General features: G+C 46.1%; 108 protein-coding genes, 4 pseudogenes and 2 riboswitches (2 of these 114 only partly in view). Of the genes and pseudogenes, 12 read left to right on the forward strand and 100 right to left on the reverse strand.

From position 1 onward, the window contains the following. The 7 genes and pseudogenes from C6P39_RS25045 to hemA form a co-directional block, all read right to left on the reverse strand. Positions 1-259, reverse strand: partial view of a MutS-related protein gene (locus C6P39_RS25045; RefSeq protein WP_104805564.1) — the beginning only. 1,442 nt of this gene lie to the left of the window's left edge; only the first 259 of its 1,701 coding nucleotides appear in the window; its start codon is at positions 257-259; the stop codon falls past the left edge of the window. A 27-nt stretch (positions 260-286) separates the two neighbouring features. Beyond that, the gene (gene hemL / locus C6P39_RS25050; protein ID WP_104805565.1) at positions 287-1,564 is read right to left on the reverse strand and encodes a glutamate-1-semialdehyde 2,1-aminomutase; all 1,278 of its coding nucleotides are present in this window, start codon (positions 1,562-1,564) and stop codon (positions 287-289) included. Then, positions 1,564-2,547 (reverse strand): porphobilinogen synthase, encoded by a 984-nt coding sequence (gene hemB, locus C6P39_RS25055; protein WP_187144008.1) that lies wholly within the window; start codon positions 2,545-2,547, stop codon positions 1,564-1,566. The genes hemL and hemB overlap by 1 nt, the downstream gene beginning before the upstream one ends. A gap of 104 nt (positions 2,548-2,651) precedes the next feature. Further along, positions 2,652-4,193: a uroporphyrinogen-III C-methyltransferase gene (gene cobA, locus C6P39_RS28595; protein WP_242987220.1), complete on the reverse strand. Its 1,542-nt coding sequence runs from the start codon at positions 4,191-4,193 to the stop codon at positions 2,652-2,654. Positions 4,194-4,223: 30 nt separating this feature from the next. Then, positions 4,224-5,087, reverse strand: a pseudogene (gene hemC, locus C6P39_RS28600) (hydroxymethylbilane synthase); the annotation flags it as partial. Further along, positions 5,084-5,560, reverse strand: a complete 477-nt coding sequence (locus C6P39_RS25065) for a precorrin-2 dehydrogenase/sirohydrochlorin ferrochelatase family protein (RefSeq protein WP_104805567.1) — start codon at positions 5,558-5,560, stop codon at positions 5,084-5,086. The gene C6P39_RS25065 and the pseudogene hemC, both read right to left, overlap by 4 nt. Then, positions 5,550-6,779, reverse strand: a complete 1,230-nt coding sequence (gene hemA, locus C6P39_RS25070) for a glutamyl-tRNA reductase (protein WP_095172796.1) — start codon at positions 6,777-6,779, stop codon at positions 5,550-5,552. Before hemA ends, C6P39_RS25065 begins: the two co-directional genes overlap by 11 nt. Before the next feature lie 179 nt (positions 6,780-6,958). Beyond that, positions 6,959-7,139, forward strand: a riboswitch (cobalamin riboswitch). A 172-nt stretch (positions 7,140-7,311) separates the two neighbouring features. Between hemA and C6P39_RS25075 the strand changes: the two genes are divergently transcribed. The 5 genes and pseudogenes from C6P39_RS25075 to C6P39_RS28610 all read left to right on the forward strand — a co-directional run bounded on the left by C6P39_RS25075 (position 7,312) and on the right by C6P39_RS28610 (position 10,826). Beyond that, positions 7,312-8,058, forward strand: coding sequence for an energy-coupling factor ABC transporter permease (locus C6P39_RS25075; protein ID WP_065541496.1), 747 nt, complete (start codon positions 7,312-7,314; stop codon positions 8,056-8,058). A 1-nt stretch (position 8,059) separates the two neighbouring features. Further along, positions 8,060-8,359 carry an energy-coupling factor ABC transporter substrate-binding protein gene (locus C6P39_RS25080; protein WP_104805568.1) on the forward strand — a complete coding sequence of 100 codons (300 nt, stop codon included), beginning with the start codon at positions 8,060-8,062 and terminating at the stop codon, positions 8,357-8,359. A 29-nt stretch (positions 8,360-8,388) separates the two neighbouring features. Further along, positions 8,389-9,165, forward strand: coding sequence for a cobalt ECF transporter T component CbiQ (gene cbiQ / locus C6P39_RS25085; RefSeq protein ID WP_104805569.1), 777 nt, complete (start codon positions 8,389-8,391; stop codon positions 9,163-9,165). Next, positions 9,162-9,764 (forward strand): annotated as a pseudogene (locus tag C6P39_RS28605) (energy-coupling factor ABC transporter ATP-binding protein); the annotation flags it as partial. The gene cbiQ and the pseudogene C6P39_RS28605, both read left to right, overlap by 4 nt. Before the next feature lie 273 nt (positions 9,765-10,037). Beyond that, positions 10,038-10,826 (forward strand): sirohydrochlorin cobaltochelatase, encoded by a 789-nt coding sequence (locus tag C6P39_RS28610; protein ID WP_242987222.1) that lies wholly within the window; start codon positions 10,038-10,040, stop codon positions 10,824-10,826. 130 nt (positions 10,827-10,956) lie between these two features. On the opposite strand, the gene C6P39_RS28225 is transcribed toward C6P39_RS28610, so the two are convergent. The 19 genes from C6P39_RS28225 to spoIVA all read right to left on the reverse strand — a co-directional run bounded on the left by C6P39_RS28225 (position 10,957) and on the right by spoIVA (position 30,231). Then, on the reverse strand, positions 10,957-11,082 hold the full coding sequence (locus C6P39_RS28225; protein WP_278277988.1) for a hypothetical protein: 126 nt from the start codon (positions 11,080-11,082) through the stop codon (positions 10,957-10,959). A 26-nt stretch (positions 11,083-11,108) separates the two neighbouring features. Further along, entirely contained in the window at positions 11,109-12,434 is a 1,326-nt protein-coding gene (locus C6P39_RS25095) for an NADase-type glycan-binding domain-containing protein (RefSeq protein ID WP_104805571.1), read from the reverse strand. A 78-nt stretch (positions 12,435-12,512) separates the two neighbouring features. After that, on the reverse strand, positions 12,513-13,163 hold the full coding sequence (locus C6P39_RS25100) for a precorrin-8X methylmutase (RefSeq protein WP_095172791.1): 651 nt from the start codon (positions 13,161-13,163) through the stop codon (positions 12,513-12,515). Positions 13,164-13,177: 14 nt separating this feature from the next. Beyond that, positions 13,178-14,686: a cobyric acid synthase gene (locus C6P39_RS25105; protein ID WP_104805572.1), complete on the reverse strand. Its 1,509-nt coding sequence runs from the start codon at positions 14,684-14,686 to the stop codon at positions 13,178-13,180. A 21-nt stretch (positions 14,687-14,707) separates the two neighbouring features. Then, complete coding sequence (locus C6P39_RS25110) at positions 14,708-15,778, reverse strand: pyridoxal phosphate-dependent aminotransferase (protein WP_104805573.1); 1,071 nt, start codon at positions 15,776-15,778, stop codon at positions 14,708-14,710. 11 nt (positions 15,779-15,789) lie between these two features. Next, positions 15,790-16,761, reverse strand: a complete 972-nt coding sequence (gene cbiB / locus C6P39_RS25115) for an adenosylcobinamide-phosphate synthase CbiB (RefSeq protein ID WP_104805574.1) — start codon at positions 16,759-16,761, stop codon at positions 15,790-15,792. Next, entirely contained in the window at positions 16,755-17,372 is a 618-nt protein-coding gene (locus tag C6P39_RS25120; protein ID WP_104805575.1) for a histidine phosphatase family protein, read from the reverse strand. The genes cbiB and C6P39_RS25120 overlap by 7 nt, the downstream gene beginning before the upstream one ends. Further along, positions 17,365-17,751 carry a bifunctional adenosylcobinamide kinase/adenosylcobinamide-phosphate guanylyltransferase gene (locus C6P39_RS25125; protein WP_104805576.1) on the reverse strand — a complete coding sequence of 129 codons (387 nt, stop codon included), beginning with the start codon at positions 17,749-17,751 and terminating at the stop codon, positions 17,365-17,367. Before C6P39_RS25125 ends, C6P39_RS25120 begins: the two co-directional genes overlap by 8 nt. A 206-nt stretch (positions 17,752-17,957) precedes the next feature. Further along, positions 17,958-18,746 carry an adenosylcobinamide-GDP ribazoletransferase gene (cobS, locus tag C6P39_RS25130; RefSeq protein ID WP_095172785.1) on the reverse strand — a complete coding sequence of 263 codons (789 nt, stop codon included), beginning with the start codon at positions 18,744-18,746 and terminating at the stop codon, positions 17,958-17,960. Beyond that, complete coding sequence (locus C6P39_RS25135) at positions 18,733-19,296, reverse strand: bifunctional adenosylcobinamide kinase/adenosylcobinamide-phosphate guanylyltransferase (RefSeq protein ID WP_095172784.1); 564 nt, start codon at positions 19,294-19,296, stop codon at positions 18,733-18,735. Before C6P39_RS25135 ends, cobS begins: the two co-directional genes overlap by 14 nt. A gap of 63 nt (positions 19,297-19,359) precedes the next feature. Then, complete coding sequence (cobT, locus tag C6P39_RS25140) at positions 19,360-20,409, reverse strand: nicotinate-nucleotide--dimethylbenzimidazole phosphoribosyltransferase (protein WP_104806043.1); 1,050 nt, start codon at positions 20,407-20,409, stop codon at positions 19,360-19,362. Positions 20,410-20,447: 38 nt separating this feature from the next. Continuing rightward, a complete protein-coding gene (locus C6P39_RS25145) occupies positions 20,448-21,833 on the reverse strand; it encodes a cobyrinate a,c-diamide synthase (protein WP_104805577.1) in 1,386 nt (461 codons plus the stop codon). A 10-nt stretch (positions 21,834-21,843) separates the two neighbouring features. Then, a complete protein-coding gene (gene cobK, locus C6P39_RS25150; RefSeq protein WP_104805578.1) occupies positions 21,844-23,823 on the reverse strand; it encodes a precorrin-6A reductase in 1,980 nt (659 codons plus the stop codon). Then, entirely contained in the window at positions 23,816-24,547 is a 732-nt protein-coding gene (gene cobJ, locus C6P39_RS25155; protein WP_104805579.1) for a precorrin-3B C(17)-methyltransferase, read from the reverse strand. The genes cobK and cobJ overlap by 8 nt, the downstream gene beginning before the upstream one ends. Continuing rightward, the gene (locus tag C6P39_RS25160; protein WP_095172779.1) at positions 24,540-25,658 is read right to left on the reverse strand and encodes a cobalt-precorrin 5A hydrolase; all 1,119 of its coding nucleotides are present in this window, start codon (positions 25,656-25,658) and stop codon (positions 24,540-24,542) included. Before C6P39_RS25160 ends, cobJ begins: the two co-directional genes overlap by 8 nt. Next, on the reverse strand, positions 25,655-26,419 hold the full coding sequence (cobM, locus tag C6P39_RS25165; protein ID WP_095172778.1) for a precorrin-4 C(11)-methyltransferase: 765 nt from the start codon (positions 26,417-26,419) through the stop codon (positions 25,655-25,657). The genes C6P39_RS25160 and cobM overlap by 4 nt, the downstream gene beginning before the upstream one ends. After that, entirely contained in the window at positions 26,416-27,117 is a 702-nt protein-coding gene (gene cobI / locus C6P39_RS25170; protein ID WP_095172777.1) for a precorrin-2 C(20)-methyltransferase, read from the reverse strand. Before cobI ends, cobM begins: the two co-directional genes overlap by 4 nt. 163 nt (positions 27,118-27,280) lie before the next feature. After that, positions 27,281-28,453, reverse strand: coding sequence for a cobalt-precorrin-5B (C(1))-methyltransferase CbiD (gene cbiD / locus C6P39_RS25175; RefSeq protein ID WP_104805580.1), 1,173 nt, complete (start codon positions 28,451-28,453; stop codon positions 27,281-27,283). Positions 28,454-28,761: 308 nt separating this feature from the next. Next, positions 28,762-30,231, reverse strand: coding sequence for a stage IV sporulation protein A (gene spoIVA / locus C6P39_RS25185; RefSeq protein ID WP_095172774.1), 1,470 nt, complete (start codon positions 30,229-30,231; stop codon positions 28,762-28,764). Between the two features lie 319 nt (positions 30,232-30,550). Here spoIVA and C6P39_RS25190 point away from each other — a divergent pair, with 319 nt between their 5' ends. Beyond that, on the forward strand, positions 30,551-32,191 hold the full coding sequence (locus C6P39_RS25190) for a putative DNA modification/repair radical SAM protein (protein WP_104805581.1): 1,641 nt from the start codon (positions 30,551-30,553) through the stop codon (positions 32,189-32,191). 708 nt (positions 32,192-32,899) lie between these two features. Beyond that, the gene (locus tag C6P39_RS25195; protein ID WP_104805582.1) at positions 32,900-33,622 is read left to right on the forward strand and encodes a TIGR03915 family putative DNA repair protein; all 723 of its coding nucleotides are present in this window, start codon (positions 32,900-32,902) and stop codon (positions 33,620-33,622) included. Between the two features lie 77 nt (positions 33,623-33,699). Here C6P39_RS25195 and amrS read toward each other — a convergent pair whose 3' ends face one another. From amrS to C6P39_RS25295, 20 genes are all read right to left on the reverse strand, one after another. Further along, positions 33,700-34,527, reverse strand: a complete 828-nt coding sequence (amrS, locus tag C6P39_RS25200) for an AmmeMemoRadiSam system radical SAM enzyme (protein WP_104805583.1) — start codon at positions 34,525-34,527, stop codon at positions 33,700-33,702. A gap of 29 nt (positions 34,528-34,556) precedes the next feature. Then, positions 34,557-35,945: an AmmeMemoRadiSam system protein A gene (gene amrA / locus C6P39_RS25205; protein WP_104805584.1), complete on the reverse strand. Its 1,389-nt coding sequence runs from the start codon at positions 35,943-35,945 to the stop codon at positions 34,557-34,559. Positions 35,946-35,975: 30 nt separating this feature from the next. Next, positions 35,976-37,412, reverse strand: coding sequence for a phospholipase D family protein (locus C6P39_RS25210; protein ID WP_104805585.1), 1,437 nt, complete (start codon positions 37,410-37,412; stop codon positions 35,976-35,978). 386 nt (positions 37,413-37,798) lie between these two features. Further along, a complete protein-coding gene (locus tag C6P39_RS25215; RefSeq protein ID WP_104805586.1) occupies positions 37,799-38,650 on the reverse strand; it encodes a bifunctional 5,10-methylenetetrahydrofolate dehydrogenase/5,10-methenyltetrahydrofolate cyclohydrolase in 852 nt (283 codons plus the stop codon). Positions 38,651-38,806: 156 nt separating this feature from the next. After that, positions 38,807-39,436, reverse strand: a complete 630-nt coding sequence (locus tag C6P39_RS25220) for a cyclodeaminase/cyclohydrolase family protein (RefSeq protein WP_095172767.1) — start codon at positions 39,434-39,436, stop codon at positions 38,807-38,809. Between the two features lie 67 nt (positions 39,437-39,503). Next, positions 39,504-40,085 carry a folate family ECF transporter S component gene (locus tag C6P39_RS25225; RefSeq protein WP_158661691.1) on the reverse strand — a complete coding sequence of 194 codons (582 nt, stop codon included), beginning with the start codon at positions 40,083-40,085 and terminating at the stop codon, positions 39,504-39,506. 102 nt (positions 40,086-40,187) lie between these two features. Further along, positions 40,188-40,286, reverse strand: a riboswitch (THF riboswitch). Between the two features lie 14 nt (positions 40,287-40,300). After that, a complete protein-coding gene (locus C6P39_RS25230) occupies positions 40,301-40,951 on the reverse strand; it encodes a DUF3786 domain-containing protein (protein ID WP_095172765.1) in 651 nt (216 codons plus the stop codon). Positions 40,952-41,008: 57 nt separating this feature from the next. Then, positions 41,009-42,937 (reverse strand): corrinoid activation/regeneration protein AcsV, encoded by a 1,929-nt coding sequence (gene acsV, locus C6P39_RS25235; protein ID WP_104805587.1) that lies wholly within the window; start codon positions 42,935-42,937, stop codon positions 41,009-41,011. An 86-nt stretch (positions 42,938-43,023) separates the two neighbouring features. Next, positions 43,024-43,809, reverse strand: a complete 786-nt coding sequence (gene acsE / locus C6P39_RS25240; protein ID WP_018597554.1) for a carbon monoxide dehydrogenase/acetyl-CoA synthase methytransferase subunit — start codon at positions 43,807-43,809, stop codon at positions 43,024-43,026. Between the two features lie 85 nt (positions 43,810-43,894). Next, on the reverse strand, positions 43,895-45,241 hold the full coding sequence (gene acsC / locus C6P39_RS25245; protein WP_095172763.1) for an acetyl-CoA decarbonylase/synthase complex subunit gamma: 1,347 nt from the start codon (positions 45,239-45,241) through the stop codon (positions 43,895-43,897). A 25-nt stretch (positions 45,242-45,266) separates the two neighbouring features. Further along, on the reverse strand, positions 45,267-46,205 hold the full coding sequence (gene acsD, locus C6P39_RS25250) for an acetyl-CoA decarbonylase/synthase complex subunit delta (RefSeq protein ID WP_095172762.1): 939 nt from the start codon (positions 46,203-46,205) through the stop codon (positions 45,267-45,269). Between the two features lie 106 nt (positions 46,206-46,311). Beyond that, positions 46,312-48,438 carry an acetyl-CoA decarbonylase/synthase complex subunit alpha/beta gene (acsB, locus tag C6P39_RS25255; protein ID WP_095172761.1) on the reverse strand — a complete coding sequence of 709 codons (2,127 nt, stop codon included), beginning with the start codon at positions 48,436-48,438 and terminating at the stop codon, positions 46,312-46,314. A 22-nt stretch (positions 48,439-48,460) separates the two neighbouring features. Next, the gene (locus C6P39_RS25260) at positions 48,461-49,228 is read right to left on the reverse strand and encodes an ATP-binding protein (RefSeq protein WP_095172760.1); all 768 of its coding nucleotides are present in this window, start codon (positions 49,226-49,228) and stop codon (positions 48,461-48,463) included. Positions 49,229-49,252: 24 nt separating this feature from the next. Further along, positions 49,253-51,145 (reverse strand): anaerobic carbon-monoxide dehydrogenase catalytic subunit, encoded by a 1,893-nt coding sequence (cooS, locus tag C6P39_RS25265; RefSeq protein WP_095172759.1) that lies wholly within the window; start codon positions 51,143-51,145, stop codon positions 49,253-49,255. 60 nt (positions 51,146-51,205) lie between these two features. Next, positions 51,206-51,976 (reverse strand): ATP-binding protein, encoded by a 771-nt coding sequence (locus C6P39_RS25270; RefSeq protein WP_095172758.1) that lies wholly within the window; start codon positions 51,974-51,976, stop codon positions 51,206-51,208. Between the two features lie 37 nt (positions 51,977-52,013). Beyond that, positions 52,014-52,931 (reverse strand): methylenetetrahydrofolate reductase, encoded by a 918-nt coding sequence (locus C6P39_RS25275; RefSeq protein ID WP_095172757.1) that lies wholly within the window; start codon positions 52,929-52,931, stop codon positions 52,014-52,016. 93 nt (positions 52,932-53,024) lie between these two features. Then, positions 53,025-53,207: a CooT family nickel-binding protein gene (locus C6P39_RS25280; RefSeq protein ID WP_104805588.1), complete on the reverse strand. Its 183-nt coding sequence runs from the start codon at positions 53,205-53,207 to the stop codon at positions 53,025-53,027. A gap of 3 nt (positions 53,208-53,210) precedes the next feature. Beyond that, complete coding sequence (locus C6P39_RS25285) at positions 53,211-53,552, reverse strand: cobalt transporter (RefSeq protein WP_104805589.1); 342 nt, start codon at positions 53,550-53,552, stop codon at positions 53,211-53,213. Positions 53,553-53,677: 125 nt separating this feature from the next. Further along, positions 53,678-56,284 (reverse strand): AAA family ATPase, encoded by a 2,607-nt coding sequence (locus C6P39_RS25290; RefSeq protein ID WP_104805590.1) that lies wholly within the window; start codon positions 56,282-56,284, stop codon positions 53,678-53,680. After that, the gene (locus C6P39_RS25295) at positions 56,281-57,426 is read right to left on the reverse strand and encodes an exonuclease SbcCD subunit D (RefSeq protein ID WP_104805591.1); all 1,146 of its coding nucleotides are present in this window, start codon (positions 57,424-57,426) and stop codon (positions 56,281-56,283) included. The genes C6P39_RS25290 and C6P39_RS25295 overlap by 4 nt, the downstream gene beginning before the upstream one ends. A 167-nt stretch (positions 57,427-57,593) precedes the next feature. Here C6P39_RS25295 and C6P39_RS25300 point away from each other — a divergent pair, with 167 nt between their 5' ends. Beyond that, positions 57,594-58,430, forward strand: coding sequence for an aldo/keto reductase (locus tag C6P39_RS25300; RefSeq protein ID WP_104805592.1), 837 nt, complete (start codon positions 57,594-57,596; stop codon positions 58,428-58,430). A gap of 112 nt (positions 58,431-58,542) precedes the next feature. Here C6P39_RS25300 and C6P39_RS25305 read toward each other — a convergent pair whose 3' ends face one another. From C6P39_RS25305 to C6P39_RS25335, 7 genes are all read right to left on the reverse strand, one after another. Continuing rightward, complete coding sequence (locus C6P39_RS25305) at positions 58,543-59,769, reverse strand: ABC transporter permease (protein WP_095172751.1); 1,227 nt, start codon at positions 59,767-59,769, stop codon at positions 58,543-58,545. Positions 59,770-59,772: 3 nt separating this feature from the next. Continuing rightward, entirely contained in the window at positions 59,773-61,470 is a 1,698-nt protein-coding gene (locus tag C6P39_RS25310) for an efflux RND transporter periplasmic adaptor subunit (RefSeq protein WP_158661692.1), read from the reverse strand. Further along, positions 61,454-62,194, reverse strand: a complete 741-nt coding sequence (locus C6P39_RS25315) for an ABC transporter ATP-binding protein (RefSeq protein WP_369861312.1) — start codon at positions 62,192-62,194, stop codon at positions 61,454-61,456. Before C6P39_RS25315 ends, C6P39_RS25310 begins: the two co-directional genes overlap by 17 nt. 186 nt (positions 62,195-62,380) lie before the next feature. Then, on the reverse strand, positions 62,381-63,391 hold the full coding sequence (locus tag C6P39_RS25320) for an NAD(P)H-dependent glycerol-3-phosphate dehydrogenase (RefSeq protein WP_095172749.1): 1,011 nt from the start codon (positions 63,389-63,391) through the stop codon (positions 62,381-62,383). A gap of 165 nt (positions 63,392-63,556) precedes the next feature. Next, complete coding sequence (gene plsY, locus C6P39_RS25325; RefSeq protein WP_065541453.1) at positions 63,557-64,198, reverse strand: glycerol-3-phosphate 1-O-acyltransferase PlsY; 642 nt, start codon at positions 64,196-64,198, stop codon at positions 63,557-63,559. 8 nt (positions 64,199-64,206) lie between these two features. Then, positions 64,207-65,532 carry a ribosome biogenesis GTPase Der gene (der, locus tag C6P39_RS25330; protein ID WP_095172748.1) on the reverse strand — a complete coding sequence of 442 codons (1,326 nt, stop codon included), beginning with the start codon at positions 65,530-65,532 and terminating at the stop codon, positions 64,207-64,209. Continuing rightward, positions 65,495-66,877: a DUF512 domain-containing protein gene (locus C6P39_RS25335; RefSeq protein ID WP_104805594.1), complete on the reverse strand. Its 1,383-nt coding sequence runs from the start codon at positions 66,875-66,877 to the stop codon at positions 65,495-65,497. The genes der and C6P39_RS25335 overlap by 38 nt, the downstream gene beginning before the upstream one ends. Positions 66,878-67,035: 158 nt before the next feature. Between C6P39_RS25335 and C6P39_RS25340 the strand changes: the two genes are divergently transcribed. Further along, entirely contained in the window at positions 67,036-68,202 is a 1,167-nt protein-coding gene (locus C6P39_RS25340) for a ribose-phosphate pyrophosphokinase (protein ID WP_104805595.1), read from the forward strand. A gap of 186 nt (positions 68,203-68,388) precedes the next feature. On the opposite strand, the gene C6P39_RS25345 is transcribed toward C6P39_RS25340, so the two are convergent. From C6P39_RS25345 to C6P39_RS25465, 24 genes are all read right to left on the reverse strand, one after another. Continuing rightward, the gene (locus C6P39_RS25345; protein ID WP_095172745.1) at positions 68,389-69,618 is read right to left on the reverse strand and encodes a PcsB-like coiled-coil domain-containing protein; all 1,230 of its coding nucleotides are present in this window, start codon (positions 69,616-69,618) and stop codon (positions 68,389-68,391) included. Positions 69,619-69,748: 130 nt separating this feature from the next. Further along, positions 69,749-70,630 carry a peptidoglycan editing factor PgeF gene (gene pgeF / locus C6P39_RS25350; protein WP_104805596.1) on the reverse strand — a complete coding sequence of 294 codons (882 nt, stop codon included), beginning with the start codon at positions 70,628-70,630 and terminating at the stop codon, positions 69,749-69,751. A 16-nt stretch (positions 70,631-70,646) separates the two neighbouring features. After that, complete coding sequence (locus tag C6P39_RS25355) at positions 70,647-71,006, reverse strand: YraN family protein (RefSeq protein WP_104805597.1); 360 nt, start codon at positions 71,004-71,006, stop codon at positions 70,647-70,649. Between the two features lie 9 nt (positions 71,007-71,015). Next, positions 71,016-71,774: a ribonuclease HII gene (locus tag C6P39_RS25360; protein ID WP_104805598.1), complete on the reverse strand. Its 759-nt coding sequence runs from the start codon at positions 71,772-71,774 to the stop codon at positions 71,016-71,018. Between the two features lie 43 nt (positions 71,775-71,817). Next, positions 71,818-72,657: a ribosome biogenesis GTPase YlqF gene (ylqF, locus tag C6P39_RS25365; RefSeq protein ID WP_095172741.1), complete on the reverse strand. Its 840-nt coding sequence runs from the start codon at positions 72,655-72,657 to the stop codon at positions 71,818-71,820. Positions 72,658-72,676: 19 nt separating this feature from the next. Beyond that, on the reverse strand, positions 72,677-73,249 hold the full coding sequence (gene lepB / locus C6P39_RS25370) for a signal peptidase I (protein ID WP_095172740.1): 573 nt from the start codon (positions 73,247-73,249) through the stop codon (positions 72,677-72,679). A 74-nt stretch (positions 73,250-73,323) separates the two neighbouring features. Continuing rightward, positions 73,324-73,671, reverse strand: a complete 348-nt coding sequence (gene rplS / locus C6P39_RS25375; RefSeq protein WP_065541444.1) for a 50S ribosomal protein L19 — start codon at positions 73,669-73,671, stop codon at positions 73,324-73,326. Between the two features lie 113 nt (positions 73,672-73,784). After that, positions 73,785-74,327: a VanZ family protein gene (locus C6P39_RS25380; protein WP_104805599.1), complete on the reverse strand. Its 543-nt coding sequence runs from the start codon at positions 74,325-74,327 to the stop codon at positions 73,785-73,787. Between the two features lie 140 nt (positions 74,328-74,467). Further along, positions 74,468-75,346, reverse strand: a complete 879-nt coding sequence (rfbA, locus tag C6P39_RS25385) for a glucose-1-phosphate thymidylyltransferase RfbA (protein ID WP_095172738.1) — start codon at positions 75,344-75,346, stop codon at positions 74,468-74,470. Between the two features lie 93 nt (positions 75,347-75,439). Next, on the reverse strand, positions 75,440-76,306 hold the full coding sequence (gene rfbD, locus C6P39_RS25390) for a dTDP-4-dehydrorhamnose reductase (protein WP_104805600.1): 867 nt from the start codon (positions 76,304-76,306) through the stop codon (positions 75,440-75,442). 50 nt (positions 76,307-76,356) lie between these two features. Continuing rightward, the gene (locus tag C6P39_RS25395) at positions 76,357-77,538 is read right to left on the reverse strand and encodes a MerR family transcriptional regulator (protein ID WP_104805601.1); all 1,182 of its coding nucleotides are present in this window, start codon (positions 77,536-77,538) and stop codon (positions 76,357-76,359) included. Between the two features lie 119 nt (positions 77,539-77,657). Then, positions 77,658-78,683 (reverse strand): dTDP-glucose 4,6-dehydratase, encoded by a 1,026-nt coding sequence (gene rfbB / locus C6P39_RS25400; protein WP_104805602.1) that lies wholly within the window; start codon positions 78,681-78,683, stop codon positions 77,658-77,660. Between the two features lie 133 nt (positions 78,684-78,816). Then, on the reverse strand, positions 78,817-79,407 hold the full coding sequence (locus C6P39_RS25405; protein ID WP_084043439.1) for an LPXTG cell wall anchor domain-containing protein: 591 nt from the start codon (positions 79,405-79,407) through the stop codon (positions 78,817-78,819). 750 nt (positions 79,408-80,157) lie between these two features. Beyond that, complete coding sequence (locus tag C6P39_RS25410) at positions 80,158-81,165, reverse strand: LCP family protein (RefSeq protein WP_104805603.1); 1,008 nt, start codon at positions 81,163-81,165, stop codon at positions 80,158-80,160. Beyond that, positions 81,155-81,946 (reverse strand): class B sortase, encoded by a 792-nt coding sequence (gene srtB, locus C6P39_RS25415; RefSeq protein WP_104805604.1) that lies wholly within the window; start codon positions 81,944-81,946, stop codon positions 81,155-81,157. The genes C6P39_RS25410 and srtB overlap by 11 nt, the downstream gene beginning before the upstream one ends. After that, positions 81,924-82,688, reverse strand: a complete 765-nt coding sequence (locus C6P39_RS25420) for a YveK family protein (RefSeq protein ID WP_104805605.1) — start codon at positions 82,686-82,688, stop codon at positions 81,924-81,926. The genes srtB and C6P39_RS25420 overlap by 23 nt, the downstream gene beginning before the upstream one ends. Positions 82,689-82,736: 48 nt before the next feature. Further along, entirely contained in the window at positions 82,737-83,432 is a 696-nt protein-coding gene (locus C6P39_RS25425) for a CpsD/CapB family tyrosine-protein kinase (RefSeq protein WP_104805606.1), read from the reverse strand. After that, complete coding sequence (locus C6P39_RS25430; protein ID WP_104805607.1) at positions 83,425-84,147, reverse strand: CpsB/CapC family capsule biosynthesis tyrosine phosphatase; 723 nt, start codon at positions 84,145-84,147, stop codon at positions 83,425-83,427. The genes C6P39_RS25425 and C6P39_RS25430 overlap by 8 nt, the downstream gene beginning before the upstream one ends. 61 nt (positions 84,148-84,208) lie before the next feature. Further along, positions 84,209-85,021, reverse strand: a complete 813-nt coding sequence (locus tag C6P39_RS25435; RefSeq protein WP_104805608.1) for an immunoglobulin-like domain-containing protein — start codon at positions 85,019-85,021, stop codon at positions 84,209-84,211. Between the two features lie 176 nt (positions 85,022-85,197). Then, on the reverse strand, positions 85,198-85,884 hold the full coding sequence (locus C6P39_RS25440; RefSeq protein WP_158661693.1) for a hypothetical protein: 687 nt from the start codon (positions 85,882-85,884) through the stop codon (positions 85,198-85,200). 87 nt (positions 85,885-85,971) lie between these two features. Next, on the reverse strand, positions 85,972-86,265 hold the full coding sequence (locus C6P39_RS25450) for a hypothetical protein (RefSeq protein WP_104805611.1): 294 nt from the start codon (positions 86,263-86,265) through the stop codon (positions 85,972-85,974). Positions 86,266-86,738: 473 nt separating this feature from the next. Beyond that, a complete protein-coding gene (locus C6P39_RS25455) occupies positions 86,739-86,978 on the reverse strand; it encodes a hypothetical protein (RefSeq protein WP_242987139.1) in 240 nt (79 codons plus the stop codon). Then, positions 86,971-88,515 (reverse strand): IS21 family transposase, encoded by a 1,545-nt coding sequence (gene istA, locus C6P39_RS25460; protein WP_104805612.1) that lies wholly within the window; start codon positions 88,513-88,515, stop codon positions 86,971-86,973. The genes C6P39_RS25455 and istA overlap by 8 nt, the downstream gene beginning before the upstream one ends. A 108-nt stretch (positions 88,516-88,623) precedes the next feature. Then, on the reverse strand, positions 88,624-89,001 hold the full coding sequence (locus C6P39_RS25465; RefSeq protein ID WP_104805613.1) for a nucleotidyltransferase domain-containing protein: 378 nt from the start codon (positions 88,999-89,001) through the stop codon (positions 88,624-88,626). Positions 89,002-89,052: 51 nt separating this feature from the next. Between C6P39_RS25465 and C6P39_RS28075 the strand changes: the two are divergent. Further along, positions 89,053-90,681: pseudogene (locus C6P39_RS28075) on the forward strand (IS1634 family transposase); the annotation flags it as partial. Between the two features lie 104 nt (positions 90,682-90,785). On the opposite strand, the gene C6P39_RS25480 reads toward C6P39_RS28075, so the two are convergent. From C6P39_RS25480 to C6P39_RS25560, 16 genes are read right to left on the reverse strand one after another with little or no spacing between them, the layout of a single operon-like run. After that, complete coding sequence (locus C6P39_RS25480; protein ID WP_104805614.1) at positions 90,786-91,688, reverse strand: sugar phosphate nucleotidyltransferase; 903 nt, start codon at positions 91,686-91,688, stop codon at positions 90,786-90,788. Between the two features lie 22 nt (positions 91,689-91,710). Next, on the reverse strand, positions 91,711-92,472 hold the full coding sequence (locus C6P39_RS25485; protein ID WP_104805615.1) for a 4Fe-4S cluster-binding domain-containing protein: 762 nt from the start codon (positions 92,470-92,472) through the stop codon (positions 91,711-91,713). Between the two features lie 24 nt (positions 92,473-92,496). Beyond that, complete coding sequence (locus tag C6P39_RS25490; RefSeq protein ID WP_104805616.1) at positions 92,497-93,504, reverse strand: acyltransferase family protein; 1,008 nt, start codon at positions 93,502-93,504, stop codon at positions 92,497-92,499. Continuing rightward, on the reverse strand, positions 93,504-93,773 hold the full coding sequence (locus tag C6P39_RS27785) for a hypothetical protein (RefSeq protein WP_207657152.1): 270 nt from the start codon (positions 93,771-93,773) through the stop codon (positions 93,504-93,506). The genes C6P39_RS25490 and C6P39_RS27785 overlap by 1 nt, the downstream gene beginning before the upstream one ends. Before the next feature lie 25 nt (positions 93,774-93,798). Next, positions 93,799-95,241: a flippase gene (locus C6P39_RS25505; RefSeq protein WP_104805617.1), complete on the reverse strand. Its 1,443-nt coding sequence runs from the start codon at positions 95,239-95,241 to the stop codon at positions 93,799-93,801. Then, positions 95,242-97,095, reverse strand: a complete 1,854-nt coding sequence (locus C6P39_RS25510; protein ID WP_104805618.1) for a pyruvate formate lyase family protein — start codon at positions 97,093-97,095, stop codon at positions 95,242-95,244. It abuts the gene before it with no gap. Then, a complete protein-coding gene (gene glf, locus C6P39_RS25515) occupies positions 97,092-98,219 on the reverse strand; it encodes a UDP-galactopyranose mutase (protein ID WP_334293918.1) in 1,128 nt (375 codons plus the stop codon). The genes C6P39_RS25510 and glf overlap by 4 nt, the downstream gene beginning before the upstream one ends. A 31-nt stretch (positions 98,220-98,250) precedes the next feature. After that, positions 98,251-99,030 (reverse strand): DUF4422 domain-containing protein, encoded by a 780-nt coding sequence (locus C6P39_RS25520; RefSeq protein ID WP_104805620.1) that lies wholly within the window; start codon positions 99,028-99,030, stop codon positions 98,251-98,253. A gap of 1 nt (position 99,031) precedes the next feature. Further along, complete coding sequence (locus tag C6P39_RS25525; protein ID WP_104805621.1) at positions 99,032-100,291, reverse strand: hypothetical protein; 1,260 nt, start codon at positions 100,289-100,291, stop codon at positions 99,032-99,034. Beyond that, the gene (locus C6P39_RS25530) at positions 100,281-101,192 is read right to left on the reverse strand and encodes a capsular polysaccharide synthesis protein (RefSeq protein WP_104805622.1); all 912 of its coding nucleotides are present in this window, start codon (positions 101,190-101,192) and stop codon (positions 100,281-100,283) included. Before C6P39_RS25530 ends, C6P39_RS25525 begins: the two co-directional genes overlap by 11 nt. A gap of 39 nt (positions 101,193-101,231) precedes the next feature. Next, positions 101,232-101,798 (reverse strand): acyltransferase, encoded by a 567-nt coding sequence (locus C6P39_RS25535; RefSeq protein ID WP_104805623.1) that lies wholly within the window; start codon positions 101,796-101,798, stop codon positions 101,232-101,234. Then, positions 101,798-102,979, reverse strand: coding sequence for a radical SAM protein (locus C6P39_RS25540; RefSeq protein WP_104805624.1), 1,182 nt, complete (start codon positions 102,977-102,979; stop codon positions 101,798-101,800). The genes C6P39_RS25535 and C6P39_RS25540 overlap by 1 nt, the downstream gene beginning before the upstream one ends. After that, positions 102,972-103,985: an acyltransferase family protein gene (locus C6P39_RS25545; RefSeq protein ID WP_104805625.1), complete on the reverse strand. Its 1,014-nt coding sequence runs from the start codon at positions 103,983-103,985 to the stop codon at positions 102,972-102,974. The genes C6P39_RS25540 and C6P39_RS25545 overlap by 8 nt, the downstream gene beginning before the upstream one ends. Continuing rightward, positions 103,982-104,950 carry a glycosyltransferase gene (locus tag C6P39_RS25550; protein WP_104805626.1) on the reverse strand — a complete coding sequence of 323 codons (969 nt, stop codon included), beginning with the start codon at positions 104,948-104,950 and terminating at the stop codon, positions 103,982-103,984. The genes C6P39_RS25545 and C6P39_RS25550 overlap by 4 nt, the downstream gene beginning before the upstream one ends. Further along, complete coding sequence (locus tag C6P39_RS25555) at positions 104,947-105,441, reverse strand: glycosyltransferase (protein ID WP_330407125.1); 495 nt, start codon at positions 105,439-105,441, stop codon at positions 104,947-104,949. Before C6P39_RS25555 ends, C6P39_RS25550 begins: the two co-directional genes overlap by 4 nt. A 29-nt stretch (positions 105,442-105,470) precedes the next feature. Beyond that, positions 105,471-106,679: a glycosyltransferase family 4 protein gene (locus C6P39_RS25560; RefSeq protein WP_104805627.1), complete on the reverse strand. Its 1,209-nt coding sequence runs from the start codon at positions 106,677-106,679 to the stop codon at positions 105,471-105,473. A 980-nt stretch (positions 106,680-107,659) separates the two neighbouring features. Here C6P39_RS25560 and C6P39_RS28850 point away from each other — a divergent pair. Then, positions 107,660-107,935 (forward strand): hypothetical protein, encoded by a 276-nt coding sequence (locus tag C6P39_RS28850; RefSeq protein ID WP_330407126.1) that lies wholly within the window; start codon positions 107,660-107,662, stop codon positions 107,933-107,935. A gap of 487 nt (positions 107,936-108,422) precedes the next feature. Here C6P39_RS28850 and C6P39_RS25570 read toward each other — a convergent pair whose 3' ends face one another. Together C6P39_RS25570 and C6P39_RS25575 are read right to left on the reverse strand one after the other, a co-directional pair. Next, positions 108,423-109,595: a glycosyltransferase family 4 protein gene (locus tag C6P39_RS25570; protein ID WP_330407127.1), complete on the reverse strand. Its 1,173-nt coding sequence runs from the start codon at positions 109,593-109,595 to the stop codon at positions 108,423-108,425. Positions 109,596-109,817: 222 nt separating this feature from the next. Beyond that, positions 109,818-111,236, reverse strand: coding sequence for a sugar transferase (locus C6P39_RS25575; protein ID WP_104805628.1), 1,419 nt, complete (start codon positions 111,234-111,236; stop codon positions 109,818-109,820). A gap of 768 nt (positions 111,237-112,004) precedes the next feature. Between C6P39_RS25575 and C6P39_RS25580 the strand changes: the two genes are divergently transcribed. Then, positions 112,005-112,331 carry a helix-turn-helix domain-containing protein gene (locus tag C6P39_RS25580; RefSeq protein ID WP_104805629.1) on the forward strand — a complete coding sequence of 109 codons (327 nt, stop codon included), beginning with the start codon at positions 112,005-112,007 and terminating at the stop codon, positions 112,329-112,331. Between the two features lie 420 nt (positions 112,332-112,751). On the opposite strand, the gene C6P39_RS28810 is transcribed toward C6P39_RS25580, so the two are convergent. The 5 genes and pseudogenes from C6P39_RS28810 to rpsP all read right to left on the reverse strand — a co-directional run. After that, on the reverse strand, positions 112,752-113,513 hold the full coding sequence (locus C6P39_RS28810) for a 4Fe-4S binding protein (protein ID WP_408608525.1): 762 nt from the start codon (positions 113,511-113,513) through the stop codon (positions 112,752-112,754). Then, positions 113,505-114,197 (reverse strand): annotated as a pseudogene (gene trmD / locus C6P39_RS28815) (tRNA (guanosine(37)-N1)-methyltransferase TrmD); the annotation flags it as partial. The gene C6P39_RS28810 and the pseudogene trmD, both read right to left, overlap by 9 nt. A 64-nt stretch (positions 114,198-114,261) precedes the next feature. Further along, the gene (rimM, locus tag C6P39_RS25590) at positions 114,262-114,771 is read right to left on the reverse strand and encodes a ribosome maturation factor RimM (protein ID WP_095173243.1); all 510 of its coding nucleotides are present in this window, start codon (positions 114,769-114,771) and stop codon (positions 114,262-114,264) included. Between the two features lie 228 nt (positions 114,772-114,999). Continuing rightward, positions 115,000-115,230, reverse strand: a complete 231-nt coding sequence (locus tag C6P39_RS25595; RefSeq protein WP_018597481.1) for a KH domain-containing protein — start codon at positions 115,228-115,230, stop codon at positions 115,000-115,002. 21 nt (positions 115,231-115,251) lie between these two features. Then, a protein-coding gene (rpsP, locus tag C6P39_RS25600) for a 30S ribosomal protein S16 (RefSeq protein WP_095172687.1) crosses the window boundary here: on the reverse strand, positions 115,252-115,343 show its final stretch. The gene runs 154 nt beyond the window's last position; the window shows 92 of its 246 coding nt (coding positions 155-246); its start codon lies beyond the right edge, outside the window; its stop codon occupies positions 115,252-115,254.

Raw genomic sequence — 115,343 nt, forward strand, 5'->3', positions numbered from 1 at the left:
GCATGAACACTCTGTCCATGTCCAGATCATTCCAGGTAATGTCATCAATGAAAAAACATCCGTCTTTTCGCTCCCGAAAATACTCTGCCGTCTGTTCCAGCTTATCCCAGGTATACTCCCGGTCCGGGATCTGCCCCCAGCTTTTTTTGATCTTCTGAAGAAATTCTCTTCGTTTTCTCTTGTTTTCCTGAAACATGGTCACAAATACGACTGCCATAAAAATGACAATCAATCCTGTCCACAAAGTGGTCTCACTCATAGCTGTCCTCCGTTTTCCTTTCACCGGTTATGCGCAGAAATATTCCTTGATCAGCTTCAACGCTGCTTCAATATCCTCTTCTGTATGGGCATCTGACAGGAACATGGCCTCAAACTGGGAAGGTGCCAGATGTACACCGTGGTTCAGCATATATTTAAAATATGCGGCAAAAGCATCTGTATCTGAAGTTTTGGCAGATGCATAGTCCGTCACCTTTTCTTTTGTAAAGAAAATACATCCAAGAGACGCCACACGATTCACCTGATAAGGGATATTATTCTCCACGAAAATCCTGCGGATCCCCTCGAACATCCTCTCCCCTTTCTGGTACAGCCTTGTATAAATCTCCGGATCCTCAAACAGGATTTTAAGCTGTGCCAGGCCTGCCGCCATGGCAATGGGATTTCCGCTGAGTGTTCCCGCCTGGTATACGGGACCTGCCGGGGAGATTTTTTCCATGATTTCTTTTCTGCCGCCATAGGCGCCCACAGGCATTCCTGCACCGATGATCTTTCCATAGGTGACAAGGTCCGGTGTCACGCCGTAAAATCCTGCGGCACCGTCAAATTTCAACCGGAAACCGGTGATGACCTCGTCAAAGATCAGCACTGCCCCGTACTTATCACACAGCATCCGGAGTCCCTCTAAAAATCCGTCGGCAGGTGGGACCACACCCATGTTGGCACCCACTGGCTCCACGATCACAGCAGCCACCTGGCCTCTGCTCTCTTCCAGAAGTTCTCCCACACTCCCCAGATCATTATACACAGCGATCATGGTATCCTGGGTGCAGCCCTTTGGCACACCGGCACTGTCCGGCACGCCGCTGGTCATGACACCGCTTCCCGCGCTCACCAGCATGGCGTCTGTATGACCGTGATAGCATCCTGCAAACTTAATGATCTTATCCCTGCCGGTAAAACCTCTGGCAGCCCGGAGGGCACTCATCACGGCCTCTGTGCCGGAGTTTACCATACGGATCATCTCCACATGGGGGATCCTTTCACAGATGAATTCGGCCATCTCCACCTCTTTTGCCGTGGCACAGCCAAAGCTTAATCCGTTTTCACTTGCCTTGATCACAGCTTCACGGATGGCAGGATGATTGTGGCCTAAGATCATAGGTCCCCAGGAGCCAATGTAATCTGTATAGGAATTGCCGTCCACATCAAATATTTTACTTCCCACAGCCCCCTGTATAAAACGCGGGGTCTCCCCGATGGCGCCGTAAGCTCTCACTGGGCTGTTCACGCCTCCGGGGATCCGTTTTACGGCGCGCGCAAATAATTCCTCTGATCTTGTCATTATCCGATTCTCCCTTCATCCATAAATCCGGCCAGTTCTTTTGCAAAATAAGTCAGGTAAATATCTGCTCCGGCCCGGTAAGTGCTCACTGCCATCTCACAGATGATCTTTGCCTCATCAATATATCCAAGCTTTGCGCCTGCCTTCACCATAGCATACTCTCCGCTGACAGAATAGGCCGCTACCGGCAGATTGATGCTGTTCTTTACCTCATGGATCACATCCAGGTAGGAAAGGGCTGGTTTTACCATGATAATGTCCGCACCTTCCTGCACATCCAGAAGCGCCTCCTTCAGACCTTCCCTTTTATTGTGGAAATCCATCTGATAGCTCTTTCTGTCCCCAAAAGAAGGGGCAGAACCCGCGGCTTCCCGGAAGGGGCCGTAAAATGCAGAGGCATATTTTACAGCATAGGACATGATTGGGATATCCTTATGCTGGTTGGCATCCAGGACTTCACGGATGGCCCGGACTCTGCCGTCCATCATATCTGAAGGGGCAACCATATCAGCCCCCGCTTCCACATGGGAGAGGGCTGTCTTTGCCAGCAGTTTAAGGGTTTCATCATTCTCCACATCATGGCCGCACAGTACGCCGCAGTGTCCGTGGGATGTATACTCACACATGCACACATCCGTGAGCAGATACATTTCCGGGAACTGTTTTCTGGCCTCCCGAAGCGCCCTCTGCACAATACCATTCTCTGCGTATGCCTGGCTTCCCACCTCGTCCTTCTCATCCGGGATACCAAAGAACATGACTTTATCCACTCCTGCCTTCATAAGCCCTTCCAGGGCGTAAGGCAGTCTGTCTATGCTGTATCGGAACTGTCCTTCCATGGAGGGGATTTCCTCCTCCATATTCTCTCCCTCGCGGACAAAAATGGGGTAAATCAGGGAACTCTTATCCATCCTGGTTTCCCGCACCATTCTGCGCAGGGTATCGTTTTTCCGAAGCCTTCTCGGTCTGACTGTCATTTCCATGCTGCTACACTCCTTTTATCCTCTCTTATCGTAATTTTCAATTATTCGTATATTCGTAACACACCAGACAGGTCTGGGGATTCATTTGTCCCGTGTTTTCACAGTTACCTGCTGTTTTTCAAGTTTACAACCAAATCCACCACACTGTCAATGGTGGCCTGTTTTGCCATAAATGTCTTCATTCCGTATGCGTCCGCAGCAGCTTTCGTCTGCTTTCCAATGCAGGCAGCCGTCACTTTTGTATAATCAAGGCCTTCTACTGCCTCCGCAAATCCTTTTACGGTAGACGCACTTGTAAAGACAGCGCAGTTGATCTCTCCGCTCTCAAAAGCCTTTTTCTCATCGATCATTTCCTGTTTTTCATAAAAGGTGTCATAGGTCGGCACATCACAGATCAAAAGCCCGGGCTTTTTCTCCAGCTCCTGGATGATCTCTTTTCCTCCGATCTTTGCTCTCGGAAGAAGGATCTTTTCCTTACCGCTGCAGACTTCACACAGCGCTCTTCCCAGGGATTCCCCGTCAAACACCTCAGGCATCAGATCCACAAACAAGCCTCTCTCTTCCAGTGCTTTTTTCGTACCTTTTCCAATGGCAGCGATCTTTGCTCCGCCCAGTTTTCTCACGTCTGTCCCCGCCTTTTTCATCTCCTCAAAGAATACATTCACACCGATGGGGCTTGTAAATGCCAGCCAGTCATAGCTGTCAAGCTGTCCGAATGCGCTGAAAAGCGCGCTCTGGTCTTTAAGCGGAGCTGTTTTGATAGCGGGAAGCTCCAGCACTTCCGCTCCCATCAGGCGCAGCTTTTTGGACATAGTGGAAACCGTCTCTCTGGGCCTTGTGACCAGCACTTTATATCCTGCCAGGGGCAGCTTCTCATACCATCCGAAGGTATCAGCAAGAGAACAAACCCGGCCAACCACGATGATAGCCGGCGTCTCGATCCCCTGACGTTTTACCTCCTCCTCCAGAGTGGAAACGGTAGCCACGATCCGCTTCTGTCCTGCCGTGGTTCCTTTCTGCAGTATGGCAGCCGGCATCTCACCCGGCATACCTGCCCGCAGCAGGGAATTGCAGATATCAGCAAGCGCCGTGACACCCATGAGGAACACCAGTGTCCCCTTTGTGCGCACCAGCGCTTCAAAATCAATGTCATAGGCCTCCCCCTGCTTTTTATGTCCTGTGATAATATGCAGGGAGGAACAGAAATCCCTGTGTGTCACCGGAATACCGTTATACGCAGGAACAGCCAAAGGGGAGGTGACTCCGGGCACCACTTCATAGGGGATTCCCTCTTTTGTGAGAAGCTCCAGCTCCTCTCCGCCTCTTCCGAAGAGAAAAGGGTCCCCGCCCTTTAACCGGACTACCCTATATCCCTTTTTTGCCTCTTCCACAAGTACCTGGTTAATCTGCTCCTGAGGCATAATATGGTGAGACGCACGTTTTCCCACATTGATCAGGCGCACACCGGCCGGAATCTGGGAGAGGACCCCCTGTCCCACAAGGCTGTCATACACAACCACCTGGGCATTTTTCAAAGTTTCCATGCCTTTCAGGGTAAAAAGTCCAATATCTCCCGGGCCTGCACCCACAAGCCAGACCTTTCCCTTACAGCATGCACGGTCTGTCTCCTGTCCAACTGCTGTCATAGATGCCGCTCTGCACTCCTCTCTCAGTTTTTTAGCAAGACGAACGCCCAGTTCCTCCGCCTCAGCCCTAGTCCCTTCCAGGCTGCCCTTTTTATATGCGCCGGTCTCCTCCTCATAGTAGAGGCCGGTAAGCTCGATCCTGTCACGGTCCACCACCGCATGAGCCGCAACCGGTGAGGAACATCCCCCGTCCAAAAATCTTACAAAAGAGCGCTCCGCCAAGGCCGCACAGGTACTGTCCGCATCCCCGTAGCCATCCAGGTAAGAATAATCTCTCCCTTTTCTGCCCTGTACGGTCAGAATCCCCTGTCCTGCCGCGGGCAGCATCTCCTCCGGCTCAAAATATCTGGATATCCTGTGGGTCAGCCCCAGCCTTTTAAGCCCTGCCGCAGCCAGAACCAGAGCACTGTATTCTCCGCTGTCAAGCTTTCCAAGTCTTGTCTGTACATTCCCTCTGACACTTTTACACTCCATGTCAGGGAACAATTCACCAAGCTGCAGGGTACGCCTGAGACTGGAACAGCCGATGGGCTTTGTCTTATCCAGTTCTGTCACTCCCTCGGGAAGTACCAGCGCGTCCCTTGGGTCCTCCCTTTTTGAGAAAGCCAGAAGAGGCAGTTCCTCCGGGACTTCCATGGGCATATCCTTCAGACTGTGTACGGAAAGCTGGCTTCTTCCGTCCAAAAGCGCCCGGTCCAGCTCTTTTACAAACAGGCCCTTCCCCCCCACTTTGTCAAGGGTTCTGTCCAGGATAATATCCCCTGTTGTCTTCATAGTGAGAAGCTCGGCCTTCAGTCCTTTATTGTTCTTCTCTATGTAGTCTCTCACCATCTCACTCTGTATTACGGCAAGCCGGCTCTCCCGGCTCCCGATCACTACTGTTTCGCTGCTCATTTCCTACCTCCCGGCATCTTTAAAAATTCTTCCACCTTTTCCCGCATCTGCCTTGTCTTCTTATGATCTTTTCCCGCTGCGTTGAACCCAATGACCACACCATCGTGGTTAATGATTCCAGGAAAATGAAAATCACATTTGTTTTGGTCACTGGCTGTGTTCACCAGTATGCCCAGACATTTGCAGGCACTGTAGATATCTTCATTTACCTTCCTGTCATCCGTGGCCGCCAATGCCAGATCCGCATCATATAAATCTTCCCGTTCGTATCTTTTCTGTTTCCAGACCAGCTCACCGCTTTTTGCAAGCTCCCGGATTTCCGGCTGTACATCGGGGGCGATCACTATCAGTTCCCCCACAAAGCCAAGAAGGCTTTTGATCCTTCTGGAAGCTATGTTTCCTCCGCCTATGACCACAGCTTTTTTCTCAGTCAGGTCTGTGTACAGCGGAAACAGTTTTTTCTCAGTCTTCATAAACCTTCTCCAATCCGGCCACACACTCCATGAACAGATCCTGCTCCAAAGAATCCCTCAGCCCGAAGATCATCTTGCCTACCACCTTCCCCGCAGCCGTGTCTATAGCCTTCAGAAGCCTTTCTCTGTCACTGTCCTCCATAGGGGTCTTTTTCAGGATCTTTAAGATCCGCGCATTCAAATCCTCCACAGCTTCCGTCTTGATATCCTGGATTCTCGGAAATACATCACGGCCGGAAAACCAGTCATAAAACTCTGACATCTGTTCCTTCAAAATAGCCCCTGCCTTCTGCATACTGGCCTGAAGCCTTGGGGATGCAGCGTCGATCTTAAAGCTGTCAATATCATAGAGGGTCACATTCTGAAGCTCTCCCACCTCCGGGTCAATGTCTCTCGGCACAGCCAGATCGATCAGGATCACATGATGGGGAACCTCCGCATTTTCAAAAAGTTCTTTTGTTATGGTGCAGTTCGGGCTGGCCGTAGCTGACACCACCAGATCACACTTGGGCAGCAGTTCCATCCTGTCCCCATAATTGATACGCTCACATCCCTGGGGAATGGTCACCATACCGCTTCGGTACTGGCGGACCGTCACCGTCACATCCGCGCCTGCCTCTTTCAGGGCCAGAGCCGTCACTTTTCCCATCTCTCCGTTTCCGATGACCATACAGGTCTTGCCCTGGATGGAAAATCCCTGGTTTTCCAGCCTGTCAATTGCCTGGTGGATGACAGAGGTATTGGCTCTTGAAAACGCCACTTCTGTTTTCACTTTCTTGGCTGCCGTCACTGCCATCCTGAAAAGCACTTCCAGCACACCGTCCGTACAGTAGGCATCCCTGGATAGTGTCAGCGCATCCTTCACCTGGGTGATGATCTGATCCTCCGCCAGGATCTGAGATTTTAAACCGCTGGTCAGATAGAACAGATGCTCCACTGCCTCACTGCCTTCTCTTGTGATGAAAAACTCCCGGTGCTCCTCCTCGCAAACTTCTTTTTCCCTGCACAGAAAACTGTAAAGGGAACCCTCCCAGTCATCCTGCACGCTGGCCCAGATCTCCATCCGGTTGCAGGTAGACAAAATAATACACCCTAAGATATCCTTGTCCTCTTTCAGCCGCTCCATAGCGCTCACCGCATTTTTTCTGGTGAAAGAAAATCTGGCCCTGATATCCACGGATGCTCTGCTGTGGTCAATTCCAATCATGGAAATACTCATAGTTCCTACACTCCATATCTTTCGTTTCCGTTTTTTAGATGCTTAGAAAACCAGGACATTGCACTGTTTTATACACACCTTTTGTTTTCTCATATTAGCACAGAATGTTACCTGGTGCAACATCTTGATTTTTTGTCGAATTCAATTGACAAAAAACTTCCGGGGCGATACAATAATCACAGAATTGAGTGTGCACAGGTGTCCGCTACGTCGGAATAATAGGAAAGTTGAGTTAAAAGCTCACACGGTCGCGCCGCTGTGAGGGAAGAGTCACATTTTATGATGTCACTGGGAAACTGGGAAGGCAAAATGTGGTGATGACGCCCGAGTCAGAAGACCTGCCTGTCACAAGCGATTTACACAATGGTTACGAACGATGGCCTTGTGTAAGAACAGGCGGTATGGGCGCTTATTAAAATAAGGTCTGCTGTCCGCATTTGTTCTTCTGATGGCCTGTCGGTGTTTTTACCGCCAGGTTTTTTTATACCCATTTGGGCATTATATTACTCAATCAGAAGGAGGAAAAGACAAAATGAGTAAGCAACAAAAAAGAATTATTGTATTGGCCAGCATGTTCGCACTGACCTTTGGTATTGTGCCGAATGTAAGTGCCATGCACATCATGGAAGGTTATCTTCCCGGAGGGTTCTGCATCGCATGGGGTGTAATCTGCGTCCCGTTTTTGATCGCAGGTTTTATGTCCATCAAGAAAACCCTGAATGAACACAGAAACCTGATCACCCTGCTGGCTATGTCAGGAGCCTTTGTATTCGTGATCTCATCCCTTAAGATCCCGTCTGTGACAGGAAGCTGTTCCCATATGACAGGAACCGGGCTTGGCGCCATCCTTTTCGGCCCCAGCGCAGTTTCCATTCTGGGGATTATTGTGCTCCTCTTCCAGGCTATCCTGCTGGCCCACGGCGGACTTACCACCCTGGGTGCCAATACTTTTTCTATGGCAATCGCAGGACCTTTTGTATCTTACGGAATTTTCTTTATCTGTAAAAAATGCAAGGTGAACCGATATGTTTCTGTTTTCCTTGCAGCGACCCTGGGCGACTTATTTACATACTGTGTAACTGCCGTACAGATGGCACTGGCTCACCATGCAGACACTACCATTATGGGCGCTATGGGAAAATTCCTGCTGGTGTTCGCACCCACACAGTTACCTCTGGCAATTATCGAAGGCGTCATCACAGTTCTTATCATCATGGGTCTTGAGACCTATGCGAAACCGGAACTCCGTACCATCGGTTTTTTAAAGGAGGCAAAGTAATATGAAAAAAACAGTAATTGGATTATTAATTGTGATCATTCTAATTGCGTTCATACCGCTCTTCGCTTTAAAGGACGCAGAATTCGGCGGCTCTGACGATGCCGGCAGCCAGGTGGTGGCGGAAGTGGACTCCGGTTTTCAGCCCATTGCAGAACCGATCCTTGAAAAAATACTTGGCCGCGAGCTTCCCGGTGAAGTGGAAAGCCTTTTGTTCTGTGTGCAGTCTTCCATCGGAGTTGGCATCCTGGCCTTCTTTATGGGACGCTTTGTAGAAAGAAAGAAGCTGGGAAAAGGAGAATGATACTTTGCATCCGGCGAAAGGAGTAACTTATGATAACCATTGATAAGCTTTGTTACAATTCCAAGCTTAGATATGAAAATGCCGGTGAAAAGTTTGCGTTCGCGATGATTACACTTCTTTTCTGTGTGATGAGTCGTTCCATCGTGGTCGCATGCATTGTTTTAGCAGTCACAGGGATTCTCACCGTTTATAAGGGGGGAATCCCTTTTTCCCGCTATATCCACTTTATGACTGTGCCGCTGGCTTTCCTGATCTTGAGCACCATTGCCATTGTTTTGAATTTAAAACACGAGCCCTTGGATCTATTTGCCGTTTCTATAGGCAGTTGGTACCTCACCGGGAGCGTAGACGCGCTATTTTATGCCCTGCAGTTGATTCTGACAGCCCTGTCCGCAGTCTCCTGCCTGTATTTTCTGTCCATGACGACCCCCATGCCGGACATTCTGAATGTGCTGGGAAAGCTGCACTGCCCCAAACTGATGATTGAGCTGATGCTGCTTATTTACCGTTTTATTTTCGTGCTGCTGGATACTGCCTATTATATTTCCACGTCACAGAACAGCCGCCTGGGAAACAGAAATTACCGGACAAGCTTAAAGTCCTTCGGTGCTCTCGGGTCTGTCCTGATGATCCGGGCGGTAAAGCGTTCCAATGCCCTCTACAGTGCCATGGAGGCACGCTGCTATGACGGCACCATCCATGTTTTGAATGAAACCTATCCTCCCAAGAAAAAAGTGATCGTGTGGATTGTTTTATTTGAAATCATTTTATTTTCCATAACTATCTGGAGGAGGTTCTTCGCATGAACAATGACATCATATTAAAAGCAGAGAATTTATTTTTTTCATATGACGACGAGAATTCCCATTCGTTAAATGGTCTCAGCCTGGAAATCAAACGGGGACAGAAGGTTGCTTTCATGGGCTCCAACGGCTCAGGAAAATCCACTTTTTTTCTGTGCTGCAACGGCATACACCGCCCTTCCTCAGGCACCCTGTATTTTAACGGCGAACCGTTCACCTATGACAAGAAAGGCCTCTTAAAGCTGCGAAGCAAAATAGGGATCGTGTTCCAGGACCCTGACAACCAGCTTTTTTCAGCCAGCGTATACCAGGAGATCTCTTTTGGCATCCTCAATCTGGGTGTGTCAGAGGAGGATGCCAAAAAAGAGGTGGAGGAGGTCATCGAGCATCTGGAAATCACCCCCTTCCGCCATAAACCCACCCACTCTTTAAGCGGAGGCCAGAAAAAACAGGTGTCCATCGCTGATATCCTTGTCATGCATCCGGACATTATTATTTTAGATGAACCGGCAGCCGCCCTGGACCCCAAGCATACCACCATGGTGAACCAGATTGTAAACCGTCTGACAGAGGCCGGGATCACAGTCCTCATGGCAACCCATGATGTAAATTATGCCTATGAGTGGGCGGACGAAATTATGCTGTTTCACGAGGGAAAAGTTCTCATGCACGGCACCCCGGCTGATGTGTTCAGCAACAAAGCAGTGCTGGCCCAGACTAACCTGGAAGCGCCTGCCGTGCTGGAACTGTTCGACAGCCTGTGTATGAAAGGTATCTTAAAGCCTGCGCTGCCTGTTCCCAAAAATCTGCAGACCTTAGAGAAATACATAGCAGACGTCAATATCAATACTACACATTACGGAGGAATATCACCAGTGAACATGAAGACAAAGAAAGCGATCCTGGCAGTCAGCTTCGGCACCAGCCATGATGACACCAGAAAGGTTACCATTGATGCCATCGAAGATTCCATGAGACAGGCTTTCCCGGAGTATCCTGTCTATCGGGCATGGACCAGCAAAATGATCATCCGAAAGCTTAAGAACAGGGATAACTTGATCATTCCCACGGTAAAGGAAGCCATGGAGCAGATGATGTCAGACGGCATTACAGATGTACTGGTACAGCCCACCCATGTGATCAACGGCATCGAAAATGACCTGATGAAGGAGGATGCCCTTACCTACCGGGATTCCTTCCATTCGATTTCTTTCGGGGACCCGCTTCTTACCACGGAGGATGACAGCCACAAGGTTATTGCTGCCATTGCGGACGAATTCTCTCATATAACAGAGGAACAGGCACTGGTATTCATGGGGCACGGCACAACCCATTTTGCCAACTCCATCTATGCTGCCCTGGATTACACCTTCAAAGATAAAGGATATCCCAACTTCTTTTTGGGCACCGTGGAAGCCTACCCCTCTATGGAGAGCCTGAAAAAAATGCTGAAAGCCTACCAGCCGAAGGAAGTGGTGCTGGCGCCCTTTATGATCGTGGCCGGTGACCACGCCAAAAATGATATGGCGGGGGATGATCCGGAATCCTGGTACAGCCAGTTTAAGGACGAAGGATATGAAGTGAAGGCTGTGTTAAAAGGTCTCGGAGAATATGAGGGCATACGCCGTCTCTTTATTGACCACATCCGTGCAGTTGACAGATAAGGGTAACAGTTTGGACAAGCTGAACCGTTACGCATCCAGCCATTAAAAATCGCTTCGCGATGGGCCGGATAAAGCTGGCACTACTTTTTCATACGGTCAGCGCAGTAAATGCGCAGACCTGTCTGAACTGTTACAAATAAGGTTCACTGTCGCACAGGTCTCCGAATTCACTGGTCCGGCTGTAAGAAAGCCCCTTTTGGATGACCTTGGCAGCAGACAAAAAGCCATGAAACAGAATTATAGCTTTCTGTTTCATGGCTTGATCATTTCTGCCCTGATCTTTTATTCATATAGTTCAACTTCTGAAATGCAGTTGTCATTCCACCGGTCTCCCTCAAATCCGCTTTTAATATAAAGGGATACATAGGAAGCTTCCACCGGTTCATCAAAGGAAAGACAGAACGCCTTCTTTTCATTGGAAAACTCCACATCCTTCTTCTGGGAATCTCCCACACTGATGGTCAGGGACGCCGGTCTGGCATTTGCCTTCCACATATCTTCACTTCTCCAGTTCCCCAGGTAAAGTACCATGTAGCGCACTTTGTGGGCCTTGTCAAAATCCAGACGGATACCGGTACCCTCCCCCAGTCCGTCTTCCCCCTCCTGCCAGGAGGAAGCAGTATCCCCATCTGCAGCGCTGGCCGCGCTGTAATCATAATTATCGGAAGACTGCTGGGAATTCTGGTCCGTGGAAGCAATGGAGATTTTTTGAAATTTGGAGAAATCTATGCTGTCCGCATCCACTGACTTAAAATATTCCTGTTTCTTTTCTTCCTTTTTTTCTTCTTTGGGCTTTTCTTCCTTTTTCTCTGCCTCTTTGTCTTTTTCTTCTTTTTCAGCCTCCGCGCCGCTGTTGTCCTTCTCTCCGCTTTCCGTCTCTTTTTGGGCATCCGCTTCCTTATCGGCTGAACCCTGCGTATTTTCTGAATCCTGCCCCTTGGCTCCGGCGGTCTTGTCTTCCTGTTCTGCTTTGGCGTAGTATGCCTTTTTTTCCTCATCCATCTGCTGCATGGCGTGTACCCCCCACAGAACTCCAATGAGAAGACAGACAATTAAAATACATCCGGATATGAGCCAGACCGGATTTTTCTTCTCCGGTTCTCCCTGCCGCTTTTCTTTTTTCGGCTTGTAGGAGGATTCTTTTGCCGCTTTCTTTACCAGATCCTCAAAGGGCAGTTCATCTGTATCCGCAAGGTCTTTTGGGTTCTCCTCCTTCTGCAGAAATGTTGGAGGCGTCTCCCTCTCACGCTCCGCCGCTTCTGCATCCGTATCCTCTAACGTATCCTGACTCAGCTCCTCCGTCACTGTATCCCCGAAAACAGTGCCTTCCCCATCCGTTTCTGTATGGTCTGTCCTTTCAGGTTTCGGAGGTTCTGCCGCTGCTTTTTCTTCTTTTGGTTCCGCTGCCGCATTTTCAGCTCTCTGTTCTTGAGGATCGCTTTCTTTTGCTGCGGCGGTTTCCTTTTTTATATCCTTCAGTTCTTCATCGCTTTTATAAAACTCCCAGATGTCGTCCTCATCCATGTATTCCTCGAACACCGCTTTTCCGCACTTTGAGCAGAATAGATCGTCGTTGTCCAGCTCATGGCCGCATCTTTCACACTTCATATTATACTTCCCCTTCCTGTTCTTTCCCTTTGTATTGAAGGTCTGTTTCCGTAACTGCTCAACGGTCTGAACAGTTCTCTATTTCCAGTAGTCTCTCTCATTATCGATCATATAGAGAAGTGCATTGCAGATACAGGCTGCGATATTGCTGCCGCCTTTTCTTCCCCTTGCTACAATGTAGGGCACCCCTGTCTCCATGATCATTTCCTTAGATTGTACCACATTTACAAAGCCTACCGGAACCCCAATTATTAGATATGGGGAAATTTTTTTCTCATTTATCAGCTCATACAGGCGGACCAGAGCTGTGGGCGCATTGCCGATGGCAAAAATAAGAGGTTTTCCCATAGAGGCAGCCTTATCCATACTTGCAACTGCACGGGTCGATCCCTGACTTTTTGCCGCACAGGCAACATCCTCATCAGACATAAAACAAAAAACCTCCCCGCCGTACTTTTTAAGCGCTTTCTTGTTGATACCTGCTTTTGCCATCTGCGTATCGGTCACAATACAGGCACCGTTTTTAATGGCTTGGATCGCCTGTTCCACTGCGTGGTCGGAAAAACAGAGATTATCTGCATAGTCAAAATCTGCACTTGTATGAATACACCGTTTTACGATCAGCTCTGTACCGGGCACCAGTTTTTTGTCCCCCAGCTCCTCTGTGATAATCTCAAAACTTCTGGTTTCAATCTCTTTTGGTCTTACATTTTCTAATTCTGTCTTCATCTTATCCGCCCTTTCTATATGCCGGCTTCCAGGATTTCATATATCTTTTTCATATCCAGATGCTTTCTCAGCCCATCTGCCAGAATATCATACTGCGTTTCCTTGAATTCTGCAAACTCCACACCTGTCATCTGGCTTACATCCAGGCCTTTTACTTCCCCTATAGCTTCCACTATCTTCTTTGCCACTTCCTCTTTGTCGAAAATACCGTGGACATAGGAACCGTAGACATTCCCCGCATAAGCCCCGTCCTCTTTGGAACTGCCCTTTACGGTGTCCGTGATCCTCACAAGCGGTCTGGCCCCTTCCCGCAGGGACGAAATACCCATATGGATCTCATACCCCGCAAGTGACACGCCGGAGAGTCCCTTCAAAGCGCCCTCCACCTCCGGGAAGCTGCCCTCCACCCGGGTCCTTGTCTTTGCCCCCTGAAATACCGTATCCATAGGCAGAAGTCCCATGCCCTTGATCTGCCCTCCGGCCTCCACACCGTCAGGATCCGACAGAGTTTCACCCAGCATCTGGTAACCGCCGCACACACCGAAAATAATCTTTCCCTCTGCTGCCTTCTTTAAGATCGCAGCCTCCAGACCGTTCTGCCGCATCCAGAGAAGGTCTTCCATAGTGTTTTTGGAACCCGGCAGCACGATCATATCCGGATTCTTCAGATCACGCACTGTTTTCACATAGCGCACCGATACCCCGGGTATCACCTCCAGGGCATTAAAATCTGTAAAATTGGAGATGCGCGGAATACGGATGACGGCAATATCAATTACATCCACTTCCTGTTTTCCGTCAAAGCGTTCGGTAAGGCTGTCCTCATCCTCCACCTCAATATTCAGGTAGGGTGCCACTCCCACTACGGGAATGCCGCTTTTTTCCTCCAGCATTGTGATCCCCGGATCCAGAATGGTCTTATCTCCCCGGAATTTATTGATGATCATGCCCTTGACGATTTCCCTCTCGTCCTCCTCAAGGAGCATCACCGTGCCGATCAGCTGTGCGAACACACCGCCCCGGTCAATATCTCCCACCAGAAGCACCGGTGCTTTCGCCATTTTAGCCATTCCCATATTAACAAGGTCTTCCTGCTTCAGGTTGATCTCCGCAGGACTCCCCGCGCCTTCAATCACTACAATATCATATTCTGATGCCAGTTTTTCATAAGCTTTCTTAACTTCCGGGATCAGGTTCCTTTTATATGCAAAATATTCTCTCGCACTCATGGTTCCCAGAACCTCTCCGTTTACGATCACCTGGCTGCCCGTCTCATTTGTAGGCTTTAACAAAATAGGATTCATGTACACAGACGGTGTAATGCCCGCCGCCTCAGCCTGCATCACCTGCGCGCGGCCCATCTCCAGCCCCTCCTCCGTGATGAAGGAATTAAGCGCCATATTCTGTGACTTAAAAGGTGCCACCTTGTATCCGTCCTGTTTGAAAATACGGCACAGACCTGCCGTCAAAAGACTTTTCCCCGCATTGGACATGGTGCCCTGCACCATAATTGCTTTTGCCATTTCCCGTTACCTGCCTTTCTCTTATGGTATCTGTCTATACTTGCTGCCTGCGGCCGGTATCTCTCCAAGCACACGCAGAAGTTTATCATTTTCTTCCCTGAGTCTCACCGCGATCCGGTAATACCCTTTGGAAAGCCCGTAGTAATTGCTGCAGTCCCGAATTAAGATCCCCTTTTCAAGACAGCTCTTTTGAAGGTCTTTCGGCCCTTTAAAAAAGATATAGTTGGCGCTTGAAGCAAACGTCTCATACCCCATACGCCCAAGGCCTTCCAAAAGATACGTGCGTTCCCTGTGTATCACGGCCATGGAATGCTCCACATATTCTTTCTCCGAAAGTGCGGCGATGCCGGCCTCCTGAGCCAGAATTGACACATTCCAGGGCTGGGTCACCATCTGCATGTTTTCAAGGAGTTCCCTGTTCCCGCACAGCGCGTATCCCAGCCTGACACCTGCCATGGCATATCGTTTTGTAAATGCCTTCAGCAGAAAAAGGCTGTTGTTCTGCTCTAAAAGAGATTTCATGGTGTGCGCTTCGGGATGTTCCACAAAGTCAACAAAACACTCATCCAGCATAAGGATACAGCCGCATTCCTGACAGCGAAGCAGCACTTCTCTCAAGAATGCCTGCTCCATGAGCACGCCTGTGGGGTTGTTGGGATTGCAGAGAAAAACCATATCCAGATCCTCTGTGATATGATCCAGAAATTCCCTTCCCACGGAAAATCCACGGCTCTCCTCCAGCACATACCGCTTGATTCCGCAGTCTACCGTGGTAAGCGCCTGCTCATATTCCGCAAAGGTGGGGGCAGGAAGCAGCGCCTTTTTTGGCTTCAGCGCCAGTACCAGGGCAAAGATCAAATCCGCCGCACCATTCCCGCAGATAATCTGTTCTGCGGGAACCCCCTCATAATGACTGATTGCGTCTCTGAGACGCTCACATTTTACATCCGGATAATGGCAGACCTGCTCCATGGCCCTGGCTACAGCCTGTTTTACAGACTCCGGGGTGCCGAAAGGATTACAGTTTGCAGAAAAATCCGTCACATTTTGATGGCGGTAGACATCACCGCCATGGGTGTGGTAACTTATCATTTATTTTCTCCTTACAGTAACAAAAAAATGCCCATGCGGATCAGTGCAAAAAACAAGGTTCCCAGGGCTGCGCTTACATACAGAAGGCGGTTTGCCCTCGGAATATCCTGTATCTCCACTTCCCTGACCGCATCTCCGATGGTTGGTTTTTCATATAATTTTCCGAAATAAAATGCATCTCCCGCAAGCTGGATATCCAGCGCACCTGCCATGACTGCCTCTGTCTGGGCAGAATTAGGGCTTGCATGATTGTAGCGGTCCCTTAAAAATATTTTCTTTGCATTTTTCCAGTCAAATCCGGCGCACAGGGAGGCCAGTATCATCAGCCAGGCACTGATCCTGGCGGGTATGTAATTGGCAATATCGTCCAGCCTGGCCGCATACCGTCCAAAATTTAGATATTTGTCATTTTTATATCCCACCATGGAGTCCATGGTATTGATCCCCTTATACAGGAACATAAGGACAGGGCCCCCTATCGCCATGTAAAACAGGGGGGCAATAATTCCATCGGATGTGTTTTCCGCAATGGTTTCCACTGCCGCCTTCGTCACACCTGCTTCGGACAGACTTTTGGTATCTCTTCCCACGATCATGGAAACCGCTGTTCTGGCTCCCGGCAGATCCGGCTTTTTCAGTTCCTCATACACCCGCATACTCTCCGCCTTCAGGGATTTCACTGCCAGCATCTGATAACACATAAAGGTCTCCAGTACAATTCCCAGAACCGTATGGATATGATATGCCAGATACAGAAGTAAAAACGGAACCCCTCCGCTGCCCAGACAAATCAGCAGCACAAGGAAAAAACCGGCTGTTCTCTCCCCTTTGGGCGTTTTTGGAAAAACCCGCCTCAGCATTTTTTCCAGCAGCGTGATCCCGTTTCCGATCATGCGGACAGGATGGTACAGCCATCTGGGGTCTCCCAAAAGCAGATCTATCATAAAGCCCAGTACCAGGGCCAGTGCTGTCCATTTCACCATGTCTTGTCAAATCCTTCCTGTGTATATTTTCCGGTCACCTCTATCTTTTGACTCTCTTTCCATTTTTCTTCATCAACCAATATTTCATAGCCCTGGGCATTCTTTACCTGCCAGTCAAAATAACTTCGGTCTGAGTCGGCAAGGATACTGAGGATACTCATAATGGTTCCGCCGTGCACCACAAAAGCCGCTGTAGAAGTCCCATCCTCCAGACACTGCTCCAGGCAGCGGACAAATCCCCACACACAACGTCTCCTGAACTCCTCCCGGCTTTCCCCCTCCGGAAAAGGCAGGGTTCCGTTACTGTCAATCCATGCCTGGTATCTGGGTTCCCCGGAAAGTTCTTTATAATTCTTGTTCTCAAATATTCCGAAATCGCACTCTTTCAATCGTTCTTCCGTCTCTTTTTCTATCCCCGGAAACAAAATTTCCGCAGTCTGGGTGCACCGGAGCATGGGACTTACAAAAACCCGCTTTACAGGCGGGTAGGAGAATTTTTCAAGGAGACAGATACCCTCCCTGCTAAGAGGCTCGTCTGTGCGGGATCCAATGTAACGTCCCAGCTTGTTTCCGGCTGTCATGGAATGGCGGATCAACAAGATCTTAAGCATCTTTTATCACCGTCCCGATTCCGCAGGTCACCCGGACAACACGCTTAGCCCTGGCTGCTGTCCTGGTACAGATCCTGCCCACAGCCTCCCGGTATTTCCGGTCAAAGGCATCCACAGGAACCACGCCATAGCCCAATTCATTGGATATGAGCACGATCTCAGGGTTTTTCCCGGACAGTTCCTCCTCCAGCTTGGACAGATCCCTGTTCTCCAAAAGCCTGGCACGTATCCACTCATGGAAATGATACAGGCATCTGGCGGAAAAAATATCCTCATAGGAGGCTTTTGCACCGTCCTTCATATCCTTTTCCTCCAACCCCTGTACTGCCATAGCATATTCTTTTTTTCCCTGAAATGCCCCGCCTATAATAAGCTGCATATGCCTTTCCTCCAATCATTTGTTATGTAGTGGCTTGTTACTATTCACGGCTGCTATCCCGCGAGGTGTTTTTATGCGCTTGCATGTGAAAATCCCGAGGCAGCCAGCGCGATATGGGGCAGAATGCTCCATATCTGTGCATCGCGAAGCGTGTTACTGTTTACAGAACTGTGTTTTTTGCAGGACTGTGAATAGTAACAATGGCTTTATAGATGACGCACGATCACCTCACCGGCCACTGCGAACAGGGCAATGGCAAGTTCACAAATCTGCATATGGAAACCAGCCAGATCCCCCGTGATCCCCCCGAACTGTTTCATGGACATGCGGTAGTAGTACAGGTATTCCAGCCCGGCGCCCAGAACGGCAGCTCCGCCGATAACCGGCTGATAAAGGATCATCAGGACTGCCGCTGCCAGAGAGAATAATACGGAAACCACCCTGACCGCTTGTTTTTGGGCACCATCTGAAAAAGCTGCCGCAAGCCCTGTATTTTTGGCCATGGGAAAGGATGCGATGGAAAAAGCCCCCATCCCTCTTGAGAGAACAAATCCCAAACACACCACCGGAAGCCCCGCACTCGTCATCTCACTGTAGACACCAAAATACAGAAGAAAATAGCAGATACCCACAATAATGGCAAAGGCGCCTGCATTGGAATCTTTTAATATTTCCAGTTTCTTCTCCCTGGGTTGATAGGAATTCAGGGCATCCGAGGTATCCAGAAGGCCGTCCAAGTGAATGCCGCCGCTTATGGCAACGGGTATCAAAAGCAGAACTATTGTCATAAAAACACGGCTGTCCAGAACGTTTGGGGCATATGTCCCCCAGAGCCAGGAGAGAACTCCGATCACCACGCCGATCAATGGAAAAAAGCACATGACATAGCGCATATTTTCCTTTGTCCATTCACTCTGTGGCATGGGAATCTTGGAATACATGGAAAACGCTATCTTAAAACTGTTCCAAAATTGTCCCGCCTTACTCTGTCTCATCACACATTTCCCCCATCCTGTCATTTTTATCTGTCCTGCTCTTGTATGTGAGGGGCAATCCATACACGACCTCTGTGACCTGGCAGGCCCGGCGTGCTGTTTCCCGGTTGATCTCCCCCAGATATTTCTGGTACTGCCTGGTCTCCTCATCATACTCGATCCCGTCTGAAAAAATCTCATTTGTCACAACCACCAGCTCCGCTGCCTGTGCTTCCAGGGAGGCAATGCCCTCCAGAACCGCCTCCACCGTCCGGCTCCCGGCACCGTCTTCCTGAAACATCTCATTGGCTGTCAGGTTGGACAAGCATTCCAGAAGTACGCAGGCGCCTTTTGGCACCTGCACGTTTTTAAGCCCTGTGTAACACTCTATCGTTGTAAATTTCTTTTCCGCACGCATACGCCTATGGCGTTCCACACGCTTCTTGCTCTCCTCATCAAAGGGGTACATGGTAGCTATATAAATCCTGTCGCCATCGCCGAATCCTGTCAGCACATCCTCCGCAAAGGCTGATTTTCCGCTCCCGCTTCCCCCTGTCACCAAAGTTATCATAAATTTGCTCCAATCTCCCGGTACAGCGGCCTGTGCCCCGTCACATGGTAACCTTCCCGTGGATCAATCTAAAGGCACGTAAGCATCCATACCGATACCGCCGAAATCACTCATGCCGTAAAATACCGCTGTTGCGATATCCAGAAGCGGGAAGAACGCCACTGCTCCTGTCCCCTCTCCCAGGCACATGTCACAGTGAAGACAGGCTTCCTTTCCGAGAGCCTCAAGGAGCAGATGGCCCGCAGGCTCTTTGGATACATGGCTGGCAATCATATATTGTTTCGCAGTGGGGCAGATTCCGGTTGCAACCAGCGCGCCAGTAGCTGAAATGACACCGTCTATCACCACCGGGATCTTAAGGGCAGCGCCGCCCAAAAACAGTCCGGCAATGGCTGCGATATCAAATCCGCCCACTTTTGCCACCACATCAATCGCATCATTTTTATCCGGTTTGTTTACCTCAACAGCCTTTTTGATCGCATTGATCTTACGGTTCAGTCCCTCACTGGAAAGTCCCGCGCCGCGGCCTGTCATGTTCTCCACAGGCATATCAAGGAGCACAGAAGCCACCGCACTGCTGGTGGTGGTATTTCCGATTCCCATCTCACCGGTGGCGATCACGCCATAGCCCTTTTCTTTCAGCATTTCCACCATCTCGATGCCCGTCTCAATGGCCCGGATGGCCTGTTGCCTTGTCATGGCCGGCTCCTTTGTCATATTTTTTGTCCCGTAGGCGATCTTCCGGTTTAAGATGCTTACCTCTTTTGCCACCCCTACATCTACAGGGAAGATTTCCGCGCCAACGGTTTTACACATAATACTGGAGACCGCTTTTGTCTGCAGGAAGTTCTCTGCCACAAGGGCTGTGATCTCCTGACCGGTCTGGGTCACGCCCTCCTCAACCACACCATTGTCCGCACACATGGGGACAAGTGCTTTCTTTTCCAGATGGATATCCAGGCATCCCGTGATACCGGTGATCTGTACCAGAAGGTCCTCCAGCTTACCCAGGCTGTGAAGGGGATGCGCGATGCTGTCCCAGCGCTTCCTGCTCTCCTCCATCACTTTTTCATTGACTGGTTCAATCCTTTTTAAAGCCTCTTCCAGTTTCATGTTCCTTTCCTCTCTTCCTCTGTATATTTCTATTTCCTTTATTTTCCTGTTCTTCTGTACTCCAGGCACTTCTCCAGAAACGCCTGCGGCAGCTTGGGATTTCCATAGTAATAAAAATGGGGGAATCCTGCCAGCAGATGGTCGGAAGCGTGCAGGCAGCTCCAGGACCTGCTGCTCATAGGCTTCTCTGCCAGAAAGTCTTCTCCGCAGGAGGTGGAATCAAAGTAATGGAACTCATGGGCCGGACTCTTCCCAATCCTTTTTCCAAAAACGGTTCCCTCCCTCTGGGTGAGTGTCACATACCCGAACCGTCCCAGTTTTTCCGTCCTGTACGCATGGCCCGGTATGATGCCCACACCGTCACATGGATTTTTGTCCATATCCTCCATGGACTCGTGGAGGTACATAAATCCCCCGCACTCTGCCAGAACAGGGATCCCTCTCTGATATTCCGCCAGAATGGCCCGGCGGACAGAATAATTATCCTCCAGCTCTTTGCCCAAAAGCTCCGGATATCCACCGTAAAAGATCAGGCCGCAAAGCCCCTCGGGCAGACGCTTGTCATGGATAGGAGAAAAATATACAATCTCTGCTCCCATCTGCTCCAAAAGCTTTAGATTATCCTCATAGACAAAGCAAAACGCCTCATCCCTGGCGATTCCGATTCTCACCTTCTCCGGCAGACAAAACGCATAGGCGCTGTCCTCCTTCCATGGCCTTTTGGGTGAAATATCAGGGGCATTTCCGGCGATCTCAAGGATTTTATCCACACAGAGTGTCTGCTCCAAAATCCCGGCCAGCTTCATAAGCTTTTCCCGGAACCCCTCCACTTCCTCCGGCATTACAAGACCCAGGTGGCGGCTTTCAAGAACACAGTCCTCCACTTTGGGGACATATCCCAGGACAGGTATGGAAAGTTCCTCCTCGATCATTTTTTTCACCCTTGGATACAACATGGCTGTCATCTGGTTCAGGATCACACCTGCGATCCGGCTGTCTTTTTTGTATTCCGCAAATCCCTTGATGTAAGGGAGCACAGATACACTCATACCCCGGCAGTTCACGATCAGGACCGCAGGGGTCTCCGTTACATTGGCCAGTTCGTAGGCGCTGGCTTTGCTGGTGATTCCGCCCACCCCGTCATAATACCCCATGACGCCTTCCATGACCGCAATATCCATATCGCAGCTGTTCTTTGCAAGCAGGTACCGCACCACATCGCCGTCCGTAAAAAAGGTGTCCAGGTTCCTGGACTTGGTTCCAATGACTTTTGTATGGAACATAGGGTCAATATAGTCAGGTCCGCACTTGAAGGAAGCAGTCCTAAGCCCACGGTTTTTTAAGACCTGCAGGATCCCGCAGGTGAGCAGAGTCTTGCCGCTGCCGCTGGCACCGGCACAAAGAAGTATACGCGGTATTTTCATATCATCTCTCCTATCTGATATCCCCTGTGCAGGAAATAATGGTGATCGGATTTTCCCCCATCATCATATGGTAAGGCCCTGCTTTCCTGGCCCTTCCCACACTGAGCTGCACCACCTCTGTGTCTGTGACCGGCAGTTCCTTCAGACACCGCAGGGCTTCCGCCACACTCTCCAAAGCAATGCAGTTCATCACGATCCTGACACGAGGATTTTTGTGGAGCAAAAGTTCCATGATCGCTTTCATGTTCCCTGACGAACCCCCGATAAACGCATGGGTGGGTGCCTCCAGGCCGCGAAGTACCTCCGGTGCCTCCCCTTCCACAATGGTCAGGTTATCTGCAGCAAATTTCATTTTGTTTTTCAGAAGCAGTTCCGCTGCCAGAGATTTCTTCTCAATGGCATATACCCTTCCCTCTGCTGCCCGAAGAGCCATTTCCACAGAGACCGAACCGGTTCCGGCTCCCACATCCCAGCAGACAGAATCTTTTAAAAGACCTAGTTTTGCAAGGGAAACGGTCCGTATTTCCTCTTTTGTCATGGGTACCTTGTCCCTTACAAATTCCTCATCCCGAATTCCATGGGTGGCAGGCCTTGGCACATATGTTTCATTTTCCACATATACGACGCTCAGGGCGTCTCCGGTATAAGAGACAAAATCCTCAGGATATCCGGTCAGGATCTTTTCCTGGGCATAGGAGAGCTGTTCCCCTACAAACAGACGCACCCGGTCCATATTGTATTCCTTCAGCTTTTTTGCCAGAGCCGACACACCGTCACTGCTGCCCAGGATGGAGAACACCTTCTCATGGGTGCGGATGGCTGCCACAAGATTTGCCTTTCTTCCATGGGCACTGGTGATAAACGCATCATCCCAGGATTTCCCGATCTTTCCCATAAAATAAACCAGGGAGGAAATTCCGCAGATGATCTGTACATGATATCCGGAAAGCTTTTCCAGAAGTTTTCTGGCGCCGCTGTAAAATCCCACATCCCCGGACAATACCACCGCAATTTTCTCATATTCCGGGTGTTCCTCTATGTACCTGCTGATCTTATCACTGTCATACTCTATGCAGACATCCTGCCCCTCAAGGGCTGCTGCCTCCACCATACGTCTGGCGCCGATCACCAGCTCTGCCTTTTCAAGAACCTGCTGCGCCTCCGCTGTCATGAGCATTGGGCTTCCCACACCGATCCCCACAAGAGAGATCTCTTTTGGCGGGCAAAGGGCAAACTGACTGCAGAGCATTTTTCTGCACTGGGAAAGGGAGATCCCTTCCTCCAAAAGAGGCCTTCCCACCACCACAGGCACACAGCCTGTCTCCCGGGCCGCATCCAGTTTTTCCTGATATCCTCCGGTAGTGCCCGACATTTTTGTGACCAGGTATTTGCAGTCAAGCTGCTCGATCATGGCTCTGTTCATCTCTTTTGAAAAAGGCCCCTGCATACAGATCAGGTTTCTCCCTTCAAATCCGTGTGCCGCACACTGCTCTGCCACATTTGCCAAAGAGAGCACCCTGGCAAACACTCTGTCCTTATATCCCGGAATGACTGTGTATTTTGCGATCTCCTTGCTCCCGGTGGTCACCAAAATATTTCCCCGGGTGCCCTTCAGATACTCTGCTGCCTCATCCACACTGGACACGTAAACTGCCCGATCATTCTTTTCCCCACTGTCTTTGCTGCTGCGAAGAAGCCGTACATAACGGCACCCTGCCTTCTCGCAGGCAGCGCGGATATTCTTTGTCACCTCAGCCGCATAGGGATGGGTGGCGTCAATGACCGGGTCCGCCTGGATCTCCACCATAAGCCTTTCCATTTCCTCCCTGTCGAGGCGGGTATGGGAGACGGTCATATGCCCGCTCTTCGGCAGCAGTTCTTCTCCGTATTCCGTGGCTACACAGATATGGGAAGGGATCGACTGGCTGTCCAGAAATTCAGCGATCTTACGTCCTTCCGTGGTGCCGGCAAACACAAGGACCTTACACATTTTTGTAACCTCTGGGCGTCACCATCCTGCCGCCAATCTCCTTTGTCTGGGAATTGCCAACGAAGACTGTGGTAAACATATCCACTTTTGTCTCCCTTAACTCTTTCAGGGTCATGACCTTCATCTCCTCCCCTTCCCTTCCGATATTGCCCACGATTCCGCAGACCGTGTCTTCTGCCTTATATTTCATCATCAGGTCACAGGCCTTCATCAGGTAGTCATGGCGTTTTTTGCTGGACGGGTTATACAGGCAGACCACAAAATCCCCGTGCGCCGCATCTGTCAGCCTGCGCTCAATTTTCTCCCATGGTGTCAGCAGGTCGCTTAAGCTGATCAGACAGAAGTCGTGGATCAAGGGCGCACCAAGGACTGCTGCCCCTCCGGTGGCTGCCGTGACCCCCGGAATGATGGAAAGGTCCACCTCAGGATATCCTGTGCCCACCTCATACATAAGGCCTGCCATGCCGTATACACCTGCATCCCCGCTGCAGATCATAGCAACTGTCTTTCCTTTCATAGCCTCCTCAAAGGCCATTACACAGCGCTCCACTTCCTTCTTCATGGGCGTTGTGAGAAACTCCTTTCCCGGAAAATGGTCCTTTACCAGGTCCACATACACGGTATATCCAATGATCACATCACTGTTCTTCAGGGCCTCTGCGGCCTCGATCGTCATCTTCTCATAGGCACCCGGACCGATGCCTACCACGTATAATTTATTCAAAATGCACACTCCATTTCCTTCTGGCAAGAGCAACGGTCACGCCGTCCTCCGCGTATTTTCTTAAGATCAGCATACTCTTCACACCGTCCTGGCTGCTGCCGAGGACTGCACTCCGTTCACAGACATTGTCAACACCTGTGACCTCTTCCACAAATCTTGACTCCGCAAAGGTACCTTCCACCAAAGCCAATTCTTCCTTTGCGTAAGTCACAAAAGGCAGATTTCTGTCCCGGCAGTAACCGATAATGCCCGCCTCATCTTTTTTCAGATCAATGCTGGCCACCCGCTCCATGGATACAGAGGGGACCAGAAGTTCATCACAGGCTCTTCTGATGACCCGTTCCACCGTTTCCTTTGGGGTATCCTTTCTGCAGCCCACGCCCACAGTCACCACTCTGGGCACCAGATACAGCGTGTGGACAAAGGGATGTTTCTGGTAACTGTTTGTCACATAGATACCGATTTCCGGCTTCTCTTTTTCCTCATCCAGGAGCACCAATTCAGAGGGAATATCCCCGATCCACGGAAAATCGCTGGCAAATCCCACTTCCTTTCCATCCACAAGCGCGGCTGAGATTTCTTTCGCCAGATCCATGTCAGAGATATAGCACCCGTTTTTTCTGGCAAACACATCCACTGCGAACTTTTTATTGATGTCCGTCGCTGTAGTTATGACCGGTGTGGCGTGAAGGATATCGGCGATCTCTTCCGTGAGTTCATTGGCTCCTCCGATATGACCGGAAAGCAGGGAAATGGCAAAACCGCCCTGCTCGTCCACCACAATGACAGCCGGGTCTATCTTCTTGCTGGTCACAAAAGGAGCAATGCTGCGCACAGCGATTCCGCAGGCCCCCACAAACACAATGGCGTCGGAATCCTGGAACCTCCTGCCTGCCCACTCTTTAATGGAGGCATCCACCGGCTTTGCAAACTGCTTCACATTGCGGAAGGATCTATCATCCACCTCAAGCTGTGACTCGTCCATGACTTTTTTCGTATATTTGCTTTTTGTATATGACTCCACCTCATACCCGCGCTCTTTCATCACCCAGTAGAGCATTTCGCTCAGACGGTATCCCGCACGGCTGAAGCTGATAATGGAAACTTTCATATGGAATCCGTACCCTTTCTGAATTCTGTTGTAAATCCGGGATCATATAATTTGGAACGGTCATACCCGTTGTGTGCCACCACATCGCCGATGATCATAAGTGCCGTCTTGGTGATATGGTTCTCTCTGGCAGTCTCAGCCAGGGTACCCACCGTACAGACAAAGGATTTCTCATCCTCCCAGGTAGCCTTGTATACAATGGCAGCCGGCGTATCTGCAGTATAACCGCCTGCGATCAGCCGTTTGGAAAGTTCCTCCAAAAGGCCTGTGCTCAAAAATACCACCATAGTTGCATGGTGTGCGGCAAAAGACTCAATGCTCTCTTTTTCCGGCACAGGGGTTCTGCCTGCCATTCTTGTAATGACCACACTCTGAGACACATTCGGCAGGGTATATTCCAGATCCAGGGCTGCTGCAGCCCCGCTAAAGGAACTTACACCGGGACAGTAGTCATAGGCAATATCCTCTTCATCCAGTACATCCATCTGTTCTCTGATGGCACCGTACAGACAGGGATCTCCTGTGTGGAGGCGCACGGTCATTTTCTTCTCACTCTCGGCTCTGCGCATAACCTCCAGCACTTCCTCCAGTGTCATTTTGGCACTGTTGAAAATCTCACAGCCTTCTTTGGCATATTCCAGAAGCTGCGGATTCACCAGGGAACCTGCATAGATGATCACATCTGCTTCCTCCAGAAATTTTTTCCCTCTCAGGGTGATTAAATCCGGGGCACCGCTCCCCGCTCCAACAAAATGTATCATAATGTCTCCTTCTCTTTTGCAATGATCAGGGAATAATAACCGGACTGTTCCGGTATATCCTCTGCACGCTCATAAATTTTTTCTGTGGGCATACCACAGTCCTCAATCATAACGGCTGCCTGTCCGCTTTCCAGTATGCTTTCCCGCACCTGTTTCAGTTTCTTTCCTGTCTTCATCAGCACCTTTGTGCCCGGAAGCTTCAGGATATCATCCATGGTATCCGCATTATACGTGGCCGGGATCACATGAAGAGGCTCCGCCATTTCCACAAGCCCCATGTTCAATCTGGCCGCCACTGCACAGAAGGAGGTAATGCCGCTTACGATCTCCGCCTTATATCCGCGCTCCACAATCCTTTTATGTACATAGAGGTAAGTAGAATACACGGTGGGATCTCCCAAGGTGAGAAAGGCCACGTTTTTTCCCTCTTTCAGCCAGGCCTCCACATCGTCTGCCGCTTTGTCGTGATTTGCCTCCAGAACCTTCGGGTCCTTTGTCATGGGCATGGCAACGGGAATGAGTTTTTTCTCATCCAGGCCGTCATAGGCTCCCTTTACGATTTTATAAGCCACACTCTCCTTTACGTTATTACCGGGCACGGCAATGACTTCGCTTTCCCTTATCAGGCGGAGTGCTTTGAGTGTCAGCAGTTCCGGGTCTCCCGGTCCCACCCCTAATCCAAATAATATACCTTTCATCTGTACTATCTCCTTTATCTTTTAGTATCTTGCTGTAACTGTTCGGAATCCTCAAGGTCACACAATAAACCATGCAGGATCGCCTTTCGCCATGGCATTTGCCTGACGGAGAAATGCTTTCTTACGGTCAATGCAGTGGATGCACAGGCCTACGGAACAGTTATCACTTGTTCTCTTTTTTAATATCCTGTTCTCTCAGAAGCGCCGTCAGTTCCCCGGCCTTTTCTGTCTCCCCCAGATAACCGAATTCATTGGAAAAAATAACAGCGCCCAACATCATCCTGTCGTATGCACGATGATGCAGATAATAAGAGATCCTGTCTGTTATCTCCTTTATGGTCTCCTGTAGTTTTCCTTCTCTTTCAATAAGGACCAAGGCCTCATCCGTAGTGACTGTATTTAAAATTTTAAGCGCCGCAGAAGCGGATATTCCTGCACGCATGGCATTGGAGGCCAAAACCTCGGCTCTGGCATCCGCGCAGCGGGAATGGGTGTTCATGATCCCTGCTGCCACTTTTACAAATTTTCCGATATGGGATACAAAAAGAATGCCTTCCACTCCCATAGAAACTGCCATGTCAATCGTCTCACCCACGTAGTTACTGCATTTCATGGCTTCCTCAAGGGGAAGGTCCATATGCTCCTTCAGATATGCGGAGCCATAATTGCCGGGGGTCACCAGAAGAAAACGGCTGCCGTTTTCCACCCGCTGGCGCATTTCCACTTCTATGGTCTTTATCAGTGCGCTTTCACTCATAGGCTCCACAATACCGGAGGTCCCCAAAATGGAGATACCGCCCTGAATGCCTAGTCTAGGGTTGAAGGTTTTTTTTGCTGCCTCCTCCCCTCCCGGGACACTTATGATGATTTCCAGGCCGCCCTCATAATCATACTCTGAGCAGACATCCTCCACTGCTTTCAGGATCATACTGCGGGGTATTTTGTTGATCGCCGCATTTCCGACCGGCTGCTCCAAACCCTTTTTTGTCACACGTCCCACCCCGGATCCGCCGTCAAGCACGATCTTTGCTTCCCCGGTTTTCCTTACCCGGGAAAAAATCTCCAGGCCATCCGTCATATCCGGATCATCTCCCGCATCCTTACGCACGGCGCAGGACACATGATCCTCCCCTTTTTCAATATGCCCAATCTCCAGATTCAGCCGTATTCCTTTGGGTGTCAAAAAAGGGATCTCCCGGATCTCCTCTCCTGACAAAAGCATCTGCACTGCAGCTTTAGAGGCCGCGGCTGCACATGTTCCGGTCGTGTAGCCAAAACGCATTTTCTTATTATTCCTGATAATGTAATAGTCTTCCAAACCAGTCTTATGTGTCATATGTACTTGTCTCCGAATCGGCCAAAGTCTGCCGCTTTTCTTTCTAAAATAAAAACCGCTGCCAGAAAACTGACAACGGATCTTTTCTCTTTTGGGTTACAGCAGAATAAAAATGATACACTTATCCTGTTGTCTTGAACTGTCCGGTTGCCGCAGACGTCCCCATCTCCGGCTCCGCACGTATCTGGCTGTACAGTAACGGACTTGCACAGGAATTTCACCTGCTTCCGTAACGTTTCCGGGTCATATAATCACTGTTGTAATTATATAATTTTCCCTAGGAAAAGTCAATGTAAAAAGAAGTTCTGTCAGATGATGATGCAGACCAGCCCGCCTTTGCTGTCATTGACAATTTTCTGCATGGTATCCTGGAGTTTTACCTGGCTTTCATCACTAATCTGTACCAGCTTGGTGTGAATGCCGTCCTCCACCAGCTGTCCGATGGATTTGCCAAAAATATTGGTCTGCCAGATGCTCTCCTGCCGCTCATCACTGGTCTTGATATATTCGATCAGATCTTTTGCCTGCTCCTCACTACCCACGATGGGTGCGATCTCTGTCTCAATATTGGCCCGTATCATATGGATGGACGGGCTGACTGACTTGATCTTCACGCCGTATTTGCTGCCCTGTTTGATAACCATAGGCTCTTCCAGCCTGATCTCCGATTTATCTGGAGTCACCACACCGTAGCCTTTCCCCCTGACAGAGGAGATTGCTTCACGCACCTTCACATATTCTTCCTTCATCTTAGCCAGCTCCTGCATGGTGTGGATCAGCTCATACTCATCTGAAATAGAAACTCCGGTCATTTCACTTAGAACTGCATAATACCAGTTCTCATCCATATCCACCCGTATCCGCACTTTGCCGGTGGACAGATCCAGGGCTTCCGGTACCAGATTGCGCACATACTGGGACTTGAGGACCATCTTATCCCTGGTGGCATCCTTCACATATTTCATCTTTCCCATAAGTTCCCGGATACAGCTTAACAGTTCTGCCTTCAGGTAATGGTCTGTAGGAAGGATCTCCACCCATTTCGGAATAAAAAATTCCATCTGCACAATAGGGAACTCATATAACACCTTTTCCATGATCCTTGTCACGTCGTCCCTGCGCAGCTGCTCACAGTTTACACTGAGGACACCTGCCTGGTACTTCTGTTTCAGCTCCTCACACAGAGCAAGTGTCTCCTCCTTGTAGGGCTTCTGGGAATTTACCAGAATCAAAAACGGCTTTCCCGCTTTTTTAAGCTCCGCAACGGTTTTCTCCTCACTCTCTATGTAATTATTCCTGGGAATCTCTCCAAAAGAGCCGTCACATGTGATGACCAGGCCGATGTTGGAGTGCTCCTCGATCACCTTTTTTGTGCCTGTCTCCGCTGCCTGATGGAAAGGTATCTCATAGCCGAACCAGGGCGTCTTCACCATACGCTCCTTGCCGTCCTCCATGTTTCCCGCTGCATCGGGCACCATATACCCCACACAGTCGATAAGACGTATTTTCGCAGTCACATCATCACCGATCTTAATTTTAGCGGCATCTTTTGGAATGAATTTTGGCTCCACCGTGGTGATCAGTTTTCCGGAACCGCTCAAAGGAAGCTGGTCCCTTACCTCTTTCTGTGCTGTCTCTTCCATGTTGGGCAGTGCCGCCAGCTCCATAAAGCGGCGGACGAACGTGGACTTTCCCGTCCGTACCGGTCCCACTACCCCTATGTAAATTTCTCCTCTGGTGCGGGCTTGTATGTCTTTATAAATGTTATATGTATCCATGAAAATACCCCCTTATCGTACTGCTAAATTATATGCTCCCGGCCCCTCAGATATTCCCTTTCTTTCAAAAAACGTTACTGTCACAGCCCTGAAAAAACGCAGTACCGCGAATAAGAACAAAAAGCGTTACTATTCACAGCCAGCAAAAAACGCAGTTCTGTAAACAGTAACAAGCTTCGCGATACACAGATATGGAGCGTTCTGCCCCAAATCGCGCCGGCTGCCTCGGGATTTTCAATATCGAACATTTGTTCTTGACACTTTTTTGCCGCTGTGTTATTCTGTAATCAGAACATACATTCGGAAGGATTTGATCACTATGTACTTATCATCATCCCTGACTCTGGAAGAAAAATTGAAAATATTATCCGATGCAGCCAAATACGATGTGGCCTGTACCTCCAGCGGCTCTGACCGCCGCGGGGAAAAGGGCAGTCTGGGCAATTCCGTAGCTGCCGGCATCTGCCACAGCTTTGCCTCCGACGGACGCTGTATCTCCCTTTTAAAAATACTATTATCCAATGAGTGCATCTATGACTGCAAATACTGTCTGAACCGCCGCTCCAACGATAAGGTACGCACCACCTTCACCCCGGACGAAATCTGCAGCCTCACCGTGGAATTTTATAAAAGAAACTATATAGAAGGCCTCTTCCTCAGCTCCGGCGTAGTAAAGAATCCCACCTACACGATGGAGCTTATGTACCGGAGCCTTTATCTGCTGCGCACCAAATACCATTTCCGCGGCTATATCCACGCCAAAGCTGTACCCGGAGCCGCCCCGGAGATCATCGAACAGATCGGCTATCTGGCTGACCGCATGAGTGTCAACATGGAACTACCCACCAGAGAGTCTCTCCAGGCCCTGGCTCCCGGAAAAAGCCATGAAAACATACTAAAACCCATAAAGCAGATTCAGCACGGCATCACAGACTACCGCCTCTCCATCGGCAAGTCTGCCCAGATGGAACGAAGCAGCGCCAACCGCTACCTCCCCAATTCCATCTTCAAAGCAAAAAAAGAAACGCAGGACACCATCACCGGCACTTCCCGCTCCGGAACCTTAAGCGGTCCTCTGGCCTCTGGCGGTCCGCATTCCGCCACCCCTGCGCCTTCACCCCTGTCAGGAAATACGGAAACCACGGTAACTTCCTCCGTCATCCGCCCTTCCGACTCCCGGAACATGACCGCACCCTCTTCCTTTGCGGGAAGTCCGTCCTTCTATTTCCGCCAGGACGCCCCCGCCCTGCCTGCGGCCCAAAGCCGCTCCTTTGTCCCTGCAGGCCAGAGCACCCAGATGATCATCGGCGCCACCCCGGAAAACGACTACCAGCTCTTGCAGGTGACCCAATCCCTGTATCAGCAGTTTGATTTAAAACGAGTCTTCTTTTCCGCTTATGTTCCGCTGAACGAAGACTCCAGCCTTCCCTCCCTGGACACAGCCCCGCCCCTCCTAAGAGAGCACCGTCTGTACCAGGCAGACTGGCTTCTGCGTTTTTACGGTTTCCATGCAGAGGACCTTTTAGACCCCGGCCGCCCAAACTTCAACATCCTCCTGGATCCCAAGTGCGACTGGGCTCTGCGCCACCTGGAACTGTTTCCCATTGAGATCCAGACTGCATCTTACGAAGACCTGCTGAAAGTCCCCGGCCTGGGCAACAAATCCGCCTATCGGATTGTCCAGGCCCGCCGGACCAACCGTCTGGATTTCCCAGCCCTAAAAAAACTGGGCGTCGTCCTAAAACGCGCCCAATACTTCATCACCTGCAGCGGTAAAATGCTCTACCGCACCCCCATCGAAGAGGACTTCATCACCCGCCAGCTCACCTGCACCGACCAAAAGACCACCTGGTCCCTGGACCACCCCCAAACCTACCGCCAGCTCTCCCTCTTCGACGACCTAAACCTAACCACCCCCGCCCCCGAAGACCCCCTAAAAACCCTAAGCGGCCAATTATAATCTTTTTATTTTGCTTTTTATTTTTTATCTTTTTCACACCGTTCAACCGCCAATACCCAGGGAAACTCGGGTGGGAGAGGCCAGGGGCGCCGTGTCTGCGGTAAGCGATGTACAGTGGAGCGGCCCGGAGATCCACCTGCGCCAGTCACTTAGTGAAGAGCCCATTGGCGATGAACTTAGTGAATGGCAGCAGGTTAGCTCCGGACCAGCGGAACGCTTCGCTCACCCCACATAGACACCGGCCCGCTCCCGATACTTTGCATTCCCCTGGTAGTGAAAGGCGGAAGGATAAAAGTAAAAAAGATAAAAGAAAAGGTAAAAGAAAAAGATAAAGGCCAAAAGATAAAGGTCGAAAGATAAAGGCCAAAAGATAAAGGTCGAAAGATAAGGGCCAAAAGATAAAGGTCGAAAGATAAAGGCCAAAAGATAAAGGTCGAAAGATAAAGGCCAAAAGATAAAGGTCGAAAGATAAAGGCCAAAAGATAAAGGTCGAAAGATAAAGGCCAAAAGATAAAGGTCGAAAGATNCTCCAGTACACTACTTCTCGTACGTTACTCATCTTCGGTCTATCGATATATACAATGTTCGTCACTTTGTAAGCAACATTCCCAACGGTCGTCTGCGCATGCTATTGTGTTCGTATGACGAGATGGTGCAGGAAGCGCGGGTAGGATCGTCGGCAGCGTCAGATGGTTATAAGAGAGACAGATGATGACCTGCATCTACGACGCCTGGTCCGCCCGTCTGGGCCACAGCAACATAAAACTCCGGACCGAACCCATCTGGTCCCCGGAGCTTTTCTGTGAGTACCGCCACATAGACCCCGATGAAGAAAAAGTCCAAAAAGTGATCCGTTCCATCCAGCAGAAAATCTCCGAAAAATCCTACCATGACATCTACCGTGCCGCCATGTCGGACCATCCCGACAAGCTGGACATCATCTACCGTTACATGATCCTGGGCTTTGTTTACAAAGAAAAAACTTCCCAGATGCTGGGCGATCCCGCCGTTTCCGCCCTCTTTGAACTAAACCGCAAAGTAGCCAATGAAGCACACCTGTTTCGGGAATTCGTCCGTTTCTCCCGGCTGAAAAACCAGATTCTGTTGTCCATCATTGAACCCAAATGTAATGTTCTCACCATCCTTGCTCCCAACTTTGAAGACCGTATGCCCTCAGAGCACTGGATGATCGTGGACAAGACACGGATGCTGTCTGTTGTACATCCTGCCGACAGCGACTACTTCCTAACCCCTGTATCACCTGAAGAACTTACCTACATGGAAGCCTCAAAAGACCGCTTCGACCCATATGTTGGCCTCTGGAAATCCTTTTTTCAGACCATCGGCATCGAACAACGCAAAAATCCCCGCTGCCAGCGCAATATGCTCCCAATCTGGTACCGGAAACATATGCCTGAATTCCAGCAATAGAAAACGCCTTTGCACACATTCTATTGTTATGGACAGTAAGCCCGCGGAAGCCGACGAGGCAGGCAGCAAAATCCCCCTCAGCAGTTACCTGTATAAACGTATTTCAGATACTTGCCTGCCTCCCCGGCCAGGCGGTATACAGCTTCCACTTCTGTTGCCTTTTGGTCCGTCATTCTCCACCTTGGAAAAAATCTGGTCACATGCAGCGGAATCTCGTAATCCACAGATGCCACCCACTCAGCCAGTTCCTGTATTTCCCCGGCAGAGTCATTTTCTCCCGGAACCACAAGTGTTGTAAGCTCCACATGACATACTCCGGCAGCCTTTGCTATAAATGCCTTCACCGTTTCCAAATCGCCCCCTAGCTTTTTGTAATATGCCTCTGTAAAGCCTTTCAGATCAATATTCATAGCATCTATATAAGGCAGCACGGCTTCCTCTGTCTCCTCTGTAAATGCCCCATTGGTGACAAGGATCGTTTTCATTCCTCTTCTTCTCACCTCCCTGGCAGTATCCCGCACATACTCATATCCCACAAGAGGCTCATTATATGTAAATGCAACACCAAGATTTCCCCGTGCCTTCAGCTTTTCTGCCTGTTGGGCCAGTTCCTTAGGGCTGAAATATTCACAGCGAAGCGCCTTCTCCCCACACATGGAAATTTCATGATTCTGACAAAACGGGCAGGACAAATTACAACCAAAACTGCCCACTGATAGAACCATTTTTCCGGGACAGAACCTCTGCAGCGGTTTCTTTTCCACCGGATCCAGCGCAAGAGCCGTACACATTCCGTAATTGACAGACTCTATTTTGCCTTCCACATTTTTTCTTGCCCTGCATCTTCCTGTCTTTCCCTCTTCCAGCCTGCAGTGATGCATGCATACTCTGCACGTTGTACTCATAAGACGCTCCCCTCATTCCTTTCATATCTTCACGTGTGTCTGACTACCCGGGACCGCTCCAGTTTTACACCCTCCTCCCATTCATCAATACCAGCTTTCTGCTTGGCAATCAATATCTGTTCCTCCACGGTATCCACGCCTTCCAGATTCGGGAGCAGAAGACCTCTCTTCCTTCCCTTACTCACGATCACACCATACTCTTTCACATCCAGTTCCATTGCCGATGATACGATTTCTGTATCTCCCAACACATCCACACTGTAAACCAGCTTATCTAGTTCCGCCTCCCTGACAGGCGGAAATCTTGGATCACGGCACCCTGCGCTGACAGCATTCTCCACAATCTCCTCTGCCACGGAATCTGTTACAGGAGAGATAGTTCCGATACATCCGCGCAGCCTTTCATGCATTTTAAGCGAGACGAACACACCTGCGCGCCTCAAACAAAGTTCTTTTGGCAGATTATCCGGTACTGTAACTTTTTTACCTGTTCTCACATAAGTCTCCAAAGAGTTTCTCGCCAGTTTCACATAGATATCTTCAGCCGCCTTTTTATGCTCCAGATTTTCTCTCTGCATTTTTTCATACTGCCTGAGATACGATCTGGTGTCATCCTTACCAAAAGCCTCATAAGTACAGATTCCATACCCGACTCCAAAGGGACCTTCATAAGACAAGCGCTCTGTTTTTACTGATTTTCCATCTAAAGCTCCTGCCATGATCACAAAGGATCTGTGGCCGCACTCTGCTGCTTTCTCACAGAAATCATCCTGGAAACCAAATAATTCTCCAAAATTTCCGGCTCCCATAACCTGCATGATTCTTCCATCATATTCCGGTCCTTCCTTCTGATAACCATAAGGACCCTCCTTTAAAAGCTTATGGGATAAATCACCGCTTGCAATCATGACCACATCTCTGCCCAATATATCTGCCGCCTGACTGATATACTGCCCCAGCCGATAATGAGCTTCCAATGGCTGCCCTGACAATCCAATCCTCAGCACTCGGCATCTGACATTGTGCTTTTTCAGGAAATACAGTGGAATCATAGTGGCATGGTCCAGCCTGGGGTCCCGTTCTCCTCTGGTTCCCGCCATAAATCCGTCCCTGTCCAGAAGTCCGCAGAGCTGACTGCGCAGTTCCATATCGTATTCCGCCTCAATCCGTACCCCCTTTGCCCCAAACTCTCCAAAATTCCCGGATGCTCCCCTCCCCGGAGAGATGTGAAAATAATCTGCATACATGACAGAATGGGGAGTTGTCACCACAACGGTATCCGGACAAAGCTTTGCCACATGCTGCGCGGCTTTCTCGTATGCTGCGATCGTATTTGCGATTCCTCTTTCCTGCCCTCTTCCTACCTCCGGTATAATAAGCGGAGGATGAGGCACCATAACAGCACCGCGTATGGACATAATATCCAGCTCCTTTCCTTTTGATATTCTTTACACTAAACTACGAAACGGCTGCATGATCAAACCGACTACCCGCATTGCAATCTTTTTCCAAACCCCTATTTCTTCCACCCGGATATGTTCCGGTACTTCATAGGTATCCGGTCCGGTCACAACACGGCAGTCTTTTTCCATCGCATCCATATATCCGGTCAATTCCTCCGTCAGTTCTTTACTCTGCACTGCCAGCATCAGTTCTGTATCCACATACGTGCTCCGAAGGTCCATGTTGTAAGAACCGATAATTGACATATCCTCATCAATCACAACAGACTTCCCGTGATAAGAGACTCCGCCGTCATACTCCAGCAGAGACAGACCTGTATTATAAACACCTTTCTTCCTGTACAGGTAATCGCTGGATGCCATAAAATTGTCACCGTTTTCCACAGAATTGATCACCATCCTGCTATCCGGAACCTTTCCTGCGATCTCTGTCAATTCCCTCTTCATATATCCGTTCAGGACTACATAGGGCGTATGGATGATAACCCTTTCTTTTGCCTGTTTCATCAATTCGGACAGCTCATAAAATAATACCGGTTCCTTCCCATATATCCCTGTGGGATTTGAAAGAAGTGTCACTTTGTTGGTCTCACAGGTCATCAAGTCATAGTCACAGGGCTTGAATAAGTCAGGATTCTCTGTCTTCAGCTTCTCATATCTTTTGGTGAGCATGTCAATCATACTCTTTACCTTTTCATCCTTACTCAGACTTTCCTCATCATGAAATAACCTGCATTCTTTTTTCTTCCACATGTGGCTGAAATACGCTTCCACCTGATACAGAGAACTTTTATCCCCCTGACGCTGTTGAGGATCTGTATTATAAATGAGCACTTCCCTGTCATAACTCATATTCTTGTTTGGATAATCTCCGATGAAATAATCAAAGGTATTTCTTCCGCCCAGAATATAGGCCAATTCATCTACGATCACATACTTATCGTGCATCCTTCCCTGCGTCTTCCACGGCACTGCCACATTCAGTTTATTGTATATTTTTATCTCCACATTCGGATGAGAGGACAGCGCATAGAAAAGTTCATTTTCCTCCATACGGATCGTACCGCTTACCCCATCTACCAGGATCTTAATCTTGATGCCCTCCTCTGCCTTGTGATACAGAACAGCAAGCAAATCTCTTGTACTCTTTCCATCCCTCATATCAAATGTGGAGAGTATGATCCTTTCTTTTGCCTGATGAAACAGGCGAATCCTTTCATCCCAGGCACTTTTATTTGTCTCCAGCAGCATTGCTCTGTCCACACCTGCAGTATCGTTGTAACAGTCTGATGCAGAAAAATTCTTTTTTGTCTCCTCTGCCACTTTTTTATAGTAAAGAAACGGTCCTACTGCCCCGGCTATTAGATAAACCAGAAAAAACGCCAACACAAACAGCAGCCATCGAATTTTAAACCTTTTCATTCTTCTCACCCTTTATTGTTTTCCTTATCATACTCCGGAAATTATCATAGGGCACCATACTGCTTTCTGTGAAAAAAGTCAAGAATAATCCCATGAACATTTCTTAAAGTATTATAAACTGCTGAACACTCAGACTTTCCCCTCACAACCGTGCAGTTTCCTTCGTGTCCATGAACCAAAAACCCCCGGAAATCCAATTGAATGTGAATTTCCAGGGGTAAAAAACATATGTATTTACTCGTAACTCTTCCGTATATCTGTGCATTTACTGCGCTGACCGCAAGAAAACATTCCGCAGCCAAGCAACCATTCTACCGGTAACGGTCATTTAGCAAGAACTTTATCTGTGACTGTGAAGGTACGAAACCGTTACTTTTACGCTGTCATTATGCAAATTTACGTTTTGCAGCTTCCACTACATGTCCAACCAGAACGGAAGTTGTTACACTTCCAACACCGCCCGGAACTGGAGTGATGGCATCTACAACAGGCTCAGCCTTCTCAAAATCAACATCTCCGCAGAGTTTACCTTCTGCATTTACGTTAATTCCAACGTCGATCACGGTCTGGCCTGCGCTTAAATAAGTATCATCAATAACGCCGGCACGGCCTGCCGCAACGATAACGATATCTGCCTCTCTTACTACAGAAGGCATATCCACAGTTCTGGTATGGCAGATTGTAACAGTTGCATTCTTCTTGATCAGCATCATAGCTGCCGGTTTACCTACTACCAGGCTTCGTCCTACAACTACTGCTTTTTTACCTGTACAGTCAATTCCGTAATGATCCAGAATTTCCATACATGCCTGGGGTGTACATGGCGGGAAGCCTACATTTTTTCCTGTAAATACACCTGACATGGAGCCATCTGTCATACAGTCAACATCTTTTGCCGGATCCAGTGCGTTTTCAATCACTGACTGATTCAGGTGTTTCGGCAGCGGACGGAATAAGAGAACACCATGAACCTTGTCATCTTTATTCACTTTATCAATGGCTGCCAACAGCTCATCCTGACTTACATCTGCCGGAAGCAGAATTTTCTCACATGCAACACCCAGTGTTTCACAGCGCTTGGTTGCGCCTCTCTCGTAGGAGATATCGCTTTCATTTTCACCTACACGGATAATACAAAGAGTCGGTTTTACACCTTTCTCCTCCAGTGCTGCCACATCCGCTTTGATTCTCTCATTTAATGCTGCTGTTACTTCCTTACCCAGTAATCTTTTCGCCATTCTCTATGAATCCTCCTGCATCTTTTTATCATACCCATCCGGGCATACCATAACTTACATCGCATTCGCCTGCGGTATAAGACTTTTCTGAAATGACACTCTGCAATGCTGTACTAGTCTTTCCTTGTGTCATTATAAAGCAAAACTATGTAACTATTATTTCAGTCTGGAAAGTACACTGTCAAAGGTCTCATCAGCGATTTTTGTATATTTCTCCAGCATCGCGTCAGCCTTCTTATTCAGCTCTTCCGCATAAGCTTTATCAGCCATGGATTTTGTATTGATATATACATTCAGGCTGGCACCTTTCAGCGCTGCTTTACAGAATGCTGCTCCTACACCTGCATCACTGATGGCCAGTGTGGAACCTTTTGCTGCAAATTCTACGATCACTTCGATGGCTTCACAGCACTTTTCCATTATTTCCATGGGTACAGAGCAGGCGTCTTTCAGAACGATTTCCATCACTCTGGCTTTTTCCGCTTTCTCTTCCTCGGTTGCACGAGGCATACCATAGGCTTTTGACAGGGGTTCAAACACCTCCGCATCTCTCTCTATCAGACGTAAGAAATCTTTCTGCAGAGCATCACATTTCTTCTTCAGCTCCCACATCTCGTCTTCTACTTCTGCGTATTTCTTCTTGCCCACTGTCAGGCTGCCCACCATATTACCCAGGGCTGTTCCCACTGCGCCAACCAGAGCAGATGCTCCGCCGCCGCCCGGAACCGGTGCTTTTGATGCTAATACTTCCACAAATTCATTACATGGTACAGTTGAAAATCCCATCTCTCACATACCTCTCTTTCTTTGATCGCCGGATCTCTCCGGCTTTATATCAACTCCCTTTCGGGAATTATTTTGCGTGGTCAGTTACATTTACAGACCCATTTTTCAGCATAGTGCTCTTATTTACCATAGCAGTCAAAGGGCTCTTGTAGAGGAAGAACACCAGCACAGTATTCAGAGCTGCCAGAAGAGGCGTCTGAACCAGTCTCTGGGCATACAAAACAGCCCACGGTGTTCCGTAGTACATATGAAGTCCCAGACATGTAAATCCAAGAGAACCTACGATTCCATGAACTACGATCACTGCAAGTACATGCCAGATTTCCAGTTTCTTTGCATAAAAATGCCGAAACAGTCCCGGCAGCACGCCAGCCAGAACAGCAGTGACAGAAATCATGGGATTTGGTGCATAACCCTGAAGAATCGCCCCAAGGAAATCAGATAAAAAGCCGCAGATTCCCCCTACCAAAGGGCCAAACCAAAAGCCGCAAAGGTATACCGGAGTCTGACCTACGGTAAGCCGAATACTGGTACCAATGGGAATCGCAACTACCCTGGTCAGGATAATACTCATTGCCACCAGAACACCTGTAAATGCCAAAACTTTCACATTATTCACTTTTTTCATCAGATATAAATCCTCCTTCATCTGTTGTCTCCTAGGAACAGCATAACTGTCCCTTCTCGTTGTGTACTTATGGCATAGTAGTTTACTACACCAAAGAGAAGAATTCATATCTGTCTTTAATGTAGTAGCGGACGCAATATTACATCGTGGAGCCTTGCGGCTGCCTTCGTTCATGGACAACTTCCCATCCCATGACACTTAACGCGTAATACCTACTCTACTATAACAATCTTAATTTAAGACAACTTTTTTTCCAATGCTTTCATCATGTTAATGCTGATATCGCCCACAACCGCCAAATCCTCCGCGGCAAATGAGACGGCAAAATTATCAGAAAATAATATCTGTGCAGAAGGCTGGAATTCGTCATCCCCTTCCCACAAGATAAACTTCACATACAAATTGTCCATAAATTCCAGTTCATAGGAACAGTCTCCCTCTGAACATTTTTTTGCTCCCAAGTGCTCCATAATCTTCCGGAACACAGGCAGCTTGTTTCCATAGCCAAATGCCAGACGGAACAGGCACCTGCCCTGGAACTGCCGGAAGTATACCTCACCCCAGGGAACATCATGATAGGTCACAAATTTTCCTGATGCCGGTGCTGCACTTCTCTCTGTCAAAAAACGGACAATGAGAATCTTAGCGTTCATGGCCTCCTCCAGAGGATATACTTTGGCGGAATCCTCCACGTGATGAATTTCATAATCCGGAAAAGATACCTGGTATGTACTTCCCATCAATTTCACGGTAAAAAGCCCCTTTTCCTCATCATAAGGAATACCGGTTCGCCCGCTGATCTCTTTCGGGTCCATCTCTCTGTATGCGTTCAAATAATGTTCATAAGGACGCTGCTCTTTACTGTCCTTTGCGTATTCAAAATTCATCTTTTCACCTCAGTCAGTCTATTTATTTGTGACAATAAAAGTCCGCATCGCGCACTTCTATTCTTCTGTTACAGACGGAAACAAGGACGTATCCGTATGTGGTATAAAACAGCATGCTACAAATTCATCCATATAACTCGGTACAGCGGAAAGCTCCAGGTATGTCATATTGGTTGCGATCTCATAACATTTCTGCTCTGCTTCTTTTGAAAGGAGCATTGTATATGCACCGGACAGAGAAGAGTTTCCGATGTAATGGAATTTCTCTAAAGGAATATCCGGGAACATTCCAATTCTCACGGCATTCTGCATATTGATGCCGCTGCCAATCCCTCCGGCCACATAGACATCATCAATCATGGAAATATCAAAATCAAGGGATAACAACATCGTACGGATAGCTGAGAAAATAGCACCTTTAGCCCGTATGAAATTATCAATATCCACCTCATTGATTTCCACTTCCTTGACACTGCCCGACTCCTCCTCGAAGGCGAGCACATAGCTGCCCATGCCATACTCATCATGGCGGACACGTTTCCCTTCCCGGATAAACTTTCCTTTCGGATTGATGATACCGGTACGGAATAATTCGCTGATCACATCAATGATACCGGAACCGCAGAGACCGATCGGTTTCTCACCCTGATCCCCTATGACAGAATAACTGGGTTCCATGGTTTCTGCATCAATGGTACAGGCCTCGATAGCGCCGTCCGTAGCGCGCATACCGCAGCTGATATCCCCGCCTTCAAAGGCAGGACCTGCAGAGCAGGCACAACTCATCATAAAGTCTGAATTGCCAAATACAAGCTCGCCATTTGTACCTAAATCAATAAACAGAGAAAATTCAGGACGATTCCACAGCATACTGACCAAAGTACCTGCTGTGATATCCCCACCCACATAACTTCCAATATTAGGCGCCAGTATAATATGGGCATCCGGATTCACCCTGATTCCAATATCAGAGGCAAACAGTGAATTTGTTTTATAAAATGTAGGAATATATGGCTCCATACGGATCGGGTCGCCATTCATTCCTGTCAACAGATGGTTCATAGTAGTATTGGATGCAATACACATACGGTAAATATGCAGAGGACTGAATCCACAGGAACGGCACATCTGTGCAATCATTGGATTGATGGTTTCCTCCACTACTGCACGCTGCAGTTTCTCGCTGCCGCCCGGTTTCATAGATTCAATAATACGATTGATAACATCCGCACCATAACGAATCTGACCGTTTCCAGCTGAAGCTTTTCCCAGGATCTCACCTGTCTGCATATTGATCAGCAGTGCAGACACCGTTGTTGTACCAATATCAACAGCCAAACCGCCGATGACCACTTTTTCATCTCTGCCATAGACATCATACACGAAAATATCATCTTCTGTTCTGCGCACAATGCATTTTACATCAAAATGATTCTCACGGAAAACAACAGATATTTTCCGAAGTGCAGAATAGGGCAGACGCACCCTTTCCACACCGGTCTCTCTTTTGATTGCCCGCATCAGACGCTCATTATCCGGCATGGTGTCATCCAGAGACGGTTCATCCATGGTCACATGGATAATATCTAGACTATTTTTCAAGACAATTCCTGCTGCTTCCACATCGGATTTTGCCTGTTCAAATATGGCAATCTCCTCCTTGGAACTCAAATCTGCGACTTTCATCCGGCTTCTGTAAGCGGATGCAATGTCGGGTACCTGTACCTCCACATCACCTGTCAGCTTGCTCACACATGCCAGTCTCCATCCCTCTGCATACTCTTCATCGGAGATGTGGCGGGTCTTTGGAGAATTCATTTCACCTGTCACCAGTTTAACTTTGCATTTACCGCAGGAGGCATTGCCGGAACAGGGGGCATCGATAGCCACATTCGTTTTTCTCGCTACTTCTAAAAGGATTTCTCCTTCCTGGGCGAAAGTTGTGACGTCTTCGCCATTTTCAAACTTAAAAGTCACTTTGAACATAGGAATTTAGCCTTTCTGTATATTTTTATCTGCGCCGGCGATAAAAATATCCCCGGCGCTTTTTTGTTACACGATTCTGCCTGCGATTAGATCTCCAGGTAAGAGTCAGCGTATAATGTGTTGTTTTTGAAAACATCACAGGATTTAATTGTTTCCATCAGTCTTAAATCACATGGATTTACGATAGCGGAGGTTAAGCCCTGCATCATGCACATTGCAACCATTGCGGAATCCATGATCGGACGGATATGTTTCGGCATACCGTTAGAGTTATTGGACAGACCGCCTGTGGAATTCAGTCCCATGTCGCTGAACATTTTGATTGCTTCCAGAACTTCCATCTGTTTGTCCTGCATTCCTTTTACAACCAGGAATAACGGGTCAAACCACAGGTCTGTAGGCTCCATACCCAGCATCATACCTCTTTCCAGCATGTTCTGGCAGTGCATCATACGCTCATCGTTGTCTGCTGCAATACCTTCTGCAGAGCAAAGAGCGATTACGATAGCATCATTTGCTGCAGCCAGGTCGATATTCTCGATTCTTCCGCCTGCATCAGCAGAGTTTACAATCGGTTTTCCTTTGCTTCTGTTGTATACGGAGATACCTGCCTCGATTGCTTTTTTGTTGGCAGTATCCAGTGCCAGAGGAACGTTGTCGAAGTTGGACTGGATCAACTGAACCGCCCATTTCATTAAATCTTCTCCGTCGTTCTCAGCCGGTCCGATGTTTACGTCCAAATAGGTAGCACCAGCCTCTAACTGCTCTTTTGCACGTTTTAAGATTGGTTCCGGATCACGCTCTGCCATCGCTTTGCGGATAGACGGGGAAATACAGTGAATTCTCTCACCAATTGTAACAAACTTTGCCATAATAGTTCTCCTTTTAAATTATTCATTTTGGCCGGACAGAAAGGGGGCGAAAAAGCCTCCTTTCTGTCAGCCTGTATTTCTCATATTATGCAGTCAGGTCTTTTAAGAATTTTACTAACTGAACTGCTTCCAACGGAGCAACGATCACTTCCCAGCCCGGAAGTTTTGCTTCGATATCACCCTTTAATACGGCAACTTTACCCGGAATGATCAGTTTTCTGCATTTCACTTTATCTTCTACATTTTCCTGAATATATTTTGATACAGAAGTGGAAGATAATTTGCCTGCAGCCCAAGCGGTCAGTACAGAAAGTCCGCCTGCATCACTGATGATCAGGTTACACGGTACACCGGAACGCTCCAGCTCTCCGGATACCACGAAATATGTAAGAGCAAAGTCTACGGTTGTCAGACACAGAGAATTCTCGTCTGCACCATTTAAAGCATAAATACCCGGTTCCACTTTCATTGGTTTCTGCGGGTCTGTAAATACGTTCTGTCTCAGACCGAATAACGGCAGAGCTTCTGCATACTCAAGCTGCTCCATAACCACAATGGAACCATATTTCATTGTGAACATGGAAGCCAGTGCCTGCTGCAGGTTTCTGTCGCCATGAGCCAGAACTGACAGGTTTACCAGTGTAGGATAACCAAAGGTTCTGTCCTGATCTTTTAAAGCTGCGCGGCGGATCTGTACAGCGTTGCCGTAAGCTTCTTTGATGGATTTTGTTCCAACATCCAGAATCAGGTTCTTATTGCCTGCTTTTTCCAGAGCTGCAACTGTATCATATAACTCGTTCAGGTCAGCACCTGTAACGCCAAGTACAACACCTGCTTCTGTTGCAACTGCGCTCATTTCAGCGTAGTTAGAAGCATCTGCACCGTTTAATACCGGTTTGCCGTCTTTACATACAGCCAGAGCTGCTTTTGCAGCTTCGATATCTTTGCAGCCCAGAACTAAAGTTCTTCCAAGAGCTGCTGCTTTCTTTACGATTTCAACGTATCTGTCTTTGTCAGCGCCGTCTTCGTAGTTCACGTAAATCATTTCAACGAACATTCTCTCGCTGATACGCTCGTAGTCTACCTTCGGAATTGCTGCCAGTTTAGCGTCGATCGCAGCATCATCCATGCATGTGCACAGGGAAACTGCATATCTTGTTTTGCTAACGAAAGTTTTTTCATGTCTGAATAAAACAGTCTCGCCGCCTAAAGTAAATTCATTGTCACCGCTTCCGACTTTGATCGTCTTCATCGGCGGAGCTGTTGCCTCAGATAACTGAGCCAGAGCATCCTCAGACATATGCGGGCATTTGGAAATTTCCAGAGCACCCTGAGCCACTTTCATGGAGAAAGCCATACATGTTGGGCAGCCGCACTCTTTACAGTTCTTTTTTGGTGTCAGTTTAAAAATTTGAATACCTGATAATCCCATTTGTTTTTATCCTCCTGTTCTACGATTACACTAATTCTTTAATCATTTTTGAGATTGTTGCAACAGATTTGGGATGTCTCAGAATGACAGCGTCAGAACCGGAAGCTAAAACTGCTGCTGCTGTCTGTACTTCCATACTGATACCTCTCTCTTCCAGCGGTCCCCATTCCGGCATATCTTCCTCAGAAGCCATAGCCTCTTTTACTCCCCATGTCTCATCGGCAACCGGAGTGATGATCGGCATCTGTAACATGTTATCATTCTGGGAAAGAGCTGCACCTTTAATACGGTCCATTGTGGATACCACGTACTCAAAACCATAGCCTACTGCTGCAGAACCAACGTTCATTACGATATCCTGAGCTTTTACGCCTAACTGAGTTGTAACAACGTTAAGCTGTTTTGCCAGGTTGATATCCACTGCGGATTCTGCTCCAACCTTCTGATTGTAAGCAAGGCCTGCTGCTGCACCAACTGCTTTGTAATCTTCTTCTCTTGCAGAAAGGACTAAAACATTTTTGCCCTGAAGTGCTTCTGCCACTTTCGGCAGTAATTCAGAATCTTTTTCCACATTCTTGCATCCTTCAACAACTAAAGGACAGGAAACAGCTTCGCCGACTTCTTTGACAACTGCGATCAGTTCATCAATAGATTTGTCTGCGCCGTTCGGATCCCCGCCTTCAAGACGTAAGCATACGAAGTCCGCACCTTCCATTGCTTCCGCTTTTTTTGCGATCTCGGCCATTGTGGCAGCACCTGCATAATATTCCTGGATTCCCGGAACATTGATAAGTCCCATATCGGAAATTTCCACGCCTACTTTTGGTGCATTTTCCGTGGGAGCATCAAAGGAATAGAAAGGAAATGTACATTCCCCTCCTAATTTGATTGCTTTGTCCCCGCAGCCAATTTCAACTGTGTTTATGTTTGCATTGAATTTCTGTGGTTTTTGATTAAACGGCATTTCTCATTAGCCTCCTTAATATATTTTTTATAAACGGTGAACACGGTAAAACGCGCATTCACCGTTTACATGATACTACAATTAAGCGATTTTGTCTTCCAAAATCTTACATCATCGGATCCAGACCCAGAGCCGGATGTCCTTTTTCTGTTAAGAATGCAACTAATTCTTCCGGATCTGTTGCGATGGTCTCATCACCAACCATGTCTGTGAAGTTGTCGATACCGTATAATTCTTTTGCTGTATTATTCAGTCTCTCAGCAACAAATTCTTTCAGCTCTTTCGGCATCCAAACGATTCTCTCGATACCGCCCTCTGCCTTCATGAACTTCTTGGAACCGATGAAGTGTTTTCCATGTCCCATGAAGCCTGGTGTCTGCACACCGCCGCCTGTCATGGAAGCCAGTTCCGGGAAGGTCATTCCAAGTGGTGTCATACCTGCATACTCACGGTTTGTGATAACTACACCATTGGAGAATGGCTCAATACCACAGATACACTCAAAGCATCCGCAGCTTGTCATCGGTTTTTCCATGATGGAATACAGAGATACCTCTTCCAGAGCACCCTGGGAGAATTTGCGTACGGCTTCGTTAACGTCCTCGTACTCACCGATTCTCTCATCAATACATTTCTCTTTTGTGATAACCTGGCATGGTCCGTTAGGATCCAGCTCGTTGGTTGCCTTTGCATCCAGCCATGAAACGGCACCGCACAGGCCCAGACGTTCCGGTGTTACCACACATACATGAGACGGGGAGAATGCCTGGCACAGGATACAGCTGTAGTATACTTCTACAGACTCATCTGTCAGGGATTTCAGACGGTCATCACGTTTGTTGAATGTAGGGATTGCCACTTCGTGACGGATTCTCTTACACTCTGCAGGATCTGTGTAGATAACAACTTCACATTTATCAACAACGGCATCAAATTCATTCTTAACAGATGCGTACAGAACCTCACCGATATGTTTCAGGCGGAATCCTGCATTGAATGCATCCTTGCTGATACGGATACGCTGCATATCACGCTGTCCTGTGTGGTATACACCTTCGATACAGTTGATGTAGTTATGGAATTTACGCTCGATAACCGGCTCAAAGTCAGACTGCATGTTCTTGCCTGCAACTTTTACAACATAAGCAATGCTGTTCTTGCTGCCCAGTTCCATTTCATCTGCTTCCGGTCCGATCACGGTGATCTTGTGGTCTTCGATCTCTGTAGCCTCTGCTGACTGAACCAGCTCTGCACAGTCTACACGGGAACCGTCAAACTCTACCTGCATGTCGCCGCGGCGGATGATCTCACCCTCGAATGCGGATGCAAAAGCAACCGGAATATCAATATTGGTGATCTTGATCTTGATATCGCGAGCTTCCAGGGATGTAGCGTTGAATTTAGCAACATCCGGCTGTAAGATCAAGCTCTTCGGTACTGTGGATACGCCTTCCTGGTTTGTGATAACTGGGAAGCCAAGTGCAATGGCACCTGCACCGCAGGCAACGATCACATCATCCAGAGGAGCAAATGCGTTTACGAATGCCGGTACACGCTCGAAGGTGTACTTCATCAGATTTGCTGCATCTCCGGGTGTTACATTACCAAAGATAAGCGCTGCTCTTAATGCAACGGATACTACATGGATCACGCTTGTTACGTCTTTGCCCAGAGGGATAACACGTAAGTTTGCACCGGTCTTCATGCCAGCTTCAGCAACCTGGTCGATCACACCGCCAACCAGTGTTACCAGGATACCCTGTGCCTGATAGCTCTTAACCAGGGCAACTGCTTCCTCTTTTGTAGGAGCGCTTCCCAGGATAACAGCAACACCAGGGATATCACCTGTTACAAGGGGTACACCCAGTTCACGGATCACAGCATCTGCCAGATGTCCGTAGCAGGGCTCTGTGTACGGTTCTGCACCGTCAATATATTTCAGAACTTCGATAAACTCTGCGCAGAGAGCAGTTGCAACGCCTGACATAAATACGTCATTTAATCTCATCTCTCTTGTCATCAAAGTTTTTACAACACCTAAAGCTTCTTTTAATTCTCCTAAAGTTTTAACCTTCACACCTGTCACTGCATAGTAGCACGGTAAGCAGTAAGCGGTGTTCGGGAAGCTGACAGCTTTGTCAGCACCATGCTGTTCGATCGCAGCATTAATAGCGCCTTCTGTTAATCCATAGACAGCGTCATTTCCACTAAATACGGTTTCAAATAATGTCAATGTTCTCTTCCTCCTGACCTTCTCATAATCCTTGGTCGATTATGTGTTTAATGTTTGTAATTTCCTCTTTTACAGTATTGCTGAAGTCGTATGGAGACTTGCCCTGACGGTCCGCGTCCATCACTTCGGTATTATAGTGAATGAATCCCAGCAGATCCTCCTGCGGTATATGTCCTTTGACAAACGCCTCATCCTCTTCGTTCCGAACCTTATTGGCCACAACACGCACCTGTTTTACACCCAGGTCCTTTGCCAGCCTTTTCACGTTCTTATAGGTCTGTACGCTTCTGGCACCCGGTTCTATGACCACGATAAACTGGTCCATGGATTCCGTAGTACCCCGGCCGAGGTGCTCTAATCCAGCTTCCATATCCATGATCACCACATCATCCCTGTGAAGCACCAAATTATTGATGATTCTGCGAAGCATGACGTGCTCCGGGCATACACAACCGCCGCCGCCGGTTTCCACAGTACCAAGCACAAGCAGCTTGACTCCGTTCACTTCTTTGGAATATGTATCCGGGATATCGTCCACCTTTGGATTGATCCGGTAGAACTGATTCTCTTCATTAGCTCCGGTACGTTCTTCCACCAGCTTCCGCATCTTTGTTATGGGGATGATAGAATCCAGGGTTTCATCATCAAACCCAAGTGCCAGCCCCAGATTCGCATCCGGATCCACATCCGCAGCAAGCACCTTTCTTCCCTCATCCGCATATAAACGCGCCAGCGTCGCAGCAAAAGTAGTCTTTCCAACGCCGCCTTTTCCTGTCACTGCAATTTTCATGTCATTCACCTTTCCTGATAAAGATTAGATTCCAAGAGCAGCTCTCTTCTCTTCGATTTTTGCGATCATAGCATCGCCCAGTTTTTCAATATCTTTTTCAACTGTAAATGCAGCCTCTACCCATTCTTTTGTTCCGTTGGTCAGGATTTCAACCATTTCACTGGAACCGCAGGCATATGGGTCAACACCTAAGAAGGTATCAATACCGGAACCGATTACATAGTTACCGATAGAAACTGCTTTTTCAGACATCCACTCAGGAGCACATCCAACAACCGGAAGCTGGGAAATATGCAGACCTGCGTCTTTTGCCAGGGTAGCTGCCAGAACCAGCATACGGCTGATATCTACGCAGGAGCCCATGTGCAGTACCGGCGGAATGTCAGCCAGTTCACAAACTCTCTTAAGTCCGGCGCCACAGACATCTTTCGCTCTCTTGTCCATCAGACCTGCTTTTGCAGCTGCCTGTGCAGAACATCCGGAAGCGATGATGATGATATCGTTAGCAACCAGTTTTTTCATAAGTTCAATATGAGCTAAGTCAGGACGAACCCTCGGGTTATTACATCCAACCATTGCGACAGCACCACGGAGAACACCGGAGGTGATACACTCTAATAACGGTTTTGTGGTTCCCAGCTCGTCTACCTGTGAGTTGGTTACGCCGTCCAGAGCCTTAACGATAGCTTCTGTAGAGTATCCGACAGTTGCTTTCTGTTTCATCTGCGGAATATGTACCAGTTCAGGTTTTCTGTTCTTGAAGTTCTCAATAGCTGTCCGAACGATCAATTTTGCTTTCTCGCCTGCTGTGTGCGCATCGAATCTGATGAATTCAGAATCCGGCATCTGAGCGATCGGAGAAGTTGTGATGAATTTTGTGTGGAAACATTTGCTTAAAGGACCAAGTGCCGGGAAGATACACTGTACGTCTACGACGATCGCTTCACATGCACCTGTCAGAACAACGTTTTCCTGCTGCAGGAAGTTACCGGCCATGGGGATTCCGCGGCGCATTGCAACTTCGTTTGAAGTACAGCACACACCAGATACAGTGATGCCTTTTGCACCCTGCTCTTTTGCGTATGCGATCATTTCCGGATCATCTGCGAATTCACAGATCATCTCAGAAAGACTCGGATCATGTCCATGAACAACGATATTGACATTATCCTCAACCATAACTCCTAAGTTTGCTTCTGTCTCGATCGGCTTCGGAGTTCCAAATAATACATCTGAGAACTCTGTTCCCATCATGGAACCGCCCCATCCATCACTTAAGCCTGCACGGATAGCCTGTTTTACCAGTGCTTCCGGTTTGGAAGAGCATCCCATATGGCTCATATGTAAGGAACAGGAAACCTCGCGGTCGATCGCTCTTGGAGCAAGTTCATTCTTTTCCCACAGTTCCTGCTGTGACTCCGGCGCTCTCTTTAAGAATCTCTGTGTTCCGAAAGGTTTACCATACTCCATCAGACCTGTCTCAGCAACTTCGTGTGCCAGATCATAGATGTCTTTTCCTTCGGTCTCGATCCCCCACTCTTTTGCGATACGGATCAGCTTATCCGGATCTTTTACCTTATAACAGCCATCAGCTGCAGATTCATATAAGGTATGGCAGATTTCACGGCCATGGTCAGAGTGTGTTGCAGAACCGCCTGCAGTAAATTTCAGGTAGTTACGACCTACAATACCGTGTACATCACATCCGCAGATTCCTCTCGGAGCCTTTTTTGTGATACGGCATGGTCCCATTGTACAGATACGGCAGCAAACGCCTTCTTCACCAAATTTACAATGGGGTGTCTGATTTTTTACGCGGAACTGCCAAGCGTCAGCGCCGACTTTTGCACCTGTTTCCAGGAGACGTGCAGTAGCAGCTTCAAATTCTTCTACTGTGGTTAATTTGAATTCACTCATGAATATCCTCCTTGTTTTCGCCTCTTTTTGCTTTTTTATCCGGGTCCGCTTCCCCGGTTTTTATAACTCCAGCCTGCTCACAATATCCCTGACCGCTGTTCTCACCGGTGAATCTTCCGGGAGCTTCACGATCGGAGTACCGTCGCAGTCGAAGTCATATACAGTTTCATCCTGCGGTACGATTCCCAAAAGGGTGAGGCCTTGTTTCTCTATCTCCTCTTTTGTGCCCGCATTGAGTACCCCGCCCGGTGCACGGTTGATGATCAAACCAACCTGCCTTGGGTGCATGTCACATTCTTTGATCAGTTCCGCGATCCTGCCCACTGCCTGTACACCTCTTCTGGAGCAGTCGCTGACCAGAATCGCTGTCTGCATGTTGGGAAGAACCCCTCTGCTGATATGCTCCATACCGGCTTCATTGTCCACGATGATATATGGATAATTCTTTTGCAGCTTTGCAAGCTGAGCCTGCAGAAGTCCATTCACGAAGCAGTAGCAGCCTTTCCCCTGGGTACGTCCCATGACAAGCAGGTCATAATCATCATTTTCAATCAATGCATCATCAAACTTGAACTCCATATAATCTGCTTTTGTCATTCCGGCCGGAATGGGATTTTCTTTTGACATCTCCGCACGGGCCACTTCCTCGCGGATATCGCCCAGAGTTGCCTCAAGTTCCATACCGAGAACTTCATTTAAGTTTGAATTCGCATCTGCATCTACCGCAAGAATCGGACCCTTGCCTTTTTCAGCCAGATACTGGATGATAAGTCCTGTCAGAGTCGTCTTGCCTACGCCGCCTTTGCCGGCAATTGCAATTACATGTGCCATGAAAAGGGCACCTCCTAAAATATAATTTTAATACGTTTTAAACAAGTGTACGAAGACCGCATCTGTCAATAATTTCAGATACGTCTTTCCATTTGTTCAGAGCATACAGATGGATACCATTAACGCCAAGTGCACGGTATTCATCAATCTGACTGATGGTATACTCGATACCAGCCTCTTTGAATGCTGCTTTCTTTTCATCAGCAGCTGCATCGAACGGATCTTTGTCGAACGGGTTCGGGAAAATCCAGTTTTTGGAGATAATCTCGCAAAGTTTACGCGGCATGACACAGCCATTACGTGACAGTGCCATATTGATCGTAGCAGCCTGATCCAGGATCGGCATGATGCCCACATCAACCGGCATTGTGATGCCTGCGGTGCGGATAGCGTCCAGCCAGCGTTTGAACTGCTCCATATCCCAGCAAAGCTGAGTCATGATGTAGTCAGCACCGTTATCCTGTTTCTGTTTCAGGACAGCGATGTCAGATTCCAGACTGCGGCAAGCAATATGTCCTTCCGGAGAACCTGCCACAGCGATCTCGATCTTATCGCCGAATTCTTTGCGGACATAAGCCACCAGATCTGTTGCATAAGCGAAATCCCCACCGGTCCCTGTCCATCCAAATGGAAGGTCACCGCGGAGCGCCAGCATATGATCTATGCCGTTGTCCAGGTAATTCTGAAGCTGTTCTTTGATCCCCTCTGCGGTATTGCCGATACATGTAAAATGTGTGACCGGTATGGTACCGGCATTCTGGATCATTTTGCACACATCCATGTTCTTGCCCACATTGGTTCCGCCCGCACCGTATGTACAGGAAATGTACTCCGGCCGGTACTTGCAAAGATGCTCAATGGTTCCCGGAAGATTTTCCATTCCTTTGTCTGTCTTCGGCGGGAACAGCTCAAAAGAAACGAGCATTTTGTTCCTCATTGCCTCAGATAATTTCATAGTTACTACCTCCGCTTTGTTTATTTATTTTTAAGGCCGAAGCCCTAAAACCGTTGTTGATACAGCAGAAAGTCCTCCAACTTTTCCGCTGCCTTACTGGCAGTCCAGCTTAACAAGGCTGTTCCCAAGGTCTACCATCAATATTTTACCGATAATAGTCCTCTCCTCACCCATAATGTCCCGTAGGATAAGCTTTTCGCCATCCACGTCGATCCTGCTTACATTTTTGCAGATGACCGTGTTGTCATCGCTTCTCTGTACCGTTGCAAGACACATAGCTTACGCCTCCTTCAAATGTTCTTTTACCAGTGTCAGGGCCAGGCCCAGGCGCATATTTCCTTTCTGGAAATCAGCAACACCTTCTTTAATGGTCTTGGCAGCATCTTCCATTCCAAGCTTTGACAGATTCTCTGCCATCTGGTCAAGCTCCTGTGCATGATGCTCATTGTGGGAAAGCATATAGTTCAAAAGTGCTACCACTTCCTCTGTACAATTTCCGCCACATTCGCCCTCTGAACAACTGCTGCAGCCGTGGCTGTGCTCATGGCTGTGACCATAGTCATGCTCATGGTCATGTCCGTGAGGAACCATGTTGCCATTTTCGTCGTTGATTAAATGCATTTTTCCATCCTTTCCCTACTGCTTTTATCCCGTTTGGGCGCAGTAAATGACAATAATTTATCAATAAATTCATTATACATGCTTTCCGCTTTTTTATCAAGTTATTCTTATGTTTTTTTAGAGGTTCAAGAGGTGAAAAACACGGAACTCCCACCCCTGTTTTTTTCCACTTCGATCCTGCATTCTATACGTTCCTTAAGCTCGGGAACATGGGAAATGATCCCCACCAGGCAGTCCTCCCTGGATAGGGCCGACAAAGTCTCCACGGCAGTTTCCAGGGACTGCTCATCCAGACTGCCGAACCCCTCGTCGATAAATACGGTCTCCACCCGGATCCCACCGGCAAACTGACCGATGACTCCGGATACTCCGAGGGCCAGGCTTAAGGCCGCCTGAAAGCTCTCCCCGCCGGAAAGGGAGCGGATGCTCCTGACCTTTCCGGTGTGGTAATCATAGACATCCAGATCCAGGCCGGACCTGGACTGCAGGTTCTCTTTTTCCTCCCGCACAAGCAGTTCATACCTGCCGGAGGACATACGCTCCAGCCGCCTGTTGGCCTCAAGGGCGATCATGCGGAAATAGGCAGACTGTACATAACGCTCCAGGGAGATCTTAGGCTTTCCTTTCAGCGTGCCGCACGCCGTATCCGAAAGGCTCTGAAGCGACAGCCGGCGTTTTTTCGTCCTGCTGCTCTCCTCAAACAATACCTCCAGCTGCCTGCGCACTTCTTTTGTCCTGTCAAGAGCACTGAACTCTTCCCGAAGCTGCATCCGCACAGTCTTCAGCTGCTGCTCTGCTCTCTGGATCTGCTCCCGCACGTCCTCCTCCGGGCACAGCCTCCTGCCGCGCAGAGTAGGAGCCAGGCTTCTGATCCTGATCTGGAGTTCTCTCACATGGTTTTCATAAACCTGCGTCTCTTTTTCCATACGGGCCATCTCTTCACTGTCCAGACATGCCTCCATAGCTTTTGCCCTGCTTTTGAATTTCTGCTGTTTCACTTCCAAAAGCAGCTTCCCTTCCGCCTCTTTTTGTTCCTTTGCGATCTCTGTCACACGTTTTTCACAAATCTGGATCTCTCTCCCGGCTGCTGCCCGGCGCTGCGCATTCTCCTCCAGGTTTTTTCTGATCGTCTCCGCACAGAGGATTCCCGGAGTGCTCTTCGCCTTTTTCTTCTCCAGACGCCCGCCGGCCTCTTTGATCAGGGAAGCTGCTTTTTTACTCATAGCAGCTCCGCTCTTTTTGCCGGAAAGAGCCGTCTCCCTGCGCAGGTGTTCCATCCTGGTCTGCCATTCCTTTTCGTTCTCTGCCAGGGCAGTAAGGGTTTTCTGCAGTTTTGCGGAAGTTTTTTCCTTTTGAGCCTCCATTTCCTTCAGTACAGCTTCACTCAGCTCTCTTTTCCCGCAGGCAGCTCTTACCGGATGCACTGTGGAGCCGCAGACCGGGCACGGCTTTCCTTCCTCCAGTTTCCTGGCCAGCAGGCCGGCCTGGCTTCTGAAGAATTCTTCCCTGTAACTCTCATAGGCGATCCCCTGTTCCTTCTGTACCGTGATCTGGTCTTCCGCCGACTCGAGCAGCTTTTCCTTCTGCCTTTCCAGTTCCAGGAGCACCTCTGCCTCCTGCTGCCACTTTTCGTAAACCAGAAGGCGTTCTGTCAATTCCTGTATCTCTGCCCCAAGCTTTTCTTCCCTTTTGGCTGCTGCCATTTGGACAAGCAGGGCTTTTTTCTCCTGTTCCAGCTCTCTGATCTCTTTTTTTATCTCTCCTGCATGGGCTTCTTCATCAGCAAGCATCTTCTTTTTCTCTGTACAGTCATCTGCCAGGGGCTTTATATAAATATTTGCCTTCTTCCCCTCCGAAATCCGCTTCTCCAGCTCTCTGATCTCACCGGCGCGCAGTTTTGTGCCCTCCAGTTCCTGCCTGAGGGCATGCAGTGTCTTGAGCTCCCCGTTGTCCTTTTGGATACGTTCCAGATTTTTGAGCGCCCTGTCCTTTTCCTTCTCCAGACGCTGTTCTTCTTTTCTGCCGCTTTTCTCCTTTTCCCGTGACTGGCGGATGCGGCTGTCCAGGATCTTGAAAATCTCCTCTGTGTCCCTGTCCGCCAGAGGACAGTCAGGATGCAGCGCATCCCAGGATTCCAGAACCTGCCTGCGGCGCTCCTCCCTTAACTTCTCCTCCTCCCGCTCCTTGATACTCATGTTTTTCAGCCGGTCGGAAATCAGCTTATAGAATTCCGTGTCGAAAACTTTCCTGAAGATCTCACTGCGCATGTCGCTTTTTGCCAGAAGAAGATTCATAAATTCCCCCTGGGCGATCATGGAAACCTGTTTAAACTGACGGTAGTCAAGTCCCAGTATATCCTGCAGCTTCCGGTTCACTGCCTTCCTTCCCGTCAACACACTTTTATCCGGACACTCCAAAAGTGCTTCATGTTTCCTGTTTAAGTTAAACGTCCTGGTAACCTGATACGCTTCTCCTTTGTGAGTAAAAAGCAGACGCACCTTGCTCATGGCTTTTTCCTCCACATAGTCACTGTGAAGGTTTTCCGGCTTCCTGACTTCCGTGCTGGCGGCATCATACAGGGCAAAAGCAATGCCGTCAAAAATGGTGGTCTTGCCTGCCCCTGTATCTCCGCAGACTAAAAACAAACCCGCCTTTTCACACTTTTCAAATGAGATGAGTGTATTGTCTGCATAAGGCCCAAAAGCCTCCATCTCCAGTTCTACCGGTCTCATGATCCCACCTCTTCCATGCTTTCTATGATATCTTGCAGCAGTTCCTGTTCCGCGTCTGACATGGGAATCCCATTTTGTTTCTCATAAAACTCCCCGAACAGATCCAGAGGCGTTTTTTTCAGACACTGCAGCTCCGCGCTGCCCGAAATGCCCCCTGACCTGCTCCGGCGGTTTTCAACGGCAAATTCCAACATACCCGGAAATATTTTTCTAAGCCGCTCCATGGGATGCTCCAGGATCTCCTCATCGGTCACCACAACAGACAGGTAATATCCCTCTCTGTATCTTTCATATTTATCTGAAACCAAAGCTTCCATGGTGTCTTTTAAGACCGCCATCTCTGTTTTAGGCTCAAGGGGAAGTTTTCTCACAGACAGCGTTCCTTTCTCCCCAAGCTCTGCCACAGTCACGGATTTTGTCTGTTTCCATTCGGAAAAAGAATATTTAAGGGGAGAACCTGCATACCGTATCTTTACATTTCCGATCTTCTGGGGTCGGTGGATATGTCCAAGCGCCACATAGTCAAACGCTTCAAAGACCGAAGCATCCACCCGGTCTATGCCTCCCAGAGAAAGCTGTTCCGAATCCGATATCTCTGGCCGCTCCCCGCCGGCTGTCACAAACTGATGCGCCAGCAGCACATTCCGCTCTTCTTTGTGAAGCTCAGCACCCGGCAGTGCGGTTTTCACGGCCTCCTCATAAGTTTCCGGAATTTCCTCCGCAAAGGGGCGCAGCATGCCGGGCCGCAAAAAGGGCAGCATCCACACATGCAGCGGACCGAATTCGTCTGTCAGCATGATGTGCTCTGCACGGCCTCTAAAGGTACCCGCAATATGGATCCCCTCTTTTTTCAAAATCCCGCTGGCAAACTGAAGCCTCTGGGCTCCGTCATGGTTGCCGCTGATCACAAATACCTGTATTCCACGGACGGACATTTCTTCCAGGAACCAGTCCAGCAGTCCCACCGCCTCCTGGGAAGGAATGGACTTATCATAAATATCACCGCAGAGAAGAACGGCCTCGGGTTTCTCCTCATCCGCCATCCTTAACACTTGGCTGAGTATATCTTGCTGTTCTTTCCACAGCGGCTCTCCTAAAAGCTTTCTCCCCAGATGCAGGTCCGCCATATGAAAAAATTTCATTCTTTATCCTCCATTGCCATATTTTGTCATTTCGTTGGATTTTAGCTTGCACTTCTTATAATAGTAGCATGGATTTATTAAAAAGTTAATAAATTCGGAGTAAATATTTCACATTTCTATGGTAAACTGTCTAAGTGTTTAAGGTTATATTTAAAGGAGGGGCTGTTATGTCTTTCAATGAAAAAGTCATTCTGAACGATGGCCGCCAGATGCCGCTGCTGGGTTTAGGCGTCTACAAAGCCGTCGGCGAGAACGAAGTGGAACAGGCGATCGCAGATGCTGCAGATGCCGGTTATCGTCTCATTGACACTGCTTCCGTTTATAAAAACGAAGACGGTGTAGGACGCGGGATCAAGGCACTTACCATACCAAGAGAGGAATTATTCGTAACAACGAAAATATGGAACACGGCACAGAGGATCGGTGATGTGGAGGATACCTTCAACAGAAGCCTGGAGCGCCTGGGACTGGATTATGTGGATTTATATCTGATCCACTGGCCTGTACCCGGATGTTACACAGACACTTGGAAAGCTCTGGAAAAACTACAGGCCCAGGGGCGGGTAAAATCCATCGGCGTATCAAATTTTCACGTTCACGACCTGGAAATGCTGAAAAAAGTATCTGATGTGATACCCGCTGTCAATCAGGTGGAATTCCATCCCCTGTTCAACCAGCCGGAACTTCTGTCCTACTGCAGAGACAATAAAATTGCGGTACAGGCTTATGCTCCCCTTGCACGGGGCGCTTATCTGCACAGCCAGCTGCTTCTGGAAATCGGAAGAAAATACCAGAAGACCACCGCCCAAATCGGCCTTCGCTGGGCCGTCCAGCAGGGAATCTCTGTGATCCCCAAATCCGTGCACAAGGAACGTATCCTGGAAAATGCAGCAATCTTCGATTTTTCCCTGACACAGGAAGAGATGGAGGCCATTACCGCTATGGACGCACACCAGCGTACTGCCAGTATCCCAGAGGATATGATTCCGTACTATAAGGACTGACTCTTTGGTTCAGTCATACATATTGGGCATTCTTCCCAAACAATAAAAAGTACCGCAGGAGTATTTTTTGCTCTGTGCGGTACTTTTTATTCCCAATCTATTTGTTCTTTTCTTAATTTCTCCTGAGCGCCTCAATAGGGCTGAGCCTGGCAGCTTTTCTGGCCGGATATACACCGAACAGAATGCCGATTCCCGAAGAAAACAAGGTCGCAATAAGAATTGTGGAAACCTTGATCCCAGGTGCAAATCCCAGGGTAGGTATGGAGCAGACAGCATACGCCAGCAGCACACCGATAATGATTCCGATCACACCGCCGATACAGGCGATAATGGCCGATTCAGCAAGAAACTGCACCATGACAGAGGAGGTTCTGGCTCCCAGGGATTTTCTGATACCAATCTCTCTTGTTCTCTCTGTGACGGACACCAGCATGATGTTCATGACACCGATACCGCCTACCAGCAGGGATATTCCGGCTACCAGGGCAATGAATCCCGTGATCATATTCAGCATGGAGTTGATCTGCTGCATCTGGTCATTGAAGTCCTCCATATCAAAATATGTCTTTCCCTGGCTGTAGTGGCGCTGATTTAAAAGCGCAATGGCTTTATTTGCCACATCACCAGTGTCTGCGCTGCCGTCTGTAGTAATATACAGATAGCTGGTCTCCGAAGTATCATAGCCGAAATTCTCCATAGCCGTATAGGGAATATCTGCAGATATCCTTTTGACATCCCCGTAATCCATGGATACCATATTGCCCATATTCTCCTGCTCCACAATGCCAATAATGGTAAAGTCCGAAGTGTTTTGATAGAGACTGAATTCCAGGCTCATTCCCAGAACATCATCTGTGCCGAAAAGGGAAATGGCATCTTTTTTGCTGATCACACAGACTTTATTCCCCGTATCAATATCACTCTGGTTAAAATAGCGGCCGCTCAGCACTTTCCATTTGGAAATCTCCTGCTGCGCTGTGCCTCCTCCGGTGACTGACAGATCAAACTGGCCTTTTGAGGACTGGGTAGTCCCTGTATCGGAAAAAACGGGCGAAGTTCCGGTAACTCCCGGGATTTCCTGCTCAATAGCCGCAAAATCCTCCGCATTCATGTATTCTTCCCGTTTGATTCCCTCTTCATTGGAATAAATACAAATCTGCCCTCCTGCAATGGAATTCAGCTGCCGGTTCATCTCCCCCTGGAACCCGGAACCGACAGACATAATGGTAATGACAGATGAAATACCTATAATGATACCCAGCATGGTGAGAAGGGAGCGGCCTTTATTTGCCCTGATATTCTGCAGGGCCATTTTCAAGTATTCTGCTAACTGTGCCATAGGCTACTCCTTTACCGCATCTGCAGTCTGCGCGCCGGATGTGCTGCCCGCAGCCGCCTCTTCCACTTTCATACCCTCCGCAAATCCGTCCGGAAGCTCAGAGATCACGGAATCACCCAGCTTCAGGCCGCTTTTGATCTCTGTGTACTCGGAGGATGAGATTCCTGTCTCAACATCCTGTCTGGCGATCACGCCATCCTTCACTACATAACAGAAGGTACTGTCTTTTCCTGTATTTACAGCGTTGACAGGAACGCTCACAACACCTTTTGCACTGCCTGTCTCAATGGAAACCTTTGCCTCCACACCCAGGAAGATATTGTCATCCGGGTTGTCGATCTTAACCTCTGCCCAGATAACCGGTGCGCCTTTTTCGTTGGTGGTTGCCATTTTACTGATACGTGAAACAGTTCCCTTGTATGTATGGTCCGCTATGGTGATAGATGCCTTCTGGCCTTCTTTCAGCTTGTCATAATCATATTTTGACACGGTTACATTCACTGCCACCTCTTCGTTGCTGGCAATGGTGATCAGCTCCATACCCTGTGAGGCTGCGGAGCCCTGTGAGGCGTCGGCTTTGGATACGATGCCGGAAAACTCTGCCTGCAGCCCCTGTTTTCCTTTTTCCAAAAGTTCTTCCAGGGATGCTGCTTCCAGCTCAGCAATGTTGTTGGTGGCCTGCATCTGGGCTTTGGCGGCCTCTGTCACCTTCGCACCGTCCGCACTGTTAGCCAGGCTTTTCTGCTCCGCAAGCTCTGACTGCATCTCCGAAAGTTCTGTGGTAGCACTCTCCAGTTCATTCTGCCACTCCACGATCTGTGCGTCGCTTGTGGGATCTTGGGCAGACTGGTTCTCAATCTGGTTGATCTGGAGCTGAGTCACCTCATCGCTCTTATCATTCATCTGTGAAGTCAGGTCGTCAATGGCCGGATCCATATTTTCCGCCTGGGCATTTAAATCCTTCCATTGTCTTTCCAGATCAGCGGTATCCTGATTATTTTTCTTTGCCTCTGCAATGGCCGCCTTCAGTTCCTCGGCCTGGGCATTTAACTGCTGCTGTTCTGCTTTCTGACCTTCAAGCTCCTGCTGCAGCTTTGTCAGATCCGCCTGGGCCTGGGTCAGGGCAACACTGGCATCTGTGGATTCCTGTTTTGCCCAATCAGTCAGTTCTCTTGTCCTGTCCGCTATAGCGGTCTTCAAAGACGCCACGTATTCCTGATAGCTGTCCACATTTGCCTGTAGCGTGGGGACTTTTCCGGCAGCTTCGTTGGCTTTCTGCTGTGTCTCCGCCGCTTTTGCCACACTGTCCTTTGAGCCGTTGACCGTGGCACTCACATTTAACTGTGCCTTCTGGTTATCCTGCTCCAGTGTGGATACATCAAAGGCAACCAGGGAGTCTCCCGGCTTCACCACTTCCCCTACTTTCAGAGGATACTGGGATATGGTGGCATTGACCGGAGAAAAATAGGTCTTCGTCTTAAGACTTTCCACCGTTCCGCTGGTATCCACATTTGCCGTCAGATCCTCTTTTGTCACAGCGCTTACCGGTACCTGGGGCAGTGCCTTGGGTGTCAGTTTGGACGCTGCAAAGCTGACAACAATGATGGCCACCACAACGCCGCCGATGATCAGCGGCACTTTTTTCTTTTTCTTTCCTGTTTTCACAGTGTCGGGAAGATTTTCCTTATTCTTTCTCAACATGATGTGCTCCTTCCTCATAATGCTCATTTAATCTGTCTGACTCAATTTTTCCATCCATAATACGGATGATACGGCGTGCCTGTGCGGCTATACCGTCATCGTGGGTGATCAGGATCACGGTTCTGCCCTCATTGTGCAGCTCTTTTAAAATCTGCAGGATTTCCTTGCTGGATGCGGAATCCAGATTACCCGTGGGCTCATCTGCCAGGATCACCGGCGGCCTGGCCGCTATGGCCCTTGCTATGGCAACTCTCTGCTGCTGTCCGCCGGACATCTCAGATGGCTTGTGGTCCATACGGTTCTCCAGCCCCACCATTTTAAGGGCCTCCTGGGAAAGCTGTCTTCTCTTCTGTCTGCCAAGACCTCTGTAGATAAGAGGAAGCTCAACATTCTCCAGCGCATTCAGATTGGCGATCAGATTAAATCCCTGAAAGATAAATCCAATCTCCCTGTTGCGGATTTCTGACAGCTGGTTATCTCTCAGGTGAGATACATCCTGTCCGTGAAGGCAGTAAGACCCTTCCGAGGGCACATCCAGACAGCCCAGCATATTCATGAGTGTGGATTTGCCTGAACCGGACTGCCCGATGATCGCCACAAATTCCCCCTCATCAATCTGCAGGTCCACATGATCCAACGCCCGCACTTCATTTTCACCCGGATTGTATATTTTGCAGATTCCGGAGAGCTGTATCAGATTCTGCACTGTTTCTTCTCTTTTCATTTCTGTATAGTTTTCCATACACACATCCTCCCCTGCATCTTCCAAATGCAGTGCAATTTTAATTGTACTACATCATTAGTACAACCATACATCACAAATCTTAAATTGTCAATTTGGAAATCCGAAAACTTTTCTTAACGTTCTCTAAAGAATTCTTTAGAAAGGAAATGAGGGCATACTGCGCCCTCATTTCCAACTGCCGTCCCAGGATTCAATTTTCTTGTCTCTCACCATCAGGTCAGATACTGCTTCCGCCGGAGTCTTTCCCTCGAAAAGTACCCGGTTTACCTGTTCTATGATAGGCATTTCCACTTTGTATTTCTCTGCAAGTTCCCTTCCAGCCTTTGCGGAGAAGACACCTTCCACTACCATATTCACCTCATCCATTGCTTCCTCCATGGAGCGCCCCTGCCCCATGAGAAATCCGGCTTTGCGGTTACGGCTGTGAACACTGGCACAGGTAACGATCAGATCGCCGATCCCGGAAAGTCCGTAAAAGGTATCCGGGCGCGCTCCCATGGCAATTCCCAGTCTTGCGATCTCCGCCATTCCGCGGGTGATCAGCGCTGCTTTTGTGTTATCCCCGTATCCCAGACCATCCGCGGTTCCCGCAGCCAGGGCAATGACATTTTTCAGTGCTCCCCCCAATTCAATACCCAGCATATCCGGGCTGATATACACGCGGAATGCAGGGCTCATAAAAATATTCTGCAGATATTCCGCAGTCTCTTTCCGTTTTGCCCCCACCACACAGGTTGTGGGCAGATTCCTGCTTACCTCCTCCGCGTGGCTTGGTCCTGAGAGAACACATGCCTGAGAATTGGGGATCTCCTCCTCTATCATATCCGTGAGGGTGGTAAGGGTATGCTCCTCAATCCCCTTTGCCACATTCACAATGAGCTGCCCGTAGCGGATAAAAGGGTTCATCTTTCTCGCGGTGGCCCGGACTGCCACGGAGGGCACTGCCATGACGATCACATCTTTCCCCTCCAGCGCCTCCTTAAGACTGCTGGTTATACAAATCTCCTCCGGCAGCCTGACACCGGGCAGCTTAGTCTTATGCTCCCTTGTCCTTCGCAGTTCTTCTGCCTGTTCCTCCCTGTGAGACCACAAAACCGTGTCATGTCCGTTGCCGCAAAGCAGCATGGACAGGGCGGTTCCCCAGCTCCCTGCTCCAATCACACTTACTTTTGCCATGCTATCCTCCATAAAATAATCGTAACCGTTCAGTACCCTCACAGTTACAGGCAAAAATCCATGCAGAATCGCCTTTTACGATAGGATTTTTGCTTGGCCGTGGTACACTTTCTTACGGTCAGCGCAGTAAATGCACAGACCTACTGAATCGTTACAAATAATCACTTAATGTTTTCCCAGAAAAATCTTATTCTCATTTCCGCGGATCAGACGCACAATGTTCTGTCTGTGCCGCCAGAAAGCCAGCGCCATCAAAAGCAGTGCCAGTATGTACATCTCGTGGAGAACTCCCGGGTCCACATCATACCTGCCTATCTGTCCTGATACGATCACGCCCACAGCGAAAAAGAAATATGCCAGCAGAGACCCCAGAGACACATAGTGGCTCAGGAAAAATGCCGTAAAGAACACAACCGCACAGATCAAAAATAACCGCCAGTCAAAAGCTGCCACCAGCCCGACAGAGGCCGCAATCCCCTTCCCCCCCTTAAAGCGCAGATAGAAGGGAAAGTTATGTCCCAGTATACATCCTGCACCGGCATACAGCTCCAGCAGCCTTACCAGCTGAGGGTGGCTGCTGCCGAAAAGCAGATAGACCGCCAGGATCGCCAGGGCACATTTCAGGCAGTCCCCCAAAAGAGTAACAGCTCCTGCCTTCTTGCCCAGGGTGCGGAGCGCATTTGTTGTCCCCGCATTCCCGCTTCCGTGTTCCCGGATATCAATTCCATTTTTTCTTCCGTAAATATAAGAGGTCTGGAACAGACCAAACGCATAACCGATCAGCAGACTCACAATTCGTACCAGCATTTGTCATCCTACTCCTTTTCTTTGCGTTCCCTTATGATAAATTTCAGGGATGTTCCCTTAAATCCAAAGGTATCTCTGATTTTATTCTCCAGGTATCTGGTGTAGGAGAAATGCATCAGCTCTTTGTCATTGACAAAAATAACGAAGGTAGGAGGCTTAACCGCCACCTGTGTAATATAAAACAGCTTCAGGCGTTTTCCTTTGTCAGAGGGCGGCTGCTGCATTGCCACAGCCTCTGTCATGATCTCATTGAGCACACCTGTCTGGACTCTTAGAGTCTGATTCTCAAGCACCATATCAATGGTCTCAAACAGCTTGGGGATCCTCTGTCCTGTCTCAGCGGATATGAAAATGATCTCCGCATAGGGCATGTAGGACAACACTTCCCTTACTTTATCTGTGAATTTGTATATCGTTTTATCGTTTTTCTCGATGGCATCCCATTTATTCACGGCAATGATGACTCCCTTGCCTCTCTCGTGGGCAATTCCTGCGATCTTGGCATCCTGCTCTGTCACGCCCTCTGTGGCATCAATCATCATAACGACCACATCCGCACGCTCCACGGCCGTCACGGTACGGATAATACTGTAACGTTCCAGCTCCTCTTTAATCTTGCTCTTTCTTCTCAGTCCTGCCGTGTCAATGAAAATGTATTCTCTGTCCTTCCATTCCACCCTGGTATCAATGGCATCCCTGGTGGTTCCCGCAATGTCGGATACGATGACACGGGATTCTCCGATCATCTTGTTGATGAGAGATGATTTTCCCACATTTGGTTTTCCCACCACCGCGATTTTCGGAATCTCTTCCTCATCGCCGTCCTCTGCATCCTCATCAAAATACTCCACCACTTTTTCCAGCATATCACCAATACCCAGCTTTCCTGTGGAGGAGATAGGCACCGGCTCTCCGATACCCAGATTGTAAAATTCGTAGGTATCCATAATAAACTTGTCAAAGTTGTCCACTTTATTTACCACCAGAACCACGGGTTTGCCGCTTCTCCTGAGCATATCTGCCACCTTGGCATCTGAATCCACCAGCCCCTGGCGCACATCGGTGATGAAAATGATCACGTCCGCGGTATCAATGGCGATCTGTGCCTGCTCCCGCATCTGTGAAAGGATAATGTCCTTGCTGTCCGGCTCGATACCGCCGGTGTCTATCAGAGTAAAGGATTTATCCAGCCAGTTCACATCCGCATAAATACGGTCCCTGGTCACGCCCGGCGTATCCTTTACAATGGAAATCTTCTCTCCTGCCAGGGCGTTAAAAAGTGTGGATTTTCCCACATTAGGTCGTCCAACGATTGCTACGATCGGTTTGCTCATACATCTGTCTCCTTCTATGTGCTCTTCCCGCCTCTTTTTCCAGAAGTGCCGACACCAGGGAGGCGCCGTCCTCTTCCACTATTTTAACGGGAGTATTTAACTGTTTTTCCACCTGCTCTACGGTCACATCATCGAGAAACACATTCTCACCGCTTCTGAGCAGATTACAGGGCAGCAGCAGGTATTCCCCGAGAGGCATGCCTTGAAGCTGTTCCATGATATCCTGTCCGGTCAAAAGCCCTGACACCGTGATCTTTTCCCCAAAGAAACGGTTCTCCACACAGTAGCCATGGATCTTAACATAGGGATAGCACTTTTCCACCTGATCCGCGTATCTGCGGATAAAGGGATATGCCAGTTGACCGGTGGCAAAAGATACCTCCAGCTTTCTTTCGTCCCCGGAAAGGTTTTTCATGGCCTCCTGCACTTCACTCTCCAGCAGCCGCAGCATTCCCACACCATTTTCCAGCTGCAGGTAGCCGTCATAATTTTCCTCAGGGGGCAGCTCTCTTTCGGCAGTCAGATACCACTCATCACTTGCGTGGATAAAATGTAAGCCATATTCTTCATATAACCGTTTCTGCCATGTTTCAATCAAAGAAATGACATTTTGTGCCTCTTCTTTTCCAAACGGCTCCAAAGGATACAGGCCATCCCTGTATTTGCTCAATCCTACCGGCACCACAGAGACGCTTTTCAGATGAGGCAGATAGCCTGCCAGCTCCTCAATGCTTCTCTCAAGTTCTTTGCCGTCATTCAGTCCTTTACACAGTACGATCTGCCCGTTCATCTCAATTCCAGCCTCATACAGCCTCTGTACCTTGGGGAAAATATCCCCGGCAAAACGGTTGTGGAGCATCTGGCAGCGAAGCTTTGGATTGGTCGTATGGAAAGAAATATTAATGGGGCCAAGATGATAACGGATGATCCTGTCAATATCATGGTCACTCATATTTGTGAGCGTCACATAGTTTCCCTGTAGGAATGACAAACGGGTATCATCATCTTTAAAATAGAGGGTCTCTCTCATACCCGGAGGCATTTGGTCAATAAAACAGAAGACGCATTTATTGCTGCAGGAACGGTACTCATCCATGAGACTGCTCTCAAATACGATTCCCAGATCCTCCTCGTACTCCTTTTCCACCTCCAGCTCCCATTCCTCGCCGTCAGCTTTCCGCACAAGAACCTCTATATACTCATCATTCACCAGGTAGTGATAGTCAAAGACATCCTCAATCTCCTGTCCGTTGATCGACAGAAGTTCATCCCCACAAGCCAGTTCCAGCTCCTCGGCAATGCTTCCGGCTTCCACTTCCCGGATGATATGTCTGCATTTTTTCACAATTTCTCCTCATTTCTAAACGGGTCATTTTATGCCCGCTATTTATTATCATACCAATAAAGCATAAAAAAAGCAATAATTTCCTTGACGCTGCTCACTTTCAGATGTTATAACTTAATGTGTAATTATATGTCAAAAAAACTCTAACGGAGGTCATTATGGTCAATATCAGTTTACTGGAGAAGTCCATTCCGGTGGCTCCTATTAAAATAGCAGCCCTGGACAGCTGTGGCGAGCTGGCCCAGCAGGTGGATTCCCATCTGGTACAATTCAGAAAGGAATTAGATTCTCACAATCAGTCCGGACTTAATTTCCGCGGTTATACAGCAGATACTTTTTTACTTGACTGCAAGTGTCCGCGCTTCGGCTCAGGTGAAGCGAAGGGCATCATCAATGAATCCGTGCGCGGCACGGACCTCTTTATTATGGTAGATGTGTGCAATCACAGCCTGACTTATAAAGTCAGCGGACATGTAAACCACATGTCCCCGGATGACCACTACCAGGATTTAAAACGTATTATCGCCACTGCTACAGGAAAAGCACACAGGATCAATGTTATCATGCCTTTCCTCTACGAAAGCCGTCAGCACAAGAGAAGCAAAAGGGAATCTCTGGACTGTGCTCTGGCTCTGCAGGAACTGGTGCAGATGGGTGTATCCAATATCATCACCTTTGACGCCCACGATCCGCGGGTACAGAACTCGATTCCCCTCTCAGGATTTGACAATTTTATGCCCACCTATCAGTTCCTGAAGACACTGTGTGCTTCCATTGACGACTTTAAGATCGACAACGAGCACCTGATGATCATCAGCCCGGATGAGGGTGCTATGCAGCGCGCGGTTTACTTCTCCAATATTCTGGGTGTGGATATGGGTATGTTCTACAAACGCCGGGACTACTCTACCGTTATTAACGGCAGGAACCCCATCGTGGCCCATGAATTTTTAGGTGATTCCGTGGAAGGAAAAGACGTGATTGTCATTGATGACATGATCTCCTCAGGGGAAAGCATGCTGGATGTGGCAAAACAGTTAAAGGACAGGAGGGCAAGGCGGGTCATTGTCTGCACTACCTTCGGACTTTTCACTGACGGTCTGGAAAAATTTGATGACTACTTTGAAAAAGAATATATTTACCGTGTCATCACCACCAACCTGAATTACAGGAATCCGGATCTTTTGAACCGTCCTTACTATCTGGAAGCTGATATGAGTAAATATCTGGCAAGCATTATGGACATTCTGAACCATGACCTGTCCGTAGAAAAGGTTCGCTCTACAACAAAGAAGATCAATAAGCTGCTGAACCGTTTTTCCTAAACATAGAATAATAGAAACCAATCTCCGAAAGTTTGGTATTCTGCCACAAAACTCCAAGCTGTACAATGCCCGTCAAACGGTTTTGTACAGCTTTTTTAACCTTTTCAAGGGAATTTAGGGATTCTTTCTCCTGCAATAAAAAATCTCCGTACAAAGCGCTTCTAAACGCCTGTACGGAGATATTTTTTAATTCAACTGATATACTTCCGCATATCCCACACCAAAGGAAAGTGCCTGGTCATGTGTATCATGGTAGATATCCACATTGCCGTAAGGTACACCTCTGTCTTCCACAACATAGACGCCTCCGTTGATCAGAAGCTTTGTCCCAAACGGAATACCGTTCATAGCCACGGTCCTTCCCGCCTGGGGAACCGTACCGCTGGCTGTGTATCCCTGTCCGTGGCAGAGAGCACAGTTACAATAACCTGTCAGTCGGAATCTGCCCAGATATTTTCCTTGGGAATCATCTGAGGAGGTATCTTCCTGCTCTGTGCTTTCCTGTGAAGTTTCCGTATTGGAAGGAGTTTCTTCCTGTACGTCATCATAATCCTGGGAGGATCCCTGTGAGGCACTCTGCTCTGCAGCCTGCTGTTCTGCGGCTTCCTGCGCTGCCTTTCTTGCTGCTTCCTCCTGGGCCTTCTGCGCTGCAAGCGCTGCTGCCGCTTCCTCATCCTTCTGCTGTTTCATCAGGCTGTCTATCACGGCTTCCTGGGAATTTACTTTCTCCAGCAGCTCTTTTGCTGCGCTCTGCTCACTGTCGATCTGTGAGCTGTATGTATCGATCTGCTTGGATGTATTTCTGACCAGGTCGGATACCTCCGCCTGCTTGTCCATACTTTCCTGCTTCAGTTCTTCAAGCGCTTCCTGCTCTTTTTTCACACCGGCTTCTTTGTCTTCAATCTCCTGCTGTGTCTCCTTGTAGAGGTCCAGCATCTTCCGGTCGTACTTTGTGAGCTGCATAATGTTCTCTGCCTTGTTCAGGAAGTCTGTAAAGTCCTTTGCTTCTGTCAGCATGGTCATGTAGGAATCGTTGCCATTCTCATACATGTACTGAATACGAAGCTTCATGCTCTCATACTGCTCTTCCCTGCGGGCTTTCGCATCATCCAGTTCCTCTTCGATCTGTTGTAACTCTGCCTGCTTAGCATCTGACTTTTCCTGTAAATCTGAGAGGTTCTTACTCAGGTCCGTAAGCTGTTGGTTCAACTCCGTAAGGTAACCCTCCAGATCACCTTTTTTGGCTTCCAGAGAGCTGATCTTATCCTGTGAGGCGTTCAAATTACTTTGTGTCTCAGTTTTCTGCTGTTCCGCTTCTGTAATCTTTTTCTGGGTTGCAGACGCGTATACCGGAGTTATGGTAAGACTCGCAATCAGGAATGTCAAAAATAAGCTTGTACATTTTTTATTTCTCATATTCTAAGCTCCTTTTTTCATTACGAACCTAATTATAACACACAGATTACTAAATGCAAAGCTTTTTTACATTTTTTGTAACAACTATGTAATATTCACAAAAAAACAACCCTGAAATTTATGCATTAAGTCAATTGATTTCGCGCAATCCGAGGAATGCTCCCAGATTTCCCCTTTTTCCTTTACTGGCCCTGTGGGAGAATAAAAACCGGGGATTACAGCAGGTACAGATTCCCGGATAAGAGATATGAGCCGAAAGGATACCTGCCTCCCGGAAGATCAGCGCATTGGCTGCCAAAAGGTTTAAAAGATATTTGCCATGGCCTTTCTCCTTCAGGATTTTCCCGTGCTCCGAAACCGGAAATGCCTCCTGAAACTGCTCTGCCACATCCTCGCTGACCTCATAGCATTCCTGGCAGATAGAAGGGCCTATGGCGGCCAGGATATCCTCCGGCCTGCACCCGTATTCCCTCTGCATGGTCTCCACCGTCACTTTTCCTATCCTGCCTACAGTTCCCTTCCAACCGGAGTGTGATAAACCAATGACGCGCTTTTCAGGGTCCACAAAATATAAAGGGACACAATCCGCATAAAAGGTAGCAAGCACCAGACCCGGAACATTCGTTACAAGTCCGTCCACATCTGTGTAATCCCTGGGTATAGTAAGCCCTTTTCCCCTGTCCGCCTCTGTAACCACACGCACATTGGTGGTATGGGTCTGGTCAGAGCAGACGATCTGCTCAGGGGAAAATCCCACAGCAGCAGCAAGCCTTCTGTAATTTTCCCTGACATCTTCCTCACGGTCGCCTCTGGCAAAGCTCAGGTTCATGGATGTGCAGTCCCCCCTGCTCACTCCCCCCAGCCTGGTGGAAAATCCATGTACAATTTCCGGGATTTCCTCAAAAGCCGGGTATGTCAGGTACCAGACGCCGTTTGCTTTGCGGACCTTCATGTGATCATCTATGCCGGCCTTCCAATTGATTTCCATAGTACCGCCTGTACTGTTTTTCATGTCTTCGCTCTCCCTTCTATGTATGGTAAGAAAACGCATCCTTGATAAGCGCAGTGTCATCCGGTGTGATCCCCACCACGTCAAATCTGCAGGGTGTTTCCTCTGGCAATCCTCTTCTCATAAGATAAAACAGCGCCGTCTGACATATCCGGCGCTGTTTTTTGTTATCCACTGCGAGAAACGGACCACCGCAGTCAGAGTTCTCTCTGAATTTCACCTCAACAAAACAGAGGTATTCTCCGTCCATGGCTACCAAATCAATTTCGCCACTCCGGCAGCAGAAATTTTTCTCAAGGATCCGGTATCCCTGCTGCTCCAGATACTGAGCAGCCCTCTCTTCATACTGTGTTCCCGTCTCTCTGGTGGATTTTTTCATATCTGTCCCTCATGTAATAAAATTCTTGATAAACGTGGTCCGGTGAATGGGAGATGGCCCGTATTTCCTTATGGCCTCTATATGGGAAGCCGCCCCATATCCCTTATGGGAGGCAAATCCGTATTCAGGCATTATTTTGTCGTACTCTCTCATAAGCCTGTCCCTGGTCACTTTTGCAATGATACTGGCGGCGGCAATGGAAATACTTTTTGCATCCCCCTTTATAATAGGAACCTGGGGAATCTCCATACCCGGGATGGTCACTGCATCATTTAACAGGATCTGGGGGCGGACCGTAAGTTTGGACACTGCCTCCCGCATGGCTTCATAAGTCGCCTGCAGAATATTGATCTCATCAATTCTGGCCGGACTGGAAAACCCAACACCCACACTGACCGCATTTTCCATGATCACATCATATAATTCCTCACGTTTTTTCTCGGAAAGCTGTTTGGAATCATTGAGATACAGGAGTCCGCAGTCCTTAGGAAGGATCACAGCACCGGCAACCACAGGTCCCGCAAGCGGTCCCCTTCCGGCCTCGTCAATACCGCAGACATAGCCCAGATGCTCATACTGATACTCATAAGCTTTCATCTTCTCCGTACGTGCCCGCTCCGCTTCCAGCCTTTCCTGCTGTTTCTTCGCCTTCCCGATCAGGGCTTGTACACCTTTCCGCTCATCTTCTATATAAACTGCGCACAGAGCATCCAGCTCTGCCACCGCCGCAGCCTGAAATTCTGCGCGGATTTCCTGAATACTTTTCATCTTTTGTCTCATCCTTTGTCAAACTGTAATGATCCTGGGAGTTTCAGACTTGTTCCAGCGTGATCCTGCCAATCTTGCCGTTTCTAAATTCCTCCAACAGAATATTGGATGCCTTGCCATAGTCAAGTTCGCTGCCCTTCTGCAGGCAGTTTCTGTTTACCGCAATTGCCTCCAGCATTTTCAAACGGTCATCCGACTCTTCCACTTCGTAGCGCTCTTTCAAAATACCTTCATAATACTTCTGGAGATACCCCAGCAGTTCCAGGGAAAGCTCCTCCAGATTCAGGATCTCATCCTTGATAGAGCCCACCATAGCCAGCTTAGCCCCCACACTCTGATCCTCGAATTTTGGCCAGAGGATTCCCGGCGTGTCAAGAAGCTCCACATTTTTGTTTATGCGGATCCACTGTTTTCCCTTCGTCACACCCGGCTTGTTTCCTGTCTTTGTACAGGCTTTTCCCGCAAAGGAATTGATAAATGTGGATTTTCCCACATTGGGGATTCCCACGACCATGGCTCTTATGGGACGGTTTTTAATGCCTCTTCGCCGGTCTCTCTCGATTTTTTCCTTACAGGCCTCCATGATAACAGGGAGCACCTGACGGATGCCCGCCCCGCTCTTGGAATTGGCCTTGACCACACAGAACCCCTGATCCATAAAATACTGGGTCCATTTTTCATTCTGTCTCTCATCCGCCAAATCGGATTTGTTCAGCAGGATCAGCCGGGCTTTATTTTTTCCCAGCTCATCAATATCAGGATTCCTGCTGGAAACAGGGATCCTGGCATCCACCACCTCAATGATCAGATCGATCAGCTTTATATTCTCCTGCATCATGCGCTTTGCTTTCGTCATGTGTCCAGGATACCATTGATAATTCATATTTGTTCCTCTCTGTCTGTCAGCTCTTGATGAGACCGAATTTTCCAAACGGGGAAACGCGCAGCCAGATTTTGCCCACAATATATTTCTGCTTTACATTTTCCACCTCTGCAAAGCGGCTGTCCTCGCTGTTGTTCCGGTTATCGCCAAGAACGAAATATTCATTTTTCCCCAGTGTGACCTGGGTCTCTGCCAGTCCCGGATTGCTGATCTTCGGAAAATCCTTCTTTTCCATATAAGTTTCCCCGTTGATCAGAATCAGCCCGTCCTTTATCTGCACAGTTTCCCCCGGCAGACCTATGATCCGCTTGATATGCATACTGGAATGCTCCTTGGCATCCTTCTTAAATGCAATGATATCGCCTCTCTCAGGGTCTCCCAGCTTATACGACACTTTATTGATCAGTACCTTATCCCCCGTAGCCAGGGTGGGTTCCATACCGCCCTCCTGCATGACAATGGTCTGGCAGAAGAAAATGGACACCACTGCAGCCAATACCAGGACCACTGCGATCTCAAATACCCATATAAGCAGCGGACGCATTTTACTGTCCTTGGAAAACTCCGGTCCCTTACTTTCTTTTTTCTTCATGGCAGCATCCTCTTATTCATTCAGAAACAGGGACATATACATAAGTATGTGTCCCTGTCTTCTAAAAAACATTATTATTTTACTAATTCTTTTACCTTAGCTGCTTTACCGACACGCTGTCTTAAGTAGTTCAGTTTCGCACGTCTTACTTTACCGCGTCTGATCACTTCCACTCTTTCCACATTCGGGGAATGCAGCGGCCATGTTTTCTCAACGCCGATTCCGTTGGAATTCTTTCTCACTGTGAAGGTCTCGCGATTGCTTCCGCCCTGTTTTTTCAGCACAACGCCTTCAAAAATCTGGATTCTCTCGCGGTTACCCTCTTTGATCTTACCGTGTACTCTTACGGTATCTCCCACATTGAACTGCGGAACTTCTGCTTTCATCTGAGCAGCTTCGATGTTTTTAATGATGTCGTTCATAATTTTTTCTCCTTATACTCTGGATGTTCTTAATGCAGTCAGCAGCAGAGGACCATCTCTTTTTTACAACGAGTATAATTATACTATGCGTACGGGGAGAATGCAAGCGTTTTTTACCATTTTTTGATCCATCGGCGGAATATAATGTAGAAAATATACCCCAAAGCCGTCCCCAAAACGTTGGTGAGTATGTCATCCAACTGTGCGTATCCTCTTTTTGTGAAATATTGACAAACTTCGATCAGCAGGCTGGCCGCACATCCCATACCCAGAACGTTCCAAAACCGCCTCATCTTTATAGACACAGACGGCAGCAATACACCAAAAGGGAGGAACAGCAGTACATTTTCCAGGACAAAAGCATCACCCCTGGGACCGCTGCCCAGCGTTCCAAAAGGTGTCCAGTCAATTCCGTCCCTGCTGCCGGGTTCCCTGGATAAAAAAGTAATAAACAAAAGCATACAGAGATATCCTGCAAAAACCGCTGCTGCAAAAAAAGAACTGCGCCGGCTGCCCGCCTGTCCCCGAACTTTCGCCGTGATCACAGCCAAAATCCCGACTGTCAGAAACGCCGTCAATCCCGCAAAAAAATATTTTCCCACATCTGCAATATCCTGAATTACATAGTGTATCAGATTCACGGTATATTGTCCCATATCCAAGTGCTCCCATTCTGTCCTTACCGGCAAAGCCTCTCATTTCCATACTTCTATGCAGAAGCGCGGCTTCCCTTATTCCAAAAAAAGCATTCCCTGCCGTGTAAACTGCCCCGGCCTTGGGAATGCTTTCTATTTTACTATACCAGGTATTTCCCGTCCAGTACATCTTTCAGGTAAGCACCATACTCATTCTTTTTCAGAACTTCATACGCTTCCATAACCTCTTCCCTGGAAATCCATTTGTTATGGTAGGCAATCTCCTCCAGGCAGGCAATTTTTCTGTGCTGATGGTCTTCCATGGTCTTTACAAAATTCGTTGCCTCCACTAAAGACTCATGTGTCCCTGTATCCAGCCAGGTAAATCCCTGGCCCAGAAGTTCCACATTCAATTCATTCTGCTCCAGATAAATCCTGTTCAAATCTGTTATCTCCAGCTCTCCTCTTGCGGAAGGCTTCAGATTCTTGGCATACTCCACTACTTTATTGTCGTAGAAATACAGACCTGTCACACAGTAGTTGGATTTGGGCTTCGCCGGTTTCTCCTCAATGGAGACTGCCTTTCCGTCACTGTCAAATTCCACGATTCCAAACCGCTCCGGATCGTCCACATAATAGCCGAATACAGTGGCGCCTTCCGTGCGTGAAGCAGCTGCACACAGCCTCTTTTTCAGGCCGTGTCCGTAGAAGATATTGTCACCTAAGATCATGGCAACACCGTCGTCACCGATAAAATCTTCACCGATAACAAAAGCCTGCGCCAGTCCGTCCGGACTTGGCTGAACTGCATAGGACAGCTCCAGGCCAAACTGATGGCCGTCGCTCAAAAGTGCCTCAAACCTGGGGGTATCCTCCGGTGTGGAGATGATCAATATCTCACGGATCCCTGCCTCCATAAGTACGGACAGTGGGTAATAAATCATGGGTTTGTCATATATAGGCAAAAGCTGTTTTGATGTCACCTTGGTCAGTGGATACAGTCTGGTGCCTGATCCGCCTGCTAAAATAATTCCCTTCATACTAGTACCTCTGTTTCTTCCTGTATTTTATATTTTCGGCCAAAAACTGCGGGATTCACGCAGTTTTTGAACTTTTTCCCATCATTCTGCAGCTTACTTATCGTGAAGCAGCTTCTGCAGCTCTTCTGTCTGCAAATAACGTGCCAGTGCATCCTGCCATGCAGGAAGGCGGTTAAAGCCGTTTGCCTCCAGCTTATCTTTGCTCATCCGGCTGTTATGAGGTCTTTTTGCCTTCGCCGGAAATTCCTCTGAACTGACAGGATGTACATTTACGTTCATACCTGCCTGACGGAATATTTCAGAAGCAAAATCAAACCAGCTGCAGAGCCCTTCATTTGTGGCATGGTAGAAACCGTATTTTTCTGTTTCGATCATGTCTACAAGGAGGACAGCCAGATCATAGGTATAAGTAGGAGAACCGATCTGGTCTTCCACCACATTGATATCCGTATGTTTCTTACCCAGATTCAGCATGGTTTTAATAAAGTTCTTGCCGTTCACGCCAAATACCCAGGCAATCCTCACGATAAAGAACTTCTCCACATGATCCGTAACCGCTGCTTCACCCTCATATTTTGTCTGTCCGTACACGTTCAAGGGTTCTCTCTCATCGTCCGGTTCCCACGGTCTTGTGCCCTCACCGTCAAACACATAGTCTGTGCTGATATACATCATTTTCAGGCCAAGTTCCCGGCAGACTTTTGCAATATTTTCCGTACCGTAAGCATTGACTTTCCGGCAGACTTCTATATTATCCTCCGCAGCATCGACCGCGGTATAGGCTGCACAGTGGACAACTGCTTCCACATCTGCCTCCCCAATCACCTGTCTGCATGCCTGTGGATCTGTAATATCCATCTCCTCAACATCCACACCAACGCCAACATGGCCTCTTTTAGCCAATTCGTTCATTACGTCGTGTCCTAACTGTCCTTTTACACCTGTCACTAAAACTCTCATAACCTTCATCCTTTCTCTTCTCTGCACCTATTATGCCCGGCAGAGTAAAATTATTTCCTGCAAATAAAAATCCCCGCTTCTTTGGTGATGGAGATGCCTCCGTTCTTTTGGATCTTCTCCTCCAAAAACTTCTTAAACGCTCTCTGCCTGGGATACAGCAGCTCACTCTGGTTCCCATGACAGGATAAAATGTAATCAAGCAACGGCTCCGGCTTGTCCACCCACAAACTGTCCTCATACATCCGTTTTTCCACGGAGGAGAAATAAGGCTCCAACAGCTTCTGCCCGTTTTCCAAACCGAACAGCTTATACAACGCCACTTCCGACAAAGATATCCTGGGATCAAATTCCTGTACCAGTTCCGTGATCTCATGCATATGCCCCGTCCCATAGGTACTGCAGTAAAAAATACCGTCTTTGCTCAAGACACGGCTGGTTTCTTCCAAAGCCTTCGCCATATTCTGCACATAGAAAAGCACATGATTGGCAACGATCCGCTGAAAGTGCCCGTCAGGAAAAGGTAGTTCCTGGCAGTCCAGCACTCTGAAATCAAAATATTTCTTTCTCTCTCTTCCGATATTGGCCGCCGCATCCCGGACCATTCCGCCAGACGCATCGGACAGACAGATGTACTTGCCATGAAGCACAGCATCGGGAGCATGTTTCCAGAGCTGGCCGTTGCCGCATCCCACCTCCAGAAGATTTTTCACCTTGTCAAAGTCAATCTGTTCATACAGCCATGCGAACCATCCTTTGGGGTTGGAGGAATACTGTTCATGCAGAGAAATACGAATATTTAAGTTAGCTCCGTTTTTATACTGCTCTACCAGCGTCTTTTCCATATCGGTCAGATGGATCAGGTTCAGGATTTCATTCCAGTCTATCTGGTTTGTCTGCTGAACGATCTGCATGGTATTCTGCAGGGCGTGCTCCATCTGGTTCATATTCTCAATTTTCTTCTGCACCAGGTCAATCTGCAGCTTTAAGGATTCCAGAATATCGGAACTGGTGTCATGTATGGTCATATTGGAAATTTCTTTTAAAGAAAATCCCAGATATTTCAGGGAGAGGATTTTCTGGAGTTTTAGGAAATCCTCATCAGAATACATACGGTATCCCGATTCATTGACAAAACTGGGTTTCAGTAATCCGTTCTTATCATAATACCGGATCGTCCGGATCGTCACATGTGCCATCCGCGCAAATTCTCCGGTGGTATAAAAGTGCCCCATAAAATCCCTCCCTTCTGCCTTTTTCTCATGGTACTGCCCCCAAATTTACAGCATATTGTGCAGTATCTTCCGTTGAAATACCACGCGGGTCAAAAGCCGCCTATGAAAAACGACGTTTTTTATGACAGACGCTCTTTGTACATCTTGTCAAAATAATTGGAATATTCACCGCTCAGGATGTGTTTCCACCAGTCTTCATTGTCCAGATACCACTGAATGGTCTGTGCTATTCCTGTATCAAAATTATATTTCGGCTTCCATCCAAGTTCTGTTTCCAGCTTTGTGGGGTCGATCGCATATCTCATGTCATGTCCCGGACGGTCTTTGACATATTTAATCAAACTTTCCGGTTTATTCAGGGCTTTGAGAATTGTCTGGACTACCTGAAGGTTTGTTCTCTCATTATGGCCGCCTACATTGTAAACCTCACCGACTCTTCCATTATGGATGATCAGGTCAATGGCTTCACAGTGGTCTGCTACATGCAGCCAGTCTCTCACATTCTCGCCGTTTCCGTATACCGGAAGCTCTTCATCCGCCAATGCACGGCTGATCATCAGCGGAATCAATTTTTCCGGAAAATGGTATGGTCCGTAGTTGTTGGAACACCTGGATATGGTCACCGGTAAACCAAAGGTTCTGTAGTAAGCAAGTACAAATAAGTCTGCGCTGGCTTTTGAGGAGGAATACGGACTGGATGTGTGGATGGGTGTCTCCTCTGTAAAGAACAGGTCAGGCCTGTCAAGCGGCAGATCCCCGTAAACTTCATCTGTGGACACCTGATGGTAGCGCTTAACACCATATTTTCTGGAAGCATCCAGAAGCACTCTGGTTCCCATTACATTCGTCTGGACAAAAATGCCCGGATCTTCAATGGAACGGTCCACATGGCTCTCTGCGGCAAAGTTCACTACAATATCGAACTTTTCCTTCTCAAACAGATCCATAATAAACGATTCATCCGCAATATCGCCTTTGACAAATTTGTAATTTGGTTTATCTTCCACTGGTTTCAAAGTTTCCAGATTGCCGGCATAAGTGAGCAGATCCAGGTTTACAATTTCGTAATCCGGGTATTTATTCACCATGTGATGTACAAAGTTTCCTCCGATAAAACCGGCACCGCCTGTTACTAATACTTTCATGTGGTATTCTCCTTTGCTTTTTCTCTGATAAGGTTACTATAAGGGGTGACGTAAGGTCACTGTCAAGGGTTTTTTAGACGTTTTTAGAAAAAAAAGAACCCAGGCTTTCGCCCGGGTTCCTAAGCATTATAAATTATGCTTCTCTTCTTTTTTTGTATGTAACAGCCATTCCAGCTACTGCAATAACAGCTACGATACCTGTCCACATCATGACATTTGTTTCACCTGTCTTAGGAGATGTGGATGCTTTTGCTGCTGCATCTTTGTCAACAACAAATGCTACAGGAGACAGAGATGTGAAGGTTGCTGTGATTGTACCAGCACCAGCTTTCGCTTCTACTTTCTCCCAAGCGCTTCCGTTGTAGTGCAGAACTGCAACAGAAGATCCTTCTGTAACACCAGCAACTTCAAATGTGATAGTTACAGGGAAAGTTGTTCCGTCCGGAACAGAGATGTCTTTAACATCTACAACCTGCATACCTTCTTTGAAGTCTGCTCCGAGAACTTCTTTCAGAGTTTCCTCTTTCTTAACGTTCTCAACCGCTTCTTTGTACTCGTCAGGAACCGCTTTGATTTCTACAGTAACTGCGTTTCCGTCAGCGTCTGTAGCGGCCTGAGCCTTGGTTACAACACCTGTAACCTGTACACTTGGCTGTGCGAATACTGCAACGGCTGAACTAACAGTCATAACAGCTGCGCACACAAAAGCAATAAGTTTCTTCATGATAAAATCCTCCTTTTGTTTCTTCTTGCTTTATTACATTTAACAAGCTTGAAGTTATTATAACACTACTTTCGTAATTTGTAAAACATTTCTATCAATAATTTTTGTAATTTTTTATCATCTACGTGAAATTCTTCCTTCTCGGCCCCCATAGCCGCCTTTCAGGGGATATATTGTGTTCTCACAGTTCCGCAGTACCATATGTTTGTGTTCAGGCTAAATTTTTAATTGTTTTTATCACATTTATATGGGCCGTCTTGTTGAACTGAATACAAAATAAGATCTTTTTATGGCTGTTATATTATTTTAGCAAATGATATGGTATGACCGGATGATGAAATTACAGATTTCTGCCGTGGGTTTTGGAAGACTAAAAAGTCCTTCAAGATAACGAAATGCAGATAGGAAACCAGCAAAGCGGATTCGTACTTTGTGCGAAATAAAATTAATTTTAGCAGATACCGGAAAACCGTAAATCGTTACGATTCAAAGCCCTGCAAAAAACGAAGTTCTGAAAACAGTAACACGCTTCGCAATGCACAGATGTGGAGTATTCTGCCCTATATCGCGCTGGCTGCCTCGGGATTTTCATGCGCAAGCGCATAAAAACACCTCGCGGGATAGCAGCCGTAATTAATAACTGTAAATCCCTCAAAAAAACAGGACAAAGCAACAAACCCGCAATCCCTTCATGTTACTGGGATCACGGGTGTTTTTGTTTGCTAAATCTGAAGAAATCCGATTATAGCACTACTCTCGTAATTGGTAAAACATTTCTATCAATAACTTTTGTAATTCTTCATCATCTACATGAAATTCTTCATGTTCCGCCCCTGCAACCGCTTCACCGGGTACATAAGCCGTCTCACTGTCATCAAGCTGGTAGCGCGCTAAATCGTTTATCTGATCAGCGTTTAAATCTGTGACCAGATATGGCTTGATCACCGGATAAAATGCTTCATAATAATCACCTGCCGCACCGACTTTATTCCGCAGTGCTGAGATCAAGGCCGGAATATACTGTACCTGACGCTGCATACGGCCATTATTACTGCCCTGCATATTGATATCCCTGTAGCGCACATATTTTTCCGCCTGCTCACCTGTCAGTTTTACAGTCTCGCCTTTTACAAACGCAGGGTCAATGGCTGTATAATCTTCCGGTATAGTAATCTCCACTCCCCCGACAGCATCATTCATGGTGCTGATGGCATCAATGTTCAACGACACATATCCGTCAATGGGCAGATCAAAAAGCAATTCTGAAACCGTCTTTTTCATGGCCCAGCAGCTGCTCTGCTCTGCATTTCCGTAGGCATACTGGGTGGCAAGCTGTGCATTCACAGATGTATAATAATTCCCATTCGCATCATAAATGTCAATATCGGTCATAGAATCCCTGGAAATCTGCAGGATGCGGGCTGTCTGTGCTTCTTTGTCCAGAGATATGATCATAATACAATCCGCCTGTCCAGCTACTCCCGGAGTATCCTTCAGTGTGACTGTCTCTTTCTTATCCACGCCCATGAATAAAATATTTGTAAGATTTTTATTATACTTGTATTTCTGACCATCATAAGTGATGGTATCATCGCTGGCCTGGGAAACGGATGCGCCTGTGCTCTTCTTCATGTTATCAGCAACGGTCTTAGCCCTGCTGTTATTTTTCACAACATAGACAGCCACTGCTGCTGCTAAAAGCAGAAGAATTATCACAGACAGCATCACAACCAGTCTCTTTTTTTCTTTACTTTTCATCAATTAATACCGCCTCTACAAGAAAACGCTGGTCATTATTTCCATTGCAGGTGGACATTGTGATAATACGGTCAGCCGTTGTGACCGGAATATCTGTATTGATATAAGACGCCATATTTCTTACCTGGCTAAGGGAGTCCAGATATGCCTGATACTGCTCATCCTGGTTAAAGTCAAAGGCCACCATAATATGCCTGCTGTCATAAGTCACTGCTCCAAAAATCTTATAGGTAAAAATATGTTCCGGTGTATAAATATACACTTCCGAATGCTCATCCATATAAGCGCTGTCCTTATAATCCTTCAGGCTGCCAAACATGGTGTTGTCTTTCATATTATGCCCGTATATAACTGTATTTTTGTCTGTAAAATCTTGTTTATTCAGAGACTCTGTGTATATGGAACCCGGAAGTCCCGCTTCTCCTTCTATTGTGTGATCCAGATAATACGCGTCATCCTCAGGCCGCTGCACAATGGGATAATCCACTTCTGTACCCGGAATCCGAATCCATGCGTATATTTCAGGATTCATTTTCCGGAGTTCTGCAAAATCAATGGGAATATCCACAGGTTCAGGTTCTGCCTCCACTTCCTGCTCCGGTTCCTGTTTTGGTTCTTCTTTGACTTCTGGTTCTTCCGTCTTCTTATTGTTTTCTTTCAGCTTATCATAAACTTCTTCTTTCTTTTGCTGGCTTGTATAGTAATATACAGCAAAAGCTGCGGCTGCAAGAAATATGATCAAAAATACCCAGAATAATTTACTTCTTCTTTTCTTTTCCATTATCTGCCTCTTTCAGTTTGCGAAGCTCATCTTTCTTCTTATCTTTACCTTTCACATAAGGAACAATAGCCAATGTGGAAAGTCCCAGATATTTCTCAACATCTTCTTCTGTCTTGATGTTATCGTTAATGATAAACCTCACGGTAAGCACTCCGCATACAAGCAGGATACCCAGCAAAATGCCGATTGCCGTATTTTTCAAAAGGCTGGGGCTCACCGGTTTTTCTGATACTTCAGCGCTCTCTACTGTTGTAGGCGGGTCGGCTTTCATAATGGATGCCATCCTGTCCGCCGTCTCCTCAGCAACTGCGTTAGCAATAACACAGGCATCTGCCGGATTCTCATCTACTGCCTTAACTTCCAGAATTCGTGTACCCGATTTATTGACTACAGTAAGTACATCCAATATCTCTTTCCTGGAAAATGTTTTGTCCTCTTCTTCTTTGATACGCTCTATAGCAGCATCAATAACCGGCTTACTGGTAGCAATGACTTCAAAGTCGGCTGTCAGTTCACTACCGATCTGAATATCTGCCAAAGATGTAACACTGGTCGTCTTGTTCAAAATATAGAGTTGAGCTTTTGATTCATACTTAGGCGTGATGAGAAGCGCCGTACCGCCCAGCGCCAGTACACCACCCATGATCGCACAGATAGCAATCAGCCACCATTTGCGCAGCAGTATATGGAATAGGGCACCTAAATCAATCTCAATTTCGTCATCGTATTCTTTATTATTCATTTTGTTCCTCTTTCATTGCAAAATTTTTCTTACGGTGTCTTGTTGATCTTAATAGTATCCGCCGTATTTATTTCCATAATACCCGCCATACTTCTTGCCATAGTAGCTTCCTGTATGTACATCTACCTTGTTAAGAACAACTCCCAGGAGATTGCTGTTGGCTGCTTTTAACTGTCCAACTACGCCTTTTGCCTCTGCCCTGGAGGAATTATCTGCTGCCAATACAAGTATGGAACCATCACACACCTGGGCAATTACCGCCGCATCAATAACGCTTCCGAGAGGCGGTGTATCAATGATAATATAATCAAATGTGTTCTTCAGACCTGTGAGCAGCTTCTGAAGCCTCTCATTTCCAAGAAGCTCTGTTGGGTTGCTGGGGAAAATTCCGGTTGGAAGCAGGAAGAGGTTTCTCTTATTTGTCCCGTATACCACATCCCCTAATTCAGCCTGACCAGAAAGGTAATGGCTGAGTCCTTTTAACGCTCCTTCCAGTCTCAAACGATGAACCATTACGGATTTTCTCATATCCGCATCAATCAGCAGTGTGTTTCTGCCGCTTTCTGACAAAGCCAGCGCCAGATTATAGGCCACTGTGCTCTTTCCATCATTGGGCGTACAGCTTGTGACTGCAATGACCCGGTTCTCCACACCTGTAAATTCCAGGTTGGTCCTCAAGGTACGGTAAACTTCACGTTCCCGGCTTGATAATGAAACTTCTCCTTTGATTTCTAACTTATCCACTTATGTATTCTCCTCTGATAATTCTTGACGGATTTATTGTGCTGATTTCTTCCCGGTATGTCTTTCCAATTTTCTTATCAATGTAAGAAAGGCAGTCCCTCATCTCCGGACGTCTGTGTGTCACTCCATGGGCATCTGTGCCCAGTACGTGAATGAGTCCGTGTCTCATTAACTTCAACAAATACCATCTTGTGCTCCAGCCTGCTTTACCCATGACACTGGAAACATTGACCTGCATGCAGGCTCCCATTCCGGCCAGCTCTGCAACCTGTTCTTCCTTCTTCATCCCCTGATACCGCTCAATATGAGCAATCACAGGCATATAGCCCGCGTACTGCAAATGCTGCACAGCGTGCCGTATATAACGAAATTCCGCGTAGACAGGAAATTCTACCAAAACATATTTTGTTTCATTCAGAGTCAGTGCGTCACCTCTGTCAAGGGCCTCCACCACTTCCTCGCTGTAGAACAATTCATTTCCCAGATATATCCTGGACTTTGGATTCATTTCCTTAGCGTATTTACAGGTACGCAGATAGGCCCCCATCCTTTTTTCCAGAACGGATGCATCCATGTCACAGTTAAAATGTGGTGTAGCAATAATCTCGTCGATGCCGTCTTTAAACGCCATTCGCAGCATCTTGCGTGTCTCATCCGCATTCTTTGCTCCGTCATCTACACCGGGCAAAATGTGGCAGTGTGTGTCTATTATCAATAATCTTATCCACCTTTACCATAAATTCACCCACCATTATAAAGGAAAGTGCTCTGTTTGTCTACTGGATATTTACCTTTAAAATGGCAGTATTTGACTGATTTCCGTCGCTGTCGACAACATAATACACAACTTCATAGGTTCCCGGTGTATTGGTATCCACCGGATTCTGCAGTTGGATCTGTCTGAAAAGAGCGCTCCTGTCATCTTTATCATCCGTGATATCCTGAATATATGTACTGTAATCAAATTTGCTTCCCACAGGGAGCGTCACTTCATACTGATTCAGCCTGAACTGCGGACTTCCGGCCGGAAGCTGCGCGATTGCCGCTTCCGTTGCCTCTGCACCGCCTGCAGTCTCCTGCGGGGGCTGCTCTGTAGCAGCCGGGTCAGCAGGAGTATCTGCCGGGGCGTCCGCCGGTACATCGCCCTCTCCGGTCCCCTCACCTTCAGGAGCCGGAGCTTCTGTACCTGCTTCACCGTTTTCCGGATTCTCACCCGTTCCTTCCGGTGTCTGCCCGCTGTCTGCCGGAGCCGGCTCACCGGAAGCCTGGTAACTTACCATGATCTTCTTTTTTGCAACATTGCGGCTGTTATCCATTGCCGTATAGGTAACTTCAGCCTGGGTACCATCAGAAGTTGGTTTAACCGATTCCACCATAAGTGTATCTGATACATCTCCGTCCTTGTCATCAACTGCTGTGATACCTTCCAGCAGAAGTTTTTTATCCTGCCCCGCCACATAAGTCAGCGTATTGTCCGCAGGAACTTTTATCTCCGGTGCTGTCTTGTCCCGATTAAGTACCAGATATACGGTACCGGCTGTAATCCCGATGCATACTATAATTGCTGCAGCAATTAAACCTTTTTTCATCTTCTTTCCATTCCTCTCATATATATTTAAAATAAGAAAGTGCTGCTCACTGTTTTTCCCGAGGGAACTTTCTTACGGTCAGCGCGGTAAATGCGCAGACCTGCTGAGTAGTTATACCATAATTTCTATTCTTTCCCATTTCAAACAACATTATTATATTAACATTACACAAATCATTAATCAATTACTTTTTTTAATTCTTTTGGATTGGCAATGGAGTGAATGTAATTGAGAAGTTCCTTCCTATTAAAAATGGCAAGGTCGTCTGCTGCTTTCGGGGGCATAATGAGGTAGGATTTTAATTCCTCAAGGATCTCTGCGATATCAGAATAGCGCACCTCTTTGATTCCGGGGTTTTTTATATTGATATCCAGTTGAAGGGGAAGTCGGTAATGGATTACCAGCCAGGTGTTCATACGTGTGTAATCGCCGTAGTAGTAGTCTTCGGAAAAGAAGTCGGCTGGTTTTATTTTTATATTTGTTTTTTGGATTTCTGCCCAGACAATGTCATCTTTCTTTGTGGTGCTTCTGCCGTATTTGTCCGTGAAGCGTACGATGCGGGGCATGTACTCGGTGAAAAAACGGTAGTCTGTGTATAGATGAAAAAGATAGCCCTGGACACTGGGGTCTGGAAGAAGTCTGCGGTATTTATCAAGAAACTTAGACAATATGGGATATTGGACAATTTCCTGTAATGTGTCCGGACTTCGGAAATGGGATTGGAATTTGTCTTTTACGGTGTCGGGGAGTAAATTGCCAACCAGGAAGGCGTTTTTGACTTTTGGTTGGTTTAGGGGGTGGGAGAATGGCAGCGAATTCAGGAAGAAATTCGCTGCGGTTAGGTGGATGATGTAGCCGGGCATGGTTTTTGTTACCTCACTTATAATATAGATGTCAGGTGGTAGGTTTTCAGGCTCTAATGGAATTTTTTCGATGTACGTATTTTGTCATTATGTATTACATATATCTGTTACTTTTGATAACACTGCCCATACATAGGGTGCGCCGTACATGTTTAGGGCTTTTGGACCGGTTATTTTATCTGGATTTTCTCTTATTTTTGAATACGCTGTTTCAAAAGTACTTTTTGTTATGGAACGTTCTCTGCGGTCTGTAAACATTTCACCGCCTTTGATAGTATAAGTGAAGGGGAGCATTTTCTTTGTGTAGAAGATTTCTCCCTGATGGGAGGCGATTACTTCCCATAGATTGTTAAGGGTTATTGTTTCAGCTGAGTTATCCATGCGGAAATCCTTTCTTTATTTAAGGTATAATTGTCTAGACAGTTTATGTGGCTTTCTTTATAGTATTTTACCCTTAAATACTATAAGGTGCAAGAAAAAGATAGCGTCAAAACGTAAATCCATAATGGCGTTATCTGTATATGATCTTGGAATTGTATGCACATATTAACGCATGTCCGATATCTCTGTCCGGTTTTACTTCAACCTCCTGCGTTTTGTAGCAGCTTATACCATTGTTACTTTCTCAATCAAAAATACAGCCTCTGCTTTATCTAGCAAATATACTGTATAATTAAAGAAATCAAATTTTGAAAGTTTGTGCAATTTACGAAATATCTCCGACGTTTTATACAAAAATATTTGTATTTTCTTTTTGTATATTTCACTCGATAAGCTCACTTTGCACGGACAGATAGCCCACCTTTCACGGACAAGAGATCAGTTACTCTTTAGGGACTCTATGCGCTGTGTCCCTAAAGAGCCTTTCGCAGAAATCCCCGTGCTTCTTCCACACGGTATCTGTGTGGGAAGCCGGCTGTATTGAGGAACTTGCTCTTCCTTTTTGCTGTCCTATATTCAATTTCATTTGTCAGAAGCTTTAAAAGGTATTCCTGCGGTGTGTCTCCTTTCTGCTCGAAAGCCTGTCCTGCAAAGTTTGTAGACAGCTTGAACTGTTTGCAGCATGCTGCAATGGATTTTTCTATATCAGCCATTTGAGACACCTCCCTTCTTGAGGGCGACATCCAGCATCTTCAGATCATTTCTGAACGGAATGACCTTCTGCTGTGCCAGTAAAGCTTTGTTTTCAAGGGGAGGCAGAAACGGTACATCTGCATAGGTTCGCCTGTAAAGGCTCTGCAGACTGTCCGGATCGGTTGCATTCAGCCGTACAGCCTCATCCACTGTCTTGACGGCACTGGCAAATCCGGTTCTTTCTGTAAGTTCAGCAAGAACCTTGAGTACCCGCCCGCGTTCCTTATTTTCACAATTATTCATGTATATCTGCATGCTCTGCGGCATCATATCATAAATGCCACTGTTACGCAGAGAGCGGGGTTTCCTTGCGATATATGTAAGATATGGCAGCCAATCCATTCTTTCATGCTCATCACCGTAAAGACGCTTGTGACGGATAACTTCATGTATGTCTGCATCCATGACGGTCACAGCAGATGATGTAATCTTAAGATTTACGATGGATTCGCAGAAAGCCGGTGAAGCGGAATAACGGTGCTTTCCTGCATCAAGGGTAAACTTGCCATATTTATCTGTTGTTGAGGTCGTGTAAAGTGCCGTGTCAAATGGTACAGAAGGAAGCGGCAGTAAACGTGCCTTATCTTCTTCAAATAGCTCACTGATAAAGCGGTCGGCATCGTCATCATAGTGTTCACGCCGCATATCTGTTTCGCAGCGGTCAAGAAGACGCCTGTTTTCTTCCGTAAGGTCATCAAAGCGGGGGACCGGCACAAGTTCGTTACGGCGCAGATAGCCGACCTTATTTTCCACGTTTCCCTTTTCCCAACCGGATTCGGGATTCATGAATATCGGCCTGATACGATAGTGCTCACAGAAGCGCTGCAAACGTTCTGTTATATCGCGTCCCCCGCCTTTAATGACTTTAGTGACAATGGTTCTGGTATTATCAAACCAGATTTCGGTGGGAACTCCACCGATGTGCTCAAATATAGCAACCAGACCTTCCAGAAGGCACTCCATGTTTTCACCGTAATTAAGCTGCAAAAAACCGCCGTTGCTAAAAGGAAAACTAAGCACAAGATACTTGGCTTCGTGATAGAGCCTGCCGTTTTCATAAAAATCGGCTGTTCCAAAATCTGCCTGAGCTTCGCCGGGGCGATGTTCAAGAGGAATATAGCCATCGGTTCTTTTTAGGCGTAGTTCCTCTTTCTTCTGCTTGACGTATAAAGCGACAAGACGGTAACTGCAGTTGAAACCATCTGCTTCATCCTTAAGGCGTTTAAATATTCTTTTGGCTGTATGTCGTTGTTTTCTTGGCGCAAGCTTGTCTGCCTGCAGCCATTCATCAATCAGAGGCTTGAACGGGTCAAGCTTGGATTCATGAGCCTCTAATGATGCCTTTACGGGAGAAAGACTGTTAAAGTCCTCCATATCCACATATTTTTTGACCATTTTCCAGTTAAGGCCGGTCTCAGATGCGATTTCAGAAATGTTCTTATCTTGTTGATAGAACATATCTCTGATATTATGTATCTGATCTATTGTAGTTGACATTCTCCTTTCCTCCTTGTCTTTATTGTTTGGTCTACAACAAAGATAAGGTTAATGGATATGTCTGCAATGGATCTTTTCATGGGAATGCTCATACTTGGTGGCTACCACTCAGGCGCTGCACCGTTCCTGAGAGCTTTTTGCGAATGTTTTGCAACTTTCTCCAATTTGAAGATGCAACATTCTCCAATTCCCGTTTGCAACATTCGGTAATTCTATTTTACAATAAACCGTTCTGAATTTACCTTGAAGGGCCTTTTTCACCAAATCACGATATTCTTGAAAAGTAAAATTTGATGCCGAAAAACCATAGTCTTCTCTTCCTTTTCGCTTAGCATAGACTGTGTGAAATGTATCCCTAAGCATCACGCAAACATCTACATCACTCTCTGAACGAACATTAGTGTTGTTTGCATAAGATCCCTGTATAAATATATCAATATCCTTATATTTCAATTCATTACATGAGTTGACAGCATCCCTAATCATTTTAATTGTGTTCTCTGCTCTCTGTTCCTCTATCTGAGATAACGGAGCAGTAAACTAGGAACTCTGAATGAGCTTTCCAAACGGTTGAACACAGACAGGGATGGTGTCATGGCATGGGCTAAAGAAGAAGCTAAACTCGAAACCATGAAATACAAAAATGAAACAGAGGATGCTGTCGTCATGATCCCTTTCCATTCTAATAAACTTATGGACTATAGCAGGAAAAAACTTTTTTCAGGAGGATATCTTTTCCTTCAATCTATTTATTACGGCCTTAAGATGGATTCTGTCTGTAGAAAGATCAAGGAACGGTATAAGTTTGAATATGATCTAAATGCCATCCTTTCTGATCTCATTTATACCAGAGTGTTAGAGCCTTCCAGCAAGAGCTCTTCTTTCCGGGCAGCAAAACAGTTCCTTGAACCGCCCGCCTATCAGCTCCATGACGTATACCGGGCCCTTTCGATCCTTGCAAAAGAATCAGACTTCATTCAGTCTGAAGTTTATAAGAACAGTTTTTTTCTCGGTGAAAGAAATGATAAAGTCGTCTATTATGACTGCACAAACTACTACTTTGAAATCGAACAGGAAGACGGTGACAAAAAATACGGAAGATCAAAGGAGCACCGGCCAAACCCTATTGTCCAGATGGGGCTTTTTACAGATGGGGACGGACTTCCGCTTGAGTTTTCTATTTTCCCCGGAAACCAGAACGAGCAAAGGTCATTGAAGCCTTTGGAACTCAAGCTACTTCAGCAATTCGGCTGCCAAAGATTTATTTACTGCAGTGATGCCGGTCTTGCTTCTGAGGATAACCGTTTTTTAAATCATTTAGGAAATCGTGCGTTTATTGTTACTCAGTCCATCAAAAAGCTCCCAAGCCAAGAGCGGGAATGGGCTTTAGACAGGAGCGGATTTAAACGTTTATCTGATGACGCTCCTATTGATATCGCACAACCGGATGCGGAAGATAAACAGGGACTCTTTTATAAAGATGAACCTTATACAACCAAAAAGCTTCACCAGAGACTGATCATAACCTATTCACCCAAATATGCTGCCTATCAGAAAGCAGTTCGTGCGGAACAGATCGCCCGTGCTGAAAAAATGGTTTCCAATGGTTCCTTCAAAAAACAGCACAAAAATCCAAATGATCCGGCAAGGTTTGTGAATTAAGTTGCTGTGACCGAAGAGGGAGAAAAGGCAGGCATCCATTATTATCTTGGTACCGATAAGATTGCGGAAGAAGAAAAATATGATGGACTTTATGCAGTGTGTACTGATCTGTTAGATGATGATGTCGCGGATATCTTAAAAGTAAGCGAAGGTAGGTGGCAGATTGAAGAATGTTTTAGGACCATGAAAACAGATTTCGAGGCAAGACCTGTTTATCTTGCCCGTGAAGACCGGATAAGAGCACATTTTCTTACCTGTTTTCTCCCCTTGCTGCACTTCAGGCTGTTGAAACGTTCATTGTGTAACACGTATACGACAGAAGAATTGCTTCAGAACCTAAAAGACATAAACTTCGCTGATATAGAAGATCAGGGATTCATGCCAATATATGAACGAACAACAATGACGGATGATCTTCATCAGGCATGTGGATTTCGTTCAGACTATCAGTTTATAACAAAACGGAAAATGAAAGAGATCCAGAAAAAAAGTAAAAGGAGATAAAACATTACTATATTTCATATTTTGGTACAAAATGCCACAAGCCCTTGTAAATACTGAGCTTGTGGCACTTTTATTATCTCACATGTGTCAAAGATGAGATTATATCACAAGTCTGCAAATAAATCAGCCTTGTACACGCCGTCTTCCAGCATCTTCTTGAAGCTGTCCTTCACTGCTGCGACATCTTCATGGTAGGTCATGCCATACCAAATGTCATTGGTTTTCAGAACCTTCACGGACATCTTGTCTTTGCTCAGCAACTCACCGATGAAGATAGGAATCAGGTACTCTGCTTTCAGTGGATTGCCAGGCACTTCTTTTTCAAAGAACTCTTTGAATCCTTCCTCCAGCACATCCAAAAACTCAGGAGTCAACCCCCACATGTTCATGGAAACCAGAGAATTCACATCAACAATTACACTATCTGCTTCTGCACCGTTCGCAGTCTTTACAATGTTCTTGGTCTCTACAACCTCAGTCAAGTTATTCAGCTCGTCCATCTTGCAAATGCCACGGGTCACACCACCGTTATCTGACAGTGTGTTCTTCAGCACAAATCCAGCCATGCAGGACTTGCCGCCGTTTACAAGATACTCATGGACAGCCTTGAAGCCTTCCTTGCCATAGTAATCGTCTGCATTGATCACAATGAACGGAGTATTGATCACACTCTTTGCTGCAAGCACAGCATGACCAGTTCCCCACGGCTTTATCCGGCCTTCCGGCAGATTGCCTGGAATATCGTTGATGTCCTGGAAAGCATAATCCACGGTCACATCGTGGACTTTGCAGATTTCAGCAATGCGGTCACCAATGACCTCTTTGAATTCTTTTTCGATATCCTTACGGATAATAAATATCACATGATTAAAGCCAGCCTCAATCGCATCATGGATCGAGTAGTCTATGATAATATGATTAGAAGCATCCACCGGCTCCAATTGTTTAATTCCTGTTCCAAATCGGCTGCCGATTCCGGCCGCCATGATAAGTAATGTTGTGTTCATTCTAGATTTTCCTTTTACATCTTTATATTTTACAAATATGAACTGGTACCTTTACGACCTTTTCAATCATTTCTTTATACTGTATTAAAGAAGCGTCACTGACTTCATAATATTGAGGGCTTGGTATTCCTAATGATTCATACTTGATCTCACTCAAATTATGTCCTTTTATCAACTCAATTTTCAGAATACTCTTCTCATATTTCTTAATTGCATCAATTATTGCAAACTTATTTTCAATATCATCCGTGTAATGCCCTATAACCGGTATTCTGACTGTTATCATCTTTTGAAAAGTAAGCAAATCAAAGTTTGCTTTATATAAGTCCAAATTTCCTTCTGTCACGCTTCTGCAACGGCATTTATCCAATATTTTCATATCAACATAAAAATAATCAATATATGGAATAATACATTCCAATTTTTCTATTGGAACAAAGAGGCAGGTTTCTACGGCAATTGTTATGCTCTCTTTCTCCAATTTTTCCAAAAGCGGCAAAAGCTCATCTACATATAGTAAAGCCTCTCCTCCTGAAAAAGTCACGCCACCGTTTTCCTCATAGAAGATGCGATCCTTGACAATTTCGTCATATATTTCATCGCACGTATAATTTTTTCCGTAGATGCCTTCTACCCCATCTTTATAATATTTTTCGGGATAAGGTTTTATGTTCTCCGGATTAGAGCACCAAGGGCATCTAAGAGAGCAGCCTTTTAAAAAAACTGTCGTTCTTATTCCTGGTCCGTCATGAAGCGAAAATCTCTGAATATTAGTAACTAACATATGCTTTTTTAATGAAGATGCAGCTTAATACAAATATTTTACTTTCAGTTTTTTTAATATCCAAGTCAAGCCAACTGCAATGATTGGAGTCATTGTCACTCTTGATAAATAAATAGTTGCTGCTCCTATTTCTGTTCCGATAAAAGTGATACCCATTCGTCTGCTAAATTCGTACAGTAGCCAATAATTTAATGGCTCAGCATACAGATATATTCCAAAACTATAGGTGCTACAAATCTGCTGCATCCGTCCTCCTTTGTTTTTTCTTGCAATATAGTTTATAGCTAATAACATAAACGACGGACTCACAATATATCTACAGATTGCACCTAACGCTTTATTCTGCAATAATATACCGCCAGAATAAAGTAGAAGAACAAATAACACTAGCCCTGATGAAAAAATCGAATTCCATACCTTTTTTGTTTTGCACCATCCTATTATGTCTTCAATTCTATACCCTGCATAAAACCAAAGGATATAGTACAAAGGATCTCCTAAAAAGTGGTATTGATCATACTTCCTATATATAAATACACCGGCCAGCCAACAAACTGTCACCATCACCAGCTGCACTTTTTTGTTCTGCTTGCAAATGAAAAAAGCCAACAAAAACACAAAAAACAGACATTCTAAATACCAAAGGTAAACGCAAGATGGAAATATCATTTGCTCAAATGCTTTCCATATGCTTACACCATTATAATAGCCAGTCAAATATTTTATAGGCATATTCCAACATAGCCAAACCACAAAAAATGGAATTAAAAGTCTCTTTACTTTTTTTACAATAAAATCTCTTGCATCAAGTGTTTTTCCAAGTGCAAACAGGCTACCTGATAATGCAATAAATACCGGCATATGGAATGTGTAAATAAAACTGGTTATCTCGCTTACTAATCTATGAAAATACGTATCTTGTATTCCAGCTTTTTCCATTAACATTCCATACTGAATTCCACCAAATGGCGTTACAATATCATAAAATGTAGCGTGTCCAATCACAACTAGAATGACCAGAAGATTTCTCATCACATCATAGCACGTCTGTCTGTCTGTCTGTCTGTCTGTCTGTCTGTCTGTCTGTCTGTCTGTCTGTCTGTCTGTCTGTCTGTCTGTCTGTCTGTCTGTCTGTCTGTCTGTCTGTCTGTCTGTCTGTCTGTCTGTCTGTGGTCTGTCTGTCTGTCTGTCTGTCTGTCTGTCTGTCTGTCTGTCTGTCTGTCTGTCTGTCTGTCTGTCTGTCTGTCTGTCTGTCTGTCTGTCTGTCTGTCTGTCTGTCTGTCTGTCTGTCTGTCTGTCAAAGCTTAATTTCTCCTCTCACCTGTGTCAATCTCGCTTAAGGATTTTCTTTGATATATTGTTTATATTTGACAACAAGAACTCATCTTTCATTACAATAAGTCCTAAACCATAAACGACTGCACCTATCATTACTAGTTCAAATGTATGCACAATCGAAGAAGATAAAAATTTTCTTGTCAGCAGGAGTATCGCAAACATTATTCCACCGGCAATAAAATAGTGCGTGCCGCATTTTATTATCTCAAATGGCGACAATTCTTTTCGTACAATATATATCTGAATAATAGCAATCGCAGTTTCTGCTACTACTGATGCGATTGCGGCACCAGTTGCCTGAAACAGTTGAATCAAGAAGAAATTCATCACGAAGTTTGTTGCTGCACCAATAATAACCGTTACCGAAAAAGTATTTTCTCTCTTCGTTGGTATTAAATACTGCATACCCGTAACATTATTAATACCAATTGCAAGAATTAAGAATGACAGAATCCCAAGGAGCGGCACAACTTTTCCGTATCCATCGCCAAAGAACCATGGCACAAAATTACTTGAAACTGCAATAAGTCCAAAAGTCAATGGTATACCACACAGCCAAACAAATTTATATGCCCTGTACATATATTCTTTTACCATCTCGGTATTGCCTTTGCTATAGTGGTATCCAATTCTGGGGATCATCACTGTTCCAAGTGATGTCACTATAGTAAGAACCAGTTTTGAAATTTTAAGGGCCTGTTCATAGTAGCCGTTTTCAAAGGAGTCCTTTGTAATCACACCTATCATGGTCTTGTCCAGTACAGTATAAACTTGCATCGCTATTGTTGGAACAAAAAGGGAAATAACAGTTTTAATATGCTTCGTTGGATGCAATTCTCTTAAAACCGGCTTGTCAACATATTTGGAAACCGAAATCCAATAGCTCAAATTATTAATCAGTCCAAAAAAAGCAATACCAAACAAGTATAGAATAATATCATTTTTTGTCTTAACAACCGCAAAAATATAAATAATATTAACCAGTTTAAATATAATATTCCTTAAAACAATCTTTCCAAATTCTTCCAATCCTTGAAAGAACCATGAAATGTTTGCAATGACAGACAGTAAATTAAGCACTAATACAAGATATAGTTCCTTGTTTGGCTGCATAAATGAAAATGCAACATATGCAATAATACATAAAGCCGAAGCAATCAATTCAATGATATTCGTTTCCCAGAATATGACTGACCTTTTTTTTCGTTCATCCAGAACATAAGATGTTTCTCTCTGCCCAAACGTAGTCAAACCCAAAGTTGCAAACAAAACGAAATAAGAAGATATCGATTCAATATAACTACATGTACCGACACCGTCCGCTCCGAATACTCTCGAAAGATAAGGCGTAGTAATCAATGGAGTGATCAATGTAAGAATTTGATATGCCAAATTATAAATATAATTCTTTTTAATGCTTTTCTGTGCCATTTAGCTTATCATCTCCATTTCCTTTGCTCTCCTAATCAAATTGTCCTTATATTCTTCTGGAAGATCGTTAAAATACGCACTAAATCCCCAAACCCTGACAATAAGGTTTGGATATTTTACAGGGTATTCTTTTGCATCTACAAGCTGTGCGTAAGAAAGCACATTCATTTGAAGCTGAAAAATACCTTCCTTAATTCCACCTTTCATGTAAAGAACAAACTTCGATATATTATCCTTGATAAGCGATGCGGGCACCATCACGTCCAGAACATTAGCATTTGCACTCAAACCGGTAAAAGATAGCTTCGATTCGAAATTCATAATTTCCGTAAGTGCTTCTCCTTTATCTCTGGAGATGTGTGTTTGAAATGGCTCGTTTGACTTTCTTCCATCTAAGGTTGCCCCACAATTCTTACCAAGATCTAAATATCCTGGAGAACTTAGACCAAATTTAACTTTCCCTCCAAGTGGATTTCTGTAATTTCTAAAATTGTCTTCCGTTTCTCTTATCAGATAGTTTGTTAATTTAACTGCCTCCTCATCATCTGTTCCGTAGCCATTTTTGTTGATTGAAAAAGGATCTACGCCATCTTTATAGTTATCTTTGATAATGTTCTGAATATCATCCAGTGTATATTCTTGCTTATCAAACACAAAATTATTTATATTTAGGATTGAGTTTACGGCTGCGGACATTCCAATTGAAAGAATGCCATAGTTGTTATATTTTGCTCCACCTTCGGATATATCTTTTCCCAGTCCCATCATTATCGACAGCAAAGGATCTTTTTGCCAGTGAATCGAATTCAGCCCGTGGATTATGCTCTGACAGTTTTCCTCTAGTTTTTCAATATAAAGCTCGATAATTGCCTTCATGTCAGCGCAATGCACAAACCGATCATCTAAGATCATCTTATTAACGCATCTACCATACTCGATGTTTGCCAAATTATTTTGCTCTAGAGAATTTCCAATAGAAAGCGGCTCCCAACAAGCAGAAACTCCATAATTATATGCATCTTCTGTGTCATATCCAAAATCAATCAGCTTAGATATGACAATGTCGTCATTGGAGAAAAGGGGGCTGCCGATTCCCGTTGCGTTACATTCCATAGCCATTTCTAACAGATCTGTAGGCATAGACTTGCTACACCTTAGTAAAATTTTAGGATCGGGAAGGTGAACTTTTTGCAAACATTTGATAAAAAGTCTAGTATACTCATTGCAAAAATAATTATTAGAATCATCTAAACCTCCAAGAATGATGATTTGTCCTGTATCTCCTTTTAAAGAAGCACTTTTAAATGTATACTCTTGATGTAACGTTTGCAAAAATTCCTCAATAAGTGTTTCCGCATTTTCCGGAACATCATAAGGTGCTAATACTTTGTCCAACCTACCGAGACCAACAAGGGTATGACCCGTTTGCCACAGCAATGAATTCCAAAGAAGAATTGCTTGAAGTGCCTCCTTCAGATCTGTTGGCTTTTGCAAGGTTACTCTGGAATCATCTATCTTTTTTATGAATGCCTTTATCACATTTTCAGTATCACTATCTTCCAGTTTTCTATTAATAACATAGGCATAGTCCACCGGCATATTATCCACGATAATATTATCGGTCTTAACTACAATAGAATGATCGATTGAGTAGAAAAAATTTCCTACCCCCTCATTAACAATCCTAGCTTTCTTTAGAATGGCTGGCAAATCATATTTTATTGGTTTAACTTCCTGAACAGCCGCTTTCAATCCAATCCCGTATTTATTAGAATAATTCTTATAGGTTTTTAAATCTCTATATATTGTATAAACCGGAGATTTTTTTATTACATTTTTTACTGTAGAATTCATAATGTCCTCTCCACGCTAAATTCACTTTCACATTTTTCAAGTGCAGAAGCAATTGTTACATCCATGTCGTAATACTTATATTCCCCCAGCCGACCACCGAAGATTACTTTCGGTTCGACGTCGGCCTGCTTCTTATACTCAGCATAGAGAGCACCATTTTGGGCATCATTGACTGGATAATATGGCTCACCGCCGGGCTTCCACTCTGAGGAATACTCGCGGCTGATGATAGTTTTCTGTAGCTCGTTGCCGTTCTCATTCTTGCCGAACTCAAACCACTTGTGCTCAATGATGCGCGTCCACGGGGTCTCACAGTCGGTGTAGTTGACGGCGGCATTGCCCTGGAAGCTGGGCTTGTCAAGCAGCTCGTTTTCAAAACGAACAGAGCGATACTCCAGTGTGCCGAGTTTATAGTCGAAGTATGCATCAACGGGGCCGGTGTAGACGATTTTATCCGCTAACTTGTCCAGCTCGGCCTTGTTTTCCAGATAGTCGGTGTTCAGGCGTACCTCGATGCCGTTCAAAAGATTTGCAATCATCTTGGTGTAGCCGCCGATGGGAATGCCCTGATACAGCGCGTTGAAATAGTTGTTGTCGAAGGTCAGGCGCACCGGCAGGCGCTTGATGATGAAAGCGGGCAAATCCTTGCAGTTGCGGCCCCACTGCTTTTCAGTGTAGCCCTTGATGAGCTTTTCATAAATGTCGCGGCCCACAAGGGAGATGGCCTGCTCCTCAAGGTTCTGCGGCTCGCCGGTGATTTCCTTGCGCTGCTCTTCGATCTTGGCAGCAGCCTCCTCCGGCGTGACAACACCCCACATTTTATTGAAGGTGTACATATTGAAGGGCAGTGAGTACAGCTCACCCTTGTAATTGGCTACGGGTGAGTTGGTAAAACGGTTAAACTCGGCAAATTGTGTGATATAGTTCCATACCTTTTTGTTGTTCGTATGAAAAATATGCGCACCATACTTGTGGACATTGATGCCTTCAATATTCTCCGTGTAAATATTTCCTGCGATATTAGGACGCTTGTCTACAACCAAAACAGATTTACCATGTGCTTTTGCTTCATGCGCAAAAACTGCTCCATACAGACCTGCTCCTACCACCAAATAATCGTACATCATTCACTTTCTCTCCTCGCCCTATCCATCATTATCTTTTGAAAATTTTTTCTACTCTCCCAATATTTTTAGTTAACACATTCATGCTGCGAATCTCTGTATTAAAAACAGGAAGTTCTTTGTAATTCACCTTATTATGTAACAACCAGACATTCAACAATCTCTCAGAAATAAATCCATATACTCTAGCCTGGTATGTATCCTCATACTTACTTAAATCTATCTTTTTCTCTAACCGGTCATAAATGGAGAACAACCAACTGGCATAAGCATCAAAGTTCTTTTTCTGTGTTATAAACATATTTCCATTAAAATAGTAATGTTCCTTCATAGCCTGGTCAAATGCATTCAAATATTCCGGACAAGCCTCTGCAATCGCTTCTCGTGTCAGGATTAGATCTTCACCATGATGCATTTTTGCATATGTCTGGCAAACAGTCTTGAAACCTTTTTCCGGGATAGGAACAATCATATCGTACCCTTTCAATAGCATTTCTGCTTGTCTGAATTCGATGTTTTGCGGAACATTTCCACCGAAACTATAGGATAGATTTTCTCGTTTACTCGTAAATCCACGTCTGTAATGAACCAATCCCACAATATCTTCCGGATTTTCTTCGCTATTTTTCCAGATCCAATACATTCCTGTCAGTTCACAGAAATACGGGTTTTTTTTCGCAATATTATCCCCTACATCATCTCGCAGATAATATAGTTTCATATTATCATTAGTTCCAACATGGAGAACTTTGTACCCATCTTTACAAAAGTTTTTATCATCAAACACTTTGTGTGTAATCACATATATCATCTCAGCACCTCCTATTTTCACTAACTATTTTATCATTTTCGTCAAATATGATTCCTAAAACAATAAAATACAATAAAGCATATGGCGCAAAATACGCCAGTTCTCCAATTGAAGCGATGATGAGATATACATTTAGTGACAACATAGAAAAATACCTCATTGCCCCAACATCTGATATTCTATATTGCATAGTCTTTTTTAGTAAGAATAATATTAAAATAATGAATGCTACCACTCCTAATACACCAAACTGTGCCAAACAAGCTTGCCAAAATCCGTCATTCAGATAGGCTGCTGTGTTTTTAGACATTCCGTCGATTTGGTTATATCCCAACTGATAGTATATGGGTGAGTATGAAACAACCGACATATTGGTTCCAAATGAAGCAAATCCTGCGCCAAAGGGAAAATACTTCTTAGCGATAGATGCCGCATCTGCAAAAAGCACTGCTCTAGCAGACCATGTTTTGCTCATAAAATATGTTGCAAACTGATCATATGCAAGATATCCTGCAAGAAGTAATGACACCGTCGCATAAATTAGTTTGTTTTTTATTTTCCACACCTCAATCATCAAATAGAGTCCCCAGAAAACGGCCACAAAAGCAATTGCTTTTGCCCTAAATGTGAAAATAATTATCACTGATGACATTATCATATATATGTAATTGTTTCCTCTATCACATGTTACTGCTAATATAAGTAAAAACACAATACATGCCGCGGCTAAATATGTTGGATGTGGATAAAATAGTTCTATAGATTTTCCGAACATACGATGGTCAAATATCCCAAAAAACGGAGACATAAATTCATCATGTATGGCGAAAACGAAATAAATCAATACCATAAATCTTGTCACACTCAGTACAGATTTCTTCAAAAAATCTTTATTGACCCTACTACTGCAGATTCTCATCGACAAATAACCCACTATAAATTTCGAACAAGTAAATAAATCCAATCCCCAAATTGAAAACGGCTGAATTCTTAAGCGCAAAGTTCCTACAATACCTGTTACTACAAACAACAGATAAATGTACAAAATTCTTCTATCGCTTTTTTCACATTTCTTTTTTGCTAGGAGTGACAGAGTCACATACAACAGGCAACAAACTGCGATTACATCATCTATATAATTAAATATTTTAGAAATAATTTGAATCGAGCTGCTTTGCAGTGCAATTTGAAATATCAGTACCACATAAGCAATTTCAAATAAGACTTCATTTCTTCCTTTTTTATATATTCTAATTTTCATTTAAAAGCCGTCCCCAAAAAGTTTTTTTGTTCCCACTGCTTACTTGATGTGGATATTTATATGACAGTTTATGTAAGTTACTTTTTTGACTTAGATTAGCCATCTCGTGTTCACTATATGCTCTATCCAAGAAGTGGTCATTTAGCAAGAAGATACTTGCATCTTTTTGAGGCAGTTCATTAACCATTTTATCAATATCACTGCTGTGTTTACGCGCCACTGTTAAAAAGCAATCAATCAGAAGATAGCTGATCAGGCAGTCATGTTCCTTCCAATAGCAATTAAACAAACGGCTGACGGTTTTAGCAAAAGCATTTCCTTTACCTGCCGCCTGAAAAAAGCCTGTCCATTCCCATTCTTCAAATGCGCCCTTGATCGAATAGTATTCGTATTCATATATTTCTTTTGAAAAAGGCGCCGTCATATAAATAGTTGCGTCCATCCAGATGCCGCCATGCTCATACAGGAGATTTTCCCTTAAAATATCAGAAAAGTGCGTCATCGTCATCTTTTTGCTTTCTATCTTATCATAAATGTACTGTGGTACTTTTATATAGTTTCTGACGTTTTTCTCTGTAATCAACACCACCGGATGGCTACCAGCATTTTTCAATACGCTTTTATAGCAACATTTTACAATAGGTGGCATCGTTCCTTCACCTTGCCACCAAAATATCCATATCGGATCATCCTCTTTAATTTTACAGTGACTGGAGTATCCTGCGTTTGCTTTATCAGCCTCTCCGCCATATCTTTTGTCCAGCCATTTAATGATCCGCTCATATTTGAAATTTTCATAAGCCTTTACTACATCATTCAGTTCAAGTTTTCGCAAAACTCTAGTGAATCCGGCAATTGCAAAAATCCCAACACCAAACTCCTTAATATATTCCTTGTTCATCGAATCCTCCTGCTTACATTAGACAGGCAGATATCTCTATCACTCGTTCGTTCCGGATTCTTCAAACCTGCTCCATCCATTTTCATCGTACTTTTTTATTATTTTAGCTGGACTTCCCACTGCAACACAATAATCGGGAATATCTCTTGTCACAATCGAATTAGCTCCAACCACACAGTGTCTTCCTATTTTCACATTTCCGACAATCACAGCATTGATCCCAATATAGGAACCTTCTCCTATAGAAACTCTTTGTTCCTTCTGTGTAATTCCCTGATCAATAACCGGAATATCAATGTTCCTATATTCATGATCACAATCCGTTATATAAACATTCGGTGAAAGGAGAACCTTTTCCCCAATTTTCAAAGAGTTTGCAATAGAAATCCGGCATCGCTCACCAATTTCGGAGCCCTTGCCGATTCTCACCGTCCCCCCCGACCAAATCTGGGCGTATGGGCGTACTGTTACAGAATCTTCCAGTACAATATTGTGTCTTCCTTTTAACGCGCAGTGCTTTCCAATATAAATATTTTTCCCTGCCTGCACCTGAAAGTATTTGGCGCGAATTGTTCCAATCAATATCTTCACAATGGATTTCATCATCACTTCTTCTCCATCTGCTGTGCGATATCAGCATCCACGATTTCCTCGCCGGTTTTATGTTTCAGCTGCTCCCTACTTGCCTCACTCAGACCATTGTTGATCACACAGTTCATATCGCAGGTGCTGCACTTGTCCAGTTCTTCTTTGGTAACCTTGCCGTCATGGTAATCACGACAGATTTTCAGCTCATACATAGAATACGGATGCTTGGTGAACAGAGCCTTGAACTTATGTACCAGAACCCAAGTAGCCGGCTTCCAGATGTACTTGTGCATTGCCGGAGACACGCTGCCGATCATCCAGCAGTCACGAGCGCAGCAGCGTACCTTTGCACGAACCTTTTCTGCTTCCAAGCTGTTCCACAGCTCGTCCCAAGTCTGGTTATTCAGGTTGCCCATAACTTCCTTGTCCTTAGTGCCATTGCAAGGCATGACATCGCCATACGGATCAATGAAGAAGGTGTCAAAGCTCATATCGCAGGGTAGCAGACGCTTCTGGCCATAGATGTAATTAATCAGACCATGGTTGAAGTAGGCGCGGAACCATTTCTTCGGGCTGTTGCTACAAAGCAGTTCGTTGACCAGATTCTCGAAATTCTTTGCAACCATCGGACGGTCATGGATGATGTTCTTAGCCTCAACGAAGTAGAAGCTGTTGTGCAGAGAAGCGGTTGCAAACTCCATACCCATCTCATCAGAAATCTTGTACAGAGGAACCATATCAGGAGCATTCTTGTCCTGAACTGTCATACCGAAACCAACGTCCTTCATGCCCATCTTACGCAGCTTTTTCAGCGTGCCATAACCGCGTTGATAGCCGTTCTGTAGACCACGGATCTCATTGTTGGTCTGCTCCAGGCCCTCAATAGAAATACGGATACCAATCTGCGGAAACTCTTTGCACAGGTCAACGATACGATTGGTAAAGAATCCGTTGGTCGAAATAACAATACGGTCAGACTTCTTGTACAGCTCACGCACGATATCCTTCAGATCAGTACGGATAAATGGTTCGCCGCCGGTGATGTTCGTGAAGTACATCTTCGGCAACTTCTTAATGGTTTCGATGCTAATTTCCTCTTCCGGCTTGGAAGGTGCTTTATAGCGATTGCACATGGAGCAACGAGCGTTGCAGCGATAAGTGACGATGACCGTACCATTTAACTTCTTTTCTTCAGACATGATTAACTCTCCTATTGTTTACTTTCTCTTTTAAGAATGTTTCGATTTTATTTAAGAACCACTTAGCACATACCGAGAACACAACCGAACCGCAGATGACTGCAACTGCTGTGAAGATATATGCCAGTAAGCCATTTCCAAATAAATGCACGAGATACAGCTTTTCAAGTACACGATAAATCACCATGTGACACAGGTAAATCTCGAAGCAGATACCACCGAGGAACTTGGCGACTGGATTGACCAGTCCCCCCCACGTTCTACAACCGAGAGTATAGACCAGTGCTGCCACACAGAAGAACAGCATTGTGAGCGTAGAACTGCCTAATGCAAAATAAGCAACTGTGGCAATCAGCAGAATTGCACCGGGGAGCACTTTGTACTTCTGCGCAAATTCAGCTATCTCTTTCCGGTAAAGGAAAATCAAGCCGCCAGCAATGAAATAAACTGCATCATAGACGATACTTGTTCTTCCGACATTAAAGTAGCTGCCGCACAAATAGTTGAATACCAATGCCGCAACTGCTACGCCCCAAGCTCGTTTCTTGTTTCCCAGCAGGAAGCAGAAGAAGGGGAACAGCATATAGAACACAAAAATGACAGCCAGCGTCCAGCTTACGCCAATAACTGAAATATTTGCATTCGGCAGAAGCCCCTGGCATAAGGTCAGGTTTGCAAAGACTTCAAACAGAGAATTCTTATTCGGCGAGATTACAAAATCTAACGCACACAACAGTGCAAAGTACGGCCAGATTTTGATGTACCGCTTTATGTAGAACTCCTCCATACTAATCTTTCGGTCTATAATTTTTTGGTAGTAACCACAGCACATACCGAAACCGCTGACCATCATAAAAAGGAAAATGAGGTTTGTGAAAGATGGGATAAGCCTCCCAAACACAAATCCTCCCAGTTCATATTTCCCGTTTGAAAGGACGTGCATCAAAGCAATGCCAATGATGGCATACGCCTTTAAGCCGTCTATTCCCTCATATCTCTCTTTCATTCCGCAAGCATCCCCCACAATGTTTTTGCATACTTTTTTTCCGAACACTCATCTTCAAGAAACTTCTTGAATTTCATCGCGCAGGCATCGGCCTCAGCCGAGTGCTGCAAATAATGCTGAATTTTATCTACCCAGTCCTCTACGGCATTCTTGCATAGGGCTCCACGTCCGTCCGACAAATATCCTTTTGTCGTCACGGTATCAGACGTTATAATCATCTTATTATTTGCAGCCGCCTGAAAATAGACCGTCAGACCTGCCGGTGCTTCTGTATCCAATGGCATAGCAATAAGCTGTGACTGACACAAAAACTCCATAAACGCATTTTCCGGAATATCTGTTTTAACGCAGACATTATTACCCATAACATTTGAAAACTGCTCTTTCAGGGCACTGGGCATAACACAATTGAATGTCACATTTGGAAGTGCCTTCGCTACTTCAAACAGCAATTTCCAATCTCTGCCATTTCTTCCACCACAGAAGACAGTGTTCGCCTTAGTTTCCACTGGTCTGTCCAGTGTATAATTTTGATGGTAGACATCATGTAAAAGGGTAAAATCAGCTTTTGTATTCAAAATTTCATTGATATAACAGCCATATTCCACAGTCGTAACCGTTGCTGCAAAATAATGTGAACATAATGCCCTTTTATAGAGGTATTTTGCAATTCTGTTTTTAGCTGTTTTTTTATCTTTCAATAAAATATTGATTGCTATAACTTTAATTTTCTTGTCGGTCAACTTACCTAGCCGCCAACATAACACCCCCATAAAATCATACCAACATACAACGGTATCTCCCGCTTTTGCACGTTTTACGGTTGTGCTACATACCGAAAACATTTGCTTAATAGATGTACAACGCCATTCTGGATAAATTTCCTCGTACTCTTTTTCAAATGCCGCTGTCAAGAATGACATATCTTCCAATTTCTTGGGTTTATCATATAAAACATAAATCATGCTTCACCTCTATAAACCTTCATAATTTTCTCATAATACTCGTCAATAGTATCGAAGCTGATATTCCTGCAGTTTTCACTGTACTTCTCGCACAGATCCTTATCGTCCCAGAGCTTCTTTATTTTTTTCTTCAACTCTACTTCATCTCCGCTCTTGAACAGCTCGCCGGTCTTGCCAACCTGAATCAGTTCCGGGATGCCGCCGATATCAGTGCCCAGCACCGGTGTACCATACATCTGAGATTCCATCACAGAGAATGGGCAGTTCTCATACCACTCAGACGGATAAATGGAGAACCGTGCCCCACGAATCAATTTCTCCAAAGCTTTACCATTCTGGAATCCAACATTCTCGATGTTTTCTATACCATTAATTCTCTCTTCCAGCGGGCCGATACCGGCGAAGATAAACTGTACATCCGGCAATTCCTTGCAAACCTTGATGAGTGTGCCGATACCTTTTTCTTCGGAGAAGCGACCAAAATACAGCACATAATCCATCCGCTGATACTTACAGAGAATTACCCCCCCCCCAGATAAATCGGAATAAGCTTGTTACAATAAGCTTCAAGGTCATCTCGATCAAGGTTTAGGCATGCCTTTGCATAATGATCGGTTTCTATTGGATTGTTCCAAAGTTCCTTAATAATAGATGCCAGCTGTTTGGAATCTCTACTTGTAAACAAACGACCGTCCACACCGTCTGTAATCAGCTCTGGAATGCCACCGATGTTTGCACCAATGACAGGCGTTCCACGCTGCTGACTTTCCATAACAGAGAACGGACAGTTCTCATATACCTCCGAAGGGCAGATGGAAAACTTCGCTTCTCGAATCAATGTGTCCAATGCCTCGCCAGTCTGGAAACCAACATTCTTAACATTTTTCAACTGTTCAACCTTTTCCTCCAACGGACCGGAGCCAGCGAAAATAAACTGAATATCTGGTAGCAGATTGCAGGTCTCAACCAGTGTGTTGATGCCCTTTTCTTCTGAGAAACGCCCAAAATAGAGAACGTAGTCTTGCTTCTCAACTTCTTTAGGCTCTACCTCTTCCACAAAGTTGTGCATTGCAATCGTCTTGGTTGCAAACAACGGATTCGTGTCCATCTTGGTTCTCAGGAACTCAGAGCAACAAATGATTTTGTCAATATACTTGTAAGCTCCGTTCCATTTCCAGAACTCAGCCTCCATCATACCAACGATAGACTTCGCCGTAGATCCGTGAACACATTTTCCCTTCACACAGTTCATAAAATGACCGCCGAGGCATTTCTCGCAATTTTCATGTGTAATAGGATTCTTTAACTGATGGTTCGGACAGACAAGCTGATAGTCGTGCGCCGTGAAAACGATCTTGCACTTATATCCGGTCTCTTTCCGCCACTTCACGATTTCCAAAATCATGGAAGGCGTCAGCTGGTAGTTAAAGTTGTTCAGGTGGCAGACATCCGGCTGGAAGCCATCCAGAACTTTTCTCAGCTGTACTCTTGCCTCTTTGCTGTAAATTGTCTTGATTGGGTAGGTCAGTTTGCTTAACTTGCTGCCACCGTGAAAGTCCATATCACTTGTATAAGCATTGACCCGGTTGCCAACACAGCGTCCTTTGTGATCCATACCGAAATACTGAACCTCATGTCCCATCTTCTCAAGCTGTTCTCCCAGTTTGAAGATGTACGTCTCGCTACCGCCGTTGGCGTGTAAAAATTTATTTATAACGCAGATACGCATACTCTTTCCCTTTTCTGTGCTGTAGTTTTCTTTTGTTTCCTATCCCCCATTCAGATAAAGCAGTTCTGATGTATTATTCATAAACCAGAGTGCTCTCCCCAAACGCAGGTAATGATACTAAAAATCCTTATGATAAAATCATCTGTTGTTGCCGAATAAAGGCCACGAGATAAAAAAGATTGTTTCCACTTTTCATTCTTCTAAAAAATTCCGTAAATACGCCATTTTTACAGCCTTTTCACTATGTACATCTCACTACCTTCTTTCGGTCAGAGGAGATTATTGATTTCGAGGATACGCATTATTTTCCTTTTTAAAATGTATTTTTTGCTATGTTTGTTTCTTTTCCGCATTAGTAAAGTAAAGATGATTTTATCATCAGTATCTTTCATTCTGTTTCAGCACCCCCAGCTATTAGCAATAATGTTCTTATCATCAATATTTACTATTTTGATGTAGCTTTAACCACCCCCGGAATGTTTCATCATCTGCACTTGATTAAAGGATATTACTTACCATTCTTGAGAGTTAAAAGTTCTCAATAAAAAGAATAGCCTTTTCGTATGGTTTTATGATATCTTTAAGTTCTCACACTTAAGAAAGATAAGGCCATCGAAAAAGCTATTCCGTGTATGAGTTTACCATACTTTTTCGCGGCTGACCATACGATAATATAATGTTTTATGTTATTTTGAATCCTGTTTCTCACGCAAAGCTGCTTTCCGCTGGTTTATTACTATTACACTCGGTCTTATGCTGCGTTCCGATAAGCTCGGCGTTACTTCTATCATTCGCGACCTGGCACTTGGCTCGGATTGTTACCTTCCTATGCTCCATTTCTTTCGGGCTTCCTCCTGGTCTTTGGAGCAGGTACGCCAGCGTTGGTTTTATGCTGTCAGAGAGTACGCACCACTTTATAAAGAAGGGGATCTGCACGTCCTTGTCGGTGCCTGGTCAAGCAGTCTAAGGAAGGACGGCGGATGCCGGGCGTCAAGAAACTGTTCCAGGAATCTGAAAATTCTGCAAAGCCAGAGTATATCCATGGGCATATGTTTGGCGGCCTGGGTATACTGGCTGGAACTGTCCGTAACTGGACGTGTATCCCTTTGAGCATCCAGCTCCATGACGGCCTGCAGGCTGCCAGAAGCTTGGAGAACGCATCTGTCCCCTGTGCCTCTCACGTTGTACAGATGGTGGAGGATGCCTATAAGGCAGCCAGGGTCTTTGGAAATTCCCTGCTTCTGCTGGAGCTATAGATTCCGGATCGAATGCACTTTTCGGGAGCTGAAACAGCAGACCGGGGCATTCTGCTACCGTTTCTGTTCAAAATACATGCCAAGGTTAAGCTGTTACCAGAAGAAAGGTGACCCAACACCCTTGGAACAGGTAAAGGATGGAAACGCCCGCAAAAAAATCCTGGAAGCGGTACGTGCCACCGAAATGCACATAGCACTATCCTGTATCGCAATGGGGATCCTGCAGAGCGTGTCGATCCATTTCATAGGGACAGTCAGTTCTGACCAGCTCCGTTACCAGAGGACCCCTTCCAGGGAAAGAGTATCGGAAAGTGCCCTCATATATTATTTGAGAAAACATTTTTCGCCTTATGGCACAAAAACCCGGATTATACATAACACGAATAATTCAGGAACAGCTGGATGGGTCAGGGAACCACTGGGATTCACTAGCTTCTTAGTGCTACAAACTTTTTACTCTCAAGTTACCATTAATAATTTCATTTATTCACCCTCTATATAATTCCAACGTTTTCTCAACAACACCATCCCAACAATATTTACTGCATATAAAATCTGCTGCTTTATTTTTATATGCTGCTACCATTGTTTCGTCATCACATAGGCTTTGCAATTTCTTGTGAAGTTCTGTAACAACAGACTTCTTGAATACTAAAGCCCTATCTTCAACCACTGAGGCACACTCCTCTATGTCGGAAACCAAACAGCAATTCCCATAACTCATTGCTTCCAATAAACTGAGAGGCATTCCTTCAAGATCACTAGGCAATGTATAAATATATGCGTTGCTATAAACCTCGTCCAATTCCTGTCCCCGGATAAACCCAGTAAAGAGAATTCTGCTATCATTTTCTGCCATTTTTTTTAGTTCATTTGTAAACTCTTCTGTATCTGAGCTTCCACCAGCAATAACAAGCTTTTTGTCTGTTTTTACGTTCTTAAATGCTTCGATTAAATATCTTAATCCCTTTTCAGGAACTAGCCTCCCCAGGAATAAAATATAACTATCTTTCTCAAGGCCATACTTTTGTTTGATAATATCGGCTTCTCTAATCTGAGGTCTCACAACTCCATTCGGAATAAATCTGGTTTTTCTTCCGTATGTCTTCATAAAATAATTTTGCACCCCTTCAGAAAGAACAATAATTTCATCTGCATATTTTACTGCACATTTTTCTCCCAGCATGATATATGTACTTGCGAATTTTCCCCACTTAGCTCTTTGATGATCTAATCCATGAATAGTAGCTATACATTTCTTTCCGAACAATTTAGGAAACCATAACATAGCACATGGCCCTTCAGCATGAAAATGCACTACATCGTACTTACCGAAAGCCGCGCAAAATGCACCTGCAACTGACGCTGTCATAGCAGCAAGTCCCTTTTTATTTAAAGTAAAAACTGATTTAAGCCTAACGCCTTTATAATCAGTTAATTGGTCACAATCAAATTCTTTACCACTTACGTGATGTCCTTTACGGTTATAACATGTAACATTATGTCCAAGTTTAACCATTCTAGTTGCTAATTCCTCTACGACAATCTCAATGCCACCCTCCCTGGAAGGGATTCGTTTATGGCCTAACATAGCAATGCTCAGATTCTTTTTATAGCCAGTTTTTAAAATGTTATCCCTTTTCGAGTTTTTACCCGCCATAATTAATAATTTCTCCCTCATATACTACTTGATGTAGAATGAAACTCACCACTTTCGTGATCTTGTTCTTATTTTGGAACTTTGTATCTTTTTGAATATCATAAAAAATAGAAGATATGTCATCTAACCATTGCAGCACTTCTCTTTCTTAGTAATTAAAACATTTTCAAATATATCTCTGTTAATTAATTATTATTATTACTTATCTAAATTGTTTGGCGACTACATCGACCCCTCCCCTCTAAAAACAACCACAACAGTCCTCCACAACAATTTTAAATCCAACCCCAAACTCCATTCAGTTATATACTCCGTATCCAACTCCACAACCTTCTCAAAATCCGTAATCTCACTTCTCCCACTAACCTGCCACATCCCAGTGATCCCCGGCTTGATCGCCAGTCTCTTCCTATGATGCACCTCATACTTCTCCCACTCATCCACAGTCGGCGGCCTTGTCCCAACCAGGCTCATATCTCCCTTCAGCACATTCCAGAACTGCGGAAACTCATCCAGAGACGTCTTCCGGATAAAGTTCCCAATCCCTTTAATGATCCTGGGGTCATTATCCATCTTAAACATCAGTCCATCCTGAATCTTATTCTTCTCCATCAATTCCTTCTTCCGCGCCTCAGCATCCATATACATAGAGCGGAATTTATAAATTTTAAATTTCTTCCCGTTTTTCCCAACCCGAATCTGCGAAAAGAACACCGGTCCCGGAGATTTTATCTTAATAATTGGCGCAATAAATACAGTCAGCATCCCTGTTATCAGCACACCGACCAATCCCCCAACAATATCCATAGCTCTTTTCAAAAACATATCTCTCGGTGAAGCCATCTTAATACTGCTGGAAAGCACCGTATATCCGGCCATCTTCTCAACAATCTGGTTATTTCCCAGCACTTCCAGTTTAGCCAGCTTCATATGTATCGTCACGCCCATACTAGCGCAGCTCTTTATCATCTCATTTGGTATAACCGTCTCTTCAGAAGGATTAAAAAACACTTCATCCACCCAGTTCTTCTGGATATAAGAAACCATGCTGTCCTTATCCGCAACAACAGGTACCCCCAGGATCTTTTTGCCGGTCATCTGCACATCTATGATCGCAATTCCATCCAGGTATAAACTTTCAAAATTATTTCTCAGGATCGTTTTCACAACTTCAGAGGCCACATCTGCAGACGTCACCAGCAGCAGAGAACGCTTCCCTTCCTGCCTGTCGACTCTTCTCTTAATATTTTGTTTCCAAGCCAGCCTTGTAACATAAGACAGCACAATATAAATGCCCCACATGCTGATAAAAATAACACGGGAATATGTAGAGGATTGTTTTACAAAAAACAGATACACCAGCATGGTAGCTATAATATAAGTCACATGTTTAAATACAGCCACAAACTCTTTAAAATAGCCTCTCCTCAAAATGCCACTGTAGCTTTCATTGAAAAATACAACAACGAAAAAGATAAACAGCAAGATGATCTCCACGTCACGATAATTGTCATCGGATAACCGAAACATCTTTCCGTTTCTAAAGACATAACTCAGCAGAAATGAAACTTCCATACAGATTAAATCTAAAATGATAAAATCCAAATGTTTTAACCAACTACTACCATTCTTCTGATACATAATGAACTCCCAAATCCCTCAATGATTTTGCCGCATTTTTGCAGCATTTGGCAGAATTATTTTACACGATTATCCGAAAACTTTGCACGTTCAATCCAGCCGTATAGGAAAAGCTGTACACTCCACCCTGTAGTAAAATGAAAACAATCGCTTTCAACAAGGAGCGCCAGCCAATAATCTCTTATTTATTCCTTTGTTCCTGTACATTCTAACGTGTTTGACATATTATGTCAAGCAACGAACTGCATCTTTTTCTGTACATTTGCTTTCAGATTAACCAAAAATAATCTCAACTAGTTTCTTTTTTTCTTTATAATTCCAAAATATAACCATATAACTTTAAGTTTTTCGGCTTTTTTTGCTATAGTCCATAAATATTCACTCCTTAATTGATAAAAAGAACACAACAAAATATTTCCTCTACATTTTATCAAAGTATTATTAAAGGATTATAAGGATATCCTCCTGCCATAATATGCTTATATCTCTTCCAGCATTTGACATTACACCTTAAAAATACATTTCTTTCGACGGACCATACGCATAAAAAACAGCACTTTCCGTATCCTACTATAATAACCCCAATAAAAAGTGCCTGTAAAAATATAACATTTAATTGTAACTTAGATTTTATCGTCTTACAGCGGTAATGAAAACGAACCTTGAGCACATATTTTATCTCCTTGCAGTTCATTTTTAACCATTTTATTTCTGGTATCGTAGTCAAAGGGATATTTTCCCATTAAAAAATATACGGAGGATGTAAAAATGAATGAACTAGATAAACTAAGTATAGGAAAAAGGATTTTGCAGCAACGGGAGCTGCTGGGATATACACGGGAAGAACTGGCGGAAAAGGCAGATATTACGCCCCGCTTCTGCTATGATCTGGAGCTGGGGCAAAAAGGAATGTCCGTGAGCACTTTGTGTAAACTCAAATCTGCTTTACACATAAATATTGATTATTTGTTGTTTGGTGAACAAAAAAATCTAAATGATTTAGATTCTATTAAAACATTGATAGAAACCTGCCCTCCGGATAAACTCTCACATTTACTTGACATCATCACTTCTTACTTAAAGGCAGTGAACTAAGCGCCGCATTCTTTATGGACACAGACGAAACCATCTCCTTCTACCGGTTCCAAAAAATTTATTGTAAATATAAATCCGCCTGATTATCTGTCTAATATTCCTATTACTGAATAAACATCCCATATTTGCAATATAATATATATTAGAACGTTGTATTCACAAAAATCATGAAAAGAAGGGCTGGGTTTATCGTATGATCGTTTTTATCGCTGTATCGTTCCTGGTCGGCTCCATGTTCGGCATTCTGTTAATGTGTCTGGTTCAAATCAATCGGCTTAACCAAGACCCAGAACCCGGCAGCAGCCTTCCGGATGACTATTCCGATTCTAAACTGTAAAGCAAATGAAAATAGCAGACAAGTTCCATAAAAAAGCACTGGAAGCAAAGTACCAACACTATGCCTCCAGCGCTTTTATTTTCTTAAAAGCTTTCTATTTCCCGTCTCTCCATAAAATTGGATTCCAGATATTTCTCAACATCCCCGCAGTCATAACTCCTGGCCTCGGCGGGACAGACTTTTGCACATCTCATGCAGTTGATGCACAGACTCTCATCCACCGCATAAGTCTCCTTATCAATGGCTGCTGCGGGACATTTCTGTACGCATGCCTGACATCCGCTGCATTTCTCAGCATCCCAGAATTTTGCCACCGGTTTCATCTGTTTTGGTTCCGGTTCAGCAGCCCCGGGAAGTTCTATCTGTTCATGAAAATCTTCTTCCAGACGTTTTTTCACTGTCACAGCAAATCTACGGAACTCCTGTATATCTGACTCATCCGGCCGCCCCTTGCCCAGCTTCCCGGAATATATATGTGGAATGACCGGCGCAATGGCTCCGATACAATAAAATCCTCTATCCTCAAGTATTTTCCGCATCTGGGCAAGTGTATTGTCATAATGCCGGTTTCCGTATGCTGCCATAAGAATACACGGTGTATTCTCCCCATGCAGATTTGTAAACAGTGCTTCATTCAGCCTTGGCAATTGTCCGCCGTACACGGGCGCTGCCGCAAGCAGCAGATCCTTCTCTGAAAAATTGTGTTTCTGTTTTCTCAGTTTCCTTCTGGTCAGATCCAGATACTGCGGATTTTGTGACAGCATACCTGCCAGGATTTCCGCTGCGCCTTTTGTCCCTTCCGTGGGACTGAAATACGCCACAGTCAAAGTCTTGTTTTTCTCCATAAGATCCGGTCTCCTTTCTTTTGTACGCCTCAGAGACTGTTCCCATCTCCAGGCTTCAATTTTATTATGATCACCGGTCAGCAGAACTTTTGGCACTTTCTTGTCATGCCAGGTCTCAGGCCGTGTAAAATGAGGATATTCCAGCAGGTTATCCTGCATGGATTCAAACTGGGCGGATTCCTCATTGCTCAATACACCTGGCACAAACCGCGAGATAGCGTCTATCATGACCATAGAAGCCAGTTCCCCGCCGGTAAGTACATAATCTCCAATGGAGACATAATCCGTCACAATCTCTTCTAAAACCCGCTCATCTATCCCTTCATAATGACCGCAGAGGAAGATAAGCTCCTCCTCCTGGGCAAAATCCTCCACCATAGTCTGGTTAAAGACCTTCCCCTGAGGCGTCAAATAAATACAGCGTGGCTTCCTGCCCTTTCCCGCTGCCAGAGATTTTTCGGCAACGGAACCATAGGCCCTGCAGACCGGCTCTGCCTGCATGACCATGCCGGCTCCCCCGCCATATGGATAATCATCAACTCTGTTATGTTTATTATCGGAAAAGTCCCGGATATTGACAGTTTCCAGCGAAATATGTTTTTCTTTCATGGCACGGCCTATTATGCTGGTATCCAGCCCCTGCCGCACCATATCCGGAAATAAGGTCAACACATGAAAATTCATAGCATTCTCCATTCCGCTGCCTGTTGGCAGCACAAATAGTAACATCTCCACCCAAATCGGCTGTCTAATCCAGAAGCCCGTCCATCAGATGTATTTCCATCCGGTTCTCCTCAACATCAATATCCAATACACATTCATGGATCGCAGGGATCAGCACCTCTTTCCCTTCCTCCGTCTCCACAATGTAAACATCATTGGCTCCGGTCTCCATCACATCTTTCAGTACGCCAAACTTTTCCCCGTTTTCCAGGTATATATCAAGTCCGATGAGGTCCGCAATATAATACTCATCCTCCTCCAAAGGAATGGCCTGGTCTCTGGTCACATAGAGGCTTCTACCTTTGTATTTCTCTATATCATTGATATTGTCAATCCCTTTGAATTTCAGGATCGCATACTGTTTAAAATACTTGACATTCTCAATTTCCAGCTCCATATATTCCCTGCCTGTATCCAGCAATACACTGTCCAGGTCCTCAAATCTATGCACATCATCAGTGGTGGGAAACACCTTGACTTCCCCGCGGATCCCGTGGGTTGTGGTGATCACACCTGCCTGTAATAAGTCTTCCATTATCGAATTCCTTCCTATTATAAAGATATCACGTTATCAGAATAAAGAGTCCGGCTGTATGGACTCTCACACCGGACACGGCCAGCCGCGGCCATTTTCCTTTGTAATGAAAAAAAAGGGGGCTGGTGCAGTAAAATTTACCGCGACAGCTCCCGCTTACACAGAACGGATAAAATCCGTCGTATTCCTCACCTGCGCCGGAATTCCGCCTTTCGGCGGCCGGTTCAGTTATTGTAAAATATCTACGACTACTTTCTTGTCGCTTTTGGAAGATGCAGCTTTCACTACGGTACGGATTGCCTTGGCAATTCTACCCTGACGGCCGATGACTTTGCCCATGTCTGCCGGAGCCACTTTCAACTCTACCAGAACGGCATTGTCCTCTTCTGTTTCCGTTACCGCAACTTCATCCGGATAATCTACAAGAGACTTTGCAATTACTTCTACTAATTCTTTCATCACAAGCTACCTCCCGGAATCCTATTTTTCGATACCAGCTGCTTTGAAGATTTTAGCAACAACTTCTGTAGGCTGTGCACCGTTAGCCAGCCATTTTTTTGCTGCCTCCTCGT

Source organism: Blautia marasmi (assembly GCF_900258535.1).
Taxonomy (GTDB): domain Bacteria; phylum Bacillota; class Clostridia; order Lachnospirales; family Lachnospiraceae; genus Blautia; species Blautia hominis.

What these genes read in the sequence shown, in the direction of transcription:
- hemL (WP_104805565.1), bottom strand. Translation starts at nt 1,564, where the DNA reads ATGACAAGATCAGAGGAATTATTTGCGCGCGCCGTAAAACGGATCCCC.
- hemB (WP_187144008.1), bottom strand. Translation starts at nt 2,547, where the DNA reads ATGGAAATGACAGTCAGACCGAGAAGGCTTCGGAAAAACGATACCCTG.
- cobA (WP_242987220.1), bottom strand. Translation starts at nt 4,193, where the DNA reads ATGACAGCAGTTGGACAGGAGACAGACCGTGCATGCTGTAAGGGAAAG.
- C6P39_RS25065 (WP_104805567.1), bottom strand. Translation starts at nt 5,560, where the DNA reads ATGAAGACTGAGAAAAAACTGTTTCCGCTGTACACAGACCTGACTGAG.
- hemA (WP_095172796.1), bottom strand. Translation starts at nt 6,779, where the DNA reads ATGAGTATTTCCATGATTGGAATTGACCACAGCAGAGCATCCGTGGAT.
- C6P39_RS25075 (WP_065541496.1), top strand. Translation starts at nt 7,312, where the DNA reads ATGAGTAAGCAACAAAAAAGAATTATTGTATTGGCCAGCATGTTCGCA.
- C6P39_RS25080 (WP_104805568.1), top strand. Translation starts at nt 8,060, where the DNA reads ATGAAAAAAACAGTAATTGGATTATTAATTGTGATCATTCTAATTGCG.
- cbiQ (WP_104805569.1), top strand. Translation starts at nt 8,389, where the DNA reads ATGATAACCATTGATAAGCTTTGTTACAATTCCAAGCTTAGATATGAA.
- C6P39_RS28225 (WP_278277988.1), bottom strand. Translation starts at nt 11,082, where the DNA reads ATGAAACAGAAAGCTATAATTCTGTTTCATGGCTTTTTGTCTGCTGCC.
- C6P39_RS25095 (WP_104805571.1), bottom strand. Translation starts at nt 12,434, where the DNA reads ATGAAGTGTGAAAGATGCGGCCATGAGCTGGACAACGACGATCTATTC.
- C6P39_RS25100 (WP_095172791.1), bottom strand. Translation starts at nt 13,163, where the DNA reads ATGAAGACAGAATTAGAAAATGTAAGACCAAAAGAGATTGAAACCAGA.
- C6P39_RS25105 (WP_104805572.1), bottom strand. Translation starts at nt 14,686, where the DNA reads ATGGCAAAAGCAATTATGGTGCAGGGCACCATGTCCAATGCGGGGAAA.
- C6P39_RS25110 (WP_104805573.1), bottom strand. Translation starts at nt 15,778, where the DNA reads ATGATAAGTTACCACACCCATGGCGGTGATGTCTACCGCCATCAAAAT.
- cbiB (WP_104805574.1), bottom strand. Translation starts at nt 16,761, where the DNA reads ATGGTGAAATGGACAGCACTGGCCCTGGTACTGGGCTTTATGATAGAT.
- C6P39_RS25120 (WP_104805575.1), bottom strand. Translation starts at nt 17,372, where the DNA reads ATGCTTAAGATCTTGTTGATCCGCCATTCCATGACAGCCGGAAACAAG.
- C6P39_RS25125 (WP_104805576.1), bottom strand. Translation starts at nt 17,751, where the DNA reads ATGCAGCTTATTATAGGCGGGGCATTTCAGGGAAAAAAAGAATATGCT.
- cobS (WP_095172785.1), bottom strand. Translation starts at nt 18,746, where the DNA reads ATGAGACAGAGTAAGGCGGGACAATTTTGGAACAGTTTTAAGATAGCG.
- C6P39_RS25135 (WP_095172784.1), bottom strand. Translation starts at nt 19,296, where the DNA reads ATGATAACTTTGGTGACAGGGGGAAGCGGGAGCGGAAAATCAGCCTTT.
- cobT (WP_104806043.1), bottom strand. Translation starts at nt 20,409, where the DNA reads ATGAAACTGGAAGAGGCTTTAAAAAGGATTGAACCAGTCAATGAAAAA.
- C6P39_RS25145 (WP_104805577.1), bottom strand. Translation starts at nt 21,833, where the DNA reads ATGAAAATACCGCGTATACTTCTTTGTGCCGGTGCCAGCGGCAGCGGC.
- cobK (WP_104805578.1), bottom strand. Translation starts at nt 23,823, where the DNA reads ATGTGTAAGGTCCTTGTGTTTGCCGGCACCACGGAAGGACGTAAGATC.
- C6P39_RS25160 (WP_095172779.1), bottom strand. Translation starts at nt 25,658, where the DNA reads ATGAAAGTTTCCATTATCAGCTTCAGCCGTGCGGGATACCGTCTGAGC.
- cobM (WP_095172778.1), bottom strand. Translation starts at nt 26,419, where the DNA reads ATGATACATTTTGTTGGAGCGGGGAGCGGTGCCCCGGATTTAATCACC.
- cobI (WP_095172777.1), bottom strand. Translation starts at nt 27,117, where the DNA reads ATGAAAGGTATATTATTTGGATTAGGGGTGGGACCGGGAGACCCGGAA.
- cbiD (WP_104805580.1), bottom strand. Translation starts at nt 28,453, where the DNA reads ATGACACATAAGACTGGTTTGGAAGACTATTACATTATCAGGAATAAT.
- spoIVA (WP_095172774.1), bottom strand. Translation starts at nt 30,231, where the DNA reads ATGGATACATATAACATTTATAAAGACATACAAGCCCGCACCAGAGGA.
- C6P39_RS25190 (WP_104805581.1), top strand. Translation starts at nt 30,551, where the DNA reads ATGTACTTATCATCATCCCTGACTCTGGAAGAAAAATTGAAAATATTA.
- C6P39_RS25195 (WP_104805582.1), top strand. Translation starts at nt 32,900, where the DNA reads ATGATGACCTGCATCTACGACGCCTGGTCCGCCCGTCTGGGCCACAGC.
- amrS (WP_104805583.1), bottom strand. Translation starts at nt 34,527, where the DNA reads ATGAGTACAACGTGCAGAGTATGCATGCATCACTGCAGGCTGGAAGAG.
- amrA (WP_104805584.1), bottom strand. Translation starts at nt 35,945, where the DNA reads ATGTCCATACGCGGTGCTGTTATGGTGCCTCATCCTCCGCTTATTATA.
- C6P39_RS25210 (WP_104805585.1), bottom strand. Translation starts at nt 37,412, where the DNA reads ATGAAAAGGTTTAAAATTCGATGGCTGCTGTTTGTGTTGGCGTTTTTT.
- C6P39_RS25215 (WP_104805586.1), bottom strand. Translation starts at nt 38,650, where the DNA reads ATGGCGAAAAGATTACTGGGTAAGGAAGTAACAGCAGCATTAAATGAG.
- C6P39_RS25220 (WP_095172767.1), bottom strand. Translation starts at nt 39,436, where the DNA reads ATGGGATTTTCAACTGTACCATGTAATGAATTTGTGGAAGTATTAGCA.
- C6P39_RS25225 (WP_158661691.1), bottom strand. Translation starts at nt 40,085, where the DNA reads ATGAAGGAGGATTTATATCTGATGAAAAAAGTGAATAATGTGAAAGTT.
- C6P39_RS25230 (WP_095172765.1), bottom strand. Translation starts at nt 40,951, where the DNA reads ATGAATTTTGAATACGCAAAGGACAGTAAAGAGCAGCGTCCTTATGAA.
- acsV (WP_104805587.1), bottom strand. Translation starts at nt 42,937, where the DNA reads ATGTTCAAAGTGACTTTTAAGTTTGAAAATGGCGAAGACGTCACAACT.
- acsE (WP_018597554.1), bottom strand. Translation starts at nt 43,809, where the DNA reads ATGGCAAAGTTTGTTACAATTGGTGAGAGAATTCACTGTATTTCCCCG.
- acsC (WP_095172763.1), bottom strand. Translation starts at nt 45,241, where the DNA reads ATGGGATTATCAGGTATTCAAATTTTTAAACTGACACCAAAAAAGAAC.
- acsD (WP_095172762.1), bottom strand. Translation starts at nt 46,205, where the DNA reads ATGCCGTTTAATCAAAAACCACAGAAATTCAATGCAAACATAAACACA.
- C6P39_RS25260 (WP_095172760.1), bottom strand. Translation starts at nt 49,228, where the DNA reads ATGAAAATTGCAGTGACAGGAAAAGGCGGCGTTGGAAAGACTACTTTT.
- cooS (WP_095172759.1), bottom strand. Translation starts at nt 51,145, where the DNA reads ATGAGTGAATTCAAATTAACCACAGTAGAAGAATTTGAAGCTGCTACT.
- C6P39_RS25270 (WP_095172758.1), bottom strand. Translation starts at nt 51,976, where the DNA reads ATGGCACATGTAATTGCAATTGCCGGCAAAGGCGGCGTAGGCAAGACG.
- C6P39_RS25275 (WP_095172757.1), bottom strand. Translation starts at nt 52,931, where the DNA reads ATGAAATTATCTGAGGCAATGAGGAACAAAATGCTCGTTTCTTTTGAG.
- C6P39_RS25280 (WP_104805588.1), bottom strand. Translation starts at nt 53,207, where the DNA reads ATGTGTCTTGCAACGGTACAGAGAAGCGATGACAACACGGTCATCTGC.
- C6P39_RS25285 (WP_104805589.1), bottom strand. Translation starts at nt 53,552, where the DNA reads ATGCATTTAATCAACGACGAAAATGGCAACATGGTTCCTCACGGACAT.
- C6P39_RS25290 (WP_104805590.1), bottom strand. Translation starts at nt 56,284, where the DNA reads ATGAGACCGGTAGAACTGGAGATGGAGGCTTTTGGGCCTTATGCAGAC.
- C6P39_RS25295 (WP_104805591.1), bottom strand. Translation starts at nt 57,426, where the DNA reads ATGAAATTTTTTCATATGGCGGACCTGCATCTGGGGAGAAAGCTTTTA.
- C6P39_RS25300 (WP_104805592.1), top strand. Translation starts at nt 57,594, where the DNA reads ATGTCTTTCAATGAAAAAGTCATTCTGAACGATGGCCGCCAGATGCCG.
- C6P39_RS25305 (WP_095172751.1), bottom strand. Translation starts at nt 59,769, where the DNA reads ATGGCACAGTTAGCAGAATACTTGAAAATGGCCCTGCAGAATATCAGG.
- C6P39_RS25310 (WP_158661692.1), bottom strand. Translation starts at nt 61,470, where the DNA reads ATGTTGAGAAAGAATAAGGAAAATCTTCCCGACACTGTGAAAACAGGA.
- C6P39_RS25315 (WP_369861312.1), bottom strand. Translation starts at nt 62,194, where the DNA reads ATGAAAAGAGAAGAAACAGTGCAGAATCTGATACAGCTCTCCGGAATC.
- C6P39_RS25320 (WP_095172749.1), bottom strand. Translation starts at nt 63,391, where the DNA reads ATGGCAAAAGTAAGTGTGATTGGAGCAGGGAGCTGGGGAACCGCCCTG.
- plsY (WP_065541453.1), bottom strand. Translation starts at nt 64,198, where the DNA reads ATGCTGGTACGAATTGTGAGTCTGCTGATCGGTTATGCGTTTGGTCTG.
- der (WP_095172748.1), bottom strand. Translation starts at nt 65,532, where the DNA reads ATGAGCAAACCGATCGTAGCAATCGTTGGACGACCTAATGTGGGAAAA.
- C6P39_RS25340 (WP_104805595.1), top strand. Translation starts at nt 67,036, where the DNA reads ATGGTCAATATCAGTTTACTGGAGAAGTCCATTCCGGTGGCTCCTATT.
- C6P39_RS25345 (WP_095172745.1), bottom strand. Translation starts at nt 69,618, where the DNA reads ATGAGAAATAAAAAATGTACAAGCTTATTTTTGACATTCCTGATTGCG.
- pgeF (WP_104805596.1), bottom strand. Translation starts at nt 70,630, where the DNA reads ATGAAAAACAGTACAGGCGGTACTATGGAAATCAATTGGAAGGCCGGC.
- C6P39_RS25355 (WP_104805597.1), bottom strand. Translation starts at nt 71,006, where the DNA reads ATGAAAAAATCCACCAGAGAGACGGGAACACAGTATGAAGAGAGGGCT.
- C6P39_RS25360 (WP_104805598.1), bottom strand. Translation starts at nt 71,774, where the DNA reads ATGAAAAGTATTCAGGAAATCCGCGCAGAATTTCAGGCTGCGGCGGTG.
- ylqF (WP_095172741.1), bottom strand. Translation starts at nt 72,657, where the DNA reads ATGAATTATCAATGGTATCCTGGACACATGACGAAAGCAAAGCGCATG.
- lepB (WP_095172740.1), bottom strand. Translation starts at nt 73,249, where the DNA reads ATGAAGAAAAAAGAAAGTAAGGGACCGGAGTTTTCCAAGGACAGTAAA.
- rplS (WP_065541444.1), bottom strand. Translation starts at nt 73,671, where the DNA reads ATGAACGACATCATTAAAAACATCGAAGCTGCTCAGATGAAAGCAGAA.
- C6P39_RS25380 (WP_104805599.1), bottom strand. Translation starts at nt 74,327, where the DNA reads ATGGGACAATATACCGTGAATCTGATACACTATGTAATTCAGGATATT.
- rfbA (WP_095172738.1), bottom strand. Translation starts at nt 75,346, where the DNA reads ATGAAGGGAATTATTTTAGCAGGCGGATCAGGCACCAGACTGTATCCA.
- rfbD (WP_104805600.1), bottom strand. Translation starts at nt 76,306, where the DNA reads ATGAGAGTTTTAGTGACAGGTGTAAAAGGACAGTTAGGACACGACGTA.
- C6P39_RS25395 (WP_104805601.1), bottom strand. Translation starts at nt 77,538, where the DNA reads ATGGGGCACTTTTATACCACCGGAGAATTTGCGCGGATGGCACATGTG.
- rfbB (WP_104805602.1), bottom strand. Translation starts at nt 78,683, where the DNA reads ATGAAAGTATTAGTAACAGGCGGTGCCGGTTTTATCGGAGGAAACTTT.
- C6P39_RS25405 (WP_084043439.1), bottom strand. Translation starts at nt 79,407, where the DNA reads ATGAAGAAACTTATTGCTTTTGTGTGCGCAGCTGTTATGACTGTTAGT.
- C6P39_RS25410 (WP_104805603.1), bottom strand. Translation starts at nt 81,165, where the DNA reads ATGAAAAGTAAAGAAAAAAAGAGACTGGTTGTGATGCTGTCTGTGATA.
- srtB (WP_104805604.1), bottom strand. Translation starts at nt 81,946, where the DNA reads ATGGAAAAGAAAAGAAGAAGTAAATTATTCTGGGTATTTTTGATCATA.
- C6P39_RS25420 (WP_104805605.1), bottom strand. Translation starts at nt 82,688, where the DNA reads ATGAATAATAAAGAATACGATGACGAAATTGAGATTGATTTAGGTGCC.
- C6P39_RS25435 (WP_104805608.1), bottom strand. Translation starts at nt 85,021, where the DNA reads ATGAAAAAAGGTTTAATTGCTGCAGCAATTATAGTATGCATCGGGATT.
- C6P39_RS25440 (WP_158661693.1), bottom strand. Translation starts at nt 85,884, where the DNA reads ATGCCCGGCTACATCATCCACCTAACCGCAGCGAATTTCTTCCTGAAT.
- C6P39_RS25450 (WP_104805611.1), bottom strand. Translation starts at nt 86,265, where the DNA reads ATGGATAACTCAGCTGAAACAATAACCCTTAACAATCTATGGGAAGTA.
- C6P39_RS25455 (WP_242987139.1), bottom strand. Translation starts at nt 86,978, where the DNA reads ATGGCTGATATAGAAAAATCCATTGCAGCATGCTGCAAACAGTTCAAG.
- istA (WP_104805612.1), bottom strand. Translation starts at nt 88,515, where the DNA reads ATGTCAACTACAATAGATCAGATACATAATATCAGAGATATGTTCTAT.
- C6P39_RS25465 (WP_104805613.1), bottom strand. Translation starts at nt 89,001, where the DNA reads ATGATTAGGGATGCTGTCAACTCATGTAATGAATTGAAATATAAGGAT.
- C6P39_RS25480 (WP_104805614.1), bottom strand. Translation starts at nt 91,688, where the DNA reads ATGAACACAACATTACTTATCATGGCGGCCGGAATCGGCAGCCGATTT.
- C6P39_RS25485 (WP_104805615.1), bottom strand. Translation starts at nt 92,472, where the DNA reads ATGTTAGTTACTAATATTCAGAGATTTTCGCTTCATGACGGACCAGGA.
- C6P39_RS25490 (WP_104805616.1), bottom strand. Translation starts at nt 93,504, where the DNA reads ATGAGAAATCTTCTGGTCATTCTAGTTGTGATTGGACACGCTACATTT.
- C6P39_RS25505 (WP_104805617.1), bottom strand. Translation starts at nt 95,241, where the DNA reads ATGGCACAGAAAAGCATTAAAAAGAATTATATTTATAATTTGGCATAT.
- C6P39_RS25510 (WP_104805618.1), bottom strand. Translation starts at nt 97,095, where the DNA reads ATGAATTCTACAGTAAAAAATGTAATAAAAAAATCTCCGGTTTATACA.
- glf (WP_334293918.1), bottom strand. Translation starts at nt 98,219, where the DNA reads ATGTACGATTATTTGGTGGTAGGAGCAGGTCTGTATGGAGCAGTTTTT.
- C6P39_RS25520 (WP_104805620.1), bottom strand. Translation starts at nt 99,030, where the DNA reads ATGATATATGTGATTACACACAAAGTGTTTGATGATAAAAACTTTTGT.
- C6P39_RS25525 (WP_104805621.1), bottom strand. Translation starts at nt 100,291, where the DNA reads ATGAAAATTAGAATATATAAAAAAGGAAGAAATGAAGTCTTATTTGAA.
- C6P39_RS25530 (WP_104805622.1), bottom strand. Translation starts at nt 101,192, where the DNA reads ATGAACAAGGAATATATTAAGGAGTTTGGTGTTGGGATTTTTGCAATT.
- C6P39_RS25535 (WP_104805623.1), bottom strand. Translation starts at nt 101,798, where the DNA reads ATGATGAAATCCATTGTGAAGATATTGATTGGAACAATTCGCGCCAAA.
- C6P39_RS25540 (WP_104805624.1), bottom strand. Translation starts at nt 102,979, where the DNA reads ATGTCTGAAGAAAAGAAGTTAAATGGTACGGTCATCGTCACTTATCGC.
- C6P39_RS25545 (WP_104805625.1), bottom strand. Translation starts at nt 103,985, where the DNA reads ATGAAAGAGAGATATGAGGGAATAGACGGCTTAAAGGCGTATGCCATC.
- C6P39_RS25550 (WP_104805626.1), bottom strand. Translation starts at nt 104,950, where the DNA reads ATGATTTATGTTTTATATGATAAACCCAAGAAATTGGAAGATATGTCA.
- C6P39_RS25560 (WP_104805627.1), bottom strand. Translation starts at nt 106,679, where the DNA reads ATGCGTATCTGCGTTATAAATAAATTTTTACACGCCAACGGCGGTAGC.
- C6P39_RS28850 (WP_330407126.1), top strand. Translation starts at nt 107,660, where the DNA reads ATGCCGGGCGTCAAGAAACTGTTCCAGGAATCTGAAAATTCTGCAAAG.
- C6P39_RS25570 (WP_330407127.1), bottom strand. Translation starts at nt 109,595, where the DNA reads ATGGCGGGTAAAAACTCGAAAAGGGATAACATTTTAAAAACTGGCTAT.
- C6P39_RS25575 (WP_104805628.1), bottom strand. Translation starts at nt 111,236, where the DNA reads ATGTATCAGAAGAATGGTAGTAGTTGGTTAAAACATTTGGATTTTATC.
- C6P39_RS25580 (WP_104805629.1), top strand. Translation starts at nt 112,005, where the DNA reads ATGAATGAACTAGATAAACTAAGTATAGGAAAAAGGATTTTGCAGCAA.
- C6P39_RS28810 (WP_408608525.1), bottom strand. Translation starts at nt 113,513, where the DNA reads ATGGAGAAAAACAAGACTTTGACTGTGGCGTATTTCAGTCCCACGGAA.
- rimM (WP_095173243.1), bottom strand. Translation starts at nt 114,771, where the DNA reads ATGGAAGACTTATTACAGGCAGGTGTGATCACCACAACCCACGGGATC.
- C6P39_RS25595 (WP_018597481.1), bottom strand. Translation starts at nt 115,230, where the DNA reads ATGAAAGAATTAGTAGAAGTAATTGCAAAGTCTCTTGTAGATTATCCG.